We start from the raw sequence: 114,262 nt of genomic DNA, 5'->3' as shown, positions 1-114,262 counted from the left end.
GCCCACCGGTCCTCACCGGTGGGCGGCCCGCCCGACATTCACCCTCGCGGAGCTGTCACTGCCGCGGGGCGGTCAGCACTTGCCCTTGCACGGCTCCCCCCGCTTGTTGGCGATCCGCACGACCAGCCCGTCGCCGTCGACGCCGTTCTTCAGGGTGAGGTGGTACGGCCCGGTGACCGGGTCCTTCGGCAGGACGTAACCCTCGGGAACGTCCTTCTCCACGAGGTAGTACGTGCCGATCGCCAGGTGGTCGAAGGAGCACCTGCCGTTCCCGCCGGAGACGCAGTCGTCCACCAGGGTGTCCCTCGTGCCGCCGCCGCGCTGCAGACCGGGCGTCCCGTTGGAGTCGCGCCACAGCTGGAACACCGCGCCGTGCAGCGGCCGGTGGGTCTTCGCGTCGGTCTTGAGGACGGTCAGTTCCAGTTCCCGGACCAGACCCGCGTCGAGGGTCAGGTCCTGGCGGTGGCCCGGGCCGAGGGTGACGACCGGGGAACACCCGGTCGCCGGGTCGACGACGGAGTCGTCACCGACCCGGCCCGCGTCCTGCCTGGTCCACAGATATCCGCCGGGCCGGACGAAGCACACCTTGTAGGCGCCGTCGGCGAGCTTGTCGAAGAGGTACTTGCCGTCGGTGCCCGTGGTCGTGGTGCCGATGACCTTGTTCGTCGACGGGTCGACCAGGTGGACGGTGATGCCGGGTGCCGGCTTCTCGCCCTTGTCCTGGATGCCGTCGCCGTTCTCGTCGTACCAGACGTAGTCACCCAGCTTGTTGACCGGGCCGACGATGCCCGCGTCCACGGCGTGGTCGACGTGGCCGGGGTCGCCGACGACCACGGTGGTCCGGCCCGCCGGGTCGACGTCCGAGTCGATCGCGGTGTCCGAACCGGCCCTCCGGGTCGTCCACTTGAGCTGGGCGAGGGTCGGGGAGCCGGGCAGGGCCGACGGGTTGATGTGGCTGTAGTCGAAGGCGGCGGTGTACGAGGTGTCGGGCTCGAGGCCTTCCTTCGTACCGATGTAGTACTCGCCGTTGGCGTCGGTGGTGGCCGTCAGCGTCTTGCCGCCCGCGTCGGTCAGGGTGACCACGACGCCGGCGACCGGCGGCTCGGACGGGTCCTGGATGCCGTCGCCGTCGGAGTCGTACCAGACCCGGTTGCCGATCTGGACGGGCGCCTGGTCACAGACCAGTTCCAGGTCGGCGAGGCCGTTGGCCTTGCCGAACAGGTTGGCACGGGTGGCGGCCGAGTTGTCCCAAGTGCTCTGGATCAGAAGGTCGCCCGCGGTGACGCCGGTCTCGGAGCCCCAGCGGCGCGCGCCCTGCTGATAAGCGTCGTACGGGTCGTAGGCCGTGCTCCACAGCTTCTTGCGGTAGGGCTGCAGGACCGTGCCGCCCTCGGTGATCTGGTCGTGCTGGGCGTCCGACAGGACCGTGAGGTCGTCATAGAACTCGCCGTTGCCCGGGCCCAGCTTGTTGCCGGGCAGTGCGCCGGTGAGCGAACCGCAGACGGCGTTGTTCTCCAGCGCCTGACTCGTACCGGACCTGCACACGCGCAGGGCGTCGCCCGCGGCGATGCCGGTGAGGAGGGCGCTGCCGTCGGCGGCGCCATGGGCGTAGGTCGCGGTGCCCTGCATGTCGCCGAAGCGGTCGCGGAAGCCCAGGACCAGGTCGCCGTTGTCGGCGATCTCGATGTTGGCCAGGATCGGCTGCGGCGCACTGACGAAGGAGTGCGACTCACGGTCGGGCACCCGCTCGTTCCAGGCCTCCCACCGGGCGCTCATCACCTGGCCGACGGTGGTGGTGTCTGTGCAGCGGTAGGCGGTGGCCGGGTTGCCCGTGAAGCGGTAGGCGCAGCCGCGCGGGTAGTTCATCGCCGTGCTGAACAGTTCGGCGAACGACCCGTTCTTGAACTCGTAGACGTGTGAGGTGACTTGGGACGGGTCACCCCATGGAACGGCCGTGGTCGTGGTCGTCTCCGCGCCGCACACCCCGCCGACGAGCACACGCTTGCCGCGCACGCCGATGCCGTAGGGGTGCCATTCGCCGACGCAGGACGACGGCTTCGGGACGGCGTACGAGGTCTGGGTGCCGGCGGTGACGGAGTCTCCGGTGCCCTGGATGGGCACGGAGTACAGCTTGGCGTCGTTGAGATCGACGGCGTAGAGCGTCTTCCCGTCGCCGGAGACGTCCACGTCGCCGATTCCCTCGCGGCCGACCTTGCCGTACACCGCGTCGTCGTGCAGCCAGTTGCCGGTGGTGTCGTGCGCGGTGAGCGTGCCCGGCAGGGTGGCGAAGGTGGTCACCGTCTTGCTGGTGTCGTTGTAACGGTAGATCGCGTTGACCGCGCCCGCGGGCCCGTAGGCGGTGTGCCGCTTGACCAGCGTGCCCATGTACTTGTTGCCGGTGCGGTCGGCCCCGATGCCGAAGACCGCCTGCTGCTGGGTGTTGCCGGTCAGCTGGGTGACCGTGCCGCCGGGGGACGTGTTGGAGAAGTCCCCGGCGAAGGACACCAGGCCCTTGTAGCCGGTCGCGTCGCCCTTGGCGAGGTTGCAGGTGACGAGGGTGGGGTTCTCCTGGCAGTACACGCCGGGCTCCCAGAACCCGGTGGTGTACGTGGCGTCCTTGCCGCCGGTGACGTCGACGAAGCCGACGTTGCTGCGGATGACGTCGGCGCCGGTGCCGAGGCCCGCGACGGCCTCGGACAGGGTGCCGGGGTCGGGGTTGGCGACCTGGACGCGGTACTTGCCGCCGGTGAGGGCGGAGGACGCCGGGGTGAGGACGGCGGTGCCGTCGTCACCGGTCGTGGCGGTCAGGACGGTGCCCGCGTCGTCCGTGAGCGTGACCTTGGCTCCGGCCAGGCCGGGTTCCAGGACGCTGTCGTACTTGCCGTCGGCGTTCACCTCGGTGACGACCCGCACGGTCACCTTGCCGTCACCGCTTCCGGCGGCCCGCACGACGGCGGCGGACGCGAGCCCGCTCGCTCCGCCGGCCGATGTGCCCGCCGCCAACAGGGCCAGGCTGAGCACGCCCAGCCCGGTCACTCTCCAGTCCGTGTGCAGCACTCTTTCCTCGTCTCGTACGACCGGCCCCCACCGATACATGTATAGAAGAGGTAAAGATGTACTAATCGGACCATTAGGGGTAATGGGCTGTCAGATCACTACGTACCACCGGATTCCAGTGCGTGGGAGGCGTGTCCCGTTACTCCGCCTGAAGCACCAGCAGCGCCATGTCGTCCTCCGGCGGCCGCCCCCCGAACTCGTGCACCAACCGCTTGATCCGCTCCGCGATCAACTCGGCGCTCAGCCCCGCACACCCGACGAGCGCGGCCGCCAGGCCGTCGCCGTCGTCGAACTGGACGGAGCCGGAGCGGCGCTCGGTCACTCCGTCCGTGACGCACAACAGGCTGTCGCCGGGGCGGAGTTCGAAGGTCTCGCTGGTGTAGGTGACGTCCTCGATGACACCGAGGAGGGTCTGCGGGCGGGCGGCCGTGGCGACGGTGCCGTCCGGGCCGAGGAGCAGGGGGAGCGGGTGTCCGGCGGAAGCCAGGGTGCAGCGGACGCCGCCGTCGAAGGGGATCAGCTCGCCGTAGAGGAGGGAGAGGAAGCGGGGGCCGTCGCCGACCGGGCCCGGCATGCCGCCCGCGGCGACCAGGGCGTGGGCCGCCGCGTCGGCCGCCTCCGTGGCGTCGTCGAGGAGGAGCTGGTTGAGGCGGTCGAGGACGTCGGCTACGCCGTAGCCCTCGCGGGCGAGGAGGCGGAGCCAGGGGCGGGCCAGGCCGATGACCACGGCGGCCTCGGGGCCCTTGCCCTGGACGTCGCCGAGGGCGAAGCACCAGCGGCCGTCGCCGGCCGGGAAGAGGTCGTAGAAGTCGCCGCTGGGGCCGCCCTTGTCGCAGGGTTCGTAGACGAGGGCGCTGTGCACGCCGGGGATCTCGGCGACGGCGCCGGGCAGCAGGCCGCGCTGGAGGACGCGGCTGATGGTGGCCTGGCGGGCGTACTGGCGGGCCGCGCCGATGGCGAGCGCGACCCGGCGGCTGAGGTCCTCGACCAGGCCGGTGACCTCGTCGGGGAAGCAGGGCAGCCCGGACCGTCCGATGACGAGCGTGCCGAGCGGGCGGCCGCCCGCGATCAGCCGGTACGCCAGCGCCGCGCCGTGCGTGCCGTGCGGGCCGAGGGCGTCGGCGGGCCAGGGGTAGGACACGGGCCGCAGCGAGTCCTGCGGGCGCGGCGGGTCCTTCTCCAGGGCGCCGCGCAGTTCCTCGATGCGGTTCTCGCTGCCGTGCCAGACGCGGGCGAGGCGCGGTCCGGCGCCGGCCCCGGCGTCCTCGCCCCAGCCGCCGCGTCCCATCGACTCGTCCTCCAGCCATACGGCGCACCAGTCGGCCAGTCTCGGCACGATCAGCTGTCCGGCGAGCGCGGCGACCAGGTCCTCGTCGAGCTGTCCGGCGAGGAGGTCGGAGGCCTCGGCGAGGAAGGAGAGGGCGCCGCGGCCGAGCCAGTCCCGGTCGCGTTCGGCGCGCTGGGGTTCGGGGGCGAGGATCTCGGCGACGCGCAGGCCGCGTTCAGCGCCGTATGCCTCCAACTCCTCGTCGACCGGGCTGCCTTCGGCGGGCAGTCGGGCCCACACGGTCTTGGTGCCGGTGCGGTAGGTGACGCCCCAGGCCTCGGCGAGCGTGGAGACGAGGCGCAGTCCGCGGCCGAACTCCGGTGTCTCGTGGATCTGTTCGGCGCTGTTGTCGCGCGGGGCGCGGGAGGGGTGGTGGTCGGCGACCTCCAGGACGACGGACTCCGTGTCCTCGAGACGGCAGATCAGCTCGACGTCCGTGCCGGCGTGCACGACGGCGTTGGTGACCAGTTCGCTGACGACGACCATCGCGTCGTCGGCGAACCGGTCGGTGAGGAACTCGGCGCCGGACAGGCCGAGTTCGGTCCACTCGAGGAACGCGGCACGCACCAGGCCGCGGGCGGAACCGGGCGCGAGGGGGCTTCCGGACAGCGTGGCGCGCATCGTCGTGCGCGGGTCCGCGCCGTGGTGCGCGGGCGCGTCGGGAGCACGCGAAGTGGTCTCCCGTTGCGTCGGAATAGCCCCCATGCACAGCTCCCCGAGCAGATCGGACGAATACGCCTCAGTCAATGGCGACAGAGTGACAGACTGGCCGCGCCCATAAGCGCCGAGTTACCGAAGTGGGCCGCCATGAGTGAGAACAGTGCTACGCGTGTGCTCGAAGACGGACACAAAGAGGACTGGATTCGAGCATCGGACCTCCGTCCCCTGCTCGCCGTGATGACGGCCGCCCGGGACGGCGACTTCACCAAGGCACCGGAGACGGGCTCCGGAATAGTGGCCGAGCTGACCGCCGCCTTCAATCAGATCATGGACCGCAGCACCCACTTCAACTCCGAGACGCAGCGCGTCAAACGGGAGCTGATCCGCCACGGCCGCCTCGACGAACGCCTCTCGGCCAGCCCCGGCCAGGGCGGCTGGACCTCCCGCGTCAACGACGTCAACCAGCTCCTCGACGCCCTGGTCGCCCCGGCCGCCAACGCGACCCGGGTCCTGGACGCGGTGGCGGGCGGCGATCTGACCCAGCGGGTCGATCTGCACGACGGCAGCAGGCAGTTGCGCGGTGATCTACGGCGCCTGGGCCGCACGGTGAACAAGATGGTGGACCAACTCTCCCTGTTCACCGGGGAGGTGACCCGGGTCGCCCGCGAGGTCGGCACCGAGGGAAGGCTCGGCGGGCGGGCCAAGGTGCAGGGCCTGTCGGGCAGTTGGCGCGATGTGACCGAGGCGGTCAACACGATGGCGTCCCGGCTGACCGCGCAGGTGCGGGACATCGCCCTCGTCACCACGGCGGTGGCGCGCGGCGACCTGACCCGTACGGTCACCGTCGAGGCGACCGGTGAGCTGCTCGAACTGAAGCTCACCGTGAACACGATGGTCGACCAGCTCTCCGCGTTCGCCGACGAAGTGACGCGCGTGGCCCGCGAGGTGGGCACCGAGGGCCAGTTGGGCGGGCGCGCGCAGGTGCGGGGCGTGTCCGGGGTCTGGAAGGACCTCACGGACAACGTCAACTTCATGGCGTCGAACCTGACTTCGCAGGTCCGGAACATCGCCCAGGTGACGACGGCTGTGGCGAACGGCGACCTTTCGCAGAAAATCACGGTCGACGCGCAGGGCGAGATCCTCGAACTCAAGTCGACCATCAACACCATGGTCGACCAGCTCTCCGCCTTCGCCGACGAAGTGACGCGCGTCGCCCGCGAGGTCGGCACCGAGGGCAACCTCGGCGGACGCGCCCAGGTGCGGGGCGTCTCCGGCGTCTGGAAGGACCTCACCGACAACGTCAACTTCATGGCGGACAACCTGACTTCACAGGTCAGGAACATCGCGCTGGTGTCGACGGCCGTGGCGCAGGGCGACCTCGGCAAGAAGATCACGGTGGAGGCGAAGGGCGAGATCCTGGAGCTGAAGTCGACCATCAACACGATGGTCGACCAGCTCTCCGCCTTCGCCGACGAGGTCACACGCGTGGCCCGCGAGGTCGGCACCGAGGGCAACCTCGGCGGGCAGGCCCAGGTGCGGGGCGTCAGCGGGGTGTGGAAGGACCTGACGGACAACGTCAACTTCATGGCCCTGAACCTGACTTCGCAGGTGCGGAACATCGCCCAGGTGACGACCGCCGTGGCCAACGGCGACCTGTCGAAGAAGATCACGGTCGACGCGCGCGGCGAGATCCTCGAACTCAAGGACACCGTCAACACGATGGTGGAGCAGCTGCGCGCCTTCGCCGACGAGGTCACGCGCGTCGCCCGCGAGGTCGGCACCGACGGCCGACTCGGCGGCCGGGCCCAGGTGTTGGGCGTCTCCGGTGTCTGGCGCGACCTGACCGACAACGTCAACTACATGGCGGACAACCTGACTTCGCAGGTGCGGAACATCGCGCAGGTCGCGACAGCCGTGGCGCAGGGCGACCTGTCGAAGAAGATCGACGTGGACGCGCGGGGCGAGATCCTGGAGCTGAAGACCACCATCAACACGATGGTCGACACCCTCTCCTCCTTCTCCTCCGAGGTCACCCGGGTCGCCCGCGAGGTCGGCTCCGAGGGCCAACTCGGCGGCCAGGCACGGGTGGAAGGCGTCTACGGCACCTGGAAGCGCCTGACGACCAACGTGAACGAACTCGCGCTGAACCTCACCACGCAGGTCCGCGCGATCGCCGAGGTGGCCTCCGCGGTGGCACAGGGCGACATGTCCCGCTCGATCACGGTGGAGACCCAGGGCGAGGTCACCGAGCTCAAGGACAACATCAACCTGATGGTGGCCAACCTCCGCGAGACGACCCGCGCGAAGGACTGGCTGGAGTCCAACCTGGCCCGTCTCGCGGCCCTGATGCAGGGGCACCGGGACCTGATGGAGGTCGCCGACCTGATCCTGCGCGAGCTGACCCCGCTGGTGAACGCGCAGTACGGGGCGTTCTTCCTGGCCGATCCCGACGAGGACAGCCTGCGAACGGCCATCCCCGCCAAGGGACTCGCGTTCATCGCCGGGTACGGGTCGGCACAGGGCGCGACCGTGGACACGGGCGGTATGCCGGTGCACGGCCTGGTGCGGCAGGCGGCCCGCGAGAAGAAGCGGATCCTGGTGGAGGAGGCCCCGCCGGACTACATCAAGATCAACAGCGGGCTCGGCGAAGCCGCTCCGGCGAGCGTGGTCATCATCCCGATCCTCTTCGAGGACAAGCTCCTCGGCGTCATCGAACTGGCCTCCTTCTCCCGGTTCTCCGACGTCCACCTCGCGTTCTTCGACCAGTTCGTGAACACGATCGGCGTCGCGATCAACACCATCATCGCCAACTCCCGCACGGAGTCCCTGCTCGGCGAGTCCCAGCGGCTCGCCATGCAGTTGCAGGAACGTTCGGACGAACTCCAGAAACAGCAGGCCGAGTTGCAGCGCTCCAACGCCGAACTGGAGGAGAAGGCAGCCCTGTTGGCCACCAGCTCCCAGTACAAGTCGGAGTTCCTGGCCAACATGAGCCACGAGCTGCGCACCCCGCTCAACTCGCTGCTGATCCTGGCCCGGCTGCTCTCCGACAACCCCGACGGTCATCTCTCCGACCAGGAAGTGCAGTTCGCGACCACCATCCACCGCTCCGGCTCCGACCTCCTCCAGCTCATCAACGACATCCTCGACCTGTCGAAGATCGAGGCCGGCCGGATGGACGTACGCCCCAAGCGGCTCCCCCTCATCAAGCTCCTCGACTACGTCCACGCCACGTTCCGCCCGCTCACCCTGGACCGGGGGCTCGCCTTCGAGGTGTCGGTCGGCGAGGACGTACCGCGCGAGATGTGGTCGGACGAGCAGCGGCTCCAGCAGATCCTGCGCAACCTGCTGTCCAACGCCATCAAGTTCACCGCCACCGGCCGGGTCGAACTCCGCGTCAACCGGGTCAAGGACCCCGACCACCGCTACTCCCACGACAGCGACGAGGTCATCGCGTTCGCCGTCTCCGACACCGGCATCGGGATCGCCGCCGAGAAACTCCCGGTGATCTTCGAGGCCTTCCAGCAGGCCGACGGCACGACCAACCGCAAGTACGGCGGTACGGGCCTCGGGTTGTCGATCAGCCGGGAGATCGCCGGGCTGCTCGGCGGCCGTATCGTCGCGGAGAGCGAGCCGGGCAGCGGCTCGACCTTCACGCTCTACGTCCCCGTCGTCAGCCCCGGCCACGCGGCGACCGGGCGGACCACCGAGGACCAGGAACTGCCCACGACGGCCGAGCAGTTGTCGGCCGAGCCGTTCACCGGGCACGAGGTGGACGACTCCTGGCCGACGCCCACCAAACTGGAGGCGTGGAAGGCCGGCCGGGCCGGTCAGGTGCTGCCGGGGCGGCGGGTGTTGATCGTGGACGACGACATCCGCAACGTCTTCGCGCTCACCCACGTCCTGGGCCGCGTCGGCATGCCGGTGCTCTACGCGGAGAACGGCCGCGAGGGCATCGAGACCCTGGAGCGCAATCCCGACGTCGAACTCGTGCTGATGGACATCATGATGCCGGAGATGGACGGCTACGAGACCATAGCCGCCATCCGCCGCGCCCCGCGCTGGACCGGACTGCCCATCGTCGCGCTCACCGCCAAGGCGATGCCGGGCGACCGGGAGAAGTCCATCGCCCGGGGCGCCAACGACTACGTGCCCAAGCCGGTGGACGTGGACCAGCTGCTGACCGTCGTCTGCGCCCTCCTGGACCCCGAGGCCGAGACCGACATCGCGGGAACCGATGCGGGTACAGGGGAGACGGCGATACCGCCGACGACTGAGTGAGGCCAGTCATCATGAGCGCTGAGGCAACGACCGACGAGCGCGCGAGCATCCTCCTGGTCGACGACATGGAGGACAACCTGCTCGCGCTGGAGGCCGTCCTGGGGTCCCTCAACGAGCCACTGGTACGCGCCCGTTCGGGCGAGGAGGCGATGAAGGCGCTGCTGCGGCAGCGCTTCGCCGTCGTCCTGCTGGACATCCGCATGCCGGGCATGGACGGGTTCGAGACCGCGGCCAACATCAAACGGCTCGACCAGACCAAGGACGTCCCGATCATCTTCCTGACCGGCAGCGACTCGGACGCGGGGTACGCGTTCCGCGGCTACGCCACGGGTGCCGCCGACTACTTGACCAAGCCGTTCGATCCGTGGGTGCTGCGGGCGAAGGTGACCGTCTTTCTCGAACTGCACCGGAAGAACCAGCTGTTGGAGCGGATGCTGGCCCGTGAGCAGGGGCAGTTCGACGAACTGGCCTCGCGGCTCAAGGAGATCGAGGCGCACATGGCTGCCAGCACGGTGGACGAGGTGCAGGAACTTCGGCACGAGGTGCGGGAGCTGGGGCAACTGGTGCGGGACATGCGCCGGGGGCAAGGACGTTGAGACCAGGCCCCCGGCACCACGGGCTCACGCCTCGCGCGACCCCGCGTACATGTCGTCGATCAGGTGCTTGTACTCCCGTTCCACCACCGGGCGCTTGAGCTTGAGGCTCGGGGTGATCTCGCCGTGTTCCACGTCGAGGTCGCGCGGGAGGAGGCGGAACTTCTTGATGGTCTGCCAGCGCTGGAGGCCCTCGTTGAGCTCCTTGACGTAGCCCTCGACCATGGCGACCGTCGCGGGGGCGGCGACGACCTCGGCGTAGGACTTGCCCGCGAGGCCGTTCTCCTTCGCCCAGTCCAGGATGGACGGTTCGTCGAGGGCGATGAGCGCGGTGCAGAAGTTACGGTCGGCGCCGTGCACCAGGATGTTGGAGACATACGGGCACACGGCCTTGAACTGGCCCTCGACCTCGCTGGGCGCGATGTACTTGCCGCCGGACGTCTTGATGAGGTCCTTCTTGCGGTCGGTGATGCGCAGATAGCCGTCCGGGGAAAGCTCGCCGATGTCGCCGGTGTGGAACCAGCCGTCCGCCTCCAGGACCTCGGCGGTCTTCTCGGGCAGCCCGTGGTAGCCCTCCATGATGCCGGGGCCGCGCAGCAGGATCTCGCCGTCGTCCGCGATCCGCACCTCCGTGCCGGGCAGCGGCTTGCCGACCGTGCCGGTGCGGTAGGCCTCGCCCGGGTTCACGAAGGAGGCCGCGGAGGACTCGGTCAGGCCGTAGCCCTCCAGGATGTGGATGCCGGCGCCGGCGAAGAAGTAGCCGATGTCGGGCGAGAGCGCGGCCGATCCGGAGACACACGCGCGCAGCTTGCCGCCGAAGGCCTCGCGGATCTTCGCGTAGACCAGCGCGTCGGCCACCTTGTGCTTGGCGGCGAGGCCGAAGGGCGCGGTGGCCGTGCCGGTGCGGCGGAAGTTGTCCTGGGTGACCTTCGCGTACTCGCGGGCGACCTCCGCCGCCCACTGGAAGATCCTGTACTTGGCCGCGCCGCCGGCCCGTGCCTTGGCCGCGACCCCGTTGTAGACCTTCTCGAAGATGCGCGGAACGGCCGCCATGTACGTCGGCTGCACGATCGGCAACTGCTCGATGATCTTCTCGGGGCGGCCGTCCACGGCGGTGACGTGCCCGATCTCGATATGCCCGGAGGTGAGCACCTTGCCGAAGACGTGCGCCAGCGGCAGCCACAGGTACTGGACGTCTTCGGGGCCGAGCAGCCCCGTCGCGGCGATGGCCTTCGCGAGGTAGGACCAGTTGTCGTGCGGGAGGCGGACGCCCTTGGGGCGGCCGGTGGTGCCGGAGGTGTAGATGATCGTCGCGAGCTGGTCCTTGGTGATGCCCGCGATCCGCTCCTTGACCAGATCCGGGTTCTTCTCCAGGTACGCGGCACCGCGCTGCTCCAGCTCGGCCAGGCTCAGCACCCAGTCGCCGGTCTCCGCGGTGTCGACGCCGGCCGGGTCGATGACCACGACATGCGTCAGCTCGGGCAGCTCGGCGCGCTTCTCCACGGCCTTGGCGAGCTGCGTCGCGTCCTCCGCGATCAGGACCTTGCTGCCGGAGTCGGCGAGGATGAACGTCGACTCGTCGGCGTTGGTCTGCGGATAGACGGTGGTCGTGGCGGCGCCGGCGCACATGATGCCCAGGTCGGCGAGGATCCACTCGATCCGGGTGGCGGAGGCGAGCGCCACGCGCTGCTCGGGCTGTACGCCCAGTTCGATCAGACCGGCCGCGATCGCGAAGACCCGCTCGGCGGCCTGCGCCCAGCTCAGCGACTTCCAGTCGTCGGGGCCCTCACCGGAGGCCGCGGGCACCGGGTGACGGTAGGCCTCGGTATCCGGCGTGGCCGCCACTCGCTCCAGGAAGAGGCCCGCGACGGACGGCGGACGGTTCTCGATCAGGGTCTGTGTGTCGCTCACGACATCCTCCGGGGGCCCGCGACGGTGCGGCTGGCTCAGTGCTACGGCTGTTGTTTAACTCGCGAGTAACTATCGAGCAGTGATCAGAGTAAGGCGCGACCGGCCGGTGCGTAAGGGGCGGCGGACTGTCGCTTCCTACAGAGCCAGGACGCGGGGCCCGCCGCGCCACAGCACGACGGGCCCCGGGGTCGCCTCGGTTTGCTCCGGAATTCCGATGTATGGGACCGCTACTTCTTGCCCTTGGCACCGCCACCGCTGTCGTCGCTCGACAGCACCGCGATGAACGCCTCCTGGGGAACCTCCACGGAACCCACCATCTTCATCCGCTTCTTGCCCTCCTTCTGCTTCTCCAGCAGCTTCCGCTTACGCGAGATGTCACCGCCGTAGCACTTGGCGAGGACGTCCTTGCGGATGGCGCGGATCGTCTCGCGGGCGATGACCCGGGAGCCGACGGCCGCCTGGATGGGCACCTCGAAGGCCTGCCGCGGGATCAGCTCCCGCAGCTTGGCGACCAGCCGCACGCCGTACGAGTACGCCGCGTCCTTGTGCGTGATCGCCGAGAAGGCGTCCACCTTGTCGCCGTGCAGCAGGATGTCGACCTTGACCAGGCTGGAGGCCACCTCGCCGGTGGGCTCGTAGTCCAGCGAGGCATAGCCGCGGGTCTTGGACTTCAACTGGTCGAAGAAGTCGAAGACGATCTCCGCGAGGGGCAGGGTGTAGCGGATCTCCACCCGGTCCTCGGAGAGGTAGTCCATGCCGAGCAGAGTGCCGCGCCGGGTCTGGCACAGCTCCATGATCGAACCGATGAACTCCGACGGCGCCAGGATCGTCGCGCGCACGACGGGCTCGTAGACCTTGTCGATCTTCCCCTCGGGGAACTCGCTCGGGTTGGTGACGACATGCTCGCTGCCGTCCTCCATCTCGACGCGGTACACCACGTTCGGCGCGGTCGCGATGAGGTCGAGCCCGAACTCGCGCTCCAGCCGCTCCCGGATCACGTCCAGGTGCAGCAGCCCGAGGAAGCCGACGCGGAAACCGAAGCCCAGCGCCGCCGAGGTCTCCGGCTCGTACACCAGCGCGGCGTCGTTGAGCTGGAGCTTGTCGAGGGCGTCGCGCAGCTCCGGGTAGTCGGACCCGTCCAGCGGATACAGCCCCGAGAAGACCATCGGCTTGGGGTCCTTGTAACCGCCGAGCGCCTCGGTCGCCCCCTTGTTCAGGGTGGTGATGGTGTCACCGACCTTGGACTGCCGGACATCCTTCACACCCGTGATCAGATAGCCGACCTCGCCGACCCCGAGCCCGTCGGCCCCGAGCATCTCCGGCGAGTTCGTCCCGATCTCCAGCAGCTCGTGCGTGGCGTTCGTCGACATCATCCGGATCCGCTCACGCTTGTTGAGCTGTCCGTCGATGACCCTGATGTACGTCACGACACCGCGGTAGGAGTCGTAGACCGAGTCGAAGATCATGGCACGGGCGGGCGCGTCCGCGTTCCCGACCGGCGCCGGGACCTCTTTGACGACCTTGTTCAGCAGCGCGTCGACACCGAGTCCGGTCTTGGCGGACACCCGCAGCACGTCGTCGGGGTCACACCCGACCAGGTTCGCCAGCTCCTCCGCGAACTTCTCCGGCTGCGCGGCCGGCAGGTCGATCTTGTTCAGTACGGGGATGATCGTGAGGTCGTTCTCCATCGCCAGGTAGAGGTTGGCGAGGGTCTGGGCCTCGATGCCCTGGGCGGCGTCCACCAGCAGCACGGTGCCCTCGCAGGCGGCGAGCGACCGCGAGACCTCGTACGTGAAGTCGACGTGTCCCGGTGTGTCGATCATGTTGAGGATGTGGGTGGTGCCCTCGTCGCCCCCGTCGGTGGGGGCCCACGGCAGACGCACCGCCTGGGACTTGATCGTGATGCCGCGCTCGCGCTCGATGTCCATGCGGTCGAGGTACTGAGCACGCATCTGCCGCTGGTCGACCACTCCGGTCAGCTGGAGCATCCGGTCGGCGAGCGTGGACTTGCCGTGGTCGATGTGCGCGATGATGCAGAAATTGCGGATCAGCGCCGGGTCGGTACGGCTCGGCTCGGGCACATGGCTGGGGATCGCGGGCACGCAGGGTCCTGATTCTTGAGGCGTCCGCAGTGTCTGCGGTCTCGGGTCGGATCGATACGTAGGCTCCATGGTCCCACGCGTGGGAGGTGCGGTCCGGTTTGGGCCGGTGCGAGACGGTAACGGATCGGGCCGTGGTAGCCGGTTTGGGTGGGTCGGCGGGCTGCTGGTAGCCTGGGTGGCTGTGTCTCCTGCCCTCTCTTGCACAAATTCGGGCACGAGGCACACCCCAAGAAAAATCATCGGCCCGGGACCCGTGCGGCCCCGTGCCAGAACCTGCAAAGGCTCATTCGTGGCGAACATCAAGTCCCAGATCAAGCGGATCAAGACCAACGAGAAGGCTCGGCTGCGCAACAAGGCCGTCAAGTCCTCCCTGAAGACCGCGATCCGCAAGGCCCGCGAGGCCGCTGCCGCGGGTGACGTCGAGAAGGCCACCGAGTACCAGCGCGCTGCCGCGCGTCAGCTCGACAAGGCCGTCTCGAAGGGCGTCATCCACAGGAACCAGGCCGCCAACAAGAAGTCGGCGCTTGCTTCCAAGGTCACCGCGCTCAAGGGCTGATCCTTCCGCACTTGCCTCGGCCCGCGCTCGCGCGGACCGGACCAGTAGCAATCCGCCGTGAGGACAACGTCGAGCCCTCTACCTCGATTCACGGACAGACATCGTGGTCGCCACGCCACGTACAGTGCCCCCGGACCCACTTCGGGGGCATTGCTGTATCCGCCCACAGGTATCGGCCTCCGGGTGTCGGCCGGGGGGCGGGCGGGAGTCTGCTACGACTGTCCCCGCGACCGCGCCGCCCGGGCGATCGTGACGACCGCCTTCTCCAACGCGTACTCCGGATCGTCCCCACCGCCCTTCACTCCCGCGTCCGCCTCGGCCACCGCCCGCAGCGCGACGGAGACCGCGTCCGGTGTCCAGCCCCGCATCTGCTGCCGCACCCGGTCGATCTTCCACGGCGGCATCCCCAGCTCACGCGCCAGATCCGCCGGCCGCCCGCCCCGCGCGGACGACAGCTTCCCGATCGCCCGCACCCCCTGCGCCAACGCGCTGGTGATCAGCACCGGCGCCACTCCGGTGGACAGCGACCACCGCAGCGCCTCCAGCGCCTCCGCCGCCCGCCCCTCCACGGCCCGGTCCGCGACCGTGAAGCTCGACGCCTCGGCCCGCCCCGTGTAGTACCGCCCGACGACCGCCTCGTCGATGGTCCCCTCGACGTCGGCGACCAACTGGGAGACAGCGGACGCCAGCTCCCGCAGATCGCTGCCGATGGAGTCGACGAGCGCCTGGCAGGCCTCCGGCGTCGCCGATCTCCCGGTCGCCCGGAACTCGCTCCGCACGAAGGCCAGCCGGTCCGCCGGCTTCGTCATCTTGGGACAGGCCACCTCCCGCGCACCCGCCTTGCGCGCGGCATCGAGCAGCCCCTTGCCCTTGACCCCGCCCGCGTGCAGCAGCACCAGGGTGATCTCCTCGGCGGGCGCCCCGAGATACCCCTTCACGTCCTTGATCGTGTCGGCGGACAGATCCTGCGCGTTGCGTACGACCACGACCTTGCGCTCCGCGAAGAGCGACGGGCTGGTCAACTCGGCGAGGGTGCCGGGCTGCAGCTGGTCCGAGGTCAGGTCACGTACGTCCGTGTCGGCGTCGGCGGCCCTGGCGGCGGCCACCACCTCCTGCACGGCACGGTCGAGCAGGAGGTCCTCCTGGCCCACGGCAAGCGTCACCGGGGCGAGAGGGTCGTCATTCGCAGTCTTCTTGGCCATCTCGTAAAGCATCGCACGCGGCACTGACAACGGGGGGTGGGTGCGGGCGGGTGCCGTCGGCCCGTGGGTGAGCTCGTCGCTGTTACGGCTCCTGGCTGTTACGGCTCTTTGCTTGTTACGGCTCCTCGCGCCAGCCGTCCCACTCCCCCGCGAACGCGTCCAGCTCACTGGGGTCGAGCCGTCCGCGCTCGTCCCGCAGCACGAGCAGCCACTGCGCGTCCTCGGCGTCGTCCTCGCCGGCCAGCGCGTCCCGCACCAACTGCGGTTCCTCGTCGAGGGCGAACCGCTCCCCGAGCGCCTCCGCCGCCTCCTCGGCCGCGTCACGGTCGGGCAGCACCAGCACATGTCTCACATCGCTCACGAGGACATGTTCCGGTACGACAACCCCCTCACGCGAACTCACGCACCGTCGGCACCGACCCCAGCTCGATCCCGAACCGCTCCCGATACACCGCCAACACCTCCTCGTCCGTTGCCAGTTCACGCACGTCCCGGGTCCCGTCCGCCCCCGTCACCGTCAGACCCCGACCACTGAGCGTGATCCTCCCGCCGTCCTCCGTGAGCCGCGAGCACACCAGTGACCGGGTGAAGTGCGACACGGGCGACGTGCTGTGCCACCACGCCCCGGCCACGAAGTCACCGAGCACCCGGGGCCGCACCTCCAGCCGGTACTCGGGCTTTCCGTTCCGGACCACGTCCAGGTCCGTCTCCGCCACGTCCCCGTCACCGGCTGACGCGGCGATCCTGAACTCGCCGCCGGGGTCCGCCTGTTCACCCCGTTCCTCGAAGGCGAGGGGATAGTGGCTGTGCGTCCCGAACCCCACGTCGGCCAGCCACACACTCCCGTCCACCGTCCGCACCCGCAGCGCGAGATGGTCGTACGGGATTCCCAGGCGCCCGCCGTCCCCGTACACCCGCGCCGACAGCAGCGCGACCTCGAACCCCAGCGCGGCGAGCAACGCGCCGAACAGTCCGTTCAGTTCGTAGCAGAACCCGCCTCTGCCCGCGCCCACGACCTTGTCCAGCAGCGGCTTCTCATCCAGCACGATCTCCTCTCCCAGATGGACCGACAGATTCTCGAAGGGCACGGTCTGCAGATGGCGCAGATGCAGCTCGCGCAGAACATCGGCGGTGGGCAGCGCCGGGCGCGGAACTCCCAGCCGGCGGAGGTAGGCATCGACCTGTGCGGGATTCATGCCTCCAGTCTCACGCCGACGGCGGTTCGGCGCCTGTGCCGCTGGGTTCGATACCGGGGAGGGGGCCCCTCCCCCCTCCCCCTCCCTCCCCGCCCCCTCCGCCCCGCCTCCCTCAGTCCCGCGTCACCCGCAGCCCGGCCCCCTCGCCGCCCACCGCCAGGGCTCCGTCCCGGTCCGTCCGCAGGACCACCGCGCCCATCGCGCGGAGCGCCGCGACCGTGCTGGGGGCCGGGTGTCCATAGGGGTTGTCCGCACCGCAAGAGATCAGCGCCAGCCGTGGGGCAACCCTGTGCATCAGGTCCGGGTCCTGGTAGGCCGAACCGTGGTGGGCGACCTTGAGGACGTCCACGCCTCCCAGCAGCGCCGCCGCCGGTGACCTCAACAGCTCCTGCTGGGCCGGGGGTTCGAGGTCCCCGAGCAGCAGTAGTCGCAGTCCGGCGGTCCGGACGAGCAGCGTGACACTCGCGTCGTTCGGGCCGTCCTGGTCCGGTGCCGGTTCCGGTGGCGGCCACAGCACCTGCCAGGAGAGCGGACCGGCGTGTCGCTGTTCCCCGGCGACGGCCCGGGTGATCGGGATGTGCCGTTCCTCCGCCGCTCTCCGTACGAACTCAACCTGGTCCGCGGGCTCTTCGAAGGATGTCGTCTCGATCGCGCCCACCGAGCGGCCCCGCAGCACTCCGGGCAGTCCGGCGACGTGGTCGGCGTGGAAGTGGGTCAGGACGACCAGCGGAATCCTGGTGATGCCGAGCGTGCGCAGACACTGGTCGACCAGCTTCGGATCAGGTCCCGCGTCCACGACCACGCCGGTGCCCTTGCCCGCCGCGAGCACCGTCGCGTCGCCCTGTCCGACGTCGCACATCGCGAACCGCCAGTCCGGCGGCGGCCATCCCGTGATCACCCGGGTGAGCGGCGCCGGCTCGACCACGACCAGCAGGAGCAGCAACCCGCAGACACCGCACAGCCACGGATGCCTCAGCAGCCGTCTCCCGAGCAGCACGAGGACCGCGACGGCTACGGCGAGCAGCAGCGCGCCCGTCCAACTGCCCGGCCAGTCCACTCCCCCACCGGGGAGCGCCGCGCCGGTCCTGGCCACGTCCGCGATCCACCCGGCGGGCCAACTCGCGCCCCACGCAAGGACCTTGGCCACCGGCATCAGTACCGGTGCCGTCGCCAGCGCCGCGAAGCCCAGCACCGTGGCCGGTGCGACGGCGAGTTCAGCGAGCAGGTTGCACGGCACCGCCACCAGACTGACCCGCGCCGACAGCACGGCCACGACCGGAGCGCACAGTGCCTGCGCGGCGGCAGCGGCGGCCAACGCCTCGGCCAGCCGCGGGGGAACCCGGTGCCGCCGCAGCGTCTCGCACCAGCGTGGCGCGAGCGTGAGCAGGGCTCCGGTGGCCAGTACGGAGAGCAGGAAACCGTAACTGCGGGCCAGCCACGGGTCGTACAGCACCAGGAGCAGTACGGCCGTCGCCAGCGCCGGGATCAGTGATCTACGGCGTCCGGTCGCCAGGGCGAGCAGTGCGACGGCACCGCAGGCAGCGGCCCGCAGCACGCTCGGGTCGGGCCGGCACACGACGACGAACCCGAGTGTGAGTACCCCGCCGAGCAGTGCGGTCGCCCGGAGCGAGATCCCCAGGCGGGGTGCCAGGCCTCGGCGTTCGACGAGTTGGGCGAGGCCGGGCGGTCCGATGAGGAGGGCGAGCAGGATGGTCAGGTTGCTTCCGGAGACGGCGAGGGTGTGCGCGAGGTCCGTCTCCTTGAAAGCCTCGTCCAACTCGGGTGTGATGCGCGCGGTGTCGCCGACGACCAAGCCCGGCAGCAGCGCCCGCGCGTCCGCCGGCAACCCGTCGGTTGCCTCACGCAGCCCGGCCCGCAACCGCCCCGCGAACCGCTGGGCTCCGGACGGCTTCCCCACCACCTCCGGCACCGGCTGGGTCCGCACCCGCAGCACGGCCGCGACCCGGTCCCCACTGGTCAGAGAGGGCGCCAGCCGCGCGGTCACCCTGACCCGCGTGGACGGCAGCAGCCCCAGCCAGGGCGAATGCTCCGGGCCGGCAGCGCTCTCAACACCCCGGGCGCCTTGAGCGGATGAGCCCGGATCGACGATCAACAGGACCGGCGCCCGTGTCTCCACGACCGTCCCGTCCGTCTGCTCCACCCGTCGTACCTCGGCCTCGATCAGGACGGAGACCGGAGCCGCGTGATCCCCGCTGATCCGGGGCCGGGTCAACCGTGGATCGGAACCGACCTCCACCTCCGCGGTCACGGACGCGTACTGCCGCGCCAGCTCGGGCACCGGCCCACGGCGCAGATCCGCCCCGTGCAACCCGGCGGAGGCGGCCGCTGCCGCGATGGAGAGAAGCAGGGCGGCGATCGAGGCACGGGGCCAGGAGGAGAAAGCACGGCTGCCGCCCACCCCGCCTCGCCGTCGCGCCAGCAGAAGCGCGAGACCCGCCACCAGGGCGGCGACCGCGAGACCGGTGACCCGGGCCGGTGACGCGTCCAGCGCCAGCGCGGCTGTCGCCCAGGCGGCGAGCGCGGGTGGTACGAGCCGTAGGTCTGTCGGGCCTTCCTGGTGGGGGTGCGCGGCACCCCGCCGGTTCACGGAGGAGGCATGCACGGCACGGCGGGACGAGTCGTCACGGACGTGGGTCATGGCCGTACCAGATCCCGCAGATCGGCGAAGCGGCGGTCGCCGATGCCATTGACCTGGCGCAGTTCGTCCACCGAGCGGAAACCGCCGTGCTGAGTGCGGTAGTCGATGATGTGCTGGGCCAGGACGGGACCCACCCCCGGCAGGGTGTTGAGCTGGTCGGCAGTGGCGGTGTTGAGGGAGACCGGAGCACCTGCAGCGGCCCCCGCACCGGTGCCCGTAGAACCCGCCGCACCGCTCGCACCAGGCACCGCAGCGGGCGCCGGCCCCCCGACGACGATCTGCTCCCCGTCGACAAGGAACCGAGCGAGGTTGAGCCCCTCGGTGTTCGTGCCCGAGCGCACCCCACCGGCGGCTCGTAGCGCATCCGTCACCCGCGAACCGGCCGGGAGCCGATGAACCCCGGGTTTACGGACCTTGCCGCTGACATCCACGACGATCTCGCCACCGACGGCGCCGGCCGCACTCGATACGCCCCGCGTCCCGGCCGACGTCCGCGACTCGGCCCTTTTGCCCGTAGTGCCGCCCCCTTCATCGCCCCCTGTCCCGTAAGGAGCCACCGCCCGAACCACCTCCGGGGCCCGTACGGGCTGGGTCCGGCCCACCCAGAAGTGCTGTACGGCGAAGACCGCGGCCACCACGAACAGCACACCGAGCGCGACCACGCTCCGCCGCTCCAGCCCGCACCGCGTCTGCACCCACACCGGCATCCGCTCCCGCAGAGCCGACCGGGCCCGCTCACGCCAAGCCCCTACGTCTGCCGCGCGGCCGTCTCCGACACCGGCCTCCGCTGCACCGCCGAAGTCTCCGACGTCTCCGGCCCTCGCGGTCCCCTCAGGCACCGAGGACCCCGCTGACACGGAGGGCGCCTCCTCGCCCCCTCCGCCGTACCGGACATCAGATGCCGGCCCAACACCCACCGGCGCTCCCATCCGGTCCGACGCCCGGACCGGCGGGGCCGCCACCCACTCCCCCGGCGGCCCGTTCCCCAACTCCCGCCGTTCCCCTACTCGTTCGGCTACTCGTTCGGCGAAGAGGAGTTCCGCGCGTCGGCGGAGTTCGTCCGCCGAAGCCTGGCGGTGGGCCCGGCCTCGGGTCGGTGCGCGGCGATGGCGGGTGCGGCCGTCCGAGGACGGGGCGCGGCCCGGGCCGCTGGTCGCGGTCGCTGTGTGTGAGCGTGATCGAAGTGCCATGCGCCGAGGATCGGGCATCTCGCCACTTCGCGATGATCTTGGTCAATTCTCGGGGAAACTCGCCCAGTTGTGGATAACTCCGTCACCCACACGAGTTACCGGCTCCGACGATTACCGACCCTGACGAACACCCCGCACGCCACAAGCAACCCCTGTCACCGCGGCGAAACCACAGCCCCCAGCAACCCGGGCCCGGTGTGCGCCCCGATCACCGCCCCGACCTCGCTCACATGCAGATCGGCCAGCCCCGGCACCCGTACCCGCAGCCGCTCCGCGAGGGCCTCCGCGCGCTCGGGCGCTGAGAGATGGTGGACGGCGATGTCGACCTGCGCGCTGCCCGCCCGCTCGGCCACGATCTCCTCGAGGCGGGCGATCGCCTTCGACGCCGTCCGGACCTTCTCCAGGGGTTCGATGCGTCCGCCCTCCAGCTGGAGCAGCGGTTTCACGGCGAGCGCGGAGCCCAGCAGGGCCTGGGCCGCGCCGATACGGCCGCCCCGGCGGAGATAGTCGAGGGTGTCGACATAGAAGTAGGCGGAGGTGCCGGCGGCCCGTTTCTCCGCGGCCGTGACCGCCTCGTCGACCGTGCCGCCCGCCTCCGCCGTCTCGGCCGCGGCGAGTGCGCAGAAGCCGAGTGCCATCGCGATCATGCCGGTGTCCACGACCCGCACCGGCACCGGTGCCTCGCGGGCGGCGAGGACCGCCGCGTCGTAGGTGCCCGAGAGTTCGGCGGAGAGGTGGAGGGAGACGATGCCGGTGGCGCCGGACTCGGCGACCCTGCGGTAGGTCTCGGCGAAGAGCCGGGGGCTGGGCCGTGAGGTGGTGACCGGGCGCCGCTTCTGCAGGGCCAGGGCGAGGGAGCGGGTGGAGATCTCGGTGCCCTCTTCGAATGCCCGGTCGCCGAGGACCACGGTCAGCGGCACCGCTGTGATGCCGTGGCGCTCCATCGTCAGCGGCGGCAGGTAGGCCGTTGAATCGGTGACGATCGCGACATGGCGGGACATGAGCTGGAGGTTACCTGCCGTAGCGGCCGGGCGGCAGCCCGACCCCTTTCACCTGGGCCGGAACCGGCCTGTTCACACCGTGCCGCACGCTCGGGCGGTGCCGCCCGGTCAAGTCGTGCTCTCGGGGCGGGGTTTCTTCTGCCAGGGGTAGCCTGTACGCCGTCCCGGCGGGGTGATGGCGGAGGGGGCGGGGTCCTCGGCGGCGCGGGAGGGCGGGGTCTCCGGCCATGTCTGGTGGGCCGTCGTGGCGTCGGCGGCCGGGGCGTCGGGCCACGGAGGTGGGGTGTGCTCCGACTTCGTCCAGTGCCGCAGGGCCCCTGCTTCCACGTCTATCTGGGCGCTCAGCGCGTCGAGGTCGTCCTCCGCGAAGCGGCCGGCGCGGTCGCGGGCGGCCCAGCGCAGTGAGTCGGCCGATTTCGTGATGCGCTCGGTGCGCTCGCGCAGGGCGGGCAGCCGCTCGGCGAGCGTTCTGCGGTCCGGCTCGGACTCCAGGCGTTTGAGTTCGCCGTCGAGTTCGCGGCCGTGTGCGCTGAGTCGCTGGAAGAGGCCGAGGGATTCCTTCAGGGACTCGTCCTCTGTCACGCCCGCGTGCAGCGCGTCCTGGGTCGCGCGCATCGATGTGCGCAGCGCGAGCCGCAGTTGGGCCACCTGTCCCTGTGGGCCGGGCTGGGCAAGGGACTTGGCGCGCAGGGTGTGGTCCTCGACCGTGCGCCGGGCCTGGGCGACCGTACGGTCGACGCCTCGCTTGGCCGCGCCCACCGCCTTGACCGCCGCGTAGCCGCCCGCGACCACGAACAGCAGGAAGAGAAGGGCGAAGACTGCGATCACGGCTTCCAACGCTCCTCCACCGGCTCCGGGCGGCACACGCCGCGCCGCTCTTCAACGGTAAACGCAACGGGCAGGTCCGGAGTTCCAGAAGAACCCCGAACCTGCCCGTAGGGGACTACCCCGAGGCGTTCACGCCGAGCCCGTCGGAGGACCGCATCGAAGGCTAGGCCGGAACGATGTTGACCAGCTTCGGCGCCCGCACGATGACCTTGCGGATGCCCGCGCCGTCCAGCGCGGCGACGACCCTCTCGTCGGCCAGCGCGACCTTCTCCAGCTCGGCGTCGGAGATCGCCGGCGGGACCTCCAGGCGCGCCTTGACCTTGCCCTTGATCTGCACGACGCAGGTCACGCTCTCGTCCACGACGTACGCCGGGTCGGCCACGGGGAAGTCCTGGTGGACCACCGTGTCGGTGCGGCCCAGCTTGCGCCACAGTTCCTCGGCGATGTGCGGGGCCAGCGGCGCGATCAGCAGGACCAGGGACTCGGCGACGGAACGCGGCACCGCTCCGCCGGCCTTGGTCAGCTGGTTGTTCAGCTCGGTGATCTTGGCGATGGCCGTGTTGAAGCGCAGCCCCTGCAGGTCCTGGCGGACGCCGTCGATCGCCTTGTGCAGGGCACGCAGCGTCTCCTCGTCGGGCTCCGTGTCGACGACGGTGACCTCGCCGGTCGTCTCGTCGACGACGTTGCGCCACAGCCGCTGCAGCAGCCGGTACTGGCCCACCACCGCGCGCGTGTCCCACGGCCGGGACACGTCCAGGGGGCCCATGGCCATCTCGTACAGGCGCAGGGTGTCCGCGCCGTACTCCTCGCAGATCTCGTCCGGAGTGACCGCGTTCTTCAGGGACTTGCCCATCTTGCCCAGCAGCCGGGAGACCTTCTCGCCCTGGTAGTAGTACTCGCCGCCCAGCTCCTCGACCTCGGCGGCCGGCACCGGGAAGCCGCGGCTGTCCCGGTAGACGTAGGCCTGGATCATGCCCTGGTTGAACAGCTTGTGGAACGGTTCCGGGGACGAGATGTGCCCCAGGTCGAACAGCACCTTGGACCAGAAGCGCGCGTACAGCAGGTGCAGTACGGCGTGTTCGGCACCGCCGACGTACAGGTCGACGCCGCCGTGCGGCATGCCCGCGCGGGGGCCCATCCAGTACTGCTCGATGGCCGGGTCGACCAGCTTCTGGTCGTTGTGCGGGTCCAGGTAGCGCAGTTCGTACCAGCAGGAACCGGCCCAGTTGGGCATGGTGTTGGTCTCGCGGCGGTACTTCCGGGGGCCGCGTCCGTCGCCCAGGTCCAGGGTGACGTCGACCCAGTCCTCGTTGCGGGACAGGGGTGTCTCCGGGGACGTGTTCGCGTCGTCCGGGTCGAAGGTGCGCGGCGAGTAGTCCTCGACCTCCGGCAGTTCCAGGGGCAGCATCGACTCGGGCAGCGAGTGGGCGACGCCGTCCTCGTCGTAGACGATCGGGAAGGGCTCGCCCCAGTAGCGCTGGCGGCTGAACAGCCAGTCGCGCAGGCGGAAGTTGACGGTGCCCTCGCCGATGCCCTTGCGGGCCAGCCATTCGGTGATGCGGGCCTTGGCCTCGGCTACGGGCAGGCCGTCCAGGGAGATGTCGTCGTTCGAGGAGTTGATGATCTTCGCGTCGTAGGACCCGAAGGCGTTCTCCCAGGTGGACGTGTCGGTGCCGCGGCCGTCGGTGGGCTCGACGACGCAGGTGATCGGCAGCTCGAAGGCGCGCGCGAAGTCGAAGTCGCGCTGGTCGCCCGCCGGTACGGCCATGATCGCGCCGGTGCCGTAGCCCATCAGTACGTAGTCGGCGATGAAGACGGGGATGCGGTCGCCGTTGACCGGGTTGGTGGCGAACGCGCCGGTGAAGACACCGGTCTTGTCCTTGGCCTCGGCCTGCCGCTCCACGTCGGACTTGGTGCCGGCCTGCGCGCGGTACGCGGCGACGGCCTCCACGGGGGTGGCATGACCGTCCGTCCACACGTCGTGGGTGCCTTCGGGCCAGGCGGCCGGGGTGAACTTGTCGACCAGCGGGTGTTCGGGCGCCAGCACCATGTAGGTCGCGCCGAACAGGGTGTCGGGGCGGGTGGTGAAGACGGTGATGCTCTCGCCGTCGACGGGGAAGTCGACGCGGGCGCCCTCGGAGCGGCCGATCCAGTTGCGCTGCTGCAGCTTGATGGCCTCGGGCCAGTCCAGCTCCTCCAGGTCGGACAGCAGCCGGTCGGCGTAGGCGGTGATGCGCATGTTCCACTGGCGCAGCTTGGCCTTGAAGACGGGGAAGTTGCCGCGCTCGGAGCGGCCGTCGGCGGTGACCTCCTCGTTGGCCAGGACGGTGCCCAGGCCGGGGCACCAGTTGACGGGCGCGTCGGAGGCGTAGGCCAGGCGGAACTCGCTCAGGACGTCGGCGCGTTCGGTGCCGGTCAGCTCCGGCCACGCGCGCGTGTGGCCAGGTACGGCGCGCTCACCGGACTCGAACTGGGCGATCAGTTCGGCGATCGGGCGGGCCTTGTCTGCCTCGTCGTCGTACCAGGAGTTGAAGATCTGCAGGAAGATCCACTGGGTCCACTTGTAGTACTCCGGGTCGATCGTGGCGAACGACCGGCGCTTGTCGTGACCCAGGCCCAGGGCGCGCAGCTGGACCTTCATGTTCTCGATGTTGGCCTCGGTGGACACGCGCGGGTGCGTGCCGGTCTGCACGGCGTACTGCTCGGCGGGCAGGCCGAAGGCGTCGAAGCCCAAGGTGTGCAGCACATTGTGGCCGGTCATCCGCTGGAACCGGGCGAACACATCGGTGGCGATGTAGCCCAGGGGGTGGCCGACGTGCAGGCCCGCACCCGAGGGGTACGGGAACATGTCCATGATGAACTTCTTGGGGCGGGCGGCCAGTTCGGGGTCGCCGGCCAGGTCACCACTTGGGTTCGGGGCCTCGTAGGTGCCCTCGGCGTCCCAGAAGTCCTGCCAGCGTGCCTCGATGTCCGCGGCCATGGCGGCCGTGTAGCGGTGCGGCGCGACCACCTCGGCGGCGGCAGCGGGGTTCGTCTCGCTCATGATCCTCAAAGCTCCATCGATCGTCTCTGCCAGCGGCTGCGACATTCAAGAAACGAAAAATCCCCTCGCACAGGAGGGGACGCCGCGCCGATTCCGACCTCACCGTTCACCGGTGGTCGGGACTGATCAGCGCGGCTCGCTAAGCAGAAGGCGTACGGCACGCATGGCATGAGGGTACCGCAGCGCTTGAGCACAACGCGACGCGCTTCCGTATCACCCTTGGCACCCTGACCACACCGGCATGCACTGAACCAAGTTCAAGGACTACCTTCGCGTACCACCCACTACGGGACATCGCAGCAAGCGCATTGTCGTTTGATAACAACGCAATAACTCAAACCTCGTACCCACCGGTATGGAGCCACTTAGAGTTCGGCAGCGGGACCGCTTTCCCGATACTGCTCGGAGTTGCCCCCATGAACACTCGTCGTAGTACCAGTTCGCTCCCCAAGCCGGGCCGTTCGGCCTATGGCGTGGTGAGCCTCGTCGTCCTGCTCTTCATACCCGTGTTCGTGCTGCTCGGAGGCAGCCAGGTACAGGACTTCCTCAACTTCGGCGCGGGCGTTCTCTCGCTCGTGTCGCTCACCTGCTCGGTCATCTGGGGCCTCGTCGCCCAGGACCGGGTCGTCCTCAACATCCGCCAGCGGATCGTGGCCCAGGGCATCCACCGGGTGACCGCCGTCGGCTCGATCGCGTTCCTCGTGATTCACATCACGGTCAAGCTGGCGCTCGACCACACCGTCCTGATCGCCGCGCTGATCCCGTTCAGCCTCGGCGTGAAGGGCAGCGCCGGGCTCATCGGCCTGGGGTCCCTGGCCGGCCTGCTGATGATCTTCGTGGGCATCACCGGCGCCCTGCGCAACCAGTTCGCGTCCCCGGCGCCGGTGGCCGCCCGCTGGCGCGCGATGCACATGCTGGCCTACCCGGCCTGGTGCGCGGCGCTGGTCCACGGCCTGTTCGCGGGCCGCGCGGCGAAGCCGTTCTTCATGATCTCCTACGAGCTGTGCCTGGTCGGTGTCGCCGCGGCCCTCGCCCTGCGCTCGGCGCCCCGCTCGTTCAAGCGGAAGTTCGCCGACCGGGTCGCCATGCTCCTGGGCAACGAGGAGCGGCCCGGCCTGGACGATCTCGACGCGAGCCGGGGCCGTGTGGCCGAGTCCGCGCTGCCGGGCTTCGAGAAGCGCGACAGCCGGCGGTCGGCGCAGCCCTCGTTCACCGAGACCGGGTCGATCCCGCGCGTGGACCCCGCCGCCCAGTACGAGACGAGGTCCATGACCCCGGTCGCCGACACGAACGGTTTCGCGGCCGCCTACCGCACCGCCACACCGGAGTCCACCGGCCAGATGCCGTACGTCACCGACCAGACCTCCCGCATGAACGTGCCGATGGACATGCAGAACACGCAGGCGGTCCCGCGCGCGGACAACGGCGGCAGCACCTCGGGCAGCTGGCCGGTCCCGTCTCCGCCGCCGGTCGGCGAGGCACCCCCGTCGGCCTACGACCCGCTCCAGGACACCGGGTACAACATCCCGACGTACAACAACAATTCGGGCGCGGGCGGGTACGGCGACGGATACGTGTACCCCACCGGTGAGTCGAATGGGGCTTCCGGTACGTACAACTCTGGTGACACGTACAACAGCGGTCCCGCCACTGATCAAACGCCCAACGCGTCGTACGACTTCGACGCGCAGGGCGGCTCGGGCGAACCTTGGAACACGCCTTCCGGAGGCTATAGGTGAACGAGGCCCTGCCCGACGTCCCAGAAGTCCGCGTCGTCGGGCTTCCGCAGCTCACGTCGGGCTTCGACCTTGTCGAGAGACTCGACCTGCCCATGCACCTCAAGGTGCACGGGCCGCTCGAACCCATGGGCGGGGAGCAGCTCGCGAAGCTCTCCGAGGCGATCAACCTGAAGGGCCGCGGCGGCGCGGGCTTCCCCTTCCACAAAAAGCTGCGGTCGGTCGCCGAAGCGGCGATCAAGCGCGGTGTACGTCCGGTCGTCGTCGTCAACGGCAGTGAGGACGAACCCGCCTGCCGCAAGGACACGGTGCTCATCAACCGTGCCCCGCATCTCATCCTGGACGGCGCCCTCCTGGTCGCCGAGGCCCTGGGTGCCCGCACGCTCGTGGTGGGGGTCACCCGTGAGTCGACGCAGCGCTCCATGGAGCAGGCGCTCGCCGAGCGCGGCCTGAGCAACACCCGCCGCTCGGCGCTGAAGGCGTTCGTCCAGCGCAACCCGGTCCGTATGGTCACCGGCGCCGCCGCGTCGCTGATCCGCTCGATCGACGGCGGCCCGGCGATCCCGCCCGGCCGCAAGGTCAGCGCCTCCCAGAACGGCGTCGGCGGCGCCCCGACCCTGCTCTCCAACGCCGAGACCTTCGCCCAGCTCGCCATCGCCGCCCGCATCGGCCCCGAGCGCTACGGCAACACCGGCCTCTACGACGAGCCCGGCACCGTCATGCTCACGGTCTCCGGGGCGGTCGCGCGCCCCATGGTGCTCGAGGTCCCCACGGGTGTGCCGCTGCGCTACGTCCTGCAGCTGGCCGGCGCCCCGCCGGTCCCCCAGGGTGTGCTGACGGGCGGTTACCACGGCAAGTGGATCGACGCGGCGACGGTCAACGAGGCGATCGTCTCCCGCAACTCCCTTGACGCGGTGGGCGGTGCGCTCGGCGCGGGCGCGATCATGCCGATCACCCAGGAGACCTGCCCCCTCGGCGAGTCGCTCCGGGTGGCCCAGTGGCTGGCCGACGAGAGCGCGGGACAGTGCGGTCCCTGCTACCTCGGTCTGCCCGCCGCCGCGCGCGGCATGGAGGACATCCTCAACGGCGGCGGCCCGGCCGCCCTGGAGGCGCTGAAGCAGGTCGCCAAGGCCGTGAAGCGGCGCGGCGCGTGCTCGCACCCGGACGGTTCCGCGATGTTCCTGGAATCGACCATCAAGGCGTTCACGGACGACCTCGCGGCCCATGTCCTCGGAAACGGCTGCGGAAGGCCCGTGGAGGGCGTTCTGCCGCTCTTCGAGGGCGGCCAGCTCCCCGCGGGCATCACGAGCGGCGCGGAGGCCGAGGACAACGGTCCCAGCCGTCAGAAGATCTACGTCGACTGGACGCTGTGCCGGGGCCACGGTCTGTGCGCGGACATCCTCCCGGAGGTCTTCGAACTCGGCGCCGACGGCTTCCCCACCGTCGCGCAGGCCCAGGTGCCGCGTTACGCGGAGGCGAAGGCGCTCCGCGCGGTACGCCGCTGCCCGGCGCTCGCCCTCCGCCTGGAGGAGGAGACCGCGCGCGACAAGGGGCCGTCCCGCAACCTGCCGGTCCTCTCCCAGGGCCGCGGCCGGCGGGCTCTGGGCCGCTGAGCACACGGACGGCGGGTCGCCCTCTTCTCAAGAAGGGGCGGCCCGCCGCTCCATGAGCTGCGCCAACTCCCCCTGGACACACCGAAGGCGGGTCATCCTGTGGGATGACCCGCCTTCGACTTCTGTGGAGCTAAGGAGAATTGAACTCCTGACCTCCTGCATGCCATGCAGGCGCTCTACCAACTGAGCTATAGCCCCTTGCGGTGTGCTACCGGGTCTCCCCGGCGGCGACGCCAACATTACCGGGCGACCCGGTGGACCACCAAATCGTTTCCGTCACCCCGGCCGTGACCGTGATCGCCGGGACCTCCTCGCGGGGTCCCGGCCGGAGTCAAGCGGTGACGAACGAATAGAACCGTTTCAAAGTGCAGTGCTCTTCGAGGAGTCGGCCGTAGATCGGCTCGCCCTCGAGTTCGCGGTACGTCTCGATCGGATCGCCTTTTATGATCAGCGCCCGCGCGCACTCCTCGCACCAGTACTGGTAGTCGGGATTCACCGGTTCCATGTCACGGACGATCGGTGTCCCACTGCCGCACCAGTCGCACTTTCGCCTGTGTGCACCCATCGATCAGCTCCAGCTGTGGCCGCAGGCCGTGCACACGTAGGAAACTCCGCCGTTGTCACCGAGGACTTGGGCCACGTGGGCGGAACCGCAGGAAGGGCAGCTCAGGCGGGTGATCGTATCTCGTATCAACGCCGCATCGAAGAGGTGGTCGACCTCCTCGATGATGCTCGCAGGCATCGCTACTCCCTCCCGTCGGGCCGCGCCCCCTTCCGGCCGTTTGATTCTGCCACGGCCGGACCAATACGGTCAGCGACGCCTTAGTACCAGTCCGGACACGGCACCCACCGCAGCCGTCCCCGCCAGCGCGAACATGCACGCCAAAAGCGCCTTCGCAGAGGTATACGCCCCCGGGGCCCCAAGTGACTCAAGCCGGTTCAAGAACAGTGTGCCGAAAACCGCGACCCCGAGCAGCTGACCCAGCTGTGCGACCGTGGAGAGCAGACCGCTGGCGTCCGCCGCGTCCTCGGGCCGCACCGTCGCCAGGGCCCGCGTCAGCGTCGGACTGAAGGCGAGCGCGAGCCCGGCCCCCACGCCGACGTACGCCACGTACAGTACGGCCCCGCCGCGATCGCCGCCTTCGAACGCCAGGCCGACTCCCAGGACGGACGCCATCGCGATCACGAATCCGACCGGGGTCAGCGCCCGCTGCCAGGCCGCCGGCCACCTGCGCCAGGTGAGACCGACCACCCCGAAGACGACCGCCGTCGGCGCGAAGGTGAGGCCGGCGCGCAACGCGCTGAAACCGAGGCCTCCTTGGACGTGCAGGGTGAGAGCGAACAAGAAACCGGCGTTGACGGCCATCACGGCCAGGATCCGGAAGACGGCGAGACCCATGCCGGGGTGACGCAGCACACGCGGTGCGATCAGCGGGGCGCCCCCGCGCCGCGCGAGCCGGGACTCGTACCCGCAGAACGCCGCGAAGAGCACCGCCGCCGCGATCAGCGACAGCCACGACCACAGCGGCCAGCCCTCCTCCTGCCCCAGCACCAGCGGCACGGTCAGCAGCGAGACCGCCGAGGCGAGGAGCACCAGCCCCGGCACGTCGAAGGCCCGCGCCCGCTCCGGCTCCGCCCCGCCGTCCCGCGGCAGTACGCGCCTGCCGAGGAACAGGAGTACGACACCCACGGGCACGTTGACGAGGAACACCGGCCGCCAGGTCGTGCCGAACAGGTCGGCGCTGACGAGGACGCCGCCGACGATCTGCCCCGCCGCGGCGCCGACGGCGACGATCGCCGAGTACAGGCCGAGCGCCCGCACCCGCGCCTCTCCGATGAAGTTCCGCTGGATCAGACTGAGCACCTGAGGGAGCATCAGTGCCGAGCCGGACCCCTGGACCAGGCGGAACACGATCAGCTCGGTCGAACCCCGGGCCAGGCCGCAGGCGAGCGAGGCGGTGGTGAAGAGCGCGAGTCCGGCGAGGTGGACCCTGACATGGCCGAGCCGGTCGCCGAGCCGCGCGCCGGTGATCAGCAGCACCGAGTACGTGATGGTGTAGCCGGCGATCACCAGCTGCAAGTCGGCGCCGGACGCGTGGAGTTCGGTGCCGATGGTGGGGGCGGCGACGTTCACGATGAACACGTCCAGCAGCGCCATGAACATGGCCGCGAGCAGGACCGCGAGCATCGGCCCACGGCGATTGTCAGTGCCGGGGTCTTTACTGGTGGCAGGAGTTGGAACGGGTGCGGAATCCGGTTCCGTCCGGGGTGTTGTCGTCATGCCGTCGAGCGTGGGGGCGCTCCGGTACGGGTGCCGAGAGCCCGCTGATGCTGGTACTGGCAGCACCTGGCAGGGACCGAGTCGGGCGTCGAGTATGGGGGATGTGACGTATGGGGGATGTGACGATGGGGACGACACAGCGCCGCCGACCTGAGCTGGCCGCGTTTCTGCGCAGCAGGCGCGCGAGGGTGACACCGCACGACGTGGGCATGCCGCCGGGTTTCCGTCGGCGTACGCCGGGGCTGCGTCGCGAGGAGGTCGCGCAGCTCTCCGGAGTGGGCGTCACCTGGTACACCTGGCTCGAACAGGGCCGCCCGATCAACGCGTCGGCGCAGGTCCTGGACGCCGTGGCGCGCACGCTCCGGCTCGACGCGCCGGAGCGGGAGCATCTGTACCACCTGGCCGAGGTGCCGTACGCGCATCCTCCGGAAGTGCTCGCGCAGGCGGTGGGGCCGGAGATCCAGGGCATCCTCGACGCCCTCGAGCCACGCCCGGCGGTGGTCTACAACTCGCGGTTCGACATCCTGGCCGCCAACTCCGTCTACCGGGCCCTGGTCGGGATCGAACCGCTGTCGGACGGCTCGGTGCCCAACGCGCTGTGGAGGCTGTTCGCGGTGCCGGAGGCGGAGTCGCCGCTGATGTTCCGGGAGACCGAGCTGCCGGTGATGGTGGCGATGCTGCGCTCGGCCTACGGACTGCATACCGGGGAGCCCGCCTGGGAGGAGTTCATACGCCGGTTGTCGGCGGCGAGCCCGCTCTTCATACGGCTGTGGAGGAGCGGGGACGTGGCGGAGCCGGGGCGGCGGGTGAAGACGTTCCGGCACGAGGAGGTGGGCGAGATCCGGATGACCTCCGTGTCGTTGTCGGTCAACGGCATGCCGGAGTGCCGGATCGTCGCCTACACCCCGGCCGACGAGGAGACCCGGCGGCGCACGGAGACGCTGACAGCGACGAAAAGATCCCACCCCTGAAAGGGATGGGATCTCATCGACTCGATCATGGACGACTCTCGATCTTTGACAACTCAAGAGTGTCGATCTGTGGAGCTAAGGAGAATTGAACTCCTGACCTCCTGCATGCCATGCAGGCGCTCTACCAACTGAGCTATAGCCCCTTGTGTTCTTCCCGCTCGGCGGGCGAACAAGAAGAACTTTAGCCTGCGACCTGCCGGAAAGTGAAATCCGGGGTCGGGGCCCTGGAGGGCCGCTCAGTCGTCGTCGCCGAGCACCGGTTCCGGGAGCGTGCCGGCGTTGTGTTCCAGCAGGCGCCAGCCACGGGCGCCCTCGCCGAGCACGGACCAGCAGCAGTTGGAGAGGCCGCCGAGACTCTCCCAGTGCGGGGACCCCAGACCGAGGAGCCGTCCGATGGTGGTGCGGATCGTGCCGCCGTGGCTGACCACCACGAGGGTGCCGTCCTCGGGCAGCTTCTCGGCGTGCCGCAGCACGACGGGCGCGGCCCGGTCGGCGACCTCGGTCTCCAGTTCGCCGCCGCCGCGGCGCACCGGTTCCCCGCGCTTCCACGCGGCGTACTCCTCGCCGTGGCGGGCGATGATCTCCTCGTGCGTCAGCCCCTGCCAGACGCCCGCGTAGGTCTCCCGCAGGCCCTCGTCGTGGGTGACGTCGAGGTCGGTGAGGGCGGCCAGCTCGGCGGCCGTGTTCGCCGCCCGCTTGAGGTCGGAGGCGACGATCGCGTCGGGCTTGAGGGAGGCCAGCAGCCGGGCGGCCCGGCGGGCCTGGCCGATGCCGGTCTCGGTGAGCTCGACGTCCGTGGTGCCCTGGAAGCGGCGTTCCACGTTCCAGGCGGTCTGGCCGTGCCGCCACAGGATGACGCGGCGGCCCCGGCCCGCCTTGCGGCCGTCCGCGCCGGCGCTCACCGCACCTCCCCGAACTCGGAGGCGTCCTCCTCGGCCTGCAGCTTGGCGTGCTCGGCGGCCTTGCCGCGGGTCTGCTTGGCGTCGGCGGGCAGGTCCAGCTCGGGGCAGTCCTTCCACAGCCGCTCCAGGGCGTAGAAGACGCGCTCCTCGCTGTGCTGGACGTGGACGACGATGTCGACGTAGTCGAGCAGGATCCAGCGGGCGTCACGGTCGCCCTCGCGGCGCACCGGCTTGGCGCCGAGCTCCTTGCTGAGCCGCTCCTCGATCTCGTCGACGATCGACTTGACCTGACGGTCGTTGGGAGCGGAGGCCAGCAGGAAGGCGTCCGTGATCGACAGCACGTCGCTGACGTCGTAGGCGATGATGTCGTGCGCGAGCTTGTCGGCGGCCGCCTGGGCGGCGGCGGAGATGAGCTCGATGGAGCGGTCAGTGGCGGTCACTACGCGGCTTTCGGTCGGCGGTCAACAGACCTCAAGGGTCTCACGGACCGCGGACGGCACCCCACGTGAATAACGGATCACGCCCCGGACGTCGGCCCGGACACCGGCTCCGGCCTCCGGGGCATGCTCTCCGTCACACGGTCACCGCGCCGTCGTCAGGATGCCGACGACGGCTTGTAGTCCTCCCCGAGTACGACCGAGACGTCCGCGTTCGCGGAGACCGTGCCCTTGGTCACGGTGCTCGTGGACAGGCCCAGGGTCTTGGCGACCTCGGTGGCGTTCTCCTTGTCGGCCGCGTCGGAGTACGTGATCTTGGACTTGGCCGAGGTCGCGGACGTCGTGCCCGCCTCCAGGAAGGTGAAGCCTCCGTTGAGGAGGACGACGCGGGCCTTCTCGGTGTCGTCCTTGACGCCGGTGGCGTTCTGGACCGCGACCCGGACCGCCGAACCCTCGTCGGGACTCTTCGCGGTGCCGCCCAGGACGTCCTTGACGACACTGGCCGAGGCCTGCGCGGTCAGGGTGCCGTCGTTCTGGACGGGCAGCAGGGCCGTCTTGTAGTCACCGCTCTTGGCGAGGTCGGCGAGCTTGGCGAGGAAGGTGCCGAGGTCCTTGTCGGTGAGCGGCGGGTCCAGGATCTGGGCCAGGGTCTGCACGGTGGTGGTCGCCGCCGTCGGGTCCGAGGTCAGCTGGCGCAGCACACCCTGCATGACCTGGCCGAACCGCTCCAGCTGGGTGTTCTGGGACTCGCCGGAGGCACGGTAGGTGGCGTAGGCGACGGCCATCTTGCCGCTGAGGGTCTGGTCCTTGCCCTTGTGGACGAGGGGCGCGGCACCCTTCTTCGTCGCGGACGGGTCGGGCACATCGGCGTTGGTGTCGATGTCGATGTTGCCGACAAGGTCGACCAGGTTCTGCAGGTAGGGGGTGTCGAGGCGCCAAGTGCCCTCGATGTCGGTGCCGAGAACCGTGTTGAGCTGGTCGACGGTCCCGGAGGTGCCGTCGTCGTCGACCGACTTGGCCAGCGTTGTCGTGTTGCCGTCGTCGTCCGTGAGGGCGAGCGAGTTGGGCAGCAGCACGGTGGTGCCCTGCTTGAGGGTGGTGTTGTCGACGAGCAGCACCGAAGAGGTGCCGCCCTTCGCGGTGTTGTGCAGATGGACCACGATCACATCGCGGTTCTGGGCACCGGCGGCCGTCGTGGTGCCGGACTTCGAGGCGGGCGAGGAGACTCCGGGGAGCTTCCCGGCGTACCAGAGGTAGCCGACGCCGCCGGACACGACCAGCGCCAGGGCCACGACGAGGGCGACCATGCGGCCACGGGCGCGGCGCTTGGCCTCCTCGCGGCGCTCGGTGCGGTTCTCGGTGAAGTTCAGCCAGTCGATGACGTCCTCGGAGTCGTCGGTCGGCTCCTCCACGAAGGCGAACTGCTCGGTTCGGTAGTCCCGTTCACCCGCCTGAGGGGCCTTCGGGGCTTCCGTGTCCTCGGCCGGGCCGCCCTGCTGCGGGATGTAGGCGGTCTGCTCGGCGACCCGGGGCTGCTGTCCACTGGTCGCGGTCTGCCCGTAGGGGTCGTAGGCCGTCGTCGTCCCGGTGGTGTACGGGTCGTAGCCGGACTGGGGCGCCTGACGGCTGTTGTAGGCCTGCTGGGCGCCGGTGTCGTAGGGCTGCGGGGTCTGCGGCTGAGTGCCCGTGTCGTAGTCGGGCGTCTGCTGCTGGGTGCCGGTCGCGTACGGGTCGTAGGCGTAGCCCTGCTGTTGCTGCTGCCCGTACGGGTCATACGGCTGTTGCTGCGGGGGCTGTTGGGTCTGCTGGGCCGGGACCTGGCGGTAGACAGGCTGGTTGTACTCGTCGTAGCCGACGAGCTCGTACTGGTCGCCGCCGTACCCGGCGTCGTATCGGTCGTTCACCGGTGCCCCTCTCGGCTCACTCGCCGCGGTACAGCTCGCGCTTGTCGATATAGCGCACGACTCCGTCGGGCACCAGGTACCAGACCGGATCACCCTTGGCGACTCTCGCACGGCAGTCCGTGGAGGAGATGGCCAGCGCGGGAACCTCGACCAGCGAGACACCGCCCTCCGGGAGGCCCGGGTCGGTCAGTGTGTGGCCGGGCCGGGTGACCCCGATGAAGTGCGCGAGGGAGAACAGCTCCTCCGCGTCCCGCCAGGTCAGGATCGCGCCGAGGGCGTCGGCGCCGGTGATGAAGAAGAGGTCCGCGTCGGGGTTGAGCGCGCGCAGGTCGCGCAGGGTGTCCGTGGTGTAGGTGGGGCCGCCGCGGTCGATGTCGATACGGCTCACCGAGAACTGGGGGTTCTCGGCGGTCGCGATGACCGTCATCAGGTAGCGGTCCTCGGCCGGCGCCACCTTGCGGTCGGTCTTCTGCCACGGCTGACCGGTCGGGACGAAGATCACCTCGTCCAGGTGGAACTGCGCGGCGACCTCACTGGCCGCCACGAGGTGTCCGTGGTGGATCGGGTCGAACGTTCCGCCCATGACGCCGAGACGGCGCTTGCCGGGGTTCGACGGGCCGTTGTTGCGCGGGCCGTTCACCATTCGGTTCTCCGTGCCGCGCGTCGTGTCGTCCGCCGGACCGGTAGGCATGTCCTGCTCTCCCATGCGTGCAGACCCTACCGGCCCGGTGTGAAGGCCCTGGGACCCGTCCGGTGGACAGAAGGGACAGAACCTAGCGGTCGCGGTTGAAGCGGGTGGTGATCCACAGCAGCAGCATCAGGACGATGAACGCGCCGCCACCGGTGATGATCGGCTGGAGGCTCTCGTGGTTGCCCCCGCCCTCCCCCTCGGCGGCAAGAGTGACCAACTGGGCAGCAGTGCCGTGGATGCTCATCTTCAGCAGAACCTATCCGGTGGGCGGGATAAAGATGTCGGCCCATGGTATGCGGGCACCCCGGCGGCGATCACGCCGACTCCGCCATTGGGAACCGGACACGTGACACGGACCGTCGGAAGGGAACTCGACGGGCGTCTCAGTCGTCCTTCTGTTTGTATCCGCGCAGCAGGAACCACGCGGTCAGGATGCAGCCGAGGAACATCACGACCAGTACGACCCTGAGCAGATCCCCCGATCCGTGCTGGGGGGCGGCTTTCGCGGCCTCTGCGAGCCAGGCGGCTGCGGAATGGGGATCCATGCGTTGACTCCTTCGCTGTACTGCCCGTCCACGGTATCTCCGCCTAGGCTGGGCTCTGCTTCGGGGGCACTCAGCGCACACAGACGCACATGGGGGACCACATGTCCGAAGACGGCCACGAGCAGAACGCGCACGAGAACGTGCCGAGCAGGCAGCGCAGGCGCTTCCCGGGGATCTCCTCGCGCGCGTACGAGCACCCGGCGGACCGCTCCGCCCTGGTGGCGCTGCGCAAGCTGACCGGGTTCGACACGGTGTTCAAGGCGCTCAGTGGGCTGCTGCCCGAGCGCAGTCTGCGCCTGCTGTTCCTGTCCGACTCGGTGCGGGTGTCGGACCAGCAGTTCTCGCACCTCAACGACATGCTGCGGGACGCCTGTTACATCCTGGACCTGGAGAAGGTCCCGCCGATGTACGTCACCCAGGACCCGCAGCCCAACGCGATGTGCATCGGCCTGGACGAGCCGATCATCGTCGTCACCACCGGCCTGGTCGAGCTGCTCGACGAGGAGGAGATGCGGGCGGTCGTCGGCCACGAGGTGGGCCACGCGCTGTCCGGCCACTCCGTGTACCGCACGATCCTGCTGTTCCTGACCAGCCTGGCGCTGAAGGTCGCCTGGATCCCGCTGGGCAACCTCGCGATCCTGGCGATCGTGACGGCGCTGCGCGAGTGGTTCCGCAAGTCGGAACTGTCCGCCGACCGCGCGGGTCTGCTGGTCGGCCAGGACCTGCGGGCCTCGATGCGCGGCCTGATGAAGATCGCGGGCGGCAACCACCTGCACGAGATGAACGTGGACGCGTTCCTCAACCAGGCCGAGGAGTTCGAGTCGGGCGGCGACCTGCGCGACTCGGTCCTGAAGATCCTGAACGTGCTGCCCCGCTCCCACCCGTTCACCACGGTGCGCGCGGCCGAGCTGAAGAAGTGGGCCGAGTCCCGCGACTACCAGCGGATCATGGACGGGCACTACCCGCGGCGCAGCGAGGACAAGGACACCTCGGTCACGGACTCGTTCCGCGAGTCGGCGGCGAGCTACGCCAGCAACGTCAAGAGCTCCAAGGACCCGCTGATGAAGCTGGTCAGCGACATCGCGGGGGGCGCCGGCGACCTGGGCGGCCGGGTGCGGCGCGGTTTCGGGGGCTTCGCGAGCACCAGCCCGCAGGACGGACCGCCCACCGAATCGGCCAACGGCACCGAGCAGCCGCCCACGGACACCCCGCCGCGCGACGGGGACTGACCCGGCGGATCGGCGACGGGGACTGACCCGGCGGATCGGATACCCGCGGATACACACCGACCTCACACCCACGACGGCCTCGCACAGCCGTGGCTGAAGGGTTCTCACACCTTCGCTGTGCTCTCACACCTTCGGCTGTGCGCCGGCCGCCAGTGCGCCGCACAGGGCCGTGGCGCTGCCCGTGGCGAACGGGTCGGTGCCGGCCGGGCCGCCCGCCTTGGCGGTCTGGCCGGCGAGCAGGGGGCGCAGGTAGGTGACGGAGTCCTCGGCGCAGGACAGCGGGCCGGCCTGGACGTAGGAGGCGATGATCTGGGCCTGGTCCATGCGCAGGTCGTCGCGGTCGAAGCGGAACTGGAGCTCGCGGCGGACGGTGAACAGCGACGCCTGGGCCTTGTCGCCGGAGCCGGTCGGCCGGAGCGCGTAGACGAAGGTTCCGTCGGCGATGACCTCAAGGGTGGACGAGTCGACCTCGGCGGCCTGCAGGGTGCCCTGGACGCGGATCTTCCGGTCGGCCAGCTCGGCGCGGGCCGGATCGAAGCGAACCAGCCATCCGGTGGGCTCGTGCCGGCCGTCGGCGGCCGGGTGCTCGAAGCTCTGGTCGAACTGGTCGAGCTGGTCGGGGTCGACGAGGACGCGCGCGGGGCGGGTCTGTCCGCCGGTGAGCACGGCCGGGTAGAGCGAGGACTCCACGATGTAGTCCTTGGCGGTGCTCAGGGCGGCCACGACCTGGCTGTCCGAGAAGTGCGCGGTGCGCCGCGCGGCCGGCAGCGGTATGCCGTCGCCGCCCACGTCGAACTGGGCGGCCGGGCTGTGCGCGAAGAGGTACTCGGCGTCGGCCGCCCCCGGCACCTTGCTCTGAGGGGACAGCGGGATGACGGTCATCCGCAGCGGCTCGGCCGGCTGCTGGGCCGTGGGGGTCGTGTAGGGGTGCCGTACGCCCATGTAGATCGCGGTGCCGAAGGCGATGGCGATCAGCATGACCAGGATCAGGGCCTGGCGGGAGAGACCGCGGCGCAGGGCCGGGCGGCGGCGGACGGCGGGGGCGTGGTCGGCCATGCGCTCCCGCGCGGAGAACTCCTGGAGCCGGGCAGCACGGACGAACGACTCGTCGAACACGACGGATCGGTACTCGTCCTCACCACCTCCGGAAGCGCCCTCGGGCGTCCCCTCGGGTGGGTCTCCTGGACCGCCCATACTTTCAGAGTAGGTCTCCGGAGCCTCAGGTAAACGCCCTGGTACACGACAAGTTCTGACAGGTTCTCACCGAGCCGGTCAGAGCGGTCGCAACTCGCTCAGGGCGTGCGCGGTACGGCAGACAGCGGTGGCTGGGAGTTGTCCGCGGAGACCGAGGGTGCCGCCGCCGTGCCCTGTTCCACGCCGGTGGAGGCCGGGGGCGGGACGCGGTCCCTGCCGCCCGAGGACGCGCCGCGGTAGACCGCCGAGAAGGCCAGGGCGACCATGCCGATGCCCATCACCAGGGCGAGCAGCCAGGCGACGGGGCGGTGCCAGCGGACCTGTTTGCCGTACGTTCCCGGGGCGCCGTAGCGGCCCTCTACGAGGTCGGCGTCGTCCAGGTCGTCGAGTTCCGGATCATGGCCGAAATCGCGTCCGTAGGTGTCCTCGAAGAGGTCGTCGTCGCCTCGTGGGCCTCTGCCGCGCTGGGCGCGGCGGGCTTCGGCCTCGGAGGCCTCTGCTCTGGCCTGTGCGGCGGCAAGGAGACGCTCGACGGCGGTCGGCTCGTGTACTACGGCCGCCCGTACGAAGGCCTCGTCGAAGACCACGGAGTCGAATTCTTCGTCCGACATTCCGCGGTCGTGGTCGTCGTCGGGCTCCCAGCCGTCAGGGAACGGCGTGCCCCCCACGTCCTCCGGCACCTCTCCAGAGTAGACCTGGGGGGTCAATTTGGGCAGGCGGTAGGGAAATTCATCCGCAGGGTGAGACGTCTCACGGCCTACGAGGCCCTATGCCCGACGCATATGCCAACAGCCTCCGGCTCAGCGGCGGATGTGCCCGTCGCCGGTGACGATGTACTTGGTGCTCGTCAGTTCCGGCAGGCCCATCGGGCCCCGTGCGTGCAGCTTCTGGGTGGAGATGCCGATCTCCGCGCCGAAGCCGAACTGGCCGCCGTCCGTGAAGCGCGTGGAGGCGTTCACGGCGACGGTGGTGGAGTCGACCAGCTGGGTGAAGCGGCGGGCGGCCTGCTGGGAGGAGGTGACGATCGCCTCGGTGTGGCCGGAGCTCCACAGCCGGATGTGCTGGACGGCCTTGTCGAGGGAGTCGACGACGGCGGCGGCGATGTCGTAGGAGAGGTACTCGGTGTCCCAGTCCTCGGGGGTGGCCTCGACGACGGTGGCCTTGGACTCCTTGGCGTAGGCCAGGACGCGTTCGTCGGCGTGCACGGTGACGCCGGCCTCGGCGAGGGCGTCCAGGGCGCGCGGCAGGAACTCGGGGGCGATGTCCTGGTGGACGAGGAGGGTCTCGGCGGCGTTGCAGACGCTGGGCCGCTGGGCCTTGGAGTTGATCAGGATGTCGATGGCCATGTCGAGGTCGGCGTGGGCGTCGACGTAGACGTGGCAGTTGCCGACGCCGGTCTCGATCACGGGGACGGTCGACTCGGTGACGACGGTCTGGATCAGGGAGGCGCCGCCGCGCGGGATGAGGACGTCGACGAGACCGCGGGCGCGCATCAGCTCGCGGACGCTCTCGCGGTTCTCGCCGGGGACCAGCTGCACGGCGTCGGCGGGCAGTCCGGCGCCGCCGACGGCGTCGCGGATGACGCGCACGAGGGCGGTGTTGGACTCGTAGGCGGAGGCCGAGCCGCGCAGCAGGACCGCGTTGCCGGACTTGAGGCACAACGCCGCCGCGTCCACCGTCACGTTCGGGCGGGCCTCGTAGATGATGCCGACGACGCCGAGGGGGACGCGGACCTGGCGCAGGTCGATGCCGTTCGGGAGGGTCGAGCCGCGGACGACCTCGCCGACCGGGTCGGGCAGCGCGACGACGTCCCGTACGTCGGAGGCGATGGCCCGGACGCGCTCGGGGGTGAGGGTCAGCCGGTCGATGACCGTCTCGCTGGTGCCGGCCGCGCGGGCCTTGGCGATGTCCTTGGCGTTGGCCTCGACGATTTCGCTCGTACGGACTTCCAGCGCGTCCGCGATGGCGAGCAGCGCGTCGTCCTTCTCGGCCCGGGGCAGCGGCGCGAGGTCGGCGGCGGCGGACTTGGCGCGGTAGGCGGCCCGGGTGACCGGGGACATGGAGTCGTACGGCGAGAGCGTGGTCATGAGGGAAGGGTAGTGCGCCGGGCGGAGGCGTCCACCGGCTATCCCAAACCGCGAGACAGGCGCGGAAGGGCCCGAAGACGGCTCAAAACGGATCCCGGAGGGTCGGGGGTCCGACGCGGGCGGGTCTCAGAACGGATGTACGCCGACGGGGGTCGCGGGCAGCGGGCCGTAACCCTCGGAAATGCGCTGGTGATAGGTCTCGCGGTCGATGACCTCCAGGCCGACGATCTCCCACGGCGGCAGCTTGGCGGTCTGGCGGTGCTCGCCCCACAGGCGCAGCGCGACGGCGGCGGCGTCGTGCAGGTCGCGGGCCTCTTCCCAGTAGCGGATCTCCGCGTGGTCGTTGGCGTAGCGGCTGGTCAGCAGAAAGGGGTGGTCGTGGGCGAGCTGTTCCAGGCCGCGCCGCACCTCCTTCAGCGGGGCCTCGTCGCCGGAGACGCTGAGGGTGACGTGCCACAGCCGGGGAAGGTCCTTGGGTTCCTCGCCCTCGTACCGGGCGCCGGCCGCGACGCTCGTGAGCGTGCGCTCCTCGCCGGGCGCGCGGGAGGTGGCAACACCGCGGGACGCCGCCGCCCCAGGGCGCACTCGTCTCACGACGGCCTCCTTACGCAATGGTCGAGCTGCTGTGCTCGCGCGGATGGGTCCCTGAGCAAAGTTGAGCAGGCGCGGGGCGTCCGTGTGGCACTTTTGCGGAACGTCCACCGAGGGAGGCGGACGTTTCGGTTGTTTTACGGGTGGAGGATCACCAGGTCGTCCCTGTGTACGACTTCCCTCTCGTACGACGGTCCCAGCTCCCGCGCCAGTTCCCTGGTGGAGCGGCCGATCAGCTGGGGGATCTCCTTGGCGTCGAAGTTGACGAGCCCCCGCGCGACCGCGTGCCCGGCGCCGTCCCGGAGTTCGACGGGGTCGCCCGCGCTGAACTCGCCCTCCACGGCGGCGATTCCGGCCGGCAGCAGCGACATCCGGCGCTGTACGACCGCGCGCACGGCACCGTCGTCGAGGGTCAGCGAGCCCTGCGGGGTGGACGCGTGCTGGAGCCAGAGCAGCCGGTCCGCAGAGCGCTTTCCGGTGGCGTGGAAGTACGTGCCCGTGTCGCCGCCGCTCAGCGCGTCGGTCGCGTGGACCGCGCTGGTGAGCACGACGGGGATGCCGGCGGCCGCGGCGATACGGGCCGCCTCGACCTTGGTGACCATGCCGCCGGTGCCGACGCCGGCCTTGCCGGCGCTGCCGATCTCGACGTGGGCGAGGTCGGCGGGCCCGTGGACTTCCGCTATCCGCGAGGTGCCCGGCCTGCTCGGGTCGCCGTCGTAGACGCCGTCGATGTCGGAGAGGAGGACCAGCAGGTCGGCGTGGACGAGGTGGGCGACGAGGGCGGCGAGCCGGTCGTTGTCGCCGAAGCGGATCTCGTCCGTGGCGACGGTGTCGTTCTCGTTGACGATCGGGAGGGCACCCATGGCGAGGAGTTTGTCGAGGGTGCGGGAGGCGTTGCGGTGGTGGGAGCGGCGGCTCATGTCGTCGGAGGTGAGGAGCACTTGGCCGACGCGGATGCCGTAGCGGGCGAAGGAGGCGGTGTAGCGGGCCACGAGCAGTCCCTGGCCGACGCTGGCGGCGGCCTGCTGGCGGGCCAGGTCCTTGGGGCGGCGGCGCAGTCCGAGCGGGGCGAGTCCCGCGGCGATGGCGCCGGAGGAGACGAGGACGACCTCTCTCTCGCCTCCGCTGCGGCTCTTGGCGAGGACGTCGACGAGTGCGTCGACGCGGTCGGCGTCCAGGCCGCCGGCCGCGGTGGTCAGTGAGGAGGAACCCACCTTGACGACAATCCTGCGGGCCTCGGTCACGGCCTGCCTTGCGCCTGCCACGTGCGACTTCCCCTCGGGTAGGTTCGGGTGCCCCGCGGCAATTTACGCGAACCGGGATGGGGTGTGCACGTTGGTCCAGGTCTCGGACAGAGGGGTTGAGCTCAGGGTGCGGGCAGGTGGGGGCTGGTCGCGCAGTTCCCCGCGCCCCTTAAATACCTGCACTAATCGCACTACTTCAGTGCCCGCCGCACCTTTCGCGCCACCTTGCGCAGGAACACCCCCACTCCCCCCTCCCGATACCCCTCCACCCCACGCGCCTCGCGCGGCTCGGCCAGATAGAGGGAGTCGGGCAAGCCCGCGGAGCGGAAGTGCGGATACGCCAGGTACACCCGACGCCCCCGCCTCTCCACCACCGCATCGGGGCGTTTCTTCGACTTGACGAACTCGACCACGTCCAGCAGGAGTTCGGGGCGCTCCCGCGCCACCAGCTCCAGCCGCAGCCGCTCGTCGACCTTGAGGCGGACGGCCACCTCGTCGGTCCAGTGCGCGGCCATCAGCGGCTTGGCCAGCTCGAACTTGTGGCGCCGTACCTGCTCGCTGTCCGCCAGGTACTTGGGGCCGAACTGTGGGAGCAGGGTCACCAGGAACGGGCGGAGCATCAGCTTGTCGCGTTCCACGCCCGGCGGGACCATCTCGGCGATGAGGTTCATCAGGGCACGGGCGGAGTCGAAGCGGAGGGTGTAACTCCCGCTCTTCGTCACGTGTTTGCCGTCGTCGCGGCCCACCAGGTAGTAGCAGGTGTGGTCGGCGATCACGGAGACGCCGTCGGCCCGCAGATAGGCCTCCATCGTGAACAGGGCGTCCTCGCCGGTGAACAGCGACTCGTCGAAGCGCATGCTGTGCCGTTCCAGCAGCGCCCGCCGGAACAGCTTCTGGGCGCTCAGCGTGAACTTGATGTTGGAGTGGAAGACGTCGGTGCGCTCCAGCGTCTCCACCCACGCCGCCTTGGGCGGGACGCGGTTGATGCCCTCGACCTTGCCGAGCACCACGTCGGTGCCGTTGCGGTCGGCCATCGCGACCATGCGCTCCAGGGCCTCGGGGGCGAGCCGGTCGTCGGCGTCGAGGAAGAAGACGTAGCGCCCGGTCGCCTTGCCGAGGCCGACGTTGCGCGGGGAGCTGGGGCCGCCGGAGTTCTCCTGGCGGATCACCGTGACGTGGGTCGCGGCGCGGGCGGCGAACTGCTCCAGGTACTCCCCCGTGCCGTCCGTCGAGCCGTCGTCGACGGCGACGACCTCGATCCGGGCCGGGTCCAGGGTCTGCGCCTCGACCGAGCGCAGGCACTCGACCAGGTACGGCATCGCCTCGTACGCCCCGATGACCACGGTCACATCAGGCTGCGTCACGGTCACGCGCTCCCCTTTGTCCATTGAATCGCCATCTGGAAGACGGCCGACCGTGTGCAACGGTTGTCCTCCGTCAGCAGGGGATACGCAAAAGAGCCCGGATTTCGAGGATCACTCCCCAAAAACCGGGCTCTTCTTGACCAGATTCCGACTCGCGCGGGTCAGCCGACCGTGGGATCGGCCGACAGGTGGGCCTCCGTCGGACTCGCCGCGTCACCCGTCGCCGCCGACCGCTCCTGGCCGACGTTGCGGGCCTCGGACTTGAGCGCCAGGTCCCGTACCGCCGTGTTGAACTGCTCGATGGACGTGGGCTCGTCCGGGCCGAGCAGGTACTCCTTGAGTTCCTTGCGGTCCTCGGCCAGCGGGTCGGCGTCCGGGGCGCGCACGGCGGCCAGCAGTTCGCCCAGTTCGGCGGCCTTGTTGGAGAGGATCACGGCGGCGCGCACCGCGGTGTTCTGCCGCTTGAACTCCTCGACGCCGAGCTGCGCGGAGTCCGTGACCGCGTACGGCTTGCCGCTCGCGATGAAGTCGGAGACCACGCTGGAGATGTCGGAGACCATCGCGTCGGACACGTTGAAGCAGTCGTACAGGCGGGGTTCGGCGCCGGAGATGACCCGGTGCTCGAAGGTGCCGAAGGACTTCCAGTACGCGTCGTTCCACTCGGCGCGCAGCCGGGCGATCTCCTCGTACTTGGCCAGGTCGACCACGCCGTCGCGGGTGAGTTCGGCCTCGTCGCCCTTGTCGGCGGGGCCGCCGGACAGTTCGGTGATCCGGGCCTCGATGCGGGCCATGTCGGCCTTGGCCTTGCTCTGGGCGGCGGCGTCGGCCTGGAAGCGCGGGTCGGTCGCGCGCTGGGCGGCGGCCTTCTCCACCAGGGCGGTGACCTTGCGGTGCGCGGAGCCGGCCGCGGAGCTGACGGTTCCGGTGAAGGGGTGCGGCTTGTACAGGACACGGACCGGCGGGTCGGCCTTGAGCAGCTTCTTCACGATGTTCTCGCCGGCCAGCAGCAGGGAGGTGTTGCCGGGGTCGTTGTCCCAGCCCTCCCAGGTCGGCGCGTACAGCACGGTGGGGATACGGCCCTCGGGCACGCCCTGCCAGGTCTGGATGGGGGCGAGCTGCGGGCGGCCGACCTCGACGATGTCCTCGTCGCGGACACCGACGTCGGCGATGGCGTAGCGGTCGCGGCCCGCGCGGCCGGCGGTCCACACCTCGTCGTAGACCTTGCTGAACGGGTTGACGCTGGCCAGCTTGTCGCTGTCGCCGTGGCCGATGAAGACGTGCTTCATGGTGGGGACGCGCAGCAGGTGGATGTTCTTGCCGACGTTGGCCGCGTACAGCGCGACGCGCACGCTGGAGAGGTCCATGTTCATCAGGTGCACGCCGCCGGGGACGCAGATGACGGGGACCTTGGTGGGGGCGAGGTTCTGCAGTATGACGCGCTCGCGGAGCAGGACCAGGGGCTTGGTGTCCAGCTGCTCCATGGTCTCCAGCCACATGTTGACCTGGTAGGCGGAGTCCTTGGAGCCGGAGAAGCAGAGCACGGTCTGGGGCCTGTACTCGTGCAGCCAGTCGTCGACGGCCTCGAGGACGACCTCGGCGGTCGGCGGGATCTTCGTGCCCCGTATGTACGGGACGAGCGCGAGGACGTAGAGGGTGCCGAGGAACAGGGTGACGCCGATGCCGATGAAGGCGGCGGCGGCCGAGTCCAGCTGCGCGGAGATCAGCAGGCCCACGACGGCGAACAGGTCGAGGTGGAGCATCTTCTCGGCGGAGCGCTCCAGCAGGCCGAACGGCGGGGCGTCCGGGATGTTGATGCGCGAGCCGAGGTCGACGTTGCGGGTGGCGACCGGCATCCGGCGGCGGTTGCGGATCAGCGTGACGACCGCGCCGTGCGGGGCCTGGAGGCCGTAGAACGCGATGAAGCAGGCGATCGCGCCGTAGAAGATCAGGTGGTCCGAGAGGTCCATGCGGGCCAGCAGGAGGATCAGCAGGAGCTGGCGGATCAGGAAGCGGATGGACAGGCCCGCCCTGACCTTGCTGAGGCGGTTGACCAGGTAGCTGCCCTGGCGGTGCAGATAGTGGTCGGCGACGTACGTCACGACGGCCGCCGCGGCGAAGGCGGGGACGCTCGGGACGAGTGCGGCCAGCATGAGGGCGGGGAAGCCCAGCATCATGAGGACGGCCGCGGCGAGCTCGGCCGCGCTGCCCACCCGGGCAACGCGGATGGCGGTGGAAATCACTGATAAACCTGCTCTTAGGGGTTTTGAGTAATTTACCGGGATCTCAGAGGCAGGCTTAATTAAACGCCGTCCTGGACGTCCAGCACCGAGGCGAGGGCGGCCTCGAAGCCGGAGGCCTTGGCCGCGCCGGCCGTCGGGTCCTGCTGGCGGACGTCGATGACATGGCCGGTCAGCTCGGACAGCAGCACGTCGAGCGAGGTGCGGGCCACGGCCTCGGAGGAGAGCAGCGTGCCCGAGGGCTCCTGGCCGAAGGCCTTGGTGCGCATCGGGGTGGCGGTGCGCTCCGGGTTGATGCAGTTGACGCGGATGCCGTCGCCGGCCCACTCGTCGGACAGGGCCTGCGTGAGGTTGACCATCGCGGCCTTGGTCGAGGAGTACAGGCTGTACTCGGCGCGGCCCCGGGTGTAGCTGCTGGAGGTGTAGAGCAGCAGCTGGCCCTTGGTCTCGGCGAGGTACTTGTACGCGGAACGGGCGATCTGCACCGGCGCCAGGTAGTTGACCTTCAGCGCTTCCTCGATGGTCGCGTTGTCCGTCTCGGCCAGCTTGCCGATGCGCAGCACGCCCGCGGTGTTGATGACGTGGTCGATGCGCCCGGTCTCGGCGTAGGCCTTGGACAGCGCGTCGTCGACCTCCTCCGGGTTCTCGACGTGCGTGCCGGTGGTGGAGCGGCCGAGCGCGTAGACCTTGGCGCCGTAGCCCTCGGCGAGCTCGGCGATGTCCTTGCCGATGCCGTAGGAGCCGCCGAAGACGACCAGCGTCTTGCCGGTGAGCAGCTCGCGGTAGGCGGCCTCGTCGACCTGCTCGGGGGCGGCCGTGGAGGCGAGCTGGAAGAGCTTGTCGGCGATGAAGACGTCGACGGGCTGGGTGACCTTCATGTTGTACTCGTCGCCCGCGACGACGTGGATCGGCACGTCCGGCAGGTACTTGAGTACGACCGAACAGTCGTCCGTGGCCTGGAAGTTGGGGTCACCGGCGGCGACCTCGTAGGCGCGGCGGATCGTGGACAGCTTGAACGCCTGGGGCGTCTGGCCGCGGCGCAGCCGGGAGCGGTCGGGGATCTCGGTGATGAACTCGCCGTCGTCGCCGTGCGTGCGGGTCACGATGATGGTGTCCGCGGAGGGGATGGCCACGTCGACGGCCTGGAAGCGCTCCAGGGCGATCACGCAGTCGTCGATCACGCGCTGCGAGAGCAGGGGGCGCACGGCGTCGTGGAAGAGGACGTTGGCGTCCTCACCCTCGGCCAGGCCCTCGCTGAGCGCCTCGATGGCGCGCTCGGTGGTCTCGTTCCGCGTGTTGCCGCCCTCGATGATCCGGGTGACCTTCTTGAAGCCGGCCTTGGCGACGATCTTCTCGACGTCGGGGACATAGCCCGGCGCCATCAGAACGATGATGTCGTCGATCGAGTCGGCGTTCTCGAAAGTGGTCAGGGTGTGCTCGATGACTGCCTTGCCGGCGATCTTCAGCAGCTGCTTGGGGATCGAGAGACCCACGCGCTGACCGGTACCGCCGGCCAGGATCACTGCGGTGGTGCGGGGCTTGGCTATGTGCGACACAGGTGACCTTGACCTACCTCGGGACAACGGGGGAACTGGCAAATGGTCCCACTCACGGTAACCGCAGTGCAAGGCGAGTGACCTCCGCCGCATATGTGAGCGACACCTGTCATTCATCTTGCACTGCTTGCGACCCCGCGGCGACACCCCTCAGCGGCGCCGCAGCTTCTTCAGACAGCGGTGACCGAGAACTCGTACGAGTTCCTTCGACGACGTCTGGTGAACGGTCCGCGCCTTCGCCGGCGCGGTGTGCCTGACCGGCGCGGCGGCCACCGCCGCGAGCGCCCCGTACAGCGCCTGCGCGGCCACCTCGGGCGCGATCCGCGGCGCGTCGGGAGCCTGCCCGGCGGTCTTCGGTACGGCCGACAGGAGCGCGGTGTCCCCTACGACCCGTACGCCCGTGGCGGCGATCGTCCCGGCCATCTCGGCGCCGATCGCGCCCGCCGCCTCGACGGCCCACGCGGGCGTCGTGATCTTCACGTCCTGCGGGGTCGGGCTGCACGAATTCTTCATATGCATGACCGCGCCGTTGCGCACGAGCTTGGAATACAGCTCGTCGGGGAGCCCATTGCCGCGGAATTCCACATTGAGCCTTCGCAGCATTTCGGTCTCGGCGAGGGTGAGAGAGCGGTTCGCCGCGTCCGGAACCGGCTTCAGGAGATTCGCGGGCAGTCCGAGCAGCGCCTCGAAGGTGCGCAGCAGCCCGTCCCGGTCGCTGTCGTCGACCACGACGACGGTCACGCGCTCGGGACCCACGGCCCGGGTCCAGCGCTCCACCAGCCGGTCGTGCCGGTGCCGGCGCCAGAAACTGGGGTTGGGCTGCTCGTAGGGCGCCTTGCGGAGCATGTGCTCCAGCCAGTTGTCGTAGCCCATGCGCAGGCCGTTCTGCACGTACTGCTGCCACTGCGAGGGCATGATCTTCGCCAGCGGGCGCAGGGTGATCAGGATGTGCACGCGCTCGCCGCCGAGCTGCTCCACGATCCGGGCGATCGTCTCGTCGTCCTCCGCGTCGGCGAAGAACTCGCTGCTGATCACCGAGGTGCGCCCGCCGGTGGCGCGCACGGCGTCGAGAAGGCGCGTCCAGTGCTTGTCGGTGGGCACGGTGTCGCCCATCATCGCGGGCCGGGCGCAGGCCGCGAGAGCTGCTTCCATCGGGTGTCTGCTGTGCGCGGGGAAGTCGACGCCGTGCTCGGGCATCGTGTCCTTCGCGGCGAACAGCGCGCCCTGGATGGCGGTGGTCCCGGTCTTGTGCGGGCCGATGTGCAGCAGCCGGGTCCCGGAGGCCAGCGCTTCCTTAATACAGTCCGTCTCCATGGTTAACAGAAGGTAAGAGTTGTTCCTGAGTTTGACCTGAGAGGAGCCTGGGACACAGATGAGTCCCAGGCTCCGGTCACACAGGCTTCACGAACTTCTAGACGACCTGGACTCCGGGATCGCCCGCCTCCACGCGGAGCGAGGCGTAGGTGCTCGGCGTGGCCGTCGGCTTCAGCACGGTGTCCACGACCCGCACCTGCGCGTCGATGCCGTCCCGCCGGATGTCGAACAGGTGGTAGCCGCGGTGGGCGTCGATCACCTTCCAGTGCGGGTTGTCCGCCATCAGCGGGTCCCACTGGGCGTGGAAGGCGGCCTGGTCCTGGTCGCCGTTGCTGGAGATGGACGTCCCGACGAACTCGGCGCCGACGACGGCGGAGTCCGGGTCGGCGAAGTCCTCCTTGAGGTCGCTGATCATCGTCAGGTGCCGGTCGCCGCTGAGCACCACGGGGTTGCGGACGCTCCTGAAGTCCTCCAGCAGGGCGTTGCGTTCGACCTGGTAGCCGTCCCAGGCGTCGTAGAACCACTGCTTGCCCGCGCCGAGCAGGATGTCCGTCTCGGCCATCATGATCTGCGAGGCGACGACGTTCCAGCGCGCGGGCGAGTGGCGCAGCCCGTGCAGCAGCCACTGCTTCTGCTCGGCGCCCATCATCGTCATCGCCGGGTCCTCGGCGCCGGCCTGCGTGGTGGCCTGGTCGCTGCGGAACTGCCGGGTGTCCAGCACGTTCAGGCGCATAAGGCGGCCGAACTCCAACCGCCGGTACATCTGGATGTGCGGCCCGTTCGGGACGGCGCTCGCGCGCACCGGCATGTGCTCGTAGTACGCCTGGAAGGCCGCCGTCAGCCGCGCCACGAACGCGTCGTGCGACTGCTTGTCGGGGTCCTGCGGGACCTCCCCCGCCCAGTCGTTGTCCACCTCGTGGTCGTCGAAGGTCACCACCCAGGGGGTGTTGGCGTGCATCGCCAGCAGATCCGGGTCGCTGCGGTACTGCGCGTACCGGTTGCGGTACTGCACCAGGCTGTAGGGCTCCCCCGTGCCCTCGTGCCGGCGCGGCCCCGCGTTCGACGGCGCCGACTCGTAGATGTAGTCGCCGACGAAGAGCACGAAGTCGGGGTCCTGGGACAGCATGTCGGCGTACGGCGTGAAGTAGCCGTTCTGCCAGTTCTGGCAGGAGGCGAGCGCGACGCGCAGCCGGCCGCCCGAGCTGTGCGGGTGGGGCGCGGTGCGGGTGCGGCCGGTGGCGGAGAGCTGGCCGTCGGCGCGGAAGCGGTACCAGTAGTCACGGCCGGGGCGCAGTCCCCGTACATCCACGTGAACGCTGTGCCCGTACTCGGGCAGCGCCTGCGCGACACCCCGGCGCACGCGCTTTCTGAAGCGGTCGTCCTCCGCGATCTCCCACTCCACTGGGACCACTTGCTCGGGCATACCGCCGCCGTGCAGCGGGTCCGGGGCGAGGCGCGTCCACAGCACGATGCCGTCGGGCAGCGGGTCGCCGGAGGAGATGCCGAGGCTGAACACACCGTCGGGCAGCGGGGTTTCCGCCGCCCGGGCGGAGTTCGGCAGCCACAACTGGGCGGAGGCGGCGGCCCCGAGCACCGCCGCGCCGGCCGCGAGAAAACGTCGTCGATCGGGTGATACGGCTCCGGTCATCGTGAACTCCCTTGCGACGTTGGCCTCTTGGGTCACTTGGAAGGTTCACAGTGCGTGGAGTCCCGCCTGTTGAACAGTACGTATCGCGTCCATGACAAATGAGCACACAGCAAGAGACCCGTTGCTTCGAGAGCAACGGGTCTCAGCCAGGGTCGGTTACGCCGGTCAAACGATCTTCACCCCGAAGGGACGATCAGCGCGCCGGCCCACTTCAGAAGGGCTTGAACTCCTCGAACTCCTGCGCCGCCTCGTCCCGCTCGGCCTGCTTGTCGCGACGTCGCTGCGTCGCGGGCCGCGGCTCGTCGAGCCGGTGGTCCTCGCCACGCCGGCCCAGCATCTCGGCACCGGCCATGACGGTCGGCTCCCAGTCGAAGACGACCGCGTTGTCCTCGGGGCCGATCGCGACGCCGTCGCCGGAGCGGGCGCCCGCCTTCATCAACTCCGCCTCCACACCGAGGCGGTTGAGCCGGTCGGCGAGATAGCCGACGGCCTCGTCGTTGTTGAAGTCGGTCTGGCGGACCCAGCGTTCGGGCTTCTCGCCGCGTACGCGGAAGAGGCCGTCCTCCTCCAGTACGACGGTGAAGCCGCTGTCGTCGACCGCCTTCGGGCGGATGACGATCCGGGTCGCCTCCTCCTTCGGCTTCGCGGCGCGCGACGCGGCGACGAACTCCGCGATGGCGAAGGACAGTTCACGCAGTCCGGTGTGGGCGACGGCCGACACCTCGAAGACGCGGTAGCCGCGTGCCTCCAGGTCGGGGCGCACCATCTCGGCCAGGTCCTTGCCGTCCGGTACGTCGATCTTGTTCAGGACGACCATGCGCGGCCGGTTGCCGAGCCCGCCGTACTCCTTGAGCTCCTCCTCGATCATGTCGAGGTCGGAGATCGGGTCGCGCTCGGACTCCAGCGTCGCGGTGTCCAGGACATGCACGAGAACGCTGCACCGCTCGACGTGGCGCAGGAACTCCAGGCCCAGGCCCTTGCCCTGGCTGGCGCCGGGGATGAGTCCGGGGACGTCGGCGATCGTGTAGACGGTCTCGCCGGCCGTCACCACACCGAGGTTCGGGACCAGGGTGGTGAAGGGGTAGTCGGCGATCTTCGGCTTGGCCGCGCTCAGCACCGAGATCAGCGAGGACTTGCCGGCGCTCGGGTAGCCCACGAGAGCGACGTCGGCGACCGTCTTCAGCTCCAGGACGATGTCCTGGAGGTCACCGGGGACGCCGAGCAGCGCGAAACCGGGGGCCTTGCGGCGGGCGCTCGCGAGGGCCGCGTTGCCGAGGCCGCCCCGGCCGCCCTGCGCGGCGACGTAGGAGGTGCCGTGGCCGACCAGGTCGGCGAGGACGTTGCCCGCGCCGTCGAGGACGACCGTGCCGTCCGGCACCGGCAGGACCAGGTCCGTCCCGTCCTTGCCGGAGCGGTTGCCGCCCTCGCCGGGCTTGCCGTTGGTGGCCTTGCGGTGCGGGGAGTGGTGGTAGTCGAGCAGCGTGGTCACGGACTGGTCGACGATGAGGATGACGTCACCGCCCCTCCCGCCGTTGCCGCCGTCCGGGCCGCCGAGCGGCTTGAACTTCTCACGGTGGACGGAGGCACAGCCGTGGCCTCCGTTACCCGCGGCGACATGCAGCTCGACGCGGTCCACGAAGGTGGTCATGGGATGTGCCTCCAGTTACTTACGGGGTGTCTTTGTACTAACACGCGAAAGGCGGACCCGCTTCCCACCAGGGGAAGTGAGGTCCGCCTCGCGAAAGCTTCCGATCAGGCGACCGGAACGATGTTCACGACCTTGCGGCCACGGTGGGTACCGAACTCCACCGCACCGGCGTTCAGCGCGAACAGCGTGTCGTCGCCGCCACGGCCGACGCCCGAACCGGGGTGGAAGTGGGTGCCGCGCTGGCGGACCAGGATCTCACCCGCGTTGACGACCTGACCGCCGAAGCGCTTCACGCCGAGCCGCTGGGCATTGGAGTCGCGACCGTTCCGGGTGGACGATGCGCCCTTCTTGTGTGCCATCTCTCCTCAGTCCCTTACTTCGCAGCCGCGGGGATCTCAGTGACCTTGATCGCCGTGTACTGCTGGCGGTGGCCCTGACGACGGCGGTAACCGGTCTTGTTCTTGTAGCGAAGGATGTCGATCTTGACGCCCTTGTGGTGGTCCACGACCTCGGCCTGGACCTTGATGCCGGCCAGGACCCACGGGTCGCTGGTCACAGCGTCGCCGTCGACAACGAGCAGGGTCGAGAGCTCGACCGTGTCGCCAACCTTGGCAGTGGAAATCTTGTCAACCTCAACGATGTCGCCGACAGCAACCTTGTGCTGGCGACCACCGCTGCGCACGATGGCGTACACGCGGATCTCACTCTCTCGCTCGGGAACGGCACCCCCGCAGTCCAGCCGCCCTGCAGAGCAGACGGCCTCTCCCGGTGGAACACACCCGGGAGGAAGAGGTTTACGGGGATGTGGCGTGTCACCAGTGGACACGCCGACAGTCAAGGTTACGGGGCCGCGGCCGAACGGGTCAAACCGGGCCCGTGGGGAGTGCGACCGGTCACACGGACCGGCCGCACTCTCCGTGGGTTCAGCCCTCGTCGGTGGAGGCGGTGACGGAGGACGGGCTCGTCTGCTCCGCCGCCGCGGTCTTCTTCGACGTGGTCTTGGCGGCCTTCTTGGCCGTCGTCTTCTTCGCGGCCGTCTTCTTGGCCGCGGTCTTGGTGGCCGCCGCCTTCTTGGCGACCGCCTTCTTCGCCGGGGCCTTCTTGGCGGCCTTGCGAGCGGCCGTCTTCTTGGCCGGAGCCTCGACATCGGCCTCGGCTTCCGCGACAGCCGGGGCTGCCTCCGCCACGGTCGACGGTACGACCACGACGGCCGCCTCCTCCGACGCGGTGGGCGCGGTCGCCTTGCGCACGGCACGACGCCTCGGGCGGGCCGGAGCCGCGCTCTCGGCGGGCGCCTCGGGCTGCTCGGCCTGGACGGCCGGGGCGGGCGTCTCGACCACGACCGGTGCGGCGGCCTCGGTGACCGTCACCACGGCGGCCTCCTCGGACCCCGCCGGGGAACCGGCGGGCGCGGTCGCCTTACGGGTCGCACGACGGCGCGTACGCCCCTTGGGCGCGGCGTCGTCGACAACCTCGGCGGCCTCGGCGACAGGGGCTTCGGCAACGACCGGAGCCTCGACCACCGGGTCCTCCACGGCGACCGGCTCGGCCTGCGCGACGACGGCCGGCTCGGCCTCCTCGCGCACCTCGCGCGGCTGCCGCGAGTCACGGGACTCCCGCGACTCCGCCCTCGGCGCACCGGCCGGAGCCGACGCCCGCCGGCTCGTCCGGCGCCGCGAACGACCGCCACGGGTGGCCGCGGCCTCCGCCTCGGCGGCGCTGCTGTACAGGTCCTCGTCGGGCCGGAACTCGGTCTCCGCGAACGGCACCGGCATGGCGACCTCGGCCGCCACCTCCGCCTCGGTCTCGACCTCGTCGTCGTGCTCGTGGTCGTGCTCGTGCGTGTCGTGGCCGTCGTGCGTGTCGTGGGCGTCCTGCCCGTCGCCACCACGCCCGCGCCGCTTGCGCTTGCCGCCGCCACCGACCGAGGTCGGCTGCTCCATGTGCACGATGACACCGCGGCCGTTGCAGTGGACGCAGGTCTCGGAGAAGGACTCCAACAGGCCCTGTCCGACGCGCTTGCGGGTCATCTGCACGAGGCCCAGCGAGGTGACCTCGGCGACCTGGTGCTTCGTACGGTCGCGGCCCAGGCACTCCAGGAGCCGCCGCAGGACGAGGTCCCGGTTGGACTCCAGGACCATGTCGATGAAGTCGATGACGACGATGCCGCCCAGGTCGCGCAGCCGCAGCTGGCGCACGATCTCCTCGGCCGCCTCCAGGTTGTTCCTGGTCACGGTCTCTTCGAGGTTGCCGCCCTGACCGGTGAACTTGCCGGTGTTGACGTCGATCACGATCATCGCTTCGGTCTTGTCGATGACCAGCGAACCGCCGCTGGGCAGCCAGACCTTGCGGTCCAGCGCCTTCATCAGCTGCTCGTCGATGCGGTACGTCGCGAAGACGTCGACCTCGGAGGTCCACTTGGACAGCCGGTCGGCGAGGTCGGGGGCGACGTGCGAGACATAGCCGTGGATGGTGTCCCACGCCTCGTCACCGCTGACGATGACCTTGGTGAAGTCCTCGTTGAAGATGTCGCGCACGACGCGGACGGTCATGTCCGGCTCGCCGTACAGCAGCGACGGGGCGTTCGAACCGCCGCCGCCCTTCGCCTTCTTCTGGATGTCCTCCCACTGCGCCTGGAGGCGCTCGACGTCACGGCGCAGCTCGTCCTCGCTCGCGCCCTCGGCGGCGGTGCGCACGATGACGCCCGCGTCCTCGGGGACGATCTTCTTGAGGATGGTCTTCAGCCGGGCGCGCTCGGTGTCGGGCAGCTTGCGGCTGATGCCGGTCATCGAGCCCTCGGGGACGTACACGAGGTAGCGCCCGGGCAGGGAGACCTGGCTGGTCAGGCGGGCGCCCTTGTGCCCGATCGGGTCCTTGGTGACCTGCACGAGGACCGACTGGCCGGACTTCAGGGCGGACTCGATGCGGCGCGGCCCGTTGGCCATGCCGAGCGCCTCGAAGTTGACCTCACCGGCGTACAGGACGGCGTTGCGCCCCTTGCCGATGTCGATGAACGCGGCCTCCATGGAGGGCAGTACGTTCTGGACCTTGCCCAGGTAGACGTTGCCGACGTACGACGTCGACTGCTCCTTGTTGACGTAGTGCTCGACGAGCACGCCGTCCTCCAGGACGCCGATCTGCGTGCGCTCACCGGTCTGCCGGACGACCATCACACGCTCGACGGCCTCGCGGCGGGCCAGGAACTCGGCCTCGGTGATGATCGGGACGCGCCGGCGTCCCTGCTCACGCCCTTCGCGCCGACGCTGCTTCTTGGCTTCCAGCCGCGTCGAGCCCTTGATGGACTGCACCTCGTCGCTGGGGTGGTCGTCCTTCTTGGCGCGCGGCTCGCGGACCTTGACGACGGTGCGCTCAGGGTCGTCCGAGGACGAGACCGACTCGCTCTCGCCGCCCGAGTCACCGGCGCGACGACGCCGACGGCGCCGGCGACGGCTGCTGCTCGATCCGGAGCCGCCCTGGTCGTCGTCCGCCTCCTCGGCGTCCTCCTCGACCTGCTCAGCGGTGTCCTCGGCGTCCTCGGCTGCCTGCTCGGCGGCGTACTCCTCGCCGTCCTCGGCCTCGTCCTCACCGGTGGCGGACTCGCCGCGGCGACGACGCCGGCCGCCACGGCGACGGCGGCGGCGCGAACCGGTCTCCTCGGTGTCGTCACCGTCGGCGGAGTCCTCGGCGGCCTCGTCGGCCTCCTCCGGCTCCTCCTCGACCACGGCGGTCTCGACGACGGCCGCGGCGACGGGCTCGGCCTCGAAGGCGGCACCCCGGCGACGGCGCCGACGACGCCCGCCGGTCTCTTCCTCGACCACTTCCACGGCGACGGGCTCGGCGACGACGACCTCTTCCTCGTCGTCGTCCTCCACGGCCTCGGCGGCAGCGGCGGCGGCCCGCTCCGGCGTCTGGAACATCGGCTCGGTGAAGACGGGCGCGCGGAACACGGCCACGGCGGGACGCGCGGGCCGGCGCGGCCCCTCGTCCTCCTCGGCGGCCTTGCCGTTCTTGGGCGCGGGCGCGGAGAACCCGCCGGCCGCGGTCCGCGTGACCCGGCGCCGACGACGCGGCCCGGAGTCCTCGGCGGGAGCGTCGGCGGTGGTGTTCTGCTCCGCGGCGTCCGCGGTGGTCTCGTCGTTCACAGGGGCCTCCTCGCCCACGGGCGTCCCGGCAGGCGCGGACACACGGCGCGTGGCGCGACGACGGCTCCTGCGCGGCGCGGCATCCTCGTCGGACGCAGCGGGCGCGGCACCTTCGGTCACTTCGGTTACGGCGGCGGCAGCAGGCGCTGCGCTCGCTTCAGTCTCTTCGGCGGCTTCAGCCACTTCGGTGTTCTCGACGGCCTCGGCGGCCTGGGGCGCACCGGCGGGCGCGGAGGCGCGCCGGGTCGCACGACGGCGCGTACGCCCGGCGGGCGCAGCCTCTTCCACCGGAGCTTCGACAGCTGCGGCTTCCTCCACGACGGCCGACGCGGCAGGCTCCTCCGCCTGCTCCACCACGGCCTCGGGGGCAACGGTCCCGGCGACGACGGCCTCGGGCGCGGTCACCGTGCGGGTGGCACGGCGGCGAGTGCGGCGCGGAGCCGCGTCCTCGCCGGACACGACGGCCGCGGCCTCTTCCGCCACAGCGGTCTCAGGCGCGGCAGCGGCAACAGCCGGCACCACGATCTCGGCCGCCTCGGCCACCGCACTCGCCTCGGGCGCACCGGCGGGCGCGGACACCCGCCGAGTCGCACGACGACGCGTACGCCCAGCGGGCGCAGCCTCTTCTGCGGCTTCTACGGACTCTGCTACGACGACGGGCGCCTCGGGGGTCACCTCGGTGACCCCGACGACGCTCTCGTCGGTTTCGCTCTTCTCGTCGCTCACCTCGGCCGGTATGGCCGGAGTGGTGCTTTCGACCGCGCCCTCGGGGGCGGTCGGCGGTCCCGCCGGGCGAGACGCGGCGCGGCGCCTGCGGCGCGGCGGCAGCGTGTCGCTTGGGGTGTTGAGTTCGGAACCCTCGGTGGGTTCGGTCGGTTCGAGCATGCGGGCGTTTCTCCCGTCAGGCTCCCGGGCGCCGCGCCTGGTCCGGCATGGATGCCGGTGACGTCCGCGGCTCGCGCGTTGCGCGGTGCCGCCGTCCGGGGCGCGGGCGCCGCACGGGAGCTCTCTGTGTCCTGTCTCGCCGGTTCCGTACGCCCAGTTGCGGACGGCCTGGCGAAAGTCTTGTGGTCGGTGCGCTGCCCGACCCAGGTGGCTCCCGAGTCCGAGGGCGGCGCTACGACGTCCGTCCCTACGCGGAACCTTCCCTACGCCGGCGCCTTCGCGGCGGCAGCTTCGGCGACCGTGGGATTCCCGGTCACTGCTGCCTCGCGGTCGGGCGCGAGCGGGTCGGTCACCGTGCCGGTCTCTTCATCGAACAGCCCCTGCGCCAGCCTGGTCACCGCTACGGCGACCGGCGGCGCCAGGTCGGCCACGGCGCGAAGACCGGACAGGACGTCGTCGGGTCGAACGGCAGGCGTCACGTGCCGAACAACCAGCCGCAGTATCGCACAGGCCTGGTCGGTAGGCCTATCAGCCTGTGGACCGATCGTCTCAGAAGAGGCTTCGAGGCTCGCTACGGCAGAACGGGCGTCGAAGGTGCGCAGGCCGTTCTTGGCCATGCGCTGGACCTCGACGCTCTCGGCCGCGTTGAACGCCGCCACCGCGCGCTCGGCGTCCTCGGGAGCCACCCCGTCGAGCCGCAGCTCCCACACGGAAGCCGTGAGCCGGTCGGCGAGCCCGGAGGTCCGGGCCTCGACCGCGTCGACGATGTCGAGCCCGACGGGCATCGACTCGTCGAGCAGCTCGCGCAGCTTGTCGGGGTCGCGCTCGGCGGTGAGCGCGATCTCCAGGTATTCCGCCTCACTGCCCGTGCCGGTGGGTGCGGCATTGGCGTACGACACCTTCGGGTGCGGGGTGAACCCGGCCGAGTACGCCATCGGCACCTCGGCGCGGCGCAGCGCACGCTCGAAGGCGCGCTGGAAGTCTCGGTGGCTGGTGAACCGGAGGCGGCCGCGCTTGGTGTAGCGCAGTCGGATGCGCTGCACCGCGGGTGCGGGCGGCGGGCCTTCGGGCTGTCGCTTGCCCAGTGTCCTAGTCCTTCGTGAGAACGGTCGTACTTCTACCAAGAGTACGTGTGTCGTCGCCCATCGGTTCCCGTCGCTCCACCGGCTGCGGCTGCCGCGGCTCGCCGAAGACCATCCGCCGGAAGTCGGCGCGCGCCTGCCGGGCGGACTCGCGCGCGGCGGCCAGCGCCTGCCGGGTGACCCGGCCCACGGCGCGCGCGGCCTCGGCGGCGGGCCGCAGCACCACGTCCCGTACGACGTGTCCGACCGGGGTGAGGACGGTCCGGTAGACCCAGCTGACCGGCGCCACGAAGATCCACCGGAAGAGGGTCGCCAGTGCCCGCCCCACGGCGAGCGAGATGTGCCCGGCGATCCGCCAGGCGTGCCCGAGGGCGTCCCACACCTCCCGTCCCACGACGGCGAGGACCCGCCCGACCGGTGTCAGGACCCAGCGCCAGAGCGCGATCGCCGGCAGCACGAGCAGAATCCGGGCCGTCCAGTACAGGACGACACCGACACCCGTACCGACAGCCCTCGCCACCCACAGCAGCCCCCGCCCGCACCAGGCGAGCGCGCGCCCGACCGGGGCGAGCACCCAGGCGTACAGCCACCCGGCGGGTACGACGAGCAGATACCGCCCGAGCCGGGCCACGACGGCCGTCACCCCGTCGGCGACCCACACGCACGCGTGCCCGACGGGAGTGAGCACGCGCGCGTAGACCCACGCCAGCCCGCTCCCGATCCCGCGCGCCGTCCAGGCGAGGGCGTGCCCGAGCGGGGTCAGCACGTGCCGGTACAGCCAGACCAGGGGCACGAGGACGAGCACCTTCACGAGCCGGCCGACCGCCTTGGCGCCGGGCACGACGGCATACCGCCACAGCGCCACCACCGGCCACACGAACAACGCGCGCCCCACCGGTCGCAGCACGGTCCGCCACAGGAACCGCCCGCCGACCACCAGCGCGTCCCACACCACCCGCACCGGCACGACCAGCACGAGCACGACGATCCGCACGGGAACCCGGATCGCGACGACGAGACACCCCTCGGGCGACTGCGGCGCGGACTGCGCGGAGGGTTTCTCGAACTTCACAGGGGCGTCCATATCAGTCAGGACGCCTCAACACCCTGTACGGATGCGGTACGACGCCCTCCTCATGGGTCACGGGTACGAGTCCGCGCGGGAGACGTGGGTGTGCAGCAGCCGGGGCGAGGAGGCGAAGCCGCGGCGGGCGTACGCGGGGATCGCCCGGGGCGAGGAGTGGACGGTGACACGTTCGAGGCCGAGTTCCCGCGCGCGGCTCAGCACCGCCTCCACGAGCCGCCCGCCGACCCCGCTGTCCCGCTCGCCGGGGATCACGTACACGCACTGCAGATCACCGGAGGCCCGGCGCAGGGCGCTCGGAGTCGGCACCCGCTGGACCACGGCCAGCCAGGCCATCCCGATGACCGCGCCGTCCCGTACGACGACCATGCAGCGGTGCGAACCGGCGTGCTCCGCCGCCCAGTCGACGAAGTGCCGTACGAACTCCCCGCGGGTGGTGACGGGTTGGTCGCCGCCCTCCAGAATCCACTGCCACCGCAGCTCCGCGACGGCGCCCAGCTGGGCGGGTTCGGCGGGGCGGATCATGAAGTCGTCCACCCGTGCATTGTGCGGCAGTTCAGCGGTCGTCGGCAGGGGGCGCCAGCAGCGCGTCGACGATCTGCCGCAGGGGCGCGGCCAGTTGACCGGCGGTCGCGTCGCGCAGGGGCCGCAGCCCTACGGCGGACCGTACGACGGCGACGCCCACGCCCAGCGCGACCAGGAGCTGTGCCCGCAGCAGCCGTTCGTCGTCGTCCTCCCCCGCCGGCCCCCCGCCGGACGCTTCGAGGATCTGGCGGACGAACTCGTCGAGGGCCTTGTGGCGCAGCGCGTCCACGCGCTCGTCGCCGGAGCCGCGCAGCAGCATCAGCACGGGGTGCTCGCCGAACTCCGGCCAGGCGCCGGCGGAGAGTTGGTGACTGAGTGCCTCTGCGAGACCTTCCCGGTCCTGCGGGAAGGTCTCATCCCGGCCCAGGAATCGGGGAGTTGAGGCCAGCGCCGCCTTGAAGAGCCCTTCCTTCGAGTCGAAGTACCGCTTGATGAGCGCCAGGTTGACCCCGACGTCGGCGGCCACGTCCCGCAGCGTCGTGCGGTCGTACCCGAGCCGGGTGAACCGGCTGCTCGCGGCCTCCAGGAGGGCCTGCCGGGTCGCCGCCGCGTCCCGCCGCCGGGGTCCGTCGGCCTCACTCGTCTCCACCGGCAGCCTCCTCGGACAGGTCAAGTAATCACTCGTTGACATGACTACAGGGCATGGTTACGTTAAGCAAGTAATCACGTGATGACTTAGCCCGCCCGCCTGAGGTGTGCCCTCTCACGTGTGCCCCCTCCCGTCCTGCCCTCCCGTCCGAAAGGACAACGGTGTCCAAGCAAGCCCTCCTCGTCATGGACGTCCAGCGCGTCGTCGTCGACCGCTACCCCGACCCGGCCTATCTGCCGCGCCTGCGCAAGGCGATCGACGCGGCCCGCGCGGACGGCGTCCCCGTGATCTACGTGACCGTCGGCTTCCGCCCCGGCGCCCCGGAGGTCAGCGCCCGCAACAAGATGTTCGGCAGGCTCGCGGGCGTCCAGATGCCGGCGGCCGCCGCCCAGGCCAACGAGATCCACCCGGACGTGGCGCCCGAACCCGGCGACATCCTCGTCACCAAGCGCCGCGTCAGCGCGTTCGCCGGCAGCGACCTCGACATGGTGCTGCGGGCCAACGACATCGACCACCTGGTCCTGACGGGCATCGCCACCGGCGGTGTCGTCCTGTCGACGCTCCGCCAGGCGTCCGATCTGGACTTCACCCTCACCGTCCTGTCCGACGGCTGCCTCGACAAAGACCCGGAGGTGCACCAGGTCCTCACGGAGAAGGTGTTCCCGATGCAGGCCGACGTCACGACGGTGGCGGAGTGGGTCGCCGCGCACTGAACTCCCTATATTGATCCCCGTACTTGACGCCGGTATCCGATGCGCGGAGTCAACGTCGGTGCGATCCGGGGGGATTGAGCGCTCGTGCGACCAGACAGAACACTCGGGGCGGCAGTGGCCGCCGCCCTCTGCGCCGTAACCGTACTGTTTCTCGGCGGCTGCGGGACGCAGGTGGCCGGTGACGCGAGCGGAGCGACGCCGACCGCGTCGATCCCCTGGACCACGATGGAGCCCTCCGCGGTCACCGCGGCCCAACTCGCCGGGGACCAGCGCACGTTGACCTTGACCGCACGGGTACCCGACGGCAAGCACCCGTGCGTACGGGCGCTCAAGGCCGCGCTCACCGCCTCCGAGCGGAACATCCTGTGGGTCCAGATCACCTACTCCTCCCCGTCGGGGGACAGGAGCTCCGGCTGCACCGGGGAACGTACGGCCTCGACGCGACTCCGGTTGCCCAAGCCCCTGGGCAACCAGAAACTGGTCGTGGACCAGGACACCCAATTCACCGCGGACGGCGCCAAGTTGCCCGCACTGCGCCTGTGCGGCGAACTCGGCTGCAACCCGCCGGCCACCGGTTGCACCACCGCCTCCTACGAGCAGGCGATGATCGCGGCCGACGCTCCCGAGCACAGCTACCGCGACGCCGAACACTGCGACGGCAAGTGGCTGGTCATCGACTTCTCCTGGCGTACGGGCCCGGTCTGCGGCGACACGACCGCGACCCCGTCCGGCTGCACGTCCCGCCTGGGCGACCGCGTGTTCTACCGTGCAGAACCCGCAGGCTGGAAGACGATCACCGCGAGCTCGACCGGCGGCTGCGAGGCGGTACAACGCGCGGAGCCCAAGTTCCCCACGGCACTGTGCGCGACACTGGCCCCGCTCTCCGCGTCCCTGCACCCGAGCTACCCGCCGCAGTCGGCTTCCGCGACCGCGACCGCGCCCACCCCGTAATCTTGGTCAACACACGCCAAGAACGGGGGAGTTCACGCGATGGCGAAACCGGTACGCGCCGCGCTGGGTGACGGCATCTGGCTCAACTGCCAGGTCTGCCAAGGGGATCTGTTCCGCGAGCGGGGCGTCCTGCTCAACAGCACCGGCATGGAGTTCATGAAGCTGGGCTGGGCCGACGAGAACGCCACCGGCCTGATCTGCTGGCGGTGCGGGTACGTCCACTTGTTCGTGAACAGGGACATCAAGCTCTACCGGGCCGACAAGTAACGAGCGCCTACCTCTTCCTGCCCCTGGCCGCCTTGCCCGCCCGGGAGACCTTCGGTCTGCGTGCGGGGATCGTGGTGAGGTGCGGGGCGGAGAACTCCCGGTTGGCCAGGGTCTGTTGGCGGACGGTGGTGGGCAGGTCCGGCAGGGCCAGGAGTCTGTCGCACGCCTCGACGGAGGCCGCGAACTCGCCCACCCAGTAGGCGGTGATCGAGAACTCGAAGAGGAGCCCCCACCGGTACACCCAGGGTCTGGTGAAGAGCAGGTCGTCGGGTTCCGGTCTGCCGACCGCGTCGGCGAGCAGGGCGTACGCGGTGCGGTAGCGGCCGGCGAGGCGCAGACGGGACGCCAACTCGTAGCAGGCTTCCAGCCGTTGGGGGCGTCCGTCCCACGCCCGGGAGAACGCGTCCATCGCGCCCGGCCAGTCGTCGGTCCGCTCCGCCCGCAGGACGCCGGCTTCCAGGAGCGAGCAGTAGACCTCCTCGCCCCAGCCGCCCATCCGGGCGCGACGCTCGTAGAGGGCGATCGCCTCCTCCGCGTGCCCGAGGTCGCGTTCGGTGTTGGCGAGGTAGAAGACGGTGCGCGGGTTGTCGGGGTCGCGGTCCAGTTCGCGCCGGAGCAGGCGGGCGTCCCGCTCGAACTTGTCGCCGCGGCAACCGCCGTCGGCCTGGTCCTCGATGACGAGGGCGCCCAGGTTCTCCTGGGTGTCGGGCTCGTCGGTGCACGGGTACTCGTGCGTGACACCCTCGTAGCGCCACAGCCAGTCGCCCCGCATCAGATGCTTGAACCGGTGCTGGGTGCCGGGGCCGTCGTAGCGCAGCATGTACGACCCGGCCGTCAGCCGCGGCAGCGGGGCGTCCTGCCGCAGGACGTGGTCGGCGTCGAGGGTGAGCAGGTAGTCGGCCCTGCCGTGGGCGAGCTGGATGTTCCGGGTGCGGTTGTGCCCGAAGTCGACCCAGGATTCCTCGTGGAGTTCGCCCGGGACACCGTCCAGCACCTTGCGGATCAGGTCCTGCGTGCCGTCCGTGGAACCGGTGTCGGAGATCACCCAGTAGTCGATGAGCGGGCGCACGGCCTCCAGACAGCGCTCGATCACGAGCGACTCGTTCTTGACGATCATGCACAGGCAGAGAGTCTGCTGCTGCTTCACGGCCTCACCCGTCCCGGACTCTGACGTCCCGTCGGAAACACGCGCGCCACAGTGACACGCAGCCGCTCCTCAGCCGTCCATCCACGCGGAGGACCGCGCCCGAGAGCCCCCGAACAGCGGCGGCTTAGCCCGGACGGCTGATCACAGGTAAAAAATGCCCCATCAGAACGCATCGATTAGTCCGATACGACGACAAATGGGCGCGTTCCGAACGGCTACGGGGGTCCCCGCGGTTGGCCCGGGTCAAGCTCGCACTCGCACTCGGATTCGGGGCATCACCCGAACCGGTCGAAAAGGGAGCACGAAGATGAAGATGAGGATGAGTTCCGAGTTCCGGACAGCGCCACTGGGACCGCTGGCCCGGGACCGGTTCAAGAAGGCGGGCATGGTCGCCTCGCTGTCGCTGGTTCTGGCGGCCGGAGTCGTCGATCCGGCCGCCGCGGCCGCTCGCGGCATGACCGACCAGACGAGAGCGGCCGCCGGTAACGGCGGCGATCACTGCAAACCGAACCACCACCACAAGTCACGCGTGACCGAGGGCGGGGGCAAGGGCGACTGCAAGGGACCGACCGGGCCCACCGGCCCGAAGGGCACCACGGGAGCCACCGGCCCGACCGGACCCACGGGACCGACGGGTGCCACGGGAGCGACCGGAACCGGCACGCCTGGCACACCCGGTGTCACCGGCCCCACCGGCCCCACGGGCCCCTCCGGGGGCACACCCGGTGCGACCGGAGCCACCGGAGCAACAGGCACGCAGGGCCCCACGGGCCCCACGGGCCCGACCGGACCCATGGGAGTCACGGGCGCGACCGGTGCCACCGGGGCAACAGGCACCGCCGCTCCCTGCTCCGACATCGACGCCCAGCAGGACTCGAACAACTTCGAGCTGCGAGCCGCGCTGACCGGTGGAAAGACCTACGCGGGTATCCACGACCTCCGGGGCACCAACCCCCGCAACTTCCTCTGGACCGACCTCAGCACCCACGCCAACTACCCGGCGGGCGACGCGGCCGGCACCCCGTGCGGAGTCGCCATCAACGGGCACAGCGCCAACGCGGGGGAGCCCATCAAGATCGACGTCATGACGACCACGGGCCAGGTCTGGGAGACCACCTGCGTCGAGGTCAACAGCACCAACCCCGCCACGCTGAACTGCAACACCGGGAACACCCCCAACCCCTGGACCAAGGTGACACTCCAGCCGTCGCCAACGGTCACCAACGGCGGGGTGTGACAACCCCGCACCACACGAGGACAACACGCGGAAAAGGGGTGCCCGGAGGTCAGCCGACAGACCTCCGGGCACCCCCGCGACCAGGCCCCGGGCCCCCGCCCCGCACGACCCCCGGCAATCACGTCAGTGCGCGTGCCCGCCACCCGTCCCCGCGGGCTGCTTCACGGTCAGCGGCAGCAGCTTCTTCCCGGTCGGGCCGATCTGGATGGACGTGTCCATCTGCGGGCACACCCCGCAGTCGAAGCACGGCGTCCACCGGCAGTCCTCGACCTCTGTCTCGTCGAGGGCGTCCTGCCAGTCCTCCCAGAGCCAGTCCTTGTCGAGGCCGGAGTCGAGGTGGTCCCAGGGGAGGACCTCCTCGTAGGTCTTCTCGCGGGTGGTGTACCAGTCGACGTCGACACCGAACGCGGGCAGCGTCTTCTCGGCGCAGCGCATCCAGCGCTCGTAGGAGAAGTGCTCGCGCCAGCCGTCGAAACGGCCGCCGTCCTCGTAGACCGCGCGGATGACCGCGCCGATGCGGCGGTCGCCGCGGGAGAGCAGGCCCTCGACGATGCCGGGCTTGCCGTCGTGGTAGCGGAAGCCGATCGAGCGGCCGTACTTCTTGTCGCCGCGGATCTTGTCACGGAGCTTGGCGAGGCGGGCGTCCGTCTCCTCCGCCGAGAGCTGCGGGGCCCACTGGAAGGGGGTGTGGGGCTTGGGGACGAAGCCGCCGATCGAGACCGTGCAGCGGATGTCGTTCTGGCCGGAGACCTTGCGGCCCTCGGCGATCACGTTCATCGCCATGTCGGCGATCTGAAGGACATCCTCGTCGGTCTCGGTCGGCAAACCGCACATGAAGTACAGCTTCACCTGGCGCCAGCCGTTGCCGTACGCCGTCGAGACCGTGCGGATGAGGTCCTCCTCCGAGACCATCTTGTTGATGACCTTGCGGAGGCGTTCCGAGCCGCCCTCGGGGGCGAAGGTGAGGCCGGAGCGGCGGCCGTTGCGCGTGAGTTCGTTGGCCAGGTCGACGTTGAAGGCGTCCACGCGGGTCGACGGGAGGGACAGGCCGATCTTGTCCTCGGTGTACCGGTCCGCCAGGCCCTTCGCGATGTCGCCGATCTCCGAGTGGTCGGCCGAGGAGAGGGAGAGGAGGCCGACCTCCTCGAAGCCCGTCGCCTTCAGGCCTTTCTCGACCATCTCGCCGATGCCCGTGATCGACCGCTCCCGCACCGGGCGGGTGATCATGCCCGCCTGGCAGAAGCGGCAGCCGCGCGTGCAGCCGCGGAAGATCTCGACCGACATGCGCTCGTGGACCGTCTCGGCGAGCGGGACCAGGGGCTGCTTCGGGTACGGCCATTCGTCGAGGTCCATGACCGTGTGCTTCGACACACGCCACGGGACGCCCGACTTGTTGGGGACCACGCGTGCGATACGGGCGTCCGGCAGGTACTCGACGTCGTAGAACGCCGGGATGTACACCGAGCCCGTCTTCGCGAGGCGGAAGAGGACCTCCTCGCGCCCGCCCGGGCGGCCCTCGGCCTTCCAGGTGCGGATGATCTTCGTCATGTCGAGGACGGCCTGTTCGCCGTCGCCGATGATCACCGCGTCGATGAAGTCCGCGATCGGTTCGGGGTTGAAGGCCGCGTGGCCGCCCGCCAGCACGATCGGGTCGTCGAGCGTCCGGTCCTTCGACTCCAGCGGGATGCCCGCCAGGTCCAGGGCCGTCAGCATGTTCGTGTAGCCGAGTTCGGTGGAGAAGCTGAGCCCGAACACGTCGAAGGCGCCGACCGGGCGGTGGCTGTCGACCGTGAACTGCGGGACGCGGTGCTCCCGCATCAGCGCCTCCAGGTCCGGCCACACGCTGTACGTGCGCTCGGCGAGGACGCCCTCCTGCTCGTTCAGGACCTCGTAGAGGATCATGACGCCCTGGTTGGGCAGGCCGACCTCGTACGCGTCCGGGTACATCAGCGCCCAGCGGACGTCGCACGACTCCCACGGCTTGACGGTGGAGTTGAGCTCGCCGCCGACGTACTGGATCGGCTTCTGCACATGCGGGAGCAGGGCTTCGAGCTGCGGAAACACGGACTCTGCGGCCGCAGCGACTTCGGCAGGCATCTCGCGAACCTTCGTGAGCGGTACTGAACGGACGGGTGACCATCCAGACTAACGCGAACCCGGAGTTCCCCCGTACGGCTCAGCCGGGCACCCCGGCCCCGATCTCCTCCCACATCCCCGGCAGCGCGGCCTCCACGGCCGCCGCCCGCTGCTCCTCCCGCCCGTACAGCACGCCGTACGTGAACGAGCTCTCCCCCGCCGCGTGCGCCACCGCGGACAGCTCCCGCAGGGTCTCGCGGACCATCACGCTGTCCTGGTGCTCGCCGAGCAGGCTGGTCAGGGACTTCATGGACTTGGCCAGCCCACGGGCCGGAGCGCCGAGCGCGGGGCTCGCCGCCTCCGCCGCGTACCGGGTGCGCTTCGCCTTCTTGCGGGCCTCGTGCAGCGCGAGGTCGCGGTCCGCGCCGGGCGGGGCCTCCATCGCCTCCTCGACCAGCGCCGACACCTTCCCGAAGTCCTTGCGTACGGCCTTGCCGATCACCTTCTCCGGGGTGCCGGCCGCGTCCGGCAGCAGCGGCGGCTCGGCCACCAGCGCGTCCAGGGTGTCGAGCAGCGCGAGATACCGCTTGGAGTCCAGGACGCCGGTCAGCCGTCGGCGCGAACCGCCGCGCCGGGCGTTGGCCCAGGTGCGCATCCGGGTGCGGATCGGGCCGGAGACCAGGGTGCGGGGCAGTTCGGCGAGGACGGTGGTCAGGCGCTCGGTCATCACTTCCCGGTCCCGGTCCACACCCAACTCGCCTGCCAGCCACTTCAGTTCCTCGCCGACCGGGTCGGTGACCGTGCGGTCTAGCACCTTGCCGTAGGAGCGGAACGCGCTGCGCAGCCGGCGGGTGGCGACCCGCATGCGGTGCACGGAGTCGTAGGCGTCCTGCCGTACGGCGGGGTCGAGTTCGAGGATCGCGTCGCGCTGGGCGCGGACGTAGGCGAGGACGTGGTCGCCGGCGGTCTCCGGCTCGGGCGGCGGCGACACGGGCACCTTGCGCTTCTTCTGCTTCTTCGGGGCGGTCTCCGAAAGCGCTCTGGCGAGCTTGGAAACAGACGACGACGGTCGTACGCCCGCCTTGCGCAACCGCTTCTCCACCTTGTCGAGGAAGACCGGGTCGCCGTCGTCGGCGAGTTCGACCTCGATCTCGGTCCACTGGGCGGTGGCGCCGCCGTCGGTGAGGCGTTCGGCGTGTACGGCGTCCACGCTGACCTCGGCGAGCAGCGCGCCGTCCGCGTCCACGAGATGGCGTACGTCCCGGTCGGAGCGGAGCCGGACCACGGGCAGCAGTTCGGCCTCGCGGACCCGGGAGCGGACCAGGCCGGCGAGGGTGCGCGGCACGGTGTCGGAGAGCGGCTCGTGGATCTCGTCGCGGACCCCGGGCTCGACCGGCAGCTTCAGGTGCCAGCCCGCGTCGGAACCGCCGGTGCGGCGGCGCAGGGTCATCGAAGCCCTGGCCAGGCGCTCGTCGGCCGTGTCGTAGTAGACCGCGTCCAGGTTCACGACGCCCTTGTCGATGACGGTCTCGACCCCGGCGACGCCGGTCAGATCGGGCAGACCGCTCTCGTCGGACTCGTACTTACGCTCGATCTCGCGCTTTGTGTCCGCCATGAACCGAATCTAGTTGCTGACGAGCCGGGATGGCAGAGGGCGTCCGAAATGAACCCCCGGGAAACTCGGGAAATTGGGGAGGTAACGACCGGGCGAAATTGCGCCTATGCGGACATCGGGCGCTGCACTCGGATCGACTGGAGCAGACCCACCGCGATCCACACCGCGAACATCGACGTTCCGCCGTAGGACACGAAGGGCAGTGGCAGGCCGGTGACGGGCATGATGCCGAGGGTCATGCCGACGTTCTCGAAGGACTGGAAGGCGAACCAGGCGACGACTCCGGCGGCGACGATCGTGCCGTAGAGCTCGGTCGAGTCGCGGGCGATGCGGCAGGCGCGCCACAGGACCACGCCCAGGAGGAGGAGGATCAGGCCCGCGCCGACGAAGCCCAGTTCCTCGCCCGCGACCGTGAAGACGAAGTCGGTCTGCTGTTCGGGGACGAACTGGCCGGTCGTCTGCGAGCCGTGGAAGAGGCCCTCGCCGGTGAGGCCGCCGGAGCCGATCGCGATGCGGGCCTGGTTGGTGTTGTAGCCGACGCCGGCCGGGTCGAGGCTCGGGTTGGCGAAGGCGGCGAAGCGGGCGATCTGGTACTCGTCCAGGATGTGCAGCTGCCACACCGCTACCGCGCCGATCGCGCCCACGCCCAGCAGTCCGAAGACCCAGCGGTTGGAGGCGCCGGAGGCCAGCAGCACACCGAGCACGATGATGACCATGACCATGACCGACCCGAGGTCGGGCATCAGCATGACGATCATCATCGGGACGGAGGCCAGGCCCAGGGCCTGGAGGACCGTGCGGTGGTCGGGGTAGGGCTTGTCGCCCGCGTCGACCCGGGCGGCCAGCACCATCGCCATGCCCAGGATGATCGTGATCTTCACGAACTCCGAGGGCTGGAGCGAGAAGCCGCCGCCGAGCACGATCCAGGAGTGCGCGCCGTTGACCGTGGAGCCGAGCGGGGTGAGCACCAGCAGGATGCCGAACACCGAGGCGCCGTACAGGAAGGGGACGACCACGCGCAGGGTGCGGTGGCCGACCCAGATCACGCCGATCATCAGGCCGATGCCGATGCCGGTGTTCATCAGGTGCCGGATCAGGAAGTAGTACTGGTCGCCCTGGTTGATCTCGGTGCGGTTGCGGGTCGCCGAGAAGACCAGCACCGAACCGATCAGGGACAGCCCGACGGCCGACAGCAGTATCGGCCAGTCGAGGCGGCGGGCCAGCGAGTCACGGGCGAAGACCCGCGTCCAGCCGGCCCGCTCGGGGCCGTATCCGGAGACGGAGAAGCTGTTGCCGGTCATGTGAGCATCCTCCGGCTTCCCCTTCTGCGCGGGCGCCTGCGGGTGTTGCTGTTGGTGGGGTTCGGGGTGGGCGAGGTGGCGGGCTGCTGGGTGCCGTCGGCGGCCGTGACGCCGCCCTGGGTCGCCTGTTCCTGCTGCTTCTCCAGCTCCTTGGCCGGGTCGGCGGTGATCTTCGGAGAGGCGATCGTGCCGTCGGCGCGGACCTTCGGGAGGCTGGTCTGCGGGGAGGGCAGCAGCGCCTTCTTCTTGTCGATGGAGCCGTCGGGCTGGACGCCGTACATCGCGTTGTAGATGTTGCGCACGGCCTCACCGGAGGCGCCCGAACCGGTACCGGCCTGGGCGATCGTCATGACGACCGTGTAGTCCTTGGTGTACGTCGCGAACCAGGAGGTGGTCTGCTTGCCGTAGACCTCCGCCGTACCCGTCTTGGCGTGCAGCGTGATCTTGTCCTGCGGCCAGCCCTGGAACTTCCAGGCGGCGGTACCGCTGGTGACCACGCCCGCGAGGGCCTTGTCGATGCCCTTGTGGGTGGCCGCGCTGATCGGCAGCTTGGCCTTCACCTTCGGCTTGATCTCCTGGACCGTCTTGCCGTCGGCGCTGACGATCGCCTTGCCGATGGTCGGGACGTACTCGGTGCCGCCGTTGGCGAGGGCGCCGTAGATCATGGCCTCCTGGATCGGCGTGACGAGGGTGTCGCCCTGGCCGATGGAGTAGTTGATCGAGTCGCCCTCACGCATCTTGTTGCCCTCGAGGCAGTTCTCGTAGGCGATCTTCTGGACGTAGGTGCCGTCCTTCTTGCCGGTCTTGCACCAGTAGGCCTTGTTGGCCTCGTAGGTCTCCTGCTTCCACTTGCGGTCCGGGACGCGGCCGGTGACCTCGTTCGGGAGGTCGACGCCGGTCGTCTTGCCGAGGCCGAACTGGTGGGCCGCCTTGTAGAAGTAGTCCTTGGGCTGGCCCTTCTTCGGGTTGATGCCGCCGTCCTTCTTCCACTGGGCGTCGGCGAGACCGTAGAAGACCGTGTCGCAGGAGACCTCAAGAGCGCGGCCCAGGGAGATGGGGCCGAAGTTCTCGCCCTCGAAGTTCTTGAAGACCTGGCCGCCCACCGAGTACGAACTCGTGCAGGGGTAGCCGCCGTCCCAGGTGTAGCCGGCCTCGACCGCGGCGGCCGTGGAGACCACCTTGAACGTCGAACCGGGCGCCGACTGACCCTGTATGGCCCGATTCAGCAGCGGGTAGTCGGAGTTCTTGCCGGTGAGCTGCTTGTAGTCCTTGGCGGAGATGCCGCCGACCCAGACGTTCGGGTCGTACGTCGGCGCGGACGCCATGGCGACGATCCGGCCGGTCTTGGCCTCCATCACGACCACGGCACCGGAGTCGGCCTTGTAGTTCTCACCGGTGATCTTGTCGAACTGCTGGCGGGCGACCTTCATCGCCTTGTCGAGCTGGTACTCGGCGACCCGCTGCACACGGGCGTCGATGCTGGTGACGAGGTTCGAACCGGGCTGCGGGGCATCGGACTTGGCCTTGCCGATCACGCGGCCGAGGTTGTCGACCTCGTAGCGGGTGACGCCGGCCTTGCCGCGCAGCTCCTTGTCGTACTCGCGCTCCAGGCCCGAGCGGCCGACCTGGTCCGAGCGCAGATACGGCGAGTCGGAGTCCTTGGCCTGGGTGATCTCGTCGTCGGTGACCGGCGAGAGATAGCCGAGGACCTGGGCCGCGTTGGCGTCACCGGGGGCCGCGTAACGGCGTACGGCCTCGGGCTCGGCGGTGATGCCGGGGAAGTCCTCGGAGCGCTCGCGGATCTGGAGTGCCTGCTTGGCGGTGGCCTCGTCGGTGATCGGGATCGGCTGGTACGGCGAGCCGTTCCAGCACGGCTGCGGGGTCTTCGCGTCGCACAGCCGGACCTTCTGGATGACGTCCTCGGGCTTCAGGCCCAGCACGCCGGCCAGCTTGGTGAGGACGGCCTTGCCGTCGTCGGCCTGCTTCAGCAGGTCGGTGCGGGAGGCGGAGACCACGAGCCGGGTCTCGTTGTCCGCGAGGGGCACACCGCGCGCGTCCAGTATCGAACCGCGCACCGCGGGATCGACGACCTGCTGGACGTGGTTGCCGGACGCCTCCTTCTGGTACGCGGAGCCCTCCCGGATCTGCAGGTACCAGAGGCGCCCGCCGAGGGTGCCGAGGAGGGAGAGGACGAGGATCTGGATGACGACGAGCCTGATCTGGACCCGAGGAGTCCGTCCGGTCTCCGGAATGTTAGTCATGGGCGAAGCCCATCCCTTTGAGGGTGGTGGTGGGAGACGGGTGGGCGTTGGTCATTGGTGCTGCCTCCCCCTCTCGATGTGTGTATGAGTCATATACGACGGACCTGTGTGCCCGTACGCCAACTCCCGCGCCCTCAAAGCCGCTTGACCCCCTTGATGCGCCCGGCCCGGGCCACCCGCGCGCGAGCCGTCTTCATCCGCAGGCCGCCGCGCTGGCCGCCGATCTTCAGGCCGGTGCCGGAGGAGAGCCAACCCGATGAGATGTCGGCCGACTTGGCGGCGTTGGTCTCGGCGAGGGGGTCGTTGTCGGCGCGGCGGGCCAGCGCCATGACGCCGGGGACGACGAACGGGGCGAGCAGCAGGTCGTACAGGGCGGCCGTGAACAGCAGGCTGGGCAGGCCGACATGGCGGGCGGCGGTGTCGCCGACGAGGGCGCCGACACCGGCGTAGAGGAGGGTGGAGCCGATCGCGGCGGCGACCACGACGGCCATCGGGCCGCTCGCCGACTTGAGGCGGCCGTTCTCCGGCTTCGCGAGGCCCGCGAGGTAGCCGATGACGCAGAGCACGAGGGCGTAGCGGCCGGCCGCGTGGTCGGCGGGCGGGGCGAGGTCGGCGAGGAGTCCGGCGCCGAAGCCGATGAGGGCGCCGGTGACATGGCCGTAGACCATGGCGAGGCCGAGGACCGTGAGGAGGAGCAGGTCGGGGACGGCGCCCGGGAGGTGGAGGCGGGCGAGGACGCTCACCTGGATCACCATGGCGACGACGACCAGCGGCACGGAGAGCAGGATCCGGTTGACACGCATGGGGAAGGGCTCCTACTGCTGTTGCTGGCCGTCGACCGGCGCGTTCGCGGACGGGGTGACCGTGACGGTCACCGTCGGGATCGGGGTCGGCTTGGGCTTCGCCGGCAGGACCGTGTCGCGCGGGTCCTTCTTCGGGGCCTCCACGACCACGCCGACGATGTCGAGCTTGGTGAAGTCGACGTACGGCGTGACGTAGAGCGTGCGGGTCAGGCCGCCGCCGGAGGGGTCGACGCGGGAGACCACGCCGACCGGGACACCGGGCACGAACGGCTTGTCGGACTGCGAGCCGAAGGTGACGAGCCGGTCGCCCTTCTGCACCTCCGCCTTGCCGTTGAGGAGTTCGACGCGCAGCGGGCCGTCGCCCTCGCCGGAGGCGAAGCCGAGTTCGTCGCTGCCCTCCATGCGGGTGCCGACGGTGAAGTCGGGGTCGTTGGCGAGGAGGACGGTGGAGGCGTCGGGACCCACGGTGGTGACGCGGCCGACCAGTCCGTCGCCGTTGAGGACGGTCATGTCGCGCTTGATGCCGTCGTTGGCGCCGACGTCGATGGTGATCGTCCAGGAGAAGCTCTGCGCGGCTCCTATGGCGATGACCTGGGCGCCCTTGATGCCGTACTGGCCCTCGCCGGCCACCTTCAGCATCTTGTCCAGCTGGCCCAGGCGGCTGCGGTTGCGGTCGTCGCTGCCGAGCTTCGCCTTGAGGGCCGCGTTCTCCTTCTCCAGGAGCGCGAGCCGGTCGTGCCGCTCACCGGAGTCGCGGACCGCGGAGATCGCGTCGCCCACCGGGTTCACGGCGGACGACACGCCGTTCTCGATCGGGCCGAACACGGTGGCCGCGGCCCGGCGGGCACCCTCGACCGGCGAGTCCTGCCCTCCCCGGATGTCCACCGTGATCAACGCGAACGCGACGGCGATCAGCAGCACCAGGAGCAGCCGGCTCTCTCGTGTGTCCCTCACGTGCGGCGGCCGTGCCTTCCTCATAGAAATGTGCGGAGGTTCGGGTATGCAGGTGTGTACGAGGGCCCGTCAGATGTGGACGAAGGCCTATGACGGAGCCTATGCCTCCGTATCAACGATCCGCCGCACGAGAAGAGATCATCCCGTACGGCGGAATCGAAGTGTTACGTCATCTGCGCGGCTGGGCGTCCAGAACCTGCTGAAGCGCCTCGAACTCCTCGACGCACTTGCCGGAGCCGAGCGCCACGCTGTCCAGCGGGTCCTCCGCGATGTGGATCGGCATACCGGTCTCCCGGCGCAGCCGCTCGTCGAGACCCTTCAGCAGGGCTCCACCGCCGGTCAGAACGATTCCGCGGTCCATGATGTCCCCGGACAGCTCCGGCGGGCACTTGTCGAGGGTCGTCTTCACCGCGTCGACGATCGCGTTGACGGGCTCTTCGATCGCCTTGCGGACTTCGCCGGCGGAGATGACGACGGTCTTGGGCAGGCCGGACACCAGGTCCCGGCCGCGGATTTCGGTGTGCTGGTCGTCGTCGAGGTCGTACGCGGAACCGATCGTGATCTTGATCTGCTCAGCCGTCCGCTCACCGAGGAGGAGCGAGTACTCCTTCTTGATGTGCTGGATGATCGCGTTGTCCAACTCGTCGCCCGCGACGCGGATGGACTGGGCGGTGACGATGCCACCGAGCGAGATGACCGCGACCTCCGTGGTGCCGCCGCCGATGTCCACCACCATGTTGCCCGTCGCCTCGTGGACCGGCAGGCCGGAACCGATGGCCGCGGCCATGGGCTCCTCGATGATGTGCACCTGGCGGGCGCCGGCCTGGGACGACGCCTCGATGACGGCACGGCGCTCGACGCCCGTGATGCCCGAGGGCACACAGACGACGACACGGGGACGGGCCAGATAGCGCCGCTTGTGGATCTTCAGGATGAAGTAGCGGAGCATGCGCTCGGTGATCTCGAAGTCGGCGATGACACCGTCCTTCAGCGGACGTACGGCAACGATGTTGCCGGGCGTGCGCCCGATCATCTTCTTGGCTTCGGAGCCGACCGCGAGAATGCCACCGGTGTTGGTGTTGATCGCGACGACGGACGGCTCGTTGAGTACGATCCCGCGACCCCTGACGTACACCAGCGTGTTGGCGGTCCCGAGGTCGACAGCCATGTCACGGCCGATGAACGACATTGAGTTCCCCATCAGGATTCGTCTGGCCTTCCTGGGAGCTTTGAGGGCTTTTCAGGTCGGCGAAGTGGGTGCTGTGACGTGAAGGCTTCCATCGTAGACGCGCCATCACGAACACTGCGCGAGGGTCTTCGCCATTGTCAGCATGTGAGGCGGCGCCTCGCTTGTGGAGACGGCCCAACGGGGGCACTCGTTCCCCCGATCGGCACGCATATGCCAAGAGACGGCCGGAAAAACGCGGCCGCCCCTGGTCAGGCAAGTGGGTTACTGATGGAGATTCAGGAACGCCCCGGGAAGAAGATCTTCACCTCGCGTTCGGCGGACTCCTCCGAGTCCGAGGCGTGGATCAGGTTCTCCCGCACGATCACACCGAAGTCCCCGCGGATCGAGCCCGGCGCGGCGGCGATCGGGTCGGTCGGACCGGCCAGCGCGCGCACCCCTTCGATGACCCGCTCGCCCTCGACGATCAGGGCCACGACCGGGCCGGAGGCCATGAACTCCACCAGCGGCTCGTAGAAGGGCTTGCCCTTGTGCTCGCCGTAGTGCTGCTCCAGGGTGTCCTGGTCCAGGGTGCGCAGCTCCAGCGCGGTGATCCCCCAGCCGGCCTTGCGCTCGATACGGCTGATGATCTCGCCGGTCAGGCCACGACGTACGGCGTCGGGCTTGAGCAGGACGAGGGTGCGCTGGGTCACGACGGGACTCCTTCTGATCATGATGGTGCGGGTCGGCTCACGGTCGTGTCACGGTCGTCTCACGACAAGGCCGAGGCTACAGGGCGTGTCCATGCGGCCATTACGCAACGTCAGGTGTAGTGGAGTCACGCCGGGCCGGGAGCGGCGGAGTCGGCCTGCGCGGCTTGCGCGGCCTGCGCCGCGAACCTCGCCTTCGCCTCGTCGATCTTCCGGCCGTAGTGCACCGACGCCCACCACAGGGCCGCGAAGATCGCCCCGAGGAAGAACATCGACGGCACCACGAGGCCCGCCGCGATCAGCGCGATCTGCAGCGCCCAGCCGAGCGCGATGCCGGCCGGCCGGGTCACCACGCCGCACAGGGCGACCGACAGGAACATCGCGATCCCGCACACCGTCCACACCGTGGACGTGGTCAGATCCGGGTCCTTCATGGCGACCAGACCGGCGAAACCGATCACGAAGAACTCGCCGAGCAGAGTCGAGGAACAGAGCGTACGCACGAAAAGTCAGCCCCTCCCGAGGAGCAGTCGGGCCTCACCAACGGTGATGACGGAACCGGTGACGAGCACACCGCCGCCCGCGAACTCGCCGTCCTCCTCGGCCAGCGTGATCGCCGCCTCCAGCGCGTCCGGCAACCGCGGCTCGACCTGCACCCGCTCGTCGCCGAACACCTCGACGGCGATCGCGGCCAGCTCGTCCGCGTCCATCGCGCGATGACTGGAGTTCTGCGTGACGACGACCTCGGCGAACATCGGCTCGAAGGCTTCGAGCAGCCCGCGCACGTTCTTGTCGCCACTGGCCCCGACCACCCCGATCAGCCTGCTGAAGTCGAACGCCTCGGCGACGGCCTCGGCGGTCGCACGGGCGCCCGCCGGGTTGTGCGCCGCGTCCAGCACAACGGTCGGCGACCGCCGCACTACCTCCAGCCGCCCCGGCGAGGTCACGGACGCGAAGGCCTTCCGGACCGTGTCGATCGAGAGCGGATCGGGCCGCTGGGCGCCGACACCGAAGAACGCTTCTACGGCGGCGAGGGCGACGGCCGCGTTGTGCGCCTGGTACGGCCCGTGCAGGGGGAGGTAGATCTCCTCGTACTCGCCGCCGAGGCCGCGCAGGTTGATGAGCTGTCCGCCGACCGCGACGTTCCGGGACACGACCCCGAATTCGAGACCCTCCCGGGCCACGGTCGCGTCCACCTCGACGGCCTTCTTCAGCAGCACCTGCGCCGCGTCCACCGGCTGCTGCGCCAGGATCACGGTCGCGTCCTGCTTGACGATGCCGGCCTTCTCGGTGGCGATCTCACCGGTCGTCCCGCCGAGGCGGTCGGTGTGGTCGAGATCGATCGGGGTGACTACGGCGACGTCCGCGTCGATGACGTTGGTGGCGTCCCAGGTGCCGCCCATGCCGACCTCCACGACGGCCACATCGACAGGCGCGTCCGCGAAGGCGGCGTACGCCATCCCCGTCAGCACCTCGAAGAACGACAGCCGGAACTCCTGCTGCGCGTCCACCATCTCGATGTACGGCTTGATGTCGTGGTACGTCTCGATGAACCGCTCGGCGGAGATCGGGGCGCCGTCCAGGCTGATGCGCTCGGTGATCGACTGGACGTGCGGGGAGGTGTAGCGGCCGGTGCGGAGTTCGAAGGCGCCGAGGAGGGCCTCGATCATGCGGGCCGTGGAGGTCTTGCCGTTGGTCCCCGTGATGTGGATCGAGGGGTACGAGCGCTGGGGGTCGCCCAGGACGTCCATCAGCGCGGCGATACGGCTGACCGACGGCTCCAGCTTCGTCTCGCCCCAGCGGGTGGCGAGCTCCGCCTCCACCTCGCGGAGGGCGGCGTCCACCTGGGGGTCTTCGGGGCGACCGGGTACGTCGGCCTGCGGCGCGCCGGTGCCCTGGGTGCGGAGGGTTCGGCTGCCGGCCTCGATGACCGCGAGATCCGGGTCGCGGTCGGTCTCGGCCTCGATGATCTCGTCGAACGGGTCGCTGTCAGTCACGTGGGTCAGTCTACGGAGGTCGCGGTGTTCTTTCGTCTGCGGGCCGGTGGGGGCTGGTCGCGCCCACGCGGCGGAGCCGCCTATCGATACAGCCCCGCGCCCCTGGGTAGGACGGGGCCCCGGCGCTGCGACAGCACCGGGGCCCCGCCTGCGTGGAAACCCTTACGCCTGAGGCAAGCCGTCCAGCTGGGCCTTGATGCGCTCGATGTCCTCGTCCGCCTTGGAGAGGCGGCCCCGGATCTTGTCGACCACGTTGTCCGGGGCCTTGGCCAGGAACGCCTCGTTGCCGAGCTTGGCCGTCGCCTGGGCCTTCTCCTTCTCCGCAGCGGCCAAGTCCTTGGCCAGGCGCTTCCGCTCCGCCGCCACGTCGATCGTGCCGGAGAGGTCGAGGGCGACCGTGGCGCCGGCGACCGGAAGGGTGGCCGTCGCCGCGAAGGTGTCGCCCTCCGGCTGGAGGCGGAGGAGCTGCCGGATGGCGGCCTCGTGGGGGGCGAGGGCCGTACCGTCCAGCGTGAGGCGGGCCGGGACGCGCTGGCCGGGCTGGAGGCCCTGGTCGGCGCGGAAACGGCGGACCTCGGTGATGACCTGCTGGAGGGTCTCGATCTCGCGCTCGGCCGCCTCGTCGCGGAAGCCCGAGTCCTTCGGCCAGTCCGCGATGACGATCGACTCGCCGCCCGTGAGGGTCGTCCAGAGCGTCTCCGTGACGAACGGGACGATCGGGTGCAGCAACTTCAGGGTGACGTCCAGGACTTCACCGAGAACGCGGCCGGAGACCTTCGCGGGCTCGCCGCCCGCCATGAACGTGGTCTTCGACAACTCGACGTACCAGTCGAAGACTTCGTCCCACGCGAAGTGGTAGAGCGCGTCGGAGAGCTTGGCGAACTGGAAGTCGTCGTAGAGCGCGTCGGCTTGGGAGACCGTCTTGTTGAGACGGGAGAGGATCCAGCGGTCCGTGGCCGACAGCCGCTCGGCGGGCGGGAGTTCGCCCTCGATCGTCGCGCCGTTCATCAGCGCGAAGCGCGTCGCGTTCCAGATCTTGTTGGCGAAGTTCCGGGACGCCTGGACCCAGGACTCGCCGATCGGCACGTCCGTACCGGGGTTGGCGCCACGGGCCAGGGTGAAGCGGACGGCGTCGGAGCCGTACGCGTTCATCCAGTCCAGCGGATCGACCGCGGTGCCCGAGGACTTGGACATCTTCTTGCCGAACTGGTCGCGGACCAGACCCGTCAACGCGATGGTCTTGAAGGGGACTTCACCGTCCATCGCGTACAGGCCGAACATCATCATCCGGGCGACCCAGAAGAAGATGATGTCGTGGCCGGTGAGCAGGACGTCCGTCGGATAGAACTTCTTGAGATCCGGGGTCTGTTCGGGCCAGCCGAGGGTCGAGAAGGGCCACAGGCCGGAGGAGAACCAGGTGTCCAGGACATCGGAGTCCTGCGTCCAGCCCTCGCCGGTGGGCGGCTCGTCGTCCGGTCCGACGCAGACGACCTCACCCTCCGGGCCGTACCAGACCGGAATCCGGTGGCCCCACCACAACTGCCGTGAGATGCACCAGTCGTGGAGGTTGTCGACCCAGTCGAAGTAGCGCTTCTCCATCTCCTGCGGGTGGATCTTGACCCGGCCGTCACGGACCGCGTCGCCGGCCGCCTTGGCGAGCGGGGCGACCTTGACCCACCACTGCATGGACAGGCGCGGCTCGATGGTCGTCTTGCAGCGCGAGCAGTGGCCGACGGAGTGGACGTAGGGCCGCTTCTCGGCGACGATCCGGCCGTCGGCGCGCAGTGCGGCGACGATCGCGGAACGGGCCTCGAAACGGTCCAGGCCCTCGAAGGGGCCGTGCACGGTGATGACACCGCGCTCGTCCATGACGGTCAGCGCTTCGAGGTCGTGGCGCTGGCCGATGGCGAAGTCGTTCGGGTCGTGGGCGGGCGTGACCTTGACGGCACCCGTGCCGAACTCGGGGTCGACGTGGGTGTCGGCGACGACCGGGATGGTGCGGTCGGTGAGCGGCAGCTTGATGTGCCGGCCGACGAGGTGCTTGTAGCGCTCGTCGTCGGGGTGGACGGCGACGGCGGTGTCGCCGAGCATCGTCTCGGCACGGGTCGTGGCGACGACGATGGTGTCGTCACCCTCCCCGTACTTCATGGAGACGAGCTCGCCGTCGTCGTCCTGGTACTCGACCTCGATGTCCGAGATCGCGGTGAGACAGCGCGGGCACCAGTTGATGATGCGCTCGGCGCGGTAGATCAACTCGTCGTCGTAGAGCCGCTTGAAGATGGTCTGGACGGCCTGAGAGAGGCCCTCGTCCATGGTGAACCGCTCACGGGTCCAGTCGACGCCGTCGCCGAGGCGGCGCATCTGGCCGAGGATCTTGCCGCCGTACTCGTCCTTCCACTGCCAGACGCGCTCGACGAACGCCTCACGGCCGAGGTCGTGCCGGGACTTGCCCTCCTTGCCGAGCTCGCGCTCGACGACGTTCTGGGTGGCGATGCCCGCGTGGTCCATGCCCGGCAGCCACAGCGACTCGAAACCCTGCATGCGCTTACGGCGGGTCAGGGCGTCCATCAGCGTGTGCTGGAAGGCATGCCCGAGGTGCAGGCTGCCCGTGACGTTCGGCGGCGGAATGACGATCGTGTACGGCGGCTTCTCACTCTTCGCGTCCGCCTCGAAGTAACCCCGCTCCACCCAGCGCTCGTACAGCGGCCCCTCTACGTCGGCCGGCGCGTACTGGGTCGGCAGTTCGGAGTCGGGCGCTGATGGCTGCTGCTGAGCGTTCTCGGTCACGGGGCCAGTTTAGGGGTGTCGCGGGGGTGTCCCGAAACGCGTTTGTTCTGTAACGGTGCGCCCCCCGGCGCCATGCGTTTCCTGTGACTCCGCCAGGATGTCGGGAACACATAAGCATCTGGAGGGGAACCCAGAATGAGCTACAACCAGCCGGGCCCGTACGACGGGCAGCCGCAGCAGCCCGGGCCGTACGGTCAGCCGGGTCCCTACGGCCCGCCTCCGCAGCAGGCGCCGCAGGGCGCCCCTCAGCCCGGCTACGGCTACCCCCAGCAGACACCGCCCGCCCAGCCCGGCTACGGCTACCCGCAGCAGCCCCCGCAGGCCCCCTACGGGCACCCGCAGCCGCCGTACGGGCAGCAACCGCCTTACGGGCAGCCGCCGTACGGTGTTCCGCAGCCGCCGGCGCCCGGTGGCGGGAAGAAGAGGACAGGGCTGATCATCGGCTCGGTGGCGGTCGTCGCCGCGGTCGCGGTCGGCGTGTGGTTCGTGATCGGCGGCGGGAACGGCAGCGGCGGTGTGGCCGACGACGGCGCGCACAAGCTCACCGCGCCGGCGACGGTCATCAACGGAACGTACAAGAAGTCGGACAGCGCCGACTCCGCGGAAACGATGACCAAGGACGACAAGGCCGACTTCGAGAAGTGGGGTGTGAAGAACCCCGTGGAGGTCAGCGCCGGTTACGAGAACGGCAGCGGACTGGCGCAGAAGACGCTGTCCTTCGACGGTGTGTACGGCACGATCGACGACCCGGAGGCCGTCGTGGACGCGATGTTCGCGAAGGTCAAGACGGAGTCGGAGAAGGACCAGAGCAGCGAGAGCAGCAGCGGCAAGCTGGTCGGCAGCCCGGAGAAGGTCACTCCGGCGGGCTTCTCCAACGGCGTCATGAAGTGCCAGGTCGCCGAGATCGCCAACGACGACACGTCGAGCACGGCTGCCGGTGCCCCGAAGACCATCAAGCTGCCGATGTGCATCTGGGGCGACCACAGCACGGTCGCCGTCGTCAGCGCGTTCGGAATCGCCGAACTCGCCGCGGGGAACGGCGGAACCGTGGAGAGCACGGCGGCCCTGGCCGCGAAGCTCCGCAACGACGTCCGGGTCAAGGCCTGACACACAGCCCAACGACGAAGGGGCCCCGGTCAGTTGGACTGACCGGGGCCCCTTCGTGGTGGAACGAGTTGGCGCTAGGCCGTCTTCTGCTCGCCCGGGCCACGCCCCCGCGCGTCGCGCGGGATGAGGGTCGGGTTGACGTTCGACAGGACGACGTCCGCCGTGATGACGACGCGGGCCACGTCCTTGCGGGACGGGACCTCGTACATGACGCCCTGGAGGACTTCCTCCATGATGGCGCGCAGGCCGCGGGCGCCGGTCTGGCGGAGGATGGCCTGGTCGGCGATGGCTTCGAGGGCCTCGCGCTCGAAGTCCAGCTCCACGCCGTCGAGTTCGAAGAGGCGCTGGTACTGCTTGACCAGCGCGTTGCGCGGCTCGATGAGGATCTGGAGCAGGGCCTCGCGGTCCAGGTTGTGGACCGAGGTGATGACGGGCAGGCGGCCGATGAACTCGGGGATCATGCCGAACTTGACCAGGTCCTCGGGCATGACGTCCTCGAACTGGTCCTTGGACTGCAGTTCCCGCTTGGAGCGGATCGTCGCGCCGAAGCCGATGCCCTTGGCGCCGGCCCTGGACTCGATGAGCTTCTCCAGGCCCGCGAAGGCGCCGCCCACGATGAACAGGACGTTCGTCGTGTCGATCTGGATGAACTCCTGGTGGGGGTGTTTACGGCCGCCCTGCGGCGGGACCGAGGCCGTCGTGCCCTCCAGGATCTTCAACAGGGCCTGCTGGACGCCCTCGCCGGAGACGTCGCGGGTGATCGAGGGGTTCTCGCTCTTCCGCGCGACCTTGTCGATCTCATCGATGTAGATGATCCCGGTCTCGGCCTTCTTGACGTCGTAGTCCGCCGCCTGGATCAGCTTGAGCAGGATGTTCTCGACGTCCTCGCCGACGTAGCCCGCCTCCGTGAGCGCGGTCGCGTCGGCGATCGCGAACGGCACGTTCAGCATGCGGGCCAGGGTCTGTGCGAGGAGGGTCTTGCCCGAGCCCGTGGGGCCGAGCAGGAGGATGTTGGACTTCGCCAACTCGATGGCGTCCTCGCGGCTCTGGCCGCCGCCGTTCTCACCGGCCTGGACGCGCTTGTAGTGGTTGTACACCGCGACCGAGAGTGCCTTCTTCGCCGACTCCTGGCCGACGACGTAACCCTCGAGGAACTCGTAGATCTCGCGGGGCTTGGGGAGTTCCTCCCAGCGCACCTCGCTCGTCTCCGCGAGTTCTTCCTCGATGATCTCGTTGCAGAGGTCGATGCACTCGTCGCAGATGTACACACCGGGCCCTGCGATGAGCTTCTTGACCTGCTTCTGGCTCTTGCCGCAGAACGAGCACTTGAGCAGATCGCCGCCGTCACCGATGCGTGCCACGGTGTGCTTCCCCTTCGCCTGGGAGCCGCCTGGGTACAGCGGCTCCTGGTGCTGCCTTATGTCCGACGGTACCTTGCCGGGCCCCCCGTTCGGGCCCCCCTTGGCACGGTTCACTTCCACGTGGACCGTGCCGAGGGGTGGTGGACGATACAGGGTCCGGGTCAGCGGACGTCGGCGTTGTTCATCTTCCGGGTGGAGATGATCTGGTCGATCAGGCCGTACGACAGGGCGTCCTCGGCCGTGAGGATCTTGTCGCGCTCGATGTCCTCGCGGATCTTGTCGATCGGCGTGGTCGAGTGCTTGGCCAGCATGTCCTCCAGCTGGGCACGCATGCGGAGGATCTCGTTGGCCGCGATCTCCAGGTCGGAGACCTGGCCCCGGCCCGTCTCGCTGTAGGGCTGGTGGATCAGCACGCGCGCGTTCGGCAGCGCCATGCGCTTGCCCGGTGTACCGGCGGCCAGCAGGACGGCGGCGGCGGACGCGGCCTGGCCCATGCAGACGGTCTGGACGTCGGGCTTCACGAACTGCATCGTGTCGTAGATCGCAGTCAGGGCCGTGAAGGAGCCGCCGGGGCTGTTGATGTAGATCGAGATGTCGCGGTCGGGGTCCATCGACTCCAGGCACAGCAGCTGCGCCATGACGTCGTTGGCGGACGCGTCGTCGATCTGGACACCGAGGAAGATCACGCGCTCCTCGAAGAGCTTCGCGTACGGGTCGTACTCGCGCACGCCCTGCGAGGTGCGCTCCACGAAGCGCGGGATCACGTAACGGGACTCGGCGGCGGGAGCCGTGTATTCGGCGCGTGCGAGGTCGTTCAGGCCGTTGCCGGGGAAGTTGTTCACTGTCTCTCTCCTGGGGGCTGTGGCGGTCGGCTGGAGGCTGTGTCGGGGCCTCAGGCCCCGGTGCCGCCGCCGCCCGGCATACCGGCGGCCGTGGGGATCACGTCGTCGATGAGGCCGTACTCCTTGGCCTCGAGCGCGTCGAACCAGCGGTCGCGGTCCGAGTCGCGGGTGATCTGCTCGATGCTCTGGCCCGTGTGCTGGGACGTGAGCTCGGCCATGCGCCGCTTGGTGTGCAGCAGCCGCTCCGCGTGGATCTTGATGTCGGAGGCCGAACCGGCCAGGCCGGCGGAGGGCTGGTGGATCAGGATCTCGGCGTTCGGGAGGGCGAAGCGCTTGCCCGGGGTGCCCGCGCTGAGGAGGAACTGGCCCATGGAGGCGGCGAGGCCCATGGCGATGGTCACCACGTCGTTCTTGATGAACTGCATGGTGTCGTAGATCGCCATGCCGGCCGTGATCGAGCCGCCGGGGCTGTTGATGTAGAGGTAGATGTCCTTGTCGGGATCGGCGGCAAGGAGGAGGAGCTGTGCGGTGATCTTGTTCGCGATGTCGTCGTCGACCGCCTGGCCGAGGAAGATGATCCGCTCACCGAGCAGTCGGTTGTAGACCTGGTCGCCGAGGCCACCGAAAGAGGGCTCGCCGGCGGCTGTAGGCATCAGATTCGTCACGTATCCACCTGCTCGTCTTTACGACGGCGCCGGGCCGTCTCACGTGTACTGCCGGGGGCAACGGGGACTCCCCTGCCCTCGTATTCATGGACCCTAACGCGCGGGCTCCTCCGGGGAATCCCGCAAAGGGAACTGTTCGCTGTCAGCACACAGCGCTGCGCTGGCCTGAGCGGAATCCCTCGCGGTGGGGTGGGTGCGGTCCGTGGCGGGGCTGCGGGTGAGTGGGGGCTGAGCGCGCCCGCGCGGCGGAGCCGCAAATCGATACAGCCCCGCGCCCCTTCAGGGCGCTCCAGTGGGCGGTATGACAAAGGGCCCCGGGGCTTGATGCAAACCCCAGGGCCCCTCGTTCGCTGCTTACGCCTCGGTCGGCTCCTCGGCGGCGGCCTCGGCGGTCTCGACCGTCTCGATGGCGGCCTCCGTCTCGTCCTCGTCGTCCAGGTCGACGATCTCGCCGTTGGTGTCCTTGACCGTGGCGGCCTCCACGACGACCGCGAGGGCCTTGCCGCGGGCGACCTCGCCGACCAGGAGCGGGACCTGGCCGCCCTCGACGACGGCCTGGGCGAACTGGTCGGGGGACATGCCGGAGGAGGCCGCGCGACGCATGAGGTGCTCGGTGAGCTCCTCCTGGTTGACGTTCAGCTTCTCCTTGTTGACGAGCTCGTCAAGGACGAACTGCGTCTTGATGCCCTTGACCGCGGCTTCCTTGGTCTCGGCGTCGAACTCCTCGGCCGTCTTGCCCTGGATCTCGAGGTACTTCTCGAGGTCGAGGCCCATCTGGCCGAGCTGGTGGTGCTCCAGGTTGTGCTTACGGGTGTTGATCTCGTCCTCGAGCAGCTTCTCGGGGACGGGCACCTCGACGAGCTCCAGCAGCTTGTCCAGGACGCGCTCCTGGGCCTGCGTGGCCTGGTCGTACTGCTTCATGTTCTCGAGGCGCTTGCGGCTGTCGGCGCGCAGCTCCTCCAGGGTGTCGAACTCGGAGGCGAGCTGGGCGAACTCGTCGTCCAGCGCCGGGAGTTCGCGGGCGGCGACCTGGCTCACCTTGACGGTGACCTGGGCCTCCTGGCCGGCCGCGGAGCCGCCCTTGAGCTCGGAGGCGAAGGTGGCCTCGCCACCGGCCTCCAGGCCCGTGACGGCCTCGTCGATGCCGTCGAGGAGCTCGCCGGAGCCGATGGTGTAGGAGACGCCCTCGGCGACCCCGTCCTCCAGGACCTCGCCGTCGACCTTGGCCTCCAGGTCGAGGGTGACGACGTCACCCTCGGCGGCGGCGCGCTCGACCGGGGAGGTCGAGGCGAAGCGCTCGCGGAGCTGCTCGACGGACTTGTCGATGTCCTCTTCGCTGACCTCTACGGCGTCGACCTCGACCTCGATGCCCGAGTAGTCCGGGATCTCGATGGCCGGGCGGATGTCGACCTCGGCGGTGAAGTTCAGCGTCTCGCCGTCCTTCAGCTCCGTGATGTCGACCTCGGGCTGGCCGAGCGGGTTGAGCTCCGCCTCGTTGACAGCCTCGGTGTAGAACTTCGGGAGCGCGTCGTTGACGGCCTCCTCCAGTACCGCACCGCGGCCGAACCGCTGGTCGATGACGCGCGCCGGGATCTTGCCCTTCCGGAAGCCCTTCACCGTGACCTGCTGGTTGATCTTCTTGTACGCCGCGTCGAGGCTGTCCTTGAGCTCCTCGAAGGGCACCTCGATGCTGAGCCGAACCCGGGTCGGGTTCAGGGTCTCCACGGCGCTCTTCACGGTTCGGTCTCCTTGGGGGCTGACTTCTTGGTTTGCGGACCCAGACAGGTCCGGCGGTTTCTGGTCGCCCGGAGGACTTCAGAGTGTGAGAGACACACGGGCGCGCAGCTTGCATAGTAGCCGCAGCGGCTGGACGCCCCAAAAGGCGATCGCGCGAGGTACTGGTGTGGTACCGGTCCCGGAGGTCCGGCAGGTGGTCGGGGTGGCGGGATTTGAACCCACGGCCTTCCGCTCCCAAAGCGGACGCGCTACCAAGCTGCGCCACACCCCGTCTGGTGCGACACGTAGGGTACATGGCCGCAGGCGGTGGAGCCGCCGCATTTCACGAGCGCCGGGGGTGTGAGGAATGGGGTGTGCGCCGAAGGTGCCCGACCCGCTACGATGCTCTCTGTGCCGCGGTCGTCTGACCTGCGGCGCGTCATGTGCGGGCGTAGCTCAATGGTAGAGCACTAGTCTTCCAAACTAGCTACGCGGGTTCGATTCCCGTCGCCCGCTCCATGCATCTCAGGGCCAGGTCGGAGGGTCATTCCTCTGCCTGGCCCTGAGTCGTACCCGGGGGCAGGCGGCGGAGCCAGAGCGCGGCGAGGCCGTAGGCGACGGCCGCCGCGGCGAGGCCGGCGAGTGTCGTGGCCCGGTACGCCCAGCGCGGCAGCGCGTGCCGGAAGTAGCCGAACGTGGCATCGCGGGTGAGCAGGAAGGCGGCAACGGCCGCGAACATGGCGCCCGCCGACTGCCTCGTGAAGCGGTGACCCATCAGAAGCTGATCTGGTTGATCGTCTCCGCTATCGAGTTCAGGAACCGGTTGATGGACGGTGCCATGCCGGTCGAGGCGAGGAAGAAGCCGAAGAGGATGGCGACTATGGCTGGGCCCGCCTTGATCGATCCCCCTCGGATCAACACCACCAGGATGATCGCCAACAGCAGCACCACAGACAGTGAAATGGCCACAACTGATCACACCCTCGGTCGGTCCGCTCTCCCGGCCCGGGGGCGCCACCGCGCGCACCCCCGCCAGAACCATCGTGCCACCAACCCGGCCCACCTATGCGGCAGGTGACGCATCGTTGGTCGCAAAGGTTCGGAACAGTAACGTTCGCAGGTAGTTCGAATTATTGGCAGCAGCACACGAACGGGCGTTCCCAGCATGGCTGTTTGCGCCTTTTGTTCGGGATGAATCATGACATCTCAGAAACTTTTCGGACGCGCGTCCGATGGTTTCACCGATTCCCACAGGCAACGCTAGGGTGCCTCAGATGTTCCACGCTCCCACGCCCTCCGGCCAGAACGAACAGAGCAAAAAGAACGAACAGAACGAACAGACCAAACCGCGCGACGCGTTCTTCGACAACGCGAAGTACCTGGCGATCCTGCTGGTCGCCGTCGGGCACTCCTGGGAGCCCCTCAAGGGCGACAACAGAGTGCTCCAGGGCCTGTACATGGTCGTGTACAGCTTCCACATGCCGGCCTTCATCATCATCTCCGGCTACTTCTCCCGGAGTTTCGACCTCCGCCCCGACCGCCTGAAGCGGCTCATCACCGGTGTCGCGGTGCCGTACGTCGTCTTCGAGATCGCGTACTCGCTCTTCAGCCGGTACGCCAACGACGACCCGCACCAGAGGATCACCCTCCTCGACCCGCTGTATCTCACCTGGTTCCTCTGCGCGTTGTTCATCTGGCGGCTGACCACCCCGATCTGGAAACTGGTCCGCCACCCGCTGCCGTTCGCGCTCGGCATCGCCATGCTGGCCTCCTGCACCCCGGACATGACCGACGACTTCGACCTCCAGCGGCTCGCGCAGTTCCTGCCGTACTTCGTGCTCGGTCTGCTCCTCAGGCCCGAGCACTTCCAGTGGGTGCGCCGGCGCGCGGTGCGGGTCCTGTCCGTGCCGGTGTTCGTCAGTGCGCTCGCGGTGGGCTACTGGGCGGTGCCGCGGATGAACGCCGGCTGGTTCTACCACCACGACTCCGCGCAGGAGTTCGGCGCGCCCTGGTGGGCGGGGCCGGTGATGATGCTCCTGATGTTCGCCTGCTCGCTGCTGCTGACGGCCGGCTTCTACTCCTGGGTGCCGGGCCGGAAGACGTGGTTCACGGCGCTCGGCGCGGGCACGCTGTACGGCTATCTGCTGCACGGTTTCCTGATCAAGGGCGCCGGTTACGCGGGCCTGTTCCACCACACCTGGCTGCACCGGCCCTACGGCGTGCTCCTGGTGAGCGCCCTCGCGGTCACCGCCGTCACCCTGCTGTGCACGCCGCCCGTACGGCGGGTGTTCCGCTTCGCGGTCGAGCCGCGCATGGAGTGGGCGTTCCGGCGCGACGCGGCCGAACTGGCCCGCGATCGCACGCAGTTGGCGCAGCCTGTCGTACGCGAGAAGGTCAACGCCTAGTCGGAGCGGCCGAGTCCGAGAAGTGCGCGCATCCGTGCGTACTTCTCGGTCAGTCGTGCGCGGGTCGCCTCGTCGAGGACGGCGAGGCGGGCCGGGTCCGCGTTGTGCGCCAGGTCCGCTTCCTTGACGAGGAGCGCGCCGGGGGTCGCGAGCACGCGCCCGGCGTACGTCTCCGGGCTCTCCCCCGCCCGCTTGGTGAGCGCCAGCACGATGTCCTTCGTACGGCGGGTCAGCGCCGCCTCGGCCAGCCAGCGCTCGGTGAGCGCGTCGTCCTCCACGGAGTCGTGCAGCCAGGCCGCCGCGATCTGTTCGGCGTCCCCGCCCCGCACCCGCACACCCTCCGCTACGGCCCTCAGGTGCTCGGCGTAGGGACGGCCCGCCTTGTCGGTCTGGCCGTCGTGCGCGGCGCGGGCGATGGCCTCGACCTCGGCCACCGTGAGGAGCGAGGTCACCGGGACAGCCCCTGTGCCGACGCCGAGGCCGACGCCGTAGGACCTTCCCGGCAGACCAGGAGCAGGGCGCGGTCGTCGTTGACGTCCTTTGCGACCGCCTCGATGAGGTGCCAGGCGGCGCCGTGGAAGCCGCCGGCGACATAGCGGTCGGCCTCGCCGGTGAGGCGGTCGATGCCCTCGACGATGTCGCGGTCGGAGGTCTCGACCAGGCCGTCCGTGAACAGCATCAGCACGTCTCCGGGCCGTAGCGACCCCTTCACGGGGTCGAATTGGGCGCCGTCGTAGACCCCGAGCAGCGGGCCCTCGGCCGCCTTCTCCTCCCAGCGGCCGCTGCCCGCGCTGAGCTGGAGGCCCGGTGGGTGGCCGGCGGAGAAGAGTTCGTAGTCGCCGGAGTCGAGGTCCAGGACGAGGTGGATCGAGGTGGCGAAGCCCTCGTCCCAGTCCTGGCGGAGGAGATAGCCGTTGGCGGCGGGCAGGAAGGCGTGCGGGGGCAGGGAGCCGAGCAGGCCGCCGAAGGCGCCCGACAGGAGCAGGGCGCGGGAGCCGGCGTCCATGCCCTTGCCGGAGACGTCGGTGAGGACGACCTCCATGGTCCGACCACCGTTCGTACGGGCCGCGACGACGAAGTCCCCCGAGAACGACTGGCCGCCCGCCGGCCGCAGCGCCATCTCCCGGTGCCAACCCTGCGGCAGCTGGGGGAGCTTGCTCTGCACCCGGATGCGTTCGCGCAGGTCGAAGAGCATGGTGCCGCCGCGCCGCCAGGGCACGCCGACCCGGCTGCGGAACTGGGCGATCAGCAGCCCGAAGAAGCCGCACGCGGCCACCACGAGCACCACGCCCGGGGTCACCCGCGCCGGGCCCTCGGTGTACGGGCCGAGCTTCACCGACTCGACGATAAGCCCGGTGGCCGCCGCAGCGTACAGGCCGAGCAGGCTCGCGGGGCGCAGCAGCAGGCCGCCCGCGACGATCGGCAGGACCAGCGCGGCCGGTGAGAACCACACCGCGTTGGCGAGGGTCATGGCCGCGATCACCGGGATCGTGATCAACAGTCCGGCCAGCGCGACCCAGTCCGAGCCGTCCCCGCGGAAGTAGTCGACGGCACTTCTGCGCAGGCCGGTGCGGACCCGGTGAACCAGCTTCCTCAACCGGGCCATGAACGTGTCGGCCTCCGCGCGCCGCTCTCGTCCTGCTGCCATTAGTTCGGGACCCTATCCATCCGACCAGCCGCTTGGCACGGGAGGTCCCACTTGTCCCCCCTGCGAGGTTCAACTTCACAGTGAACTTCACCAGAGGCCTCTGTGCGGGCCCCCGGCGGAAATTCCCTGGCTCGTCCCGCAATGCGCTGATAGGCATGGTCCATGGGCACAGATGCGAGAGACACGCGGGCCGACCGGACCGAGCTGCGGGTGCTGCGGCGGGACGAGTGGAACACCTGGTACGACACCCTGATCACCGCGTTCGGCGGGACTCCGGAGTCGCCCGAGGAGCGTGAGCTGTGGGACGGGCTCACCGAGGTCGACCGCTCCCTCGGCATCTGGGACGGCGACGCGTGCGTGGGCACCGCGGGCGCGTTCAGCTTCCGGGTCACCGTGCCCGGCGGCGCCTCCGTGCCGGCCGCGGGCATCACGATGGTCAGCGTGGCCGCCACCCATCGGCGCCGCGGCCTCCTGACGTCCATGATGCGGCGGCAGTTGGACGACGTACGGTCCTGGGGCGAGCCGCTCGCCGTACTCACCGCCTCCGAGCCCGCGATCTACGGCCGGTTCGGGTACGGCATCGCCACGCTGCGCGGCAGCGCCGAGATCGACACCGCGCGGGTACGGCTGACGGTGCCGCCGGGCACGGACGACGTACGGCTGCGCTACGCCGACCCCGGCGCCGTGCGCGAGCAGTGCGAGGCGGTGTACGCGCGGCAGGTGGCCGGGCGGCCGGGGATGCTCGCGCGGCGGCCCGGGTGGGAGAACCTGCCGCTGCTGGACCCGGAGAGCGAGCGGGCGGGCGCGTCGCCGCTGCAGTGCGTGGTCGCCGAGCGCGAAGGTGAAGTCGTGGGCTACGCGCGGTACTTCGTCAAACCCGAGTGGGACGACTCCGTCCCCAAGGGCGAGGTCCGGCTGCGCGATCTGGCGGCGCTGGACCCGGCGTCGTACGCGGCGCTGTGGCGGTTCCTCTTCGGCATCGACCTGACGTCGAAGCTCACGGTGCGCAGCCGTCCCGTCGACGACTCCTGGCAGCATCTCGTCTCCGACCTCCGCCGGTGCGCTCTGCGGCAGCAGGACTCGCTGCACGTACGGCTGGTGGACCTGGGGGCCGCACTGGAGGCGCGCACCTACCAGACGCCGGTGGACGTCGTGTTGGAGGTCGAGGACGTGTTCTGCCCCTGGAACGAGGGGCGTTGGCGGCTCGTGGGCGACGCGAAGGGCGCGTCCTGCAAGCGGACCGAGGAGTCGGCCGATCTCGCGCTGTCCGTACGGGAGTTGGGGTCCGCGTATCTCGGCGGGTTCTCCCTCGCGTCGCTCGCGGGCGCCGGCCGGGTGCGGGAGCTGCGGGCGGGCGCGCTGGCGGAGGCGTCGCTGGCCTTCGGGTCGGCGGTCGCACCCTGGCTGCCGCACGGGTTCTAGAACAGCCCTACGGCCTCTGGCAGTTGGGGCACCAGAACAGGTTGCGGGCGGCGAGGTCGGCGGTGCGGATCTCGCTGCCGCAGATGTGGCAGGGCTGGTTGGCGCGGCGGTAGACGTAGACCTCGCCGCCGTGGTCGTCCACGCGCGGCGGGCGGCCCATCGCCTCGGGGGTGTGTTCGGGGCGGACGGTGTCGATGCGGTTGTTGCGCACGCCCTCGCGCATCAACTCGACCAGGTCGGCCCAGATCGCGTCCCACTCGGCGGGGGCGATGTCCCGGCCCGCGCGGTACGGGTCGATGCCGTGCCGGAAGAGGACCTCGGCGCGGTAGACGTTGCCGACACCGGCGATGACCTTCTGGTCCATGAGCAGGGCCGCGATGGTCGTACGGCTGCGGGAGATCCGCCGGTACGCCGGGGCCGCATCGGTGTCCGGGCGCAGGGGGTCGGGGCCGAGGCGGTCGTGTATCGCCCGCTTCTCGGTGTCCGTGATCAGGGCGCAGGTGGTGGGGCCGCGGAGATCGACGTACGACGTGTCGTTGGCGAGGCGCAGCCGGACGGTGTCCGTGGGCAGGGGCGCGGGGGCGTCGCCGAAGTTGACCTTGCCGAAGAGGCCCAGGTGGATGTGGACCCAGTCGGCGTCCCGGAAGCCGAGGAACAGGTGCTTGCCGTGGGCTTCGGTGCGGGTGAGTTCGGCGCCGTTCAGCAGCTCGGCGGCGTCGCTGAACTTGCCCTGGGGGCTGGTGACTTGCACGGGGCCGCCGCTGAAGTGGCCGCCGTAGTCCAGCGCAAGCCGATGAATCGTGTGCCCCTCTGGCACCGCAGCAATTCCTTTCCCACCCGCCCACCCGTCTCGGTCACTCGACGGGTGGGCCTCGAAAAGCCTCGGGGCTCCGCCCCGGACCCGCCTACTGCTTCGGGTGGTGCGCCGGGATCTCCGGCAGCTCCCCCGTCGTCTCGTACGCCGTCAGCATGTCGATCCGCCGGATGTGCCGCGGGTCCTCGGAGAACGGCGTGGACACGAACGTCTCGACGAACTTCGTCGCCTCGTCCCGCGAGTGCATCCGCGCGCCGACCGCGACGACGTTCGCGTTGTTGTGCTGCCGGCCGAGCGACGCGGTCTCCTCGCTCCAGGCGAGGGCCGCACGGACGCCCTTGACCTTGTTCGCCGCGATCTGCTCGCCGTTGCCGGAGCCGCCGATCACGATGCCGAGGGCCTCGGGGTCGGCGGCCGTGCGCTCGGCGGCGCGGAGGCAGAAGGGCGGGTAGTCGTCCTGTGCGTCGAAGATGTGCGGCCCGCAGTCGACGGGCTCATGGCCCGCCTCCTTCAGCCACTCGACGAGGTGGTTCTTGAGTTCGAAGCCCGCATGGTCGGAGCCGAGATACACGCGCATGGGACGAGTGTGACACGGCGGTTTCCGGGAAGCAGCTCCGGGGCCCAGCCGGGTTAAGACCGGGAAACACCTCGGAACCTCAAGAAAACCTCAAGTAACGATCAGGAATCAAAGGTTCACTAATCACTTTGCCTCCGATTCACTGGACCATCTTGCAAACGGCGCAAAGGAATTCCCCCCATGACTGCCCCCATGACTGATGGTTCCGGCCTCCAGGCGGGTCTCAAGAACAGGCATCTGTCGATGATCGCGATCGGTGGCGTCATCGGCGCCGGTCTGTTCGTCGGGTCCAGCTCCGGCATCGCGACCGCGGGACCCGGCATCCTGCTCTCCTACGCGCTCGTCGGCACGCTCGTGGTGCTGGTGATGCGCATGCTCGGTGAGATGTCGGCCGCGAACCCCACTTCCGGCTCGTTCTCCGCGCACGCCGACCGCGCGCTCGGCCGCTGGGCCGGCTTCTCGATCGGCTGGCTGTACTGGTTCTTCTGGGTCGTCGTCCTCGCAGTGGAGGCGACCGCCGGCGCCAAGATCCTCGAAGGATGGATACCGGCCGTACCGCAGTGGGGCTGGGCCCTGATCGTCATGGTGGTGCTGACCGCCACGAACCTCGTATCGGTGGGCTCCTACGGCGAGTTCGAGTTCTGGTTCGCCGGGATCAAGGTCGTGGCGATCGGCGCGTTCATCGTCGTCGGCGCGCTGGCGGTCTTCGGCGTACTGCCCGGCGCCCACACCGACAAGGCGGGCATCGGCAACCTCACCGACCACGGCGGCTTCCTGCCGAACGGCCCCGGCGCGATCCTCACCGGCGTCCTGCTGGTCGTCTTCTCCTTCATGGGCAGCGAGATCGCGACTCTGGCCGCCGGCGAGTCCGAGGACCCGCAGCGCGCGGTCACCAAGTCGACCAACAGCATCATCTGGCGCATCGGCGTCTTCTACCTCGGCTCGATCCTCGTCGTCGTCTGCCTGCTCCCCTGGAACGACCCCTCCATCAAGGAGCAGGGCTCCTACGTCGCCGCCCTCGACTCCCTCGGTATCGCGCACGCCGGCCAGATCATGAACTTCATCGTGCTGACCTCGGTACTGTCCTGCCTCAACTCCGGCCTCTACACGGCCTCCCGCATGGCCTTCTCGCTCGGCGGCCGCGGCGACGCGCCGGCCGCGTTCGCCCGGACGACCTCCCGTGGCGTGCCGATGGCGGCGATCATCGCGTCGGTCGTCTTCGGGTTCGTCGCGGTCTTCTTCAACTACGCCTTCCCGGACACCGTCTTCCTCTTCCTCGTCAACTCCTCCGGCGCGGTGGCCCTGTTCGTGTGGCTGGTCATCTGCGCGTCCCAGCTCCGTATGCGCCGGATCATCGAGCGCGAGTCGCCGGAGAAGCTCGTCGTACGGATGTGGCTGTACCCGTATCTGACCTGGGCGACGATCGCCCTGATCGTGTTCGTCCTCGGCTACATGCTCACCGACACCAAGGGCGAGAGCAGCGGCCGTACGACCGTCCTGCTGTCGCTGCTGGTCGCGCTGGCCGTGGTGGCGGTCTCGGTGATCAAGGAGCGGGTGCGCGGCGGCCAGGCGGTCGCTGCCGCCGGGACGGACACCGACAAGGTGCCCGTGGCATAAGGGAGTTCACAGCACGACAAAGCTGTTCTTGACCCTGTCGTAGGTCTTCAGGGCCTGGGTCTCCACGTCCGGGTGGTACCAGGTGTTGATCTGGTACGACTTCCCGTCCGCGTCGAAGCCGAGCAGCCGGGCGTGCCAGGGGGTGCCCTTGAGGGTGAACGTGTACTCCCAGACCACCGCCGGGTAGCCGCGGAACGTCGTGCTGACGAGCCGGATCTTCCGGTAGTCCTGCCCCTGGCGGGCGTTCCACTCCGAGGCCTCCCACGTCCGCATCAGATCGCCGCGGGCGAGGGAGGACTTGCCCACGAGCTCCTGGCTGCCGTCCGGGGACGTGTAGTGGACCTCGGCCCCCGTCTTCAGATCCCGCCGCCAGCCGGCGGGCGTCGCCCACGCGAACCCGCCCGCCTCCTGATGCGTACCCGGGGGCAGGCTCGGGGGGCGGGAGGTGCCTTCGACCGTGGGAGAGGGGGACGGGGACGGGGACGGGGTGACGGAAGGGGAGGGTTCGGTCGGAGTCGACGAGGCGGTGGCCGACGCCGTCGACCCCGTCGATGTCTTCGACGCCGGGCCCGTGGCCGTGTCGTCGGACGAGCCGTTCCCGTTCACGAGGATCGCCGCAACTACCGCGCCCACTACGGCTACGGCCGCTGCCGCGATCAGTCCGGTACGGCGTTGGGGGCGGGAGCGGGTGGTGAACGGCCGCTCGGGGCCGGGCAGCCGGGCGGGGTGGGGGCCCAGGTCCGGGCGGGGGCCGCGGGCGGGGTGCGGTGGTGCCGGGCGCTCGGGGCGTTCGGGGTGTTCGGGGCGGGCAAGGGAGACGCCTGCCACCGCCGGGCGCTGGGTCGGTATGGCCTCCTCGATGGGCGGGTCGGGATCGGCGCGGGGTCCGGGGGCGGGTTCGTGGACTCGGGGATCTCGTGCCGCCCTGACCACCGGCCGTTCCAGGAAGACCGGAGTGGGTGACTCCTGATGAACCACGGGTTCCGCTGGACTCTCGGGCCTCTCCACCAATTCCGTTTCCACTGAACCGAGTTTCTCGGCCTCCGTCGGAAACGCGACCGGGCTCAGCGCCTCCTCCACCTCCTCAAGACCGGGCCGGACCGACGGCTCCTTCTCCAGCAGCGCGGCCAGCACCTCCCGCAACGGGCCCGCCGCGGCCGGGAGTTCGGGCTCCTCGTAGAGCACCGCGTGCAGGGTCGCGAGGGTGGTGTCGCGGGAGAACGGGGAGCGGCCGGCGAGCGCCGCGCACAGGGTCGCGCCGAGGGACCAGATGTCCGAGGGCGGTCCCTGCGGGCGGCCGGAGATCCGCTCGGGTGCCATGTAGTCGGGCGAGCCGACGAGCATGCCGACCATGGTGAGCGCCTTGGCGTCCTGGATCGCGGCGATGCCGAAGTCGGTGAGCACGACGCGTCCGGCCCGGCTCTCGACGAGGACGTTGCCGGGTTTGATGTCCCGGTGCAGGACGCCTCCCGCGTGCACCTGCCGCAGGGCCGCAACCAGCCCCAGTCCGATGCGGGCGGCCTCGCGCGGGCCGACCGGACCGTCCTCCGCCATGATCCGCTCCAGCGAGCGGCCCGCCACCAACTCCATGACGATCCACAGGCGTTCGCCCTCGTCCACGACGTCGTAGACCCGTACGACGTTGGGATGGTCGATCCTCGCCGTGGCCCTGGCCTCGCGCAGGGTGCGTTCGCGGCGGGTGCGGGTGTCCTCCGGGTCGAGGCCGTCGATGCGCATCTCCTTGACCGCGACCCGCCGGTCGAGCATTTCGTCGGCGGCCCGCCACACCCGCCCCATTCCCCCCTGGCCGATGCTCTCGACCAGTCGATAGCGCCCGGTCACCAATAGCCCCGGAGTTCCGCCGTCCCTCAAGTTCCCCGTATTCCCCGGCAATCCGCTGCACCCCCACAATGGTCACACTTCATGCCGTACCAGCATAGTGCGGAGAAATCTTGTGGTACCTCTTCAAGTACTGCGAATTCAGGCGCAGTCCCAGGGGGATACAGGGGAACACAAGGGGGACGAACATGAGTTCTCGTCGCGCGACGACCATCGCGACGGCCATCACAGGATCGCTGCTCACGGCATCTTTCTCGGCGGTGATGATCCTTTCCTGCACCGCCTCGGCGGACGACCAGGGACCGGGAAGCAGCAAAGGCGGAAAGGCGATGGACGCGGCCCCGGCGGGTGTGAAACTGACCACGCTCCTGCCGGAGAGGATTTCGGTCGACAACAGTTCGAAAAAGACGGCGATCACCGCCACGGTGAAGAACGAGGGGACCAAGGAGAGCGGCGAGCTCAATCTCCTGGTCGTCGGTTTCGACGGCCTCAAGGTCAATGGTGTGCAGGGTTGTTCGGCGATCGCCGAAAAGGATCTGCCGCCCGGTTCGAACAGCGGATTCAAGTGCTCCGTCGGCACGCTCGCCGCGGGCAAGTCGAAGTCGTACGCCGTCGACGCGACCTACGACCTGAGCAAGGCCGGGAAGATCTGTCTGCCGGTGATGTCCGCCGACGGCAAGAAGACGTTCTGGCAGCAGGGCCCGGTCCCGTTCGGTACGACGAACCCGTCGCCGAACGCCCCGGCCACCCCGCTGCTGCTCGGCACCGACAACAAGCCGGTGGCGCCGGGCGGCGACACCCTGCCCAAGACCGGCGTCGGCAGTGACGTGCTGCCGCTGGGCGCGGCCGGTGCGGCCCTGATCGCGGCGGGCGCGGCGGGCCTGTACTGGTCCCAGCGACCGCCGAGGCGGCAGGCCGAGCGGGGCTGAGCGGAGCCCGGACAGGGGAGGGCCGGGGCGCGGGAGCACCCGGCCCTCCCTCTCGGAGGGGCCGTACGACGCGGAGACGCGGAAGAGGCTCGCCGAGTTGAAGTCGGAGTACGACCCGGCGAACCTCTTCCGCAGGAACTACGGCCCTACCGCTGCTTGTTGACGAACTTCCACGCGGCCGGGGTCGCGCCCATCGCCAGGGCCGCCTTCAGGGCGTCGCCGAGGAGGAAGGGGGTGAGGCCGGCGGCGATCGCGGCGCTCGTCGAGAGGTCGAGGCTGACCGCGAGGTACGGGACGCCGACGGCGTAGATGATCGCCTCGCCCAGGATCATCGTGCCCGCCATGCGCAGGACCGAGCGGTCGGCGCCGCGGCGGGCCAGGGCGCCGACGGCGGCGGAGGCGAGGAGCATGCCGATGATGTAGCCGAAGGAGGCGCCACTGCCGTGGGTGCCGCCGGCGAACCACGGCACGCCGGCCAGGCCGAGCAGCGCGTACAGCGCGAGCGAGAGGAAGCCGCGGCCGGCGCCGAGGGAGGTGCCGACGAGCAGCGCGGCGAAGGTCTGGCCGGTGACCGGGACCGGGGAGCCCGGCACAGGCACGGAGAGCTGGGCGGCGAGGCCGGTGAGCGCGGCGCCGCCGAGCACGAGGGCGATGTCCCGGACGCGGGAGGCGGGCAGCAGATCGGCGAGGACCTGTCCGGGGCGGGCGGTGGCGACGGCGGTACTCAAGGGGAACTCCGCAGGTTGACGGGGGTACAGGGGGACTCGATGACGCTAACCCAGGGCCCTTCGGCCGATCACCGTCAGCGCTCGACAAAGGCTTCGGCGCGGACTTGGTGGGCTCCGGACAAAGGATGCCCGTTACACACGCTCGGCCGTGATGACCGTCACGCGGACCCCGTGCCGTCTCGCACACCGGTCACCATCTGGGCAGCGGTGCACCGTTTTGCTAGCTTCGACCGCATGGTTGCCCAGGCCCGGAACTTCGCGTCGCGTCGCTATGTCGACCTGCGACGCCAGGCCGCGGCGACCTGTTACCGCCCCTGAGGCGGGCGGAGCGGATCCGGTGCGCCTCGACATCCCCACGGCGCACTGTCGGACCCGTTCCCGAGGAAGATCCCCATGCCCCGTAACGCGGCACCTCTCCTACGCTCCCCCGTACCCCGCGCCGCCGACAGTGACCGGCGGCGCACCAACGCGAGTGTCATCCTGCGGTCCGTGCTGGAGCACGGGCCGGTGGCCCGCTCCACCATCGCCCGGCTGACCGGGCTGTCCCCCGCGTCGGTGACCGACTACTGCGCCCACTTCGCCGGACTGGGCCTGATCCAAGAGTCGGCCGCACCCGAACGATCCAGAGGTGTGGGCCGGCCCCATGTGCCCGTCGACCTGGACGACTCACAATTCGTCGTGGGCGGGGTCCATGTGGCCGTGCCCTATACGACGGTGGCCCTGCTCGATCTGCGGGGTCGGGTGCTGGCCGAGCGACGCATCGGACACGACACCACCGACCCCTCACGCGTGCTGGCGCGGGCCGCCGACGGGCTGGACGCCCTGCTCGCGGACGCGTCCGGTGCCGTCCCGCTCGGCGTCGGCGTGGCCGCCGGCGGCTGGGTCGACCGGGACTCCGGGACCATCGTCGACCACCCCCTGCTCGGCTGGCGGGAGGTGCCGGTGCGCGAGATCCTCGGCGCCCGCACCGGGCTCCCGGTCCATGTGGACGGCCACGCCCGCGCGTTGGTCAACGGGGAGCGCCTGTTCGGGCGGGCCCGGGGGAGCCGCAGCGTGCTGCATCTCTTCGTCGGGAATGTGGTCGACGCGGCCTTCGCCACCAATGACGAGGTGCACCACGGTCCCCGCTCGCAGGCCGGGGCGATCGCGCATCTGCCGCTGCGCGGCGGCACCGAGCCGTGCGACTGCGGCCGGGTCGGCTGCCTCCAAGTGGAGCTGAGCGAACGGACGTTGTGCCGGAAGGCCCGGGAGGCGGGGATCGTCGACGGGGTGAACCCGACCCATGTCGTGGCCGCGGCCGAGCGCGGGGACCCGGTCGCCGTACGGCTGTTGACGCAGCGGGCGCGGATGACCGGGCGGGCGGCCGGGCTGCTGCTCGACATCCTCAACCCGGAGACGGTGGTCGTCACCGAACTCGGGGTCATCCACCGCGAGGACTGCCTGCGCGCGCTGCGCGAGGAGGTCGGTGACGCGCGGGCGTCCGCTGTCGTGCCGACGAGTTTCCCGGATTCCGTGCTGGCCGTGGCGGGCGGTTCGGTGCTGCTGGACGTGTTGTTCCGGGATCCGCTGAGCGTGTCGTCGAGCGTGTCACCGGGGCGTATTTAATTCAGAAACTCGGAATATTGACAGGGGGCACGCAGGACCTGGAACATCCTGCTCATGAGCCTGCCGATGAGTTGTCGCACTTCTTGTTGCTGACCCGCTGAAGCGCCCCGAGCGCCGGCCTCATCCTGCCTGAATTCCCTTCCCGGACTTTCCACTGCCCGGAATTCCGTCTGCCTTCTCCAGACTTTTCGCCAGCCTTCTCATCCGCTGAATCAGGGAGCCCTCCCATGCCCAATTCCCGTGCGCCCGGCCTCGACCGGCGGCTCTTCCTCACCTCCGTGCTCGGTGCCGCCGCGGGCATCGCCGGCCTCAGCGGCTGCGCCACGAGCAGTGCCGCGGCCTCGAAGTCGGGGGCAGGTCTGTCCGCCCCGCTCGCCGAGAAGGTGCCGTCCGGCACGAGCCTGAAGATCGCCTCGTATCTCAACACCCAGCAACTCCAGTTCAAGCTGGCGAAGTTGCCCAAGTTGCCGTTCACCGTGTCGAGTTGGGTGAACATCGGGGCCGGTCCCGATGTCATCAACGCGTTCCGCGCCAAGTCCCTCGACCTGGCCAACAACGCGGGCATCCCGCCGATCCAGGCGCACTACCAGGGCTTCGACGCGAAGATCGTCGCGATCGACATCACCCGCAAGCCCAACTATCTCTTCGCCACCAAGCCCGGCAGCGACATCCGCACGGTCGCCGACTTCAAGGGCAAGAAGCTCGCCTTCTCCCAGGGCCAGGCCCAGGGCGTCGTACTTCTGCGGGCGTTGAAGGAAGCGGGCCTGAAGTACGACGAGGTGAAGCTCGTCCCGCTGACCAGCAACCAGTTCCTCACGGCCCTGCAGTCGGGCCAGGTCGACATCGCCCCGCTCGCCAACAGCCAGGCACCGGCGTACTTCAAGCAGTACGAGGCGAAGGGCGCCCACGCGATCACCACCGACGTCGTGGACCTGCTGAGCCTGCTGTGGGCGCCGTCCGCAGTGCTGGCCGACTCCGCGAAGGCCGCCGCGATCGCCGCGTACATCCCGCAGTGGGCGCAGGGCCAGGTCTGGCAGTACGAGAACCCGGACACCTGGAACGAGGAGTTCTACGTCAAGACCCAGAACCTGACCCTCGCACAGGCCAAGTCGGTCACCGCGCTCGCCAACAAGCCCTTGTTCCCGCCGAGTTGGGACGAGGCGATCAAGTGGGAGCAGGAGACCGCCGATCTGCTGGCGGAGGGCGGCTTTGTGAAGGAGTTCAAGGTGGACTCTCTCTTCGACCGGCGCTTCGAGTCCATCGCGGCGAAGGCCGTACCGGCGGAGTACCGGAAGTGACGGCCATGACGACCACGACAACCACCGTGCCGGTGACGGCCGTTGAGGAGAAAACGGCCGTCCCCCGCAGGCGGCGGCGCGGTCTCTCCCCCGGCAAACGCCTGCCCGCCTCCCGGATCATCGGCCCCGCGCTCTTCTTCGCCCTGTGGGCCGCGGCCTCCGCCGCCGGACAGCTGGACCCGGCCGCGATCCCCGCACCCTGGACCGTGCTGAGGACAGCCGGCCGCCTGTGGACGTCCGGCACGCTCCCCACCGACGTACTGACCTCCCTGGAACGCGCCGCCTACGGCTTCGCCCTCGGCCTCACCGCCGGAGTCGTCCTGGCCCTGGCCGCCGGACTCAGCCGGGTCGGCGAGGCCCTGATCGACGGGACCGTGCAGCTCAACCGGGCCATCCCCACCCTCGGCCTCATCCCGCTGTTCATCCTCTGGCTGGGCATCGGCGAGACCTTCAAGATCGCCATCATCGCGATCGTCGTCTACATCCCGATCTACCTCAACCTGCACGCCGCACTGTCCGGCATCGACCACCGCTATGTCGAACTCGCCGAGGTCCAGGGCCTGTCGAGGCTCCAGTTCATCCGCCAGATCGTCATCCCCGGTGCCCTGCCCGGCTTCTTCGTCGGCCTGCGCCTCGGGGTGACCGGTTCCTGGCTGAGCCTGGTGGTCCTGGAGCAGATCAACGCCACCAGCGGGCTCGGCTACATGATGTTCCAGGCCCAGAACTACGGCCAGTCCGACGTCATCCTCGTCGGCCTGCTGATCTACGGCGTGTTCGGCCTGGCCTCCGACAGCGCGGTCCGTCTCGTCGAACGGAGGGTGCTGTCATGGCGCCGCACACTCAGCAGCTGACCACCGCGCCGACCGTCCGGATCCGGGGTCTCACAAGGTCGTTCGACGGTCGTACGGTCCTCGACGACATCGACCTCGACCTGCCGGCCGGACAGTTCACCGCCCTGCTCGGGCACAGCGGCTCCGGCAAGAGCACGCTGCTGCGGGCCATCGCGGGCCTCGACCACGAGGTCGCCGGGAGTGGCCGACTCAGCGCCCCCGAGCGGGTGTCGGTGGTCTTCCAGGACTCCCGGCTGCTGCCCTGGCGCCGGGTCCTCGACAACGTGCTGCTGGGCACGGACGGCAAGGAGGCCGCCGCGAAGGGCCGCGAGGCCCTCGCCGAGGTGGGCCTCGCGGGCCGCGAGCGGGCCTGGCCGAACGAGCTGTCCGGCGGGGAGGCGCAGCGGGCGGCGCTTGCCCGGTCGTTGGTGCGTGAGCCCGAACTCCTGCTGGCCGACGAGCCGTTCGGCGCACTGGACGCGCTCACGCGGATCCGGATGCATGTGTTGCTGCGCGAGCTGTGGGAGCGGCACCGTCCCTCGGTGTTGCTGGTCACCCATGACGTGGACGAGGCGATCGTGCTCGCGGACCGGGTGCTGGTGCTGGAGGAGGGGCGCATCGGGCTGGACCTGGCGATCGACCCCGAGGTGCCGCGTGCGGAGTACCGGGAGCGGTTGCTGGCGGCGCTCGGTGTGACGTCGGACTCGCGGTGACCGTCCGCTGCTCGTGCTGCCCGGGGGCTGCGCCCCCAGACCCCCATCGGCCCTGAAGGGGCCTCGTCCTCGAACTCCCCCAGAGGGGAGGCCCCCAACGGGCTGGATATACACACCCGGAACTCCCACCTAAGGACCTGGCATGCCCCGCCAACTCCACCTCAACGCCTTCCTCATGAACACCGGTCACCACGAGGCCTCCTGGCGCCTCCCGGAGAGCAACCCCTACGCCCACGTCGAACTGGACCACTACACCCACCTCGCCCGGATCGCCGAACGCGGCACCTTCGACTCGCTCTTCCTGGCCGACGGACCGCAGTTGTGGAGCAACCTGGCCCAGCGCCCGGCCGGCGCCCTGGAACCGCTCACCCTGCTCACCGCACTGGCGACGGCGACCGAGCACATAGGCCTGATCGCCACGGCCTCGACCTCGTACAACTCCCCCTACAACCTGGCCCGTAAGTTCGCGTCGCTCGACATCATCAGCGGTGGCCGGGCCGGCTGGAACATCGTCACCACGGCCGGTGCCGAGGCGGCCCGCAACTTCGGGCTCGAGCACGAGCCCGCGCACGCGGAACGGTACGCACGGGCGGCCGAGTTCCTCGATGTGGCGCTGAAGCTCTGGGACAGCTGGGAGGACGACGCGATCGTCGCCGACAAGGCGGCCGGTGTGTGGGGCGACGACGCGAAGATCCACCCACCGCGCCACCAGGGGACGTACTTCAGCGTCGAGGGAGCCCTCAACGTTCCCCGCTCGCCCCAGGGTTACCCCCTGCTCGTGCAGGCGGGTTCGAGCGAGGACGGCAAGACGTTCGCGGCCCGCTACGCGGAGGCGGTGTTCACCGCGCAGCAGACCCTCGCCGACGCGCAGGCGTTCTACGCGGACCTCAAGTCCCGTACGGCGGCGGCCGGTCGGGACCCCGAGCACATCAAGGTGCTGCCCGGCATCGTCCCGGTACTCGGCTCGACGGAGGCGGAGGCCCGGGCAAACGAACGCCTCCTGGAGGACCACATCGTGTACACGCACGGAGTGGACCGCCTGGAAAACCTGCTCCAACTACCGCCCGGCACCCTGGAGTTGGACGCCCAACTCCCCTCCGATCTGCCGCCCGAGGACGCCATCGAGGGCGCGAAGAGCCGCTACACGCTCGTCGTCGAACTCGCCCGCCGCGACCGGCTGACCGTACGGCAACTGGTCGGCCGGCTCGGCGGCGGACGCGGGCACCTCACCTTCGCGGGCACACCCGAACAGGTCGCCGACGCGATCGAGACCTGGTTCACGCAGGGCGCCGCGGACGGTTTCAACATCATGCCGGCGGTCCTGCCCTCCGGGCTCGACGCCTTCGTCGACCACGTCGTCCCGCTGCTCCGCTCCCGAGGCCTGCTCCGCACCGAGTACGGCCCCCGCACCACCCTCCGGGAGCGCTACGGCCTCCCCCGCCCGGCCAACCAGTACACCCAACCCGCCTTCGCCTGAAGGGACTTCACCATGTCCATCGAGATCCAGAAGGTCACCGCGCACATCGGCGCCCGCGTCCTGGGCGTCGACATCAACAAGCCGCTCGACGCCGAGCAGGTCGCGGCGATCCGCGAGGCCCTCAACGTCCACAAGGCGCTGGTCTTCGACGACGTCCACCTCGACGACGAGGGCCAGGAGACCTTCGCCCGCCACTTCGGCGACCTCACCACCGCCCACCCCACCGTGCCGGCCGTCGACGGCGCCCCGAACGTCCTGCCCGTCGACAGCGAGCGCGGCCGGGCCAACCACTGGCACACGGACGTGACCTTCGTCCTCAACCCGCCCCAGGCCAGCACCCTGCGCTCCATCACGGTCCCGCCGTACGGCGGCGAGACCCTGATCGCCAGTTCGGCCGCCGCCTACCGCGACCTGCCCGAACCCCTCCGCGCCCTCGCGGACACCCTGTGGGCGGAGCACACCAACGACTACGACTACGCCGTACCGGACGAGGAGATCGACGACGAAAAGGCCGCCCAGCGCGCCCAGTTCACGTCCATCAAGTTCCGCACGGTCCACCCGGTGGTCCGCGTGCACCCGCTGACCGGCGAACGCGGCCTGTTCATAGGCGGTTTCGCGCAACGCATCGTAGGCCTGTCGAAGGACGAGTCCCGCAAGATCCTGGACCTCCTCCAGGCGTACGTCGCCCGTCCCGAGAACATCCTCCGCCACCGCTGGTCCCCGAACCAGCTCGTCCTGTTCGACAACCGCATCACCCAGCACTACGCCATCGACAACTACGACGACCAGCCCCGCCGCCTCAACCGCGTGACCGTCGCCGGTGACGTCCCGGTCGGCATCGAGGGCAAGGAGAGCTACTCGATCGAGGGCGACGCGTCGCACTACACGTCGGTCGCGGAGTAACCACACACCCCGACCCCGCACCGGATCCAATCCCCGAACCCCGAAACGCCCCCGCGGTCCATCCGCGGGGGCTTCTTGTTGCTAACCTGCACTTGCAAGTAAGTCGCAATAAGAGTCCCAGAGGTCCGGAGGGGATCGATCCGTCATGCCCGTCTACACGCTGCCCGACCTGCCCTACGACTACTCCGCGCTCGCCCCCGTGATCAGCCCCGAGATCATCGAGCTGCACCACGACAAGCACCACGCGGCCTACGTCAAGGGAGCCAACGACACGCTGGAGCAGTTGGCGGAGGCGCGCGACAAGGAGCAGTGGGGCTCGGTCAACGGCCTGGAGAAGAGCCTCGCGTTCCACCTTTCCGGCCACATCCTGCACAGCATCTACTGGCAGAACATGACCGGCGACGGCGGCGGCGAGCCCCTGGAGGCCGACGGCGTAGGCGAGTTGGCGGACGCGATCACCGAATCCTTCGGCTCCTTCGCCGGCTTCAAGGCCCAGCTCACCAAGGCCGCGGCGACCACGCAGGGTTCGGGCTGGGGTGTACTGGCCCACGAGCCCCTGAGCGGCCGACTGATCGTCGAGCAGATCTACGACCACCAGGGCAACGTCGGCCAGGGCTCCACCCCGCTCCTGGTCTTCGACGCCTGGGAGCACGCCTTCTACCTCCAGTACAAGAACCAGAAGGTCGACTTCATCGACGCCATGTGGGCGGTCGTCAACTGGCAGGACGTGGCAAGGCGTTACGAGGCGGCGAGGTCCCGCCGGACGATCCTGCCTGCCTGAACTCCATGGGACGTCCTGCCTCGTGATCGTCTTCTCACCTTTCACGCGGGCAGGCGGATGAAAAGGGCGGCCCCCGCAAGGACGTGACTCGCGGGGGCCGCCGTCTTCAATCCGCCGTACCACAGGGCACATTGAGCGACAGCAGAGCGAACTCACCGCCTCTCAGCTGAAGTTCACTCACCGCAGCGTTCCGCAGCCGCGGAAACACCCGCCGGTACTCGCCCAGCGGGATCGACAGCGCCCGGCACAGCACCAGCCGCAGCAGGGTGTTGTGGGCGACAACCAGCACCCGCCTCCCGGAATGCGCGGCGGCGATGCGCTCCAGGGCGGCCAGCCCGCGCGTCGCGGCGGCCGTAGGATCCTCGGCCCCCGGGAACGGACACGCCACCGGATCGGCCCGGAAGGCCTCCGCCCCGCTGGGGTCCTCCGCCGCGAACTCCGCGAGGGTGCGGCCCTCCACCACCCCGAAGTCGCATTCGCGGAGGCCGGGTTCGGTGTGGGGGGTGAGGTGCAGGGCACGGGCGGCGGGGGCCGCCGTGCGGACGGCCCGGGACAGCGGGGACGTCCAGATCGCGTCGACCGGGTGTGCGGCGGCCCACCGGCCGAGGTCCTCGGCCTGAGCGACCCCCGCCTCCGTCAGGGCGACGTCGCTGATGCCGGCGTAGCGGTTCTCGGCGTGCCAGACGGTCTGGCCGTGGCGGGCCAACAGGAGGGTGGTGCTCATGAGTTGGGGGTTTCCTGGTTCAGGCGGGTGCGGGTGTGGGTCGCGATCGGGGTCGGCAGCCAGCCCCGGTTCTCCAGTTCGTCCACCAGGCGAGCGTACGGCTCGACGAAGCGGGCCGTGTGCGACGGACGGGGCTCGATTACCGTACGGATGCGGACCATACGGTCGGCCGTAGCCGCCAGACCGGCGCCCCTTCCACCGTGTGCCGCCAACACTGCCATCCCCAGGGCAGGTTCGATCTGTTCCGGTACTCGGGCCGGGCGGCCGAGGATGTCGGCGCGGAGCTGGTTCCAGTACGCGCTGCGGGCCGCGCCGCCCGTGAAGGTGAGCGGCCCGTCTATCGGGGCGCCGAGGTGGTGCAGATAGTCGAGGCACAGCCGCTCGGTGAACGCCACGCCCTGGAGCACCGCCGCCCAGCCGTCCGCCTCGGAGGCGGGGGTGCCGAGCGTGAAGGCGGTGGCGTCCGGGGCCAGGAACGGGAAGCGTTCGCCGGGTGAGGTGAGGGGGTAGGCAAGGACGCCCGACGGTTCGTACGCGGCCGCCAGCCTGTCCATCTCCACCGGATCCACCCCCGTCGGCAACGCGCCCGCCCCCACGCTCGACGCTCCGCCCGGCAGCCAACTTCCGTCCGGCGCGAGGTGGTTGTAGACCACCCCGGCACTGTCCCGGACCGGCCTCGCGGAGGCCCCCTTGAGGACCAGCGTGGTGCCGAGCACCGAGTTCCAGGAGCCCTCGTACAACGCCCCCGAGGCGATCTGGGCCGCGCACCCGTCCGTCATCCCGGCGATGACCGGCGTACCGACGGGAACGCCGGTCGCTTCGGCGGCGGCCCGGCAGACTTCCCCCAGACGCGTACCTGGCCGTACGACCTCCGGCAACACGTCACCCAAATAGGCCAGTTGGGACGGCCAGTCCTCGCGCTCCACGTCGTAGCCCGTCTTGAGGGCGTGGCTGGAGTCGGCCGGGACCGTCCCACCGCCCGTCAACCGTGCGGTGATGACGTCAGGCTGATGGGTGACCCTCCCCCTCCCGTACGCATCCAACAGCCACAGCGCCTTCGGCAAGGCCCAGCTCGTCTGCATGCCCACCCGCGCCGCCTCCGCCACAGCGCGCCCGTCGTCGTACATCACCCCCGGTGTCAGCGGGTGCCCGTCGCCGTCCGTCAGCAGGACGGTCCCGGAGGTGCCGCACACCGCGAGCCCACCGAGCCGTACGCCCGCCGCCTCCTGTTCCGCCAGGGCCGCCCGGGTGGCGACGCACACCGCCTCCCACCACTCCCCCGGATCCTGCTCGTGCCGCACCCCGTCCCGGCGGCCGGTCAGCGGGGCGGTGCCGGCGCCGAGGACCCGCCCGTCGCCGGTGAACAGCAGCGCGCGGACGCTCTGCGTCCCCAGGTCGATGCCCAGCCACGCCCCGCCGTCACCCTCGAACATCATCAGGACCTCCCACAGGGGTTACGCATTCGGCATTCCCCGTTCATCGTGGCAAAGAGGGAGGGAGCCCCACGATGACCGAGACCCTGCGTGTCGTCGCCGCCGGTGACCATTTCGTCCTGCCGTCGCTGATCACTTCCGCGATCGCCGAGGAACTGCGCGAACACCCTTTTGCTGTAGGCGAGTTGAAGCTCGGCTGGCCGCTGGAACCCTTCGGACAGGTCGCCGAGGTGGAGGAGGCGAGCGACGCCGAGGACGAACTGATCGAGGCCCTGCGGGGCGACGGCGGAGCCCAGGTCCTGGTTACTCAGATGGGCCCGGTCACCGAACGCGTCCTCGCGGCCTGCCCCGGTCTCCAGTTGGTCGTGGTGTGCCGGGGCGGACCGGTCAACGTCAACCTGGACGCGGCGAAGACCCACGACGTACGGGTGTGCTTCGCACCCGGCCGCAACGCCGCCGCGACCGCCGAGTTCACCGTGGGCATGATGCTGGCCGCGCTCCGCCGCATCCCCCAGGCGCACGAACTCCTTGCCGGACAAGGGAGTTGGGAGCAGGGAGCCACCTACTACACCTACGAGCACAGCGGGTTGGAGCTGGAGGATCTGCCGGTCGGCCTCGTCGGATACGGCGCCGTCGGCAGCCGCGTCGCCCGCGCCCTCTGCGCCTTCGGCGCCCGCGTGATGGTGTACGACCCTTATGTGCACGGCGAGATCCACGGACTGCGCGTCGCGACGCTGGACGAACTCCTGCGCCGCTCCCAGGTCATCACCCTGCACGCCCGCCTGACCCCCGAGACCCGCGGCCTGATCGGCACCCGCGAGCTGGCACTGCTGCGCCCCGGCGCGGTGGTGGTGAACGTGGCGCGGGGCCCCCTCCTGGACGAAGAGGCACTGTGCGAGGCCCTGGAGAGCGGCCAGGTGTCAGCAGCGGCCCTCGACACCTACACCCACGAGCCATTGCCCACCGCATCACGCCTGTTCGGCCTCAGGGACCGACTCGTCCTCACCCCACACCTGGGCGGCGCCTCCCGAGCCGTAGCCGAGAAGGCGGCGCGAATAGCGGCCGAGGAGGTCGGCCGCTGGGCACGAGGCGAGGCTCTTTCCCACCAACTCCGGTGAGGGCCCACCCAGTTGGCCTGTCCCCACGCGCCGGCCGAGAGGGAGCCGTAGGGGCGCGCCGGTGTCGAGAGGACCAGCGCGCGGAGGCGCGCAGCGCCGAGCACGGTGGGCCTCTCGACACCGGCTTGAGGCGCCCCGAAGGCGACCGAACCAAAAGAGGTGCGCGAACGGCGCCTTCTCAACGCAGCCCGACTTGAGCATCACTACTCAGCAGGGGGTCACCTATGTATGTCGGAATCGATGTCGGCACCTCCACCGTAAAAGCCGCCGCCTTCGACGCCACCGGCCGTCAACTCGCCGTAGCCTCCCGCCCGGTGGAGCTGTCGATGCACGGTGGTTACGTCGAGCAGGACATGGACGAGGTCTACGCCGCCGTAGTCGCCGTACTGGAAGAACTGACCGCAACCACCCCCACCCCGATCGAACTAACCGGCCTGACCGGCCAAGGCGACGGAGTCTGGCTGGTCGACACAGCGGGCCGCCCGGTACACGCGGCCGTGTCCTGGATGGACGGCCGAGCACACGAACTCCTCGACCAATGGCTGGCGGACGGAACCTTCGAGACGGTGTTCCGGCGCACCGGCAGCGCGATGTTCCCGGGCTGCCCCGGCCCGGTGCTGGCCTGGTTCGAAGCGCACGACCCGAAGGCGCTGGACACCGCAGCGCATGCCCTGTTCTGCAAGGACATGGTCTTCCGACGACTCACAGGGACACCGCCGACCACCGACGTCTCGGACGCATCAATGCCGTTCCTCGACCCCAGGACACGCTCGTACGACAACGGTGTCGTAGAACTACTCGGCCTGACCCGCCGCCGACGCCTGCTGGCCCCGGTCAGCGACCCGATCGCGACAGCGCGCACCCGAGGCGAGGGACTACCGGCAGGCACCCGCATCGCGAACGGCCCCTACGACCTCCCCGCCTGCGCGCTCGGCGCGGGCGTGACGGAACCCGGCGACGGACTCCTCATCGTCGGCACCTGCCTCGCCAGTCTCGTCGCGACCACCGACCTCGACCTCTCCGGCGAACCGGCCGGCCTGTACATCTCCCTCGACCGCCCGGGGCACTGGCTGCGCGCGATGCCGGCGATGGTCGGTACGGCGGCGCTGGACTGGGTGCTGTCGACGACGGGCGTCCGGCACGAGGAGGTGGACGCGCTGCTGAACGCAACCCCGCCGGGAGCGAACGGCGTACGGGTGCTGCCGTACTTCGCGCCGTCCGGCGAGCGCGCGCCCTTCGTCGAACCGGGCCTCCGCGCCGAACTGACCGGTGTCTCCCTGGAGTCGACGCCCGCCGATCTGATCCGGGCGACCTGCGAGGGCATCGGTTACGCGGCCCGGCACTGTCTGGAGGCGGCGGGGCTGACGGGTTCGCTGGCGGTGTGCGGCGGGGGTACGCGCAGCCCGGCCTGGATGCGGCTGCTCGCGGATGTGCTGGGCCGGCCGCTGCGGGTGGTCGAGGGCGAGGTGGGGGCGCGGGGCGCGGTGCTCGCGGCGGCGGAGCGGTACGGGGTTCCGCTGGACGCGGCGGTCTGGACGCGGCCGACGGAGGTGGTCGAGCCGGACGCGGGGCGGGCGGCGTACTACACGAAGGGTTACGCGGACCATCTCGCGCGGCTGGAGGTGGCGCGGGGGCGGGAACGGTAGCCCGGACGCTCGCGGACCGGCTGCGGCCCGGCCCTGCGGGCGTTTACGCTCGCGGAGCCGGGCCGCAGGACTGCCGGCGTCGTCTCGTGTGGAGGTTCGACATGGTGCACAAGAGGTGCCCCGGCTGTGGCCCTGGCCCGTTGCGGGAGTTCTGCGAACTGGACGAGAAGGAGAAGGTGTTCGTCCGCGGGGAGAAGAAGGACTTCGCCCCCGAGGCGTACATACGCTGTGCCGTCCCTGGTTGCAGGCGCTACCAGCGGCGCCTCAACTGGCGGGACGGCGGATTCTTCCCGAAGCCGGACGAGTGAGGACCTACAGGTTGCTGAAGTCCGGCCCCTTGGTGCGCGAGCGCTTGATCTCGTAGAAGCCGGGGACGGAGGCGACCGCGACGGTGCCGTCCCACAGGCGTGCGGCCTCCTCGCCCTTGGGGGCGGGGGTGACGACCGGGCCGAAGAAGGCGATCTGCTCGCCGTCGGGGCCGGGGACGGCGATGACGGGGGTGCCGACGTCCTGGCCGACCTTGTCGATGCCCTCCTTGTGGGAGGCGCGCAGCTCGGCGTCGAACTCGAAGTCCTCCTGGTCGGCGTATTCGATCAGGTCGGCGGGCAGGCCGACGTCGGCGAGTGCGCCGGCTATGGCCTCGACGGTCGGGCCCTCGCCGTTGTTGTGGATGCGGGTGCCGAGCGCGGTGTAGAAGGGGCCGAGGACGTCCGAGCCGTGCTTCTGCCAGACGGCGGTGACCACCTTGATCGGCTTCCAGGCCTTTGTGGCGAGCAGCTCGCGGTACTCCTCGGGCAGCTCGTCGAGCTTGGGCTCGTTCAGCACCGCGAGGCTCATGATGTGCCAGCGGACCTCGATGTCGCGGACCTTCTCGACCTCCAGCACCCACCGGGAGGTCATCCAGGCCCAGGGGCACAGCGGGTCGAACCAGAAGTCCACGGGGGTCTTGGCGGTCTCAGACATGACTCTCCTCGGAATACGGCCGTTTCCCCACGGCAACACCGGCCCTCGCCACCTCATTCCCGGGTGCCCGCGGTCAGGGGCACATGGCAGGATCGGCCCTGACCACACTGCGATGTCCAACAGCGACGACCATCCGAGGGAGTGCCCCCGTGCCCGGTGAGAATCTGTCCCGCGACGAGGCCCGGGAGCGGGCCGCACTGCTGTCCGTCGACGGGTACGACGTGTCCCTCGACCTGCGCTCGGCCGTGGGGGACGACCCAGGCGACGGCCCCCGTACGTTCCGCTCCGTCACCACGCTCCGCTTCCGCTGCGCCGAGCCGGGCGCGACGAGCTTCGCGGACCTGATCGCACCGAGCGTGACGGCGCTGTCGCTCAACGGCCGGGACCTCGATCCGGGCGAGGTCTTCGACGGCGTCCGGATCCAGCTGGAGGACCTGGCGGCGGAGAACGAGCTGATCGTCGACGCGCAGTGCGCGTACTCCCGTACCGGCGAGGGCATGCACCGCTTCGTCGACCCCGAGGACGGCGAGATCTACCTCTACACCCAGTACGAGCCGGCCGACTCGCGGCGGGTCTTCGCCAACTTCGAGCAGCCGGACCTCAAGGCGCCGTTCCGCTTCGAGGTGCGGGCGCCGGAGGGCTGGACGGTGTGGAGCAACGGCGCCGGTGAACTGGCCGACGGCGTATGGAAGTTCGCGGAGACGAAGCCGATCTCGACGTACATCACGGCGTTCCTCGCGGGCCCGTACCACTACGTCACGGACTCCTACTCGCGCACCTTCGACGACGGTACGACGCTGGAGATCCCGCTCGGCGCGATGTGCCGCCAGGGTCTGGCGCCGTACTTCGACTCCGACGACGTGTTCCTGGTGACGAAGGAGGGGCTGGACTTCTTCCACGACCACTTCGACTACCCGTACCCGTTCGGGAAGTACGACCAGGCGTTCGTGCCCGAGTACAACCTCGGCGCGATGGAGAACCCCGGACTGGTCACGTTCCGCGAGGAGTTCATCTTCCGGGGGAAGGTGACGCGGGCGTCGTACGAGAGCCGGGCCAACGTCGTCCTGCACGAGATGGCGCACATGTGGTTCGGCGACCTGGTCACCATGGAGTGGTGGGACGACCTGTGGCTGAAGGAGTCCTTCGCGGACTTCATGGGGGTGTTCGCGAGCGTCGGCGCGACCCGCTTCACCGACGCCTGGATCAGCTTCGCCAACCGCCGCAAGGCGTGGGCCTACCGCGCGGACCAGCTTCCCTCCACGCACCCGATCACCGCCGACATCCGCGACCTCCAGGACGCGAAGCTCAACTTCGACGGCATCACGTACGCCAAGGGGGCTTCCGTACTGAAGCAGCTGGTGGCGTACGCCGGCCAGGACGCGTTCCTGGAGGGCGCGCGCCGCTACTTCAAGCGGAACGCGTACGGCAACACGCGCCTCGGTGACCTGCTGTCGGTGCTCGAGGAGACGAGCGGCCGGGACATGACGTCCTGGTCGCGGTCGTGGCTGCAGACGGCCGGGGTCAACTCCCTCACTCCGCAAGTGGTGTTGGACGTGGAGGGCGGCCGTATCGCCGAGCTGACGGTGCTTCAGGAGGCGGCCGGGTCGCACCCCTCGCTGCGCCCGCACCGGGTGGTCGTCGGCCTCTACCGGACGGAGAACAAGCGCCTCGTCCGGTACGAGCGGGCCGAGGTGGACGTCGACGGTCCGCGGACGGTCGTGGTGGAGCTGGCCGGTGCGGACGCGCCGGAGCTGGTGCTCGTCAACGACGAGGACCTCACGTACGCCAAGACCCGTTTCGACGCGGTGTCGTTGGCGACCCTGCGGGACCGGCTCGGTGCGCTGACCGACCCGATGGCGCGGGCGCTGTGCTGGTCGGCGCTGTGGAACATGACACGGGACGCGCTGCTGCTCGCGCCCGACTTCATCGACCTGGTGATGCAGTTCGGGCGCCGG

General features: G+C 69.8%; 93 protein-coding genes, 4 tRNA genes and 1 pseudogene (1 of these 98 cut by a window edge). 29 read left to right on the top strand and 69 right to left on the bottom strand.

Annotated features, from left to right (window positions below; translation table 11 throughout):
• Positions 1-72: 72 nt before the first annotated feature.
• Complete coding sequence (locus tag ACFXC1_RS29955) at positions 73-3,057, bottom strand: SdrD B-like domain-containing protein (RefSeq protein WP_381248125.1); 2,985 nt, start codon at positions 3,055-3,057, stop codon at positions 73-75.
• Between the two features lie 139 nt (positions 3,058-3,196).
• Positions 3,197-5,089: a SpoIIE family protein phosphatase gene (locus tag ACFXC1_RS29950; RefSeq protein WP_381248122.1), complete on the bottom strand. Its 1,893-nt coding sequence runs from the start codon at positions 5,087-5,089 to the stop codon at positions 3,197-3,199.
• Between the two features lie 102 nt (positions 5,090-5,191).
• Here ACFXC1_RS29950 and ACFXC1_RS29945 point away from each other — a divergent pair, with 102 nt between their 5' ends.
• Positions 5,192-9,322 (top strand): HAMP domain-containing protein, encoded by a 4,131-nt coding sequence (locus ACFXC1_RS29945; protein WP_381248120.1) that lies wholly within the window; start codon positions 5,192-5,194, stop codon positions 9,320-9,322.
• Positions 9,323-9,333: 11 nt separating this feature from the next.
• A complete protein-coding gene (locus tag ACFXC1_RS29940) occupies positions 9,334-9,918 on the top strand; it encodes a response regulator (RefSeq protein WP_381248118.1) in 585 nt (194 codons plus the stop codon).
• Between the two features lie 24 nt (positions 9,919-9,942).
• Here the strand turns inward: ACFXC1_RS29940 and ACFXC1_RS29935 are convergent, their stop codons facing one another.
• Positions 9,943-11,826, bottom strand: coding sequence for an AMP-dependent synthetase/ligase (locus tag ACFXC1_RS29935; protein WP_381248116.1), 1,884 nt, complete (start codon positions 11,824-11,826; stop codon positions 9,943-9,945).
• Positions 11,827-12,053: 227 nt separating this feature from the next.
• The gene (lepA, locus tag ACFXC1_RS29930; RefSeq protein WP_381248113.1) at positions 12,054-13,928 is read right to left on the bottom strand and encodes a translation elongation factor 4; all 1,875 of its coding nucleotides are present in this window, start codon (positions 13,926-13,928) and stop codon (positions 12,054-12,056) included.
• Between the two features lie 289 nt (positions 13,929-14,217).
• Here lepA and rpsT point away from each other — a divergent pair, with 289 nt between their 5' ends.
• Positions 14,218-14,484 (top strand): 30S ribosomal protein S20, encoded by a 267-nt coding sequence (gene rpsT / locus ACFXC1_RS29925; RefSeq protein ID WP_381248110.1) that lies wholly within the window; start codon positions 14,218-14,220, stop codon positions 14,482-14,484.
• A gap of 212 nt (positions 14,485-14,696) precedes the next feature.
• Here rpsT and holA read toward each other — a convergent pair whose 3' ends face one another.
• The 8 genes from holA to leuS all read right to left on the bottom strand — a co-directional run bounded on the left by holA (position 14,697) and on the right by leuS (position 25,603).
• On the bottom strand, positions 14,697-15,686 hold the full coding sequence (gene holA, locus ACFXC1_RS29920; RefSeq protein ID WP_200812020.1) for a DNA polymerase III subunit delta: 990 nt from the start codon (positions 15,684-15,686) through the stop codon (positions 14,697-14,699).
• Positions 15,687-15,801: 115 nt separating this feature from the next.
• The gene (locus ACFXC1_RS29915; RefSeq protein ID WP_381248107.1) at positions 15,802-16,047 is read right to left on the bottom strand and encodes a hypothetical protein; all 246 of its coding nucleotides are present in this window, start codon (positions 16,045-16,047) and stop codon (positions 15,802-15,804) included.
• 28 nt (positions 16,048-16,075) lie between these two features.
• Positions 16,076-16,882 carry an arylamine N-acetyltransferase family protein gene (locus ACFXC1_RS29910; RefSeq protein WP_381248105.1) on the bottom strand — a complete coding sequence of 269 codons (807 nt, stop codon included), beginning with the start codon at positions 16,880-16,882 and terminating at the stop codon, positions 16,076-16,078.
• Positions 16,883-16,994: 112 nt separating this feature from the next.
• Positions 16,995-19,541 (bottom strand): ComEC/Rec2 family competence protein, encoded by a 2,547-nt coding sequence (locus ACFXC1_RS29905; RefSeq protein ID WP_381248102.1) that lies wholly within the window; start codon positions 19,539-19,541, stop codon positions 16,995-16,997.
• Positions 19,538-20,731 carry a helix-hairpin-helix domain-containing protein gene (locus ACFXC1_RS29900; protein WP_381248099.1) on the bottom strand — a complete coding sequence of 398 codons (1,194 nt, stop codon included), beginning with the start codon at positions 20,729-20,731 and terminating at the stop codon, positions 19,538-19,540. Before ACFXC1_RS29900 ends, ACFXC1_RS29905 begins: the two co-directional genes overlap by 4 nt.
• Before the next feature lie 155 nt (positions 20,732-20,886).
• A complete protein-coding gene (locus tag ACFXC1_RS29895) occupies positions 20,887-21,732 on the bottom strand; it encodes a DegV family protein (protein WP_381248096.1) in 846 nt (281 codons plus the stop codon).
• A 108-nt stretch (positions 21,733-21,840) separates the two neighbouring features.
• Positions 21,841-22,569: a hypothetical protein gene (locus tag ACFXC1_RS29890; RefSeq protein WP_381248094.1), complete on the bottom strand. Its 729-nt coding sequence runs from the start codon at positions 22,567-22,569 to the stop codon at positions 21,841-21,843.
• Positions 22,570-22,723: 154 nt separating this feature from the next.
• Positions 22,724-25,603, bottom strand: a complete 2,880-nt coding sequence (gene leuS / locus ACFXC1_RS29885) for a leucine--tRNA ligase (protein ID WP_381248091.1) — start codon at positions 25,601-25,603, stop codon at positions 22,724-22,726.
• A gap of 416 nt (positions 25,604-26,019) precedes the next feature.
• Between leuS and ACFXC1_RS29880 the strand changes: the two genes are divergently transcribed.
• Positions 26,020-27,342 carry a cytochrome b/b6 domain-containing protein gene (locus tag ACFXC1_RS29880; protein WP_381248089.1) on the top strand — a complete coding sequence of 441 codons (1,323 nt, stop codon included), beginning with the start codon at positions 26,020-26,022 and terminating at the stop codon, positions 27,340-27,342.
• Positions 27,339-28,952 carry an NADH-quinone oxidoreductase subunit NuoF family protein gene (locus ACFXC1_RS29875; protein ID WP_262058206.1) on the top strand — a complete coding sequence of 538 codons (1,614 nt, stop codon included), beginning with the start codon at positions 27,339-27,341 and terminating at the stop codon, positions 28,950-28,952. The genes ACFXC1_RS29880 and ACFXC1_RS29875 overlap by 4 nt, the downstream gene beginning before the upstream one ends.
• A 125-nt stretch (positions 28,953-29,077) precedes the next feature.
• Here ACFXC1_RS29875 and ACFXC1_RS29870 read toward each other — a convergent pair.
• The 4 genes from ACFXC1_RS29870 to ACFXC1_RS29855 form a co-directional block, all read right to left on the bottom strand.
• Positions 29,078-29,150, bottom strand: a tRNA-Ala gene (locus tag ACFXC1_RS29870).
• 133 nt (positions 29,151-29,283) lie between these two features.
• Positions 29,284-29,517, bottom strand: a complete 234-nt coding sequence (locus ACFXC1_RS29865) for a hypothetical protein (RefSeq protein ID WP_003976229.1) — start codon at positions 29,515-29,517, stop codon at positions 29,284-29,286.
• Positions 29,518-29,520: 3 nt separating this feature from the next.
• Positions 29,521-29,694, bottom strand: coding sequence for a hypothetical protein (locus ACFXC1_RS29860; RefSeq protein WP_019063265.1), 174 nt, complete (start codon positions 29,692-29,694; stop codon positions 29,521-29,523).
• Between the two features lie 69 nt (positions 29,695-29,763).
• Entirely contained in the window at positions 29,764-31,140 is a 1,377-nt protein-coding gene (locus ACFXC1_RS29855) for an MFS transporter (RefSeq protein WP_381248087.1), read from the bottom strand.
• Between the two features lie 218 nt (positions 31,141-31,358).
• Here ACFXC1_RS29855 and ACFXC1_RS29850 point away from each other — a divergent pair, with 218 nt between their 5' ends.
• Positions 31,359-32,204 carry a helix-turn-helix transcriptional regulator gene (locus tag ACFXC1_RS29850; RefSeq protein WP_381248084.1) on the top strand — a complete coding sequence of 282 codons (846 nt, stop codon included), beginning with the start codon at positions 31,359-31,361 and terminating at the stop codon, positions 32,202-32,204.
• Between the two features lie 70 nt (positions 32,205-32,274).
• On the opposite strand, the gene ACFXC1_RS29845 is transcribed toward ACFXC1_RS29850, so the two are convergent.
• From ACFXC1_RS29845 to ACFXC1_RS29815, 7 genes are all read right to left on the bottom strand, one after another.
• A tRNA-Ala gene (locus ACFXC1_RS29845) sits at positions 32,275-32,347 on the bottom strand.
• 93 nt (positions 32,348-32,440) lie between these two features.
• The gene (locus tag ACFXC1_RS29840) at positions 32,441-33,106 is read right to left on the bottom strand and encodes a histidine phosphatase family protein (RefSeq protein WP_381248082.1); all 666 of its coding nucleotides are present in this window, start codon (positions 33,104-33,106) and stop codon (positions 32,441-32,443) included.
• Positions 33,103-33,546, bottom strand: coding sequence for a ribosome silencing factor (gene rsfS / locus ACFXC1_RS29835; protein WP_093626661.1), 444 nt, complete (start codon positions 33,544-33,546; stop codon positions 33,103-33,105). Before rsfS ends, ACFXC1_RS29840 begins: the two co-directional genes overlap by 4 nt.
• A 155-nt stretch (positions 33,547-33,701) precedes the next feature.
• On the bottom strand, positions 33,702-35,447 hold the full coding sequence (locus ACFXC1_RS29830; RefSeq protein WP_381248078.1) for an LCP family protein: 1,746 nt from the start codon (positions 35,445-35,447) through the stop codon (positions 33,702-33,704).
• A 16-nt stretch (positions 35,448-35,463) separates the two neighbouring features.
• The gene (gene nadD, locus ACFXC1_RS29825) at positions 35,464-36,153 is read right to left on the bottom strand and encodes a nicotinate-nucleotide adenylyltransferase (RefSeq protein ID WP_381248076.1); all 690 of its coding nucleotides are present in this window, start codon (positions 36,151-36,153) and stop codon (positions 35,464-35,466) included.
• A gap of 67 nt (positions 36,154-36,220) precedes the next feature.
• Positions 36,221-36,382, bottom strand: coding sequence for a hypothetical protein (locus tag ACFXC1_RS29820; protein WP_033285922.1), 162 nt, complete (start codon positions 36,380-36,382; stop codon positions 36,221-36,223).
• 139 nt (positions 36,383-36,521) lie between these two features.
• Entirely contained in the window at positions 36,522-36,683 is a 162-nt protein-coding gene (locus ACFXC1_RS29815) for a hypothetical protein (protein WP_381248073.1), read from the bottom strand.
• Between the two features lie 101 nt (positions 36,684-36,784).
• On the opposite strand from ACFXC1_RS29815, the gene ACFXC1_RS29810 reads away from it, so the two are divergent.
• Complete coding sequence (locus ACFXC1_RS29810; RefSeq protein ID WP_381248070.1) at positions 36,785-37,912, top strand: M48 family metallopeptidase; 1,128 nt, start codon at positions 36,785-36,787, stop codon at positions 37,910-37,912.
• A gap of 123 nt (positions 37,913-38,035) precedes the next feature.
• Here ACFXC1_RS29810 and ACFXC1_RS29805 read toward each other — a convergent pair whose 3' ends face one another.
• From ACFXC1_RS29805 to ACFXC1_RS29720, 18 genes are all read right to left on the bottom strand, one after another.
• Positions 38,036-39,106, bottom strand: coding sequence for an SCO2583 family membrane protein (locus tag ACFXC1_RS29805; RefSeq protein ID WP_381248067.1), 1,071 nt, complete (start codon positions 39,104-39,106; stop codon positions 38,036-38,038).
• A gap of 98 nt (positions 39,107-39,204) precedes the next feature.
• Positions 39,205-39,786, bottom strand: a complete 582-nt coding sequence (locus tag ACFXC1_RS29800; protein ID WP_463294411.1) for an SCO2584 family spore wall biosynthesis protein — start codon at positions 39,784-39,786, stop codon at positions 39,205-39,207.
• A 120-nt stretch (positions 39,787-39,906) separates the two neighbouring features.
• Positions 39,907-41,193 (bottom strand): glutamate-5-semialdehyde dehydrogenase, encoded by a 1,287-nt coding sequence (locus tag ACFXC1_RS29795; protein WP_381248061.1) that lies wholly within the window; start codon positions 41,191-41,193, stop codon positions 39,907-39,909.
• A 126-nt stretch (positions 41,194-41,319) separates the two neighbouring features.
• Positions 41,320-41,787: a hypothetical protein gene (locus ACFXC1_RS29790; RefSeq protein ID WP_381248058.1), complete on the bottom strand. Its 468-nt coding sequence runs from the start codon at positions 41,785-41,787 to the stop codon at positions 41,320-41,322.
• Between the two features lie 134 nt (positions 41,788-41,921).
• Positions 41,922-43,028, bottom strand: a complete 1,107-nt coding sequence (proB, locus tag ACFXC1_RS29785; RefSeq protein ID WP_381248428.1) for a glutamate 5-kinase — start codon at positions 43,026-43,028, stop codon at positions 41,922-41,924.
• A 191-nt stretch (positions 43,029-43,219) separates the two neighbouring features.
• Complete coding sequence (locus ACFXC1_RS29780) at positions 43,220-44,398, bottom strand: glycosyltransferase family 2 protein (RefSeq protein WP_381248055.1); 1,179 nt, start codon at positions 44,396-44,398, stop codon at positions 43,220-43,222.
• 155 nt (positions 44,399-44,553) lie between these two features.
• Positions 44,554-46,632, bottom strand: coding sequence for a hypothetical protein (locus tag ACFXC1_RS29775; protein ID WP_381248052.1), 2,079 nt, complete (start codon positions 46,630-46,632; stop codon positions 44,554-44,556).
• A gap of 59 nt (positions 46,633-46,691) precedes the next feature.
• A complete protein-coding gene (locus ACFXC1_RS29770; RefSeq protein ID WP_381248049.1) occupies positions 46,692-48,185 on the bottom strand; it encodes a D-ribitol-5-phosphate cytidylyltransferase in 1,494 nt (497 codons plus the stop codon).
• A gap of 150 nt (positions 48,186-48,335) precedes the next feature.
• The gene (locus ACFXC1_RS29765; RefSeq protein ID WP_381248046.1) at positions 48,336-49,499 is read right to left on the bottom strand and encodes a hypothetical protein; all 1,164 of its coding nucleotides are present in this window, start codon (positions 49,497-49,499) and stop codon (positions 48,336-48,338) included.
• Between the two features lie 97 nt (positions 49,500-49,596).
• Positions 49,597-51,147: an alkaline phosphatase D family protein gene (locus ACFXC1_RS29760; RefSeq protein WP_381248043.1), complete on the bottom strand. Its 1,551-nt coding sequence runs from the start codon at positions 51,145-51,147 to the stop codon at positions 49,597-49,599.
• A 211-nt stretch (positions 51,148-51,358) separates the two neighbouring features.
• Entirely contained in the window at positions 51,359-52,795 is a 1,437-nt protein-coding gene (gene obgE, locus ACFXC1_RS29755; protein WP_381248040.1) for a GTPase ObgE, read from the bottom strand.
• A gap of 104 nt (positions 52,796-52,899) precedes the next feature.
• Positions 52,900-53,154 (bottom strand): 50S ribosomal protein L27, encoded by a 255-nt coding sequence (gene rpmA, locus ACFXC1_RS29750; protein ID WP_019063244.1) that lies wholly within the window; start codon positions 53,152-53,154, stop codon positions 52,900-52,902.
• 14 nt (positions 53,155-53,168) lie between these two features.
• Positions 53,169-53,489, bottom strand: coding sequence for a 50S ribosomal protein L21 (gene rplU / locus ACFXC1_RS29745; protein ID WP_007381993.1), 321 nt, complete (start codon positions 53,487-53,489; stop codon positions 53,169-53,171).
• Positions 53,490-53,718: 229 nt separating this feature from the next.
• Complete coding sequence (locus ACFXC1_RS29740; RefSeq protein WP_381248037.1) at positions 53,719-57,822, bottom strand: Rne/Rng family ribonuclease; 4,104 nt, start codon at positions 57,820-57,822, stop codon at positions 53,719-53,721.
• A gap of 263 nt (positions 57,823-58,085) precedes the next feature.
• Positions 58,086-58,865 (bottom strand): TIGR03936 family radical SAM-associated protein, encoded by a 780-nt coding sequence (locus tag ACFXC1_RS29735; protein ID WP_019065549.1) that lies wholly within the window; start codon positions 58,863-58,865, stop codon positions 58,086-58,088.
• 46 nt (positions 58,866-58,911) lie between these two features.
• The gene (locus tag ACFXC1_RS29730) at positions 58,912-59,976 is read right to left on the bottom strand and encodes a hypothetical protein (RefSeq protein WP_381248034.1); all 1,065 of its coding nucleotides are present in this window, start codon (positions 59,974-59,976) and stop codon (positions 58,912-58,914) included.
• Positions 59,977-60,045: 69 nt separating this feature from the next.
• On the bottom strand, positions 60,046-60,525 hold the full coding sequence (locus ACFXC1_RS29725; protein ID WP_381248031.1) for a GNAT family N-acetyltransferase: 480 nt from the start codon (positions 60,523-60,525) through the stop codon (positions 60,046-60,048).
• A gap of 19 nt (positions 60,526-60,544) precedes the next feature.
• A complete protein-coding gene (locus ACFXC1_RS29720; protein WP_381248028.1) occupies positions 60,545-61,162 on the bottom strand; it encodes a TetR/AcrR family transcriptional regulator in 618 nt (205 codons plus the stop codon).
• Between the two features lie 161 nt (positions 61,163-61,323).
• Between ACFXC1_RS29720 and ACFXC1_RS29715 the strand changes: the two genes are divergently transcribed.
• The 3 genes from ACFXC1_RS29715 to ACFXC1_RS29705 all read left to right on the top strand — a co-directional run bounded on the left by ACFXC1_RS29715 (position 61,324) and on the right by ACFXC1_RS29705 (position 63,093).
• Complete coding sequence (locus ACFXC1_RS29715) at positions 61,324-61,875, top strand: cysteine hydrolase family protein (protein ID WP_381248026.1); 552 nt, start codon at positions 61,324-61,326, stop codon at positions 61,873-61,875.
• 114 nt (positions 61,876-61,989) lie between these two features.
• Complete coding sequence (locus ACFXC1_RS29710; RefSeq protein ID WP_381248426.1) at positions 61,990-62,826, top strand: hypothetical protein; 837 nt, start codon at positions 61,990-61,992, stop codon at positions 62,824-62,826.
• Between the two features lie 39 nt (positions 62,827-62,865).
• Entirely contained in the window at positions 62,866-63,093 is a 228-nt protein-coding gene (locus tag ACFXC1_RS29705; RefSeq protein ID WP_359612071.1) for a hypothetical protein, read from the top strand.
• A gap of 7 nt (positions 63,094-63,100) precedes the next feature.
• On the opposite strand, the gene ACFXC1_RS29700 is transcribed toward ACFXC1_RS29705, so the two are convergent.
• Positions 63,101-64,240: a glycosyltransferase gene (locus tag ACFXC1_RS29700; RefSeq protein WP_381248023.1), complete on the bottom strand. Its 1,140-nt coding sequence runs from the start codon at positions 64,238-64,240 to the stop codon at positions 63,101-63,103.
• 319 nt (positions 64,241-64,559) lie between these two features.
• Here ACFXC1_RS29700 and ACFXC1_RS29695 point away from each other — a divergent pair, with 319 nt between their 5' ends.
• The gene (locus ACFXC1_RS29695; RefSeq protein WP_381248021.1) at positions 64,560-65,477 is read left to right on the top strand and encodes a hypothetical protein; all 918 of its coding nucleotides are present in this window, start codon (positions 64,560-64,562) and stop codon (positions 65,475-65,477) included.
• 123 nt (positions 65,478-65,600) lie between these two features.
• On the opposite strand, the gene ACFXC1_RS29690 is transcribed toward ACFXC1_RS29695, so the two are convergent.
• The 11 genes from ACFXC1_RS29690 to ACFXC1_RS29640 all read right to left on the bottom strand — a co-directional run bounded on the left by ACFXC1_RS29690 (position 65,601) and on the right by ACFXC1_RS29640 (position 81,146).
• Complete coding sequence (locus ACFXC1_RS29690; RefSeq protein ID WP_381248018.1) at positions 65,601-67,574, bottom strand: TIGR03960 family B12-binding radical SAM protein; 1,974 nt, start codon at positions 67,572-67,574, stop codon at positions 65,601-65,603.
• A gap of 79 nt (positions 67,575-67,653) precedes the next feature.
• Positions 67,654-69,168 carry a CYTH and CHAD domain-containing protein gene (locus ACFXC1_RS29685; protein ID WP_381248016.1) on the bottom strand — a complete coding sequence of 505 codons (1,515 nt, stop codon included), beginning with the start codon at positions 69,166-69,168 and terminating at the stop codon, positions 67,654-67,656.
• 104 nt (positions 69,169-69,272) lie between these two features.
• Positions 69,273-70,469: a rod shape-determining protein RodA gene (gene rodA, locus ACFXC1_RS29680; RefSeq protein ID WP_381248013.1), complete on the bottom strand. Its 1,197-nt coding sequence runs from the start codon at positions 70,467-70,469 to the stop codon at positions 69,273-69,275.
• On the bottom strand, positions 70,466-72,730 hold the full coding sequence (gene mrdA, locus ACFXC1_RS29675; protein ID WP_381248010.1) for a penicillin-binding protein 2: 2,265 nt from the start codon (positions 72,728-72,730) through the stop codon (positions 70,466-70,468). The genes rodA and mrdA overlap by 4 nt, the downstream gene beginning before the upstream one ends.
• A gap of 134 nt (positions 72,731-72,864) precedes the next feature.
• Positions 72,865-73,533 (bottom strand): rod shape-determining protein MreD, encoded by a 669-nt coding sequence (gene mreD, locus ACFXC1_RS29670; RefSeq protein WP_381248008.1) that lies wholly within the window; start codon positions 73,531-73,533, stop codon positions 72,865-72,867.
• Between the two features lie 12 nt (positions 73,534-73,545).
• A complete protein-coding gene (gene mreC, locus ACFXC1_RS29665; RefSeq protein WP_381248005.1) occupies positions 73,546-74,487 on the bottom strand; it encodes a rod shape-determining protein MreC in 942 nt (313 codons plus the stop codon).
• Positions 74,488-74,656: 169 nt separating this feature from the next.
• Complete coding sequence (locus ACFXC1_RS29660; protein ID WP_019065566.1) at positions 74,657-75,676, bottom strand: rod shape-determining protein; 1,020 nt, start codon at positions 75,674-75,676, stop codon at positions 74,657-74,659.
• A 275-nt stretch (positions 75,677-75,951) separates the two neighbouring features.
• On the bottom strand, positions 75,952-76,365 hold the full coding sequence (gene ndk / locus ACFXC1_RS29655; RefSeq protein WP_381248002.1) for a nucleoside-diphosphate kinase: 414 nt from the start codon (positions 76,363-76,365) through the stop codon (positions 75,952-75,954).
• Positions 76,366-76,490: 125 nt separating this feature from the next.
• Positions 76,491-76,865: a DUF4233 domain-containing protein gene (locus tag ACFXC1_RS29650; protein ID WP_381247999.1), complete on the bottom strand. Its 375-nt coding sequence runs from the start codon at positions 76,863-76,865 to the stop codon at positions 76,491-76,493.
• Positions 76,866-76,871: 6 nt separating this feature from the next.
• Positions 76,872-78,359, bottom strand: coding sequence for a bifunctional tetrahydrofolate synthase/dihydrofolate synthase (folC, locus tag ACFXC1_RS29645; RefSeq protein ID WP_381247997.1), 1,488 nt, complete (start codon positions 78,357-78,359; stop codon positions 76,872-76,874).
• Between the two features lie 162 nt (positions 78,360-78,521).
• The gene (locus ACFXC1_RS29640) at positions 78,522-81,146 is read right to left on the bottom strand and encodes a valine--tRNA ligase (protein ID WP_381247994.1); all 2,625 of its coding nucleotides are present in this window, start codon (positions 81,144-81,146) and stop codon (positions 78,522-78,524) included.
• A gap of 135 nt (positions 81,147-81,281) precedes the next feature.
• Here ACFXC1_RS29640 and ACFXC1_RS29635 point away from each other — a divergent pair, with 135 nt between their 5' ends.
• The gene (locus ACFXC1_RS29635) at positions 81,282-82,253 is read left to right on the top strand and encodes a hypothetical protein (RefSeq protein WP_381247991.1); all 972 of its coding nucleotides are present in this window, start codon (positions 81,282-81,284) and stop codon (positions 82,251-82,253) included.
• A 74-nt stretch (positions 82,254-82,327) separates the two neighbouring features.
• Here ACFXC1_RS29635 and clpX read toward each other — a convergent pair whose 3' ends face one another.
• The 5 genes from clpX to ACFXC1_RS29610 form a co-directional block, all read right to left on the bottom strand.
• A complete protein-coding gene (gene clpX, locus ACFXC1_RS29630) occupies positions 82,328-83,614 on the bottom strand; it encodes an ATP-dependent Clp protease ATP-binding subunit ClpX (RefSeq protein WP_019065572.1) in 1,287 nt (428 codons plus the stop codon).
• Between the two features lie 161 nt (positions 83,615-83,775).
• Positions 83,776-84,456, bottom strand: a complete 681-nt coding sequence (locus ACFXC1_RS29625) for an ATP-dependent Clp protease proteolytic subunit (RefSeq protein WP_381247988.1) — start codon at positions 84,454-84,456, stop codon at positions 83,776-83,778.
• A gap of 50 nt (positions 84,457-84,506) precedes the next feature.
• Positions 84,507-85,109: an ATP-dependent Clp protease proteolytic subunit gene (locus ACFXC1_RS29620; protein WP_381248423.1), complete on the bottom strand. Its 603-nt coding sequence runs from the start codon at positions 85,107-85,109 to the stop codon at positions 84,507-84,509.
• A 366-nt stretch (positions 85,110-85,475) separates the two neighbouring features.
• Positions 85,476-86,858, bottom strand: a complete 1,383-nt coding sequence (gene tig, locus ACFXC1_RS29615; RefSeq protein WP_381247985.1) for a trigger factor — start codon at positions 86,856-86,858, stop codon at positions 85,476-85,478.
• Between the two features lie 194 nt (positions 86,859-87,052).
• Positions 87,053-87,129, bottom strand: a tRNA-Pro gene (locus tag ACFXC1_RS29610).
• A gap of 153 nt (positions 87,130-87,282) precedes the next feature.
• Between ACFXC1_RS29610 and ACFXC1_RS29605 the strand changes: the two genes are divergently transcribed.
• Positions 87,283-87,356, top strand: a tRNA-Gly gene (locus ACFXC1_RS29605).
• A gap of 25 nt (positions 87,357-87,381) precedes the next feature.
• Here the strand turns inward: ACFXC1_RS29605 and ACFXC1_RS29600 are convergent.
• Positions 87,382-87,612: a hypothetical protein gene (locus tag ACFXC1_RS29600; protein WP_381247982.1), complete on the bottom strand. Its 231-nt coding sequence runs from the start codon at positions 87,610-87,612 to the stop codon at positions 87,382-87,384.
• Positions 87,612-87,806, bottom strand: a complete 195-nt coding sequence (locus ACFXC1_RS29595) for a hypothetical protein (RefSeq protein ID WP_200709850.1) — start codon at positions 87,804-87,806, stop codon at positions 87,612-87,614. Before ACFXC1_RS29595 ends, ACFXC1_RS29600 begins: the two co-directional genes overlap by 1 nt.
• 305 nt (positions 87,807-88,111) lie before the next feature.
• Between ACFXC1_RS29595 and ACFXC1_RS29590 the strand changes: the two genes are divergently transcribed.
• A complete protein-coding gene (locus ACFXC1_RS29590) occupies positions 88,112-89,242 on the top strand; it encodes an acyltransferase family protein (RefSeq protein WP_381247979.1) in 1,131 nt (376 codons plus the stop codon).
• Here ACFXC1_RS29590 and ACFXC1_RS29585 read toward each other — a convergent pair.
• Both ACFXC1_RS29585 and ACFXC1_RS29580 read right to left on the bottom strand, forming a co-directional pair.
• Complete coding sequence (locus ACFXC1_RS29585; protein ID WP_381247976.1) at positions 89,239-89,694, bottom strand: HD domain-containing protein; 456 nt, start codon at positions 89,692-89,694, stop codon at positions 89,239-89,241. The genes ACFXC1_RS29590 and ACFXC1_RS29585 overlap by 4 nt on opposite strands.
• Positions 89,691-90,890: a PP2C family protein-serine/threonine phosphatase gene (locus tag ACFXC1_RS29580; protein WP_262058159.1), complete on the bottom strand. Its 1,200-nt coding sequence runs from the start codon at positions 90,888-90,890 to the stop codon at positions 89,691-89,693. Before ACFXC1_RS29580 ends, ACFXC1_RS29585 begins: the two co-directional genes overlap by 4 nt.
• 162 nt (positions 90,891-91,052) lie before the next feature.
• Here ACFXC1_RS29580 and ACFXC1_RS29575 point away from each other — a divergent pair, with 162 nt between their 5' ends.
• A complete protein-coding gene (locus ACFXC1_RS29575; RefSeq protein ID WP_381247973.1) occupies positions 91,053-92,312 on the top strand; it encodes a GNAT family N-acetyltransferase in 1,260 nt (419 codons plus the stop codon).
• Positions 92,313-92,319: 7 nt separating this feature from the next.
• On the opposite strand, the gene ACFXC1_RS29570 is transcribed toward ACFXC1_RS29575, so the two are convergent.
• Entirely contained in the window at positions 92,320-93,129 is an 810-nt protein-coding gene (locus ACFXC1_RS29570; RefSeq protein ID WP_381247970.1) for an Fpg/Nei family DNA glycosylase, read from the bottom strand.
• 88 nt (positions 93,130-93,217) lie between these two features.
• A complete protein-coding gene (locus tag ACFXC1_RS29565) occupies positions 93,218-93,703 on the bottom strand; it encodes a ribose-5-phosphate isomerase (RefSeq protein WP_381247967.1) in 486 nt (161 codons plus the stop codon).
• Positions 93,704-93,895: 192 nt separating this feature from the next.
• Between ACFXC1_RS29565 and ACFXC1_RS29560 the strand changes: the two genes are divergently transcribed.
• On the top strand, positions 93,896-95,320 hold the full coding sequence (locus ACFXC1_RS29560; RefSeq protein WP_381247965.1) for an amino acid permease: 1,425 nt from the start codon (positions 93,896-93,898) through the stop codon (positions 95,318-95,320).
• 6 nt (positions 95,321-95,326) lie between these two features.
• Here ACFXC1_RS29560 and ACFXC1_RS29555 read toward each other — a convergent pair whose 3' ends face one another.
• A complete protein-coding gene (locus ACFXC1_RS29555) occupies positions 95,327-97,162 on the bottom strand; it encodes a serine/threonine-protein kinase (protein WP_381247962.1) in 1,836 nt (611 codons plus the stop codon).
• 185 nt (positions 97,163-97,347) lie between these two features.
• Between ACFXC1_RS29555 and ACFXC1_RS29550 the strand changes: the two genes are divergently transcribed.
• Entirely contained in the window at positions 97,348-98,088 is a 741-nt protein-coding gene (locus ACFXC1_RS29550; protein WP_381247960.1) for an LPXTG cell wall anchor domain-containing protein, read from the top strand.
• A gap of 82 nt (positions 98,089-98,170) precedes the next feature.
• Positions 98,171-98,251, top strand: a pseudogene (locus ACFXC1_RS29545) (BBE domain-containing protein); the annotation flags it as partial.
• On the opposite strand, the gene ACFXC1_RS29540 reads toward ACFXC1_RS29545, so the two are convergent.
• A complete protein-coding gene (locus tag ACFXC1_RS29540) occupies positions 98,235-98,816 on the bottom strand; it encodes a biotin transporter BioY (RefSeq protein WP_381247958.1) in 582 nt (193 codons plus the stop codon). The pseudogene ACFXC1_RS29545 and the gene ACFXC1_RS29540 sit on opposite strands and share 17 nt — an antisense overlap.
• Positions 98,817-99,209: 393 nt before the next feature.
• Between ACFXC1_RS29540 and ACFXC1_RS29535 the strand changes: the two genes are divergently transcribed.
• The 7 genes from ACFXC1_RS29535 to ACFXC1_RS29505 all read left to right on the top strand — a co-directional run bounded on the left by ACFXC1_RS29535 (position 99,210) and on the right by ACFXC1_RS29505 (position 106,423).
• Positions 99,210-100,421, top strand: a complete 1,212-nt coding sequence (locus tag ACFXC1_RS29535) for an ROK family transcriptional regulator (protein WP_381247956.1) — start codon at positions 99,210-99,212, stop codon at positions 100,419-100,421.
• A gap of 227 nt (positions 100,422-100,648) precedes the next feature.
• Positions 100,649-101,719, top strand: a complete 1,071-nt coding sequence (locus ACFXC1_RS29530) for an ABC transporter substrate-binding protein (protein ID WP_381247953.1) — start codon at positions 100,649-100,651, stop codon at positions 101,717-101,719.
• Between the two features lie 5 nt (positions 101,720-101,724).
• Positions 101,725-102,570: an ABC transporter permease gene (locus tag ACFXC1_RS29525; protein WP_381247950.1), complete on the top strand. Its 846-nt coding sequence runs from the start codon at positions 101,725-101,727 to the stop codon at positions 102,568-102,570.
• Complete coding sequence (locus ACFXC1_RS29520; RefSeq protein ID WP_381247947.1) at positions 102,546-103,262, top strand: ABC transporter ATP-binding protein; 717 nt, start codon at positions 102,546-102,548, stop codon at positions 103,260-103,262. The genes ACFXC1_RS29525 and ACFXC1_RS29520 overlap by 25 nt, the downstream gene beginning before the upstream one ends.
• A 142-nt stretch (positions 103,263-103,404) precedes the next feature.
• Entirely contained in the window at positions 103,405-104,739 is a 1,335-nt protein-coding gene (locus ACFXC1_RS29515) for an LLM class flavin-dependent oxidoreductase (protein WP_381247944.1), read from the top strand.
• Positions 104,740-104,751: 12 nt separating this feature from the next.
• Complete coding sequence (locus tag ACFXC1_RS29510) at positions 104,752-105,642, top strand: TauD/TfdA dioxygenase family protein (protein WP_381247941.1); 891 nt, start codon at positions 104,752-104,754, stop codon at positions 105,640-105,642.
• Positions 105,643-105,787: 145 nt separating this feature from the next.
• The gene (locus tag ACFXC1_RS29505) at positions 105,788-106,423 is read left to right on the top strand and encodes a superoxide dismutase (protein WP_381247939.1); all 636 of its coding nucleotides are present in this window, start codon (positions 105,788-105,790) and stop codon (positions 106,421-106,423) included.
• 106 nt (positions 106,424-106,529) lie between these two features.
• Here ACFXC1_RS29505 and ACFXC1_RS29500 read toward each other — a convergent pair whose 3' ends face one another.
• Together ACFXC1_RS29500 and ACFXC1_RS29495 are read right to left on the bottom strand one after the other, a co-directional pair.
• A complete protein-coding gene (locus tag ACFXC1_RS29500) occupies positions 106,530-107,147 on the bottom strand; it encodes a histidine phosphatase family protein (protein WP_381247936.1) in 618 nt (205 codons plus the stop codon).
• Positions 107,144-108,583: an FGGY-family carbohydrate kinase gene (locus ACFXC1_RS29495; protein ID WP_381247933.1), complete on the bottom strand. Its 1,440-nt coding sequence runs from the start codon at positions 108,581-108,583 to the stop codon at positions 107,144-107,146. Before ACFXC1_RS29495 ends, ACFXC1_RS29500 begins: the two co-directional genes overlap by 4 nt.
• Before the next feature lie 71 nt (positions 108,584-108,654).
• Between ACFXC1_RS29495 and ACFXC1_RS29490 the strand changes: the two genes are divergently transcribed.
• The 3 genes from ACFXC1_RS29490 (at position 108,655) to ACFXC1_RS29480 (ending at position 111,652) form a co-directional block, all read left to right on the top strand.
• Positions 108,655-109,698: a 2-hydroxyacid dehydrogenase gene (locus ACFXC1_RS29490; RefSeq protein WP_381247931.1), complete on the top strand. Its 1,044-nt coding sequence runs from the start codon at positions 108,655-108,657 to the stop codon at positions 109,696-109,698.
• A 224-nt stretch (positions 109,699-109,922) separates the two neighbouring features.
• Positions 109,923-111,344: an FGGY family carbohydrate kinase gene (locus tag ACFXC1_RS29485; RefSeq protein WP_381247928.1), complete on the top strand. Its 1,422-nt coding sequence runs from the start codon at positions 109,923-109,925 to the stop codon at positions 111,342-111,344.
• A 101-nt stretch (positions 111,345-111,445) separates the two neighbouring features.
• Positions 111,446-111,652: a hypothetical protein gene (locus ACFXC1_RS29480; protein ID WP_381247925.1), complete on the top strand. Its 207-nt coding sequence runs from the start codon at positions 111,446-111,448 to the stop codon at positions 111,650-111,652.
• 4 nt (positions 111,653-111,656) lie between these two features.
• On the opposite strand, the gene ACFXC1_RS29475 is transcribed toward ACFXC1_RS29480, so the two are convergent.
• On the bottom strand, positions 111,657-112,307 hold the full coding sequence (locus ACFXC1_RS29475; protein WP_381247922.1) for a mycothiol-dependent nitroreductase Rv2466c family protein: 651 nt from the start codon (positions 112,305-112,307) through the stop codon (positions 111,657-111,659).
• A 149-nt stretch (positions 112,308-112,456) separates the two neighbouring features.
• Between ACFXC1_RS29475 and pepN the strand changes: the two genes are divergently transcribed.
• Positions 112,457-114,262 carry the 5' portion of an aminopeptidase N gene (gene pepN, locus ACFXC1_RS29470; RefSeq protein ID WP_381247920.1) on the top strand. The gene runs 792 nt beyond the window's last position, so the window shows 1,806 of its 2,598 coding nt (coding positions 1-1,806); its start codon is at positions 112,457-112,459; its stop codon lies beyond the right edge, outside the window.

Origin of the sequence: Streptomyces hokutonensis, from assembly GCF_042751305.1 — a bacterium.
Lineage (GTDB): Bacteria > Actinomycetota > Actinomycetes > Streptomycetales > Streptomycetaceae > Streptomyces > Streptomyces hokutonensis_A.
Note: the sequence above shows the minus strand (reverse complement) of the source record. Positions and strands in the feature narration are given on the sequence as shown.

Excerpts from the sequence above, each read along its gene's own strand:
- mreD (WP_381248008.1), bottom strand. The coding sequence starts at position 73,533 with ATGCGTGTCAACCGGATCCTGCTCTCCGTGCCGCTGGTCGTCGTCGCC.
- holA (WP_200812020.1), bottom strand. The coding sequence starts at position 15,686 with ATGGCCAAGAAGACTGCGAATGACGACCCTCTCGCCCCGGTGACGCTT.
- ACFXC1_RS29805 (WP_381248067.1), bottom strand. The coding sequence starts at position 39,106 with ATGGGCGGTCCAGGAGACCCACCCGAGGGGACGCCCGAGGGCGCTTCC.
- ACFXC1_RS29705 (WP_359612071.1), top strand. The coding sequence starts at position 62,866 with ATGGCGAAACCGGTACGCGCCGCGCTGGGTGACGGCATCTGGCTCAAC.
- ACFXC1_RS29950 (WP_381248122.1), bottom strand. The coding sequence starts at position 5,089 with ATGGGGGCTATTCCGACGCAACGGGAGACCACTTCGCGTGCTCCCGAC.
- ACFXC1_RS29740 (WP_381248037.1), bottom strand. The coding sequence starts at position 57,822 with ATGCTCGAACCGACCGAACCCACCGAGGGTTCCGAACTCAACACCCCA.
- ACFXC1_RS29485 (WP_381247928.1), top strand. The coding sequence starts at position 109,923 with ATGTATGTCGGAATCGATGTCGGCACCTCCACCGTAAAAGCCGCCGCC.
- ACFXC1_RS29515 (WP_381247944.1), top strand. The coding sequence starts at position 103,405 with ATGCCCCGCCAACTCCACCTCAACGCCTTCCTCATGAACACCGGTCAC.
- ACFXC1_RS29940 (WP_381248118.1), top strand. The coding sequence starts at position 9,334 with ATGAGCGCTGAGGCAACGACCGACGAGCGCGCGAGCATCCTCCTGGTC.
- ACFXC1_RS29855 (WP_381248087.1), bottom strand. The coding sequence starts at position 31,140 with ATGCTCGCGGTCCTGCTCGCGGCCATGTTCATGGCGCTGCTGGACGTG.
- ACFXC1_RS29695 (WP_381248021.1), top strand. The coding sequence starts at position 64,560 with ATGAGTTCCGAGTTCCGGACAGCGCCACTGGGACCGCTGGCCCGGGAC.
- ACFXC1_RS29660 (WP_019065566.1), bottom strand. The coding sequence starts at position 75,676 with ATGTCGTTCATCGGCCGTGACATGGCTGTCGACCTCGGGACCGCCAAC.
- ACFXC1_RS29530 (WP_381247953.1), top strand. The coding sequence starts at position 100,649 with ATGCCCAATTCCCGTGCGCCCGGCCTCGACCGGCGGCTCTTCCTCACC.
- ACFXC1_RS29860 (WP_019063265.1), bottom strand. The coding sequence starts at position 29,694 with ATGCCTGCGAGCATCATCGAGGAGGTCGACCACCTCTTCGATGCGGCG.
- ACFXC1_RS29500 (WP_381247936.1), bottom strand. The coding sequence starts at position 107,147 with ATGAGCACCACCCTCCTGTTGGCCCGCCACGGCCAGACCGTCTGGCAC.
- rodA (WP_381248013.1), bottom strand. The coding sequence starts at position 70,469 with ATGACCGGCAACAGCTTCTCCGTCTCCGGATACGGCCCCGAGCGGGCC.
- ACFXC1_RS29910 (WP_381248105.1), bottom strand. The coding sequence starts at position 16,882 with ATGAATCCCGCACAGGTCGATGCCTACCTCCGCCGGCTGGGAGTTCCG.
- ACFXC1_RS29760 (WP_381248043.1), bottom strand. The coding sequence starts at position 51,147 with ATGACCGGAGCCGTATCACCCGATCGACGACGTTTTCTCGCGGCCGGC.
- ACFXC1_RS29945 (WP_381248120.1), top strand. The coding sequence starts at position 5,192 with ATGAGTGAGAACAGTGCTACGCGTGTGCTCGAAGACGGACACAAAGAG.
- ACFXC1_RS29495 (WP_381247933.1), bottom strand. The coding sequence starts at position 108,583 with ATGATGTTCGAGGGTGACGGCGGGGCGTGGCTGGGCATCGACCTGGGG.
- mrdA (WP_381248010.1), bottom strand. The coding sequence starts at position 72,730 with ATGACTAACATTCCGGAGACCGGACGGACTCCTCGGGTCCAGATCAGG.
- ACFXC1_RS29905 (WP_381248102.1), bottom strand. The coding sequence starts at position 19,541 with ATGACCCACGTCCGTGACGACTCGTCCCGCCGTGCCGTGCATGCCTCC.
- leuS (WP_381248091.1), bottom strand. The coding sequence starts at position 25,603 with ATGAGCGAGACGAACCCCGCTGCCGCCGCCGAGGTGGTCGCGCCGCAC.
- ACFXC1_RS29900 (WP_381248099.1), bottom strand. The coding sequence starts at position 20,731 with ATGGCACTTCGATCACGCTCACACACAGCGACCGCGACCAGCGGCCCG.
- ACFXC1_RS29490 (WP_381247931.1), top strand. The coding sequence starts at position 108,655 with ATGACCGAGACCCTGCGTGTCGTCGCCGCCGGTGACCATTTCGTCCTG.
- ACFXC1_RS29575 (WP_381247973.1), top strand. The coding sequence starts at position 91,053 with ATGGGCACAGATGCGAGAGACACGCGGGCCGACCGGACCGAGCTGCGG.
- ACFXC1_RS29560 (WP_381247965.1), top strand. The coding sequence starts at position 93,896 with ATGACTGATGGTTCCGGCCTCCAGGCGGGTCTCAAGAACAGGCATCTG.
- ACFXC1_RS29620 (WP_381248423.1), bottom strand. The coding sequence starts at position 85,109 with ATGCCTACAGCCGCCGGCGAGCCCTCTTTCGGTGGCCTCGGCGACCAG.
- ACFXC1_RS29635 (WP_381247991.1), top strand. The coding sequence starts at position 81,282 with ATGAGCTACAACCAGCCGGGCCCGTACGACGGGCAGCCGCAGCAGCCC.
- nadD (WP_381248076.1), bottom strand. The coding sequence starts at position 36,153 with ATGGGAGAGCAGGACATGCCTACCGGTCCGGCGGACGACACGACGCGC.
- ACFXC1_RS29520 (WP_381247947.1), top strand. The coding sequence starts at position 102,546 with ATGGCGCCGCACACTCAGCAGCTGACCACCGCGCCGACCGTCCGGATC.
- ACFXC1_RS29480 (WP_381247925.1), top strand. The coding sequence starts at position 111,446 with ATGGTGCACAAGAGGTGCCCCGGCTGTGGCCCTGGCCCGTTGCGGGAG.
- ACFXC1_RS29535 (WP_381247956.1), top strand. The coding sequence starts at position 99,210 with ATGCCCCGTAACGCGGCACCTCTCCTACGCTCCCCCGTACCCCGCGCC.
- ACFXC1_RS29765 (WP_381248046.1), bottom strand. The coding sequence starts at position 49,499 with ATGGAGACGGACTGTATTAAGGAAGCGCTGGCCTCCGGGACCCGGCTG.
- ACFXC1_RS29580 (WP_262058159.1), bottom strand. The coding sequence starts at position 90,890 with ATGGCAGCAGGACGAGAGCGGCGCGCGGAGGCCGACACGTTCATGGCC.
- ACFXC1_RS29880 (WP_381248089.1), top strand. The coding sequence starts at position 26,020 with ATGAACACTCGTCGTAGTACCAGTTCGCTCCCCAAGCCGGGCCGTTCG.
- ACFXC1_RS29795 (WP_381248061.1), bottom strand. The coding sequence starts at position 41,193 with ATGACCACGCTCTCGCCGTACGACTCCATGTCCCCGGTCACCCGGGCC.
- ACFXC1_RS29685 (WP_381248016.1), bottom strand. The coding sequence starts at position 69,168 with ATGGCGGACACAAAGCGCGAGATCGAGCGTAAGTACGAGTCCGACGAG.
- ACFXC1_RS29475 (WP_381247922.1), bottom strand. The coding sequence starts at position 112,307 with ATGTCTGAGACCGCCAAGACCCCCGTGGACTTCTGGTTCGACCCGCTG.
- ACFXC1_RS29550 (WP_381247960.1), top strand. The coding sequence starts at position 97,348 with ATGAGTTCTCGTCGCGCGACGACCATCGCGACGGCCATCACAGGATCG.
- ACFXC1_RS29505 (WP_381247939.1), top strand. The coding sequence starts at position 105,788 with ATGCCCGTCTACACGCTGCCCGACCTGCCCTACGACTACTCCGCGCTC.
- ACFXC1_RS29525 (WP_381247950.1), top strand. The coding sequence starts at position 101,725 with ATGACGACCACGACAACCACCGTGCCGGTGACGGCCGTTGAGGAGAAA.
- ACFXC1_RS29590 (WP_381247979.1), top strand. The coding sequence starts at position 88,112 with ATGTTCCACGCTCCCACGCCCTCCGGCCAGAACGAACAGAGCAAAAAG.
- ACFXC1_RS29895 (WP_381248096.1), bottom strand. The coding sequence starts at position 21,732 with ATGTCCCGCCATGTCGCGATCGTCACCGATTCAACGGCCTACCTGCCG.
- rpmA (WP_019063244.1), bottom strand. The coding sequence starts at position 53,154 with ATGGCACACAAGAAGGGCGCATCGTCCACCCGGAACGGTCGCGACTCC.
- ACFXC1_RS29565 (WP_381247967.1), bottom strand. The coding sequence starts at position 93,703 with ATGCGCGTGTATCTCGGCTCCGACCATGCGGGCTTCGAACTCAAGAAC.
- ACFXC1_RS29690 (WP_381248018.1), bottom strand. The coding sequence starts at position 67,574 with ATGCCTGCCGAAGTCGCTGCGGCCGCAGAGTCCGTGTTTCCGCAGCTC.
- ACFXC1_RS29600 (WP_381247982.1), bottom strand. The coding sequence starts at position 87,612 with ATGGGTCACCGCTTCACGAGGCAGTCGGCGGGCGCCATGTTCGCGGCC.
- ACFXC1_RS29820 (WP_033285922.1), bottom strand. The coding sequence starts at position 36,382 with ATGAGCATCCACGGCACTGCTGCCCAGTTGGTCACTCTTGCCGCCGAG.
- ACFXC1_RS29810 (WP_381248070.1), top strand. The coding sequence starts at position 36,785 with ATGTCCGAAGACGGCCACGAGCAGAACGCGCACGAGAACGTGCCGAGC.
- ACFXC1_RS29815 (WP_381248073.1), bottom strand. The coding sequence starts at position 36,683 with ATGGATCCCCATTCCGCAGCCGCCTGGCTCGCAGAGGCCGCGAAAGCC.
- obgE (WP_381248040.1), bottom strand. The coding sequence starts at position 52,795 with ATGACCACCTTCGTGGACCGCGTCGAGCTGCATGTCGCCGCGGGTAAC.
- ACFXC1_RS29510 (WP_381247941.1), top strand. The coding sequence starts at position 104,752 with ATGTCCATCGAGATCCAGAAGGTCACCGCGCACATCGGCGCCCGCGTC.
- ACFXC1_RS29850 (WP_381248084.1), top strand. The coding sequence starts at position 31,359 with ATGGGGACGACACAGCGCCGCCGACCTGAGCTGGCCGCGTTTCTGCGC.
- ACFXC1_RS29865 (WP_003976229.1), bottom strand. The coding sequence starts at position 29,517 with ATGGGTGCACACAGGCGAAAGTGCGACTGGTGCGGCAGTGGGACACCG.